The 115,343-nt window shown below is 53.6% G+C and carries 103 protein-coding genes and 2 pseudogenes (2 of these 105 only partly in view); 48 read left to right on the top strand and 57 right to left on the bottom strand.

What is annotated here, in order from left to right:
- The 4 genes in view from FD744_RS01815 to FD744_RS01800 are tightly spaced (at most 11 nt apart) and all read right to left on the bottom strand, a layout consistent with a single transcriptional unit that may run on beyond the window.
- A protein-coding gene (locus tag FD744_RS01815) for an MFS transporter (RefSeq protein WP_160867067.1) crosses the window boundary here: on the bottom strand, positions 1-479 show its 5' portion. Its footprint begins 835 nt before the window's first position; only the first 479 of its 1,314 coding nucleotides appear in the window; the start codon lies at positions 477-479; the stop codon falls past the left edge of the window.
- Positions 472-1,107: a DUF4286 family protein gene (locus FD744_RS01810; RefSeq protein ID WP_202403359.1), complete on the bottom strand. Its 636-nt coding sequence runs from the start codon at positions 1,105-1,107 to the stop codon at positions 472-474. The genes FD744_RS01815 and FD744_RS01810 overlap by 8 nt, the downstream gene beginning before the upstream one ends.
- Entirely contained in the window at positions 1,107-2,450 is a 1,344-nt protein-coding gene (locus FD744_RS01805; protein WP_160867066.1) for an amidase, read from the bottom strand. Before FD744_RS01805 ends, FD744_RS01810 begins: the two co-directional genes overlap by 1 nt.
- 11 nt (positions 2,451-2,461) lie before the next feature.
- A complete protein-coding gene (locus FD744_RS01800) occupies positions 2,462-3,142 on the bottom strand; it encodes a DUF2848 domain-containing protein (protein ID WP_160867065.1) in 681 nt (226 codons plus the stop codon).
- A gap of 114 nt (positions 3,143-3,256) precedes the next feature.
- On the opposite strand from FD744_RS01800, the gene FD744_RS01795 reads away from it, so the two are divergent.
- Positions 3,257-3,931 (top strand): GntR family transcriptional regulator, encoded by a 675-nt coding sequence (locus FD744_RS01795; RefSeq protein WP_160867064.1) that lies wholly within the window; start codon positions 3,257-3,259, stop codon positions 3,929-3,931.
- 235 nt (positions 3,932-4,166) lie between these two features.
- Here FD744_RS01795 and FD744_RS01790 read toward each other — a convergent pair whose 3' ends face one another.
- The 5 genes and pseudogenes from FD744_RS01790 to FD744_RS01770 form a co-directional block, all read right to left on the bottom strand.
- The gene (locus FD744_RS01790; RefSeq protein WP_160867063.1) at positions 4,167-4,727 is read right to left on the bottom strand and encodes a hypothetical protein; all 561 of its coding nucleotides are present in this window, start codon (positions 4,725-4,727) and stop codon (positions 4,167-4,169) included.
- 326 nt (positions 4,728-5,053) lie between these two features.
- Positions 5,054-6,364 (bottom strand): MFS transporter, encoded by a 1,311-nt coding sequence (locus FD744_RS01785; protein WP_160867062.1) that lies wholly within the window; start codon positions 6,362-6,364, stop codon positions 5,054-5,056.
- 575 nt (positions 6,365-6,939) lie between these two features.
- A complete protein-coding gene (locus FD744_RS01780; RefSeq protein WP_160867061.1) occupies positions 6,940-8,334 on the bottom strand; it encodes a cytochrome c in 1,395 nt (464 codons plus the stop codon).
- On the bottom strand, positions 8,331-9,986 hold the full coding sequence (locus tag FD744_RS01775) for a GMC family oxidoreductase (protein ID WP_160867060.1): 1,656 nt from the start codon (positions 9,984-9,986) through the stop codon (positions 8,331-8,333). Before FD744_RS01775 ends, FD744_RS01780 begins: the two co-directional genes overlap by 4 nt.
- Positions 9,987-10,015: 29 nt before the next feature.
- Positions 10,016-10,582, bottom strand: a pseudogene (locus FD744_RS01770) (sugar dehydrogenase complex small subunit).
- A gap of 270 nt (positions 10,583-10,852) precedes the next feature.
- Between FD744_RS01770 and FD744_RS01765 the strand changes: the two are divergent.
- A complete protein-coding gene (locus FD744_RS01765; protein WP_160867059.1) occupies positions 10,853-11,530 on the top strand; it encodes a hypothetical protein in 678 nt (225 codons plus the stop codon).
- A gap of 203 nt (positions 11,531-11,733) precedes the next feature.
- Here FD744_RS01765 and FD744_RS01760 read toward each other — a convergent pair whose 3' ends face one another.
- On the bottom strand, positions 11,734-12,435 hold the full coding sequence (locus FD744_RS01760; RefSeq protein ID WP_160867192.1) for a response regulator transcription factor: 702 nt from the start codon (positions 12,433-12,435) through the stop codon (positions 11,734-11,736).
- A 210-nt stretch (positions 12,436-12,645) separates the two neighbouring features.
- Between FD744_RS01760 and FD744_RS01755 the strand changes: the two genes are divergently transcribed.
- Positions 12,646-15,531, top strand: a complete 2,886-nt coding sequence (locus FD744_RS01755; protein WP_160867058.1) for a response regulator — start codon at positions 12,646-12,648, stop codon at positions 15,529-15,531.
- A 45-nt stretch (positions 15,532-15,576) separates the two neighbouring features.
- Positions 15,577-16,197 (top strand): LuxR C-terminal-related transcriptional regulator, encoded by a 621-nt coding sequence (locus FD744_RS01750; RefSeq protein WP_160867057.1) that lies wholly within the window; start codon positions 15,577-15,579, stop codon positions 16,195-16,197.
- A 62-nt stretch (positions 16,198-16,259) separates the two neighbouring features.
- Here the strand turns inward: FD744_RS01750 and FD744_RS01745 are convergent, their stop codons facing one another.
- From FD744_RS01745 to FD744_RS01700, 10 genes are all read right to left on the bottom strand, one after another.
- Positions 16,260-19,856, bottom strand: a complete 3,597-nt coding sequence (locus FD744_RS01745; RefSeq protein WP_237449312.1) for a transporter substrate-binding domain-containing protein — start codon at positions 19,854-19,856, stop codon at positions 16,260-16,262.
- Positions 19,857-19,865: 9 nt separating this feature from the next.
- Positions 19,866-20,492 (bottom strand): response regulator transcription factor, encoded by a 627-nt coding sequence (locus tag FD744_RS01740; protein WP_160867056.1) that lies wholly within the window; start codon positions 20,490-20,492, stop codon positions 19,866-19,868.
- 349 nt (positions 20,493-20,841) lie between these two features.
- On the bottom strand, positions 20,842-23,283 hold the full coding sequence (locus FD744_RS01735; protein WP_160867055.1) for an autotransporter outer membrane beta-barrel domain-containing protein: 2,442 nt from the start codon (positions 23,281-23,283) through the stop codon (positions 20,842-20,844).
- A gap of 120 nt (positions 23,284-23,403) precedes the next feature.
- Positions 23,404-23,970: a hypothetical protein gene (locus FD744_RS01730; RefSeq protein ID WP_160867054.1), complete on the bottom strand. Its 567-nt coding sequence runs from the start codon at positions 23,968-23,970 to the stop codon at positions 23,404-23,406.
- Positions 23,971-23,981: 11 nt separating this feature from the next.
- On the bottom strand, positions 23,982-26,399 hold the full coding sequence (locus tag FD744_RS01725; RefSeq protein WP_237449311.1) for a fimbria/pilus outer membrane usher protein: 2,418 nt from the start codon (positions 26,397-26,399) through the stop codon (positions 23,982-23,984).
- A 3-nt stretch (positions 26,400-26,402) separates the two neighbouring features.
- Entirely contained in the window at positions 26,403-27,104 is a 702-nt protein-coding gene (locus FD744_RS01720) for a fimbria/pilus chaperone family protein (RefSeq protein ID WP_160867053.1), read from the bottom strand.
- Positions 27,105-28,667: 1,563 nt separating this feature from the next.
- Entirely contained in the window at positions 28,668-29,387 is a 720-nt protein-coding gene (locus tag FD744_RS01715; protein ID WP_160867052.1) for a DUF1120 domain-containing protein, read from the bottom strand.
- 399 nt (positions 29,388-29,786) lie between these two features.
- Entirely contained in the window at positions 29,787-30,176 is a 390-nt protein-coding gene (locus FD744_RS01710; RefSeq protein ID WP_160867051.1) for a YgiW/YdeI family stress tolerance OB fold protein, read from the bottom strand.
- A gap of 134 nt (positions 30,177-30,310) precedes the next feature.
- Complete coding sequence (locus FD744_RS01705; protein WP_160867050.1) at positions 30,311-30,565, bottom strand: type II toxin-antitoxin system Phd/YefM family antitoxin; 255 nt, start codon at positions 30,563-30,565, stop codon at positions 30,311-30,313.
- A 116-nt stretch (positions 30,566-30,681) separates the two neighbouring features.
- Positions 30,682-31,704 (bottom strand): LacI family DNA-binding transcriptional regulator, encoded by a 1,023-nt coding sequence (locus tag FD744_RS01700; protein WP_160867049.1) that lies wholly within the window; start codon positions 31,702-31,704, stop codon positions 30,682-30,684.
- 238 nt (positions 31,705-31,942) lie between these two features.
- On the opposite strand from FD744_RS01700, the pseudogene iolG reads away from it, so the two are divergent.
- A pseudogene (gene iolG, locus FD744_RS01695) lies at positions 31,943-32,941 on the top strand (inositol 2-dehydrogenase).
- Positions 32,942-33,141: 200 nt separating this feature from the next.
- On the opposite strand, the gene FD744_RS01690 reads toward iolG, so the two are convergent.
- Positions 33,142-33,867 (bottom strand): pirin family protein, encoded by a 726-nt coding sequence (locus tag FD744_RS01690; RefSeq protein ID WP_160867048.1) that lies wholly within the window; start codon positions 33,865-33,867, stop codon positions 33,142-33,144.
- A 123-nt stretch (positions 33,868-33,990) separates the two neighbouring features.
- Between FD744_RS01690 and FD744_RS01685 the strand changes: the two genes are divergently transcribed.
- Positions 33,991-34,869 carry a LysR family transcriptional regulator gene (locus tag FD744_RS01685; protein ID WP_160867047.1) on the top strand — a complete coding sequence of 293 codons (879 nt, stop codon included), beginning with the start codon at positions 33,991-33,993 and terminating at the stop codon, positions 34,867-34,869.
- A 38-nt stretch (positions 34,870-34,907) separates the two neighbouring features.
- Here the strand turns inward: FD744_RS01685 and FD744_RS01680 are convergent, their stop codons facing one another.
- From FD744_RS01680 to FD744_RS01660, 5 genes are all read right to left on the bottom strand, one after another.
- Positions 34,908-36,140, bottom strand: coding sequence for an MFS transporter (locus tag FD744_RS01680; RefSeq protein WP_160867046.1), 1,233 nt, complete (start codon positions 36,138-36,140; stop codon positions 34,908-34,910).
- 228 nt (positions 36,141-36,368) lie between these two features.
- Positions 36,369-37,304: an ROK family protein gene (locus tag FD744_RS01675; RefSeq protein WP_160867045.1), complete on the bottom strand. Its 936-nt coding sequence runs from the start codon at positions 37,302-37,304 to the stop codon at positions 36,369-36,371.
- The gene (locus FD744_RS01670; RefSeq protein WP_160867044.1) at positions 37,301-38,167 is read right to left on the bottom strand and encodes an ABC transporter permease; all 867 of its coding nucleotides are present in this window, start codon (positions 38,165-38,167) and stop codon (positions 37,301-37,303) included. Before FD744_RS01670 ends, FD744_RS01675 begins: the two co-directional genes overlap by 4 nt.
- The gene (locus FD744_RS01665; RefSeq protein WP_160867043.1) at positions 38,167-39,087 is read right to left on the bottom strand and encodes an ABC transporter permease; all 921 of its coding nucleotides are present in this window, start codon (positions 39,085-39,087) and stop codon (positions 38,167-38,169) included. The genes FD744_RS01670 and FD744_RS01665 overlap by 1 nt, the downstream gene beginning before the upstream one ends.
- Before the next feature lie 3 nt (positions 39,088-39,090).
- A complete protein-coding gene (locus FD744_RS01660; protein ID WP_160867042.1) occupies positions 39,091-40,626 on the bottom strand; it encodes an ABC transporter substrate-binding protein in 1,536 nt (511 codons plus the stop codon).
- 201 nt (positions 40,627-40,827) lie between these two features.
- Between FD744_RS01660 and FD744_RS01655 the strand changes: the two genes are divergently transcribed.
- The 3 genes from FD744_RS01655 to FD744_RS01645 are packed head-to-tail and all read left to right on the top strand — an operon-like array spanning position 40,828 to position 45,201.
- A complete protein-coding gene (locus tag FD744_RS01655; RefSeq protein ID WP_160867041.1) occupies positions 40,828-41,961 on the top strand; it encodes an ROK family transcriptional regulator in 1,134 nt (377 codons plus the stop codon).
- A gap of 10 nt (positions 41,962-41,971) precedes the next feature.
- Positions 41,972-43,414 carry a M81 family metallopeptidase gene (locus FD744_RS01650; protein ID WP_160867040.1) on the top strand — a complete coding sequence of 481 codons (1,443 nt, stop codon included), beginning with the start codon at positions 41,972-41,974 and terminating at the stop codon, positions 43,412-43,414.
- On the top strand, positions 43,411-45,201 hold the full coding sequence (locus FD744_RS01645; RefSeq protein WP_160867039.1) for an ABC transporter ATP-binding protein: 1,791 nt from the start codon (positions 43,411-43,413) through the stop codon (positions 45,199-45,201). The genes FD744_RS01650 and FD744_RS01645 overlap by 4 nt, the downstream gene beginning before the upstream one ends.
- 69 nt (positions 45,202-45,270) lie before the next feature.
- Here the strand turns inward: FD744_RS01645 and FD744_RS01640 are convergent, their stop codons facing one another.
- The 4 genes from FD744_RS01640 to FD744_RS01625 form a co-directional block, all read right to left on the bottom strand.
- The gene (locus FD744_RS01640) at positions 45,271-45,732 is read right to left on the bottom strand and encodes a helix-turn-helix domain-containing protein (protein ID WP_097118777.1); all 462 of its coding nucleotides are present in this window, start codon (positions 45,730-45,732) and stop codon (positions 45,271-45,273) included.
- Between the two features lie 107 nt (positions 45,733-45,839).
- Entirely contained in the window at positions 45,840-46,298 is a 459-nt protein-coding gene (locus FD744_RS01635) for an acyltransferase (RefSeq protein ID WP_097118776.1), read from the bottom strand.
- A gap of 79 nt (positions 46,299-46,377) precedes the next feature.
- Positions 46,378-46,776: a tautomerase family protein gene (locus tag FD744_RS01630; RefSeq protein WP_160867038.1), complete on the bottom strand. Its 399-nt coding sequence runs from the start codon at positions 46,774-46,776 to the stop codon at positions 46,378-46,380.
- On the bottom strand, positions 46,776-47,084 hold the full coding sequence (locus FD744_RS01625) for a carboxymuconolactone decarboxylase family protein (RefSeq protein WP_160867037.1): 309 nt from the start codon (positions 47,082-47,084) through the stop codon (positions 46,776-46,778). Before FD744_RS01625 ends, FD744_RS01630 begins: the two co-directional genes overlap by 1 nt.
- A gap of 98 nt (positions 47,085-47,182) precedes the next feature.
- Between FD744_RS01625 and FD744_RS01620 the strand changes: the two genes are divergently transcribed.
- Positions 47,183-48,067 (top strand): LysR substrate-binding domain-containing protein, encoded by an 885-nt coding sequence (locus FD744_RS01620; RefSeq protein WP_160867189.1) that lies wholly within the window; start codon positions 47,183-47,185, stop codon positions 48,065-48,067.
- Positions 48,068-48,076: 9 nt separating this feature from the next.
- Positions 48,077-48,778 carry a GNAT family N-acetyltransferase gene (locus FD744_RS01615; protein ID WP_160867036.1) on the top strand — a complete coding sequence of 234 codons (702 nt, stop codon included), beginning with the start codon at positions 48,077-48,079 and terminating at the stop codon, positions 48,776-48,778.
- Positions 48,779-48,905: 127 nt separating this feature from the next.
- Here the strand turns inward: FD744_RS01615 and FD744_RS01610 are convergent, their stop codons facing one another.
- The gene (locus tag FD744_RS01610; RefSeq protein ID WP_160867035.1) at positions 48,906-50,075 is read right to left on the bottom strand and encodes an ROK family transcriptional regulator; all 1,170 of its coding nucleotides are present in this window, start codon (positions 50,073-50,075) and stop codon (positions 48,906-48,908) included.
- Between the two features lie 261 nt (positions 50,076-50,336).
- Between FD744_RS01610 and FD744_RS01605 the strand changes: the two genes are divergently transcribed.
- From FD744_RS01605 to FD744_RS01585, 5 genes are read left to right on the top strand one after another with little or no spacing between them, the layout of a single operon-like run.
- Positions 50,337-51,584 (top strand): extracellular solute-binding protein, encoded by a 1,248-nt coding sequence (locus FD744_RS01605; protein ID WP_160867034.1) that lies wholly within the window; start codon positions 50,337-50,339, stop codon positions 51,582-51,584.
- Between the two features lie 9 nt (positions 51,585-51,593).
- Positions 51,594-52,502: a carbohydrate ABC transporter permease gene (locus FD744_RS01600; RefSeq protein WP_160867033.1), complete on the top strand. Its 909-nt coding sequence runs from the start codon at positions 51,594-51,596 to the stop codon at positions 52,500-52,502.
- The gene (locus FD744_RS01595) at positions 52,492-53,331 is read left to right on the top strand and encodes a carbohydrate ABC transporter permease (protein WP_160867032.1); all 840 of its coding nucleotides are present in this window, start codon (positions 52,492-52,494) and stop codon (positions 53,329-53,331) included. Before FD744_RS01600 ends, FD744_RS01595 begins: the two co-directional genes overlap by 11 nt.
- A gap of 8 nt (positions 53,332-53,339) precedes the next feature.
- Complete coding sequence (locus FD744_RS01590; RefSeq protein WP_160867188.1) at positions 53,340-54,281, top strand: carbohydrate kinase family protein; 942 nt, start codon at positions 53,340-53,342, stop codon at positions 54,279-54,281.
- A 3-nt stretch (positions 54,282-54,284) separates the two neighbouring features.
- Positions 54,285-55,367 (top strand): ABC transporter ATP-binding protein, encoded by a 1,083-nt coding sequence (locus FD744_RS01585; protein ID WP_160867031.1) that lies wholly within the window; start codon positions 54,285-54,287, stop codon positions 55,365-55,367.
- A 189-nt stretch (positions 55,368-55,556) separates the two neighbouring features.
- Here the strand turns inward: FD744_RS01585 and bamA are convergent, their stop codons facing one another.
- Both bamA and FD744_RS01575 read right to left on the bottom strand, forming a co-directional pair.
- A complete protein-coding gene (gene bamA / locus FD744_RS01580) occupies positions 55,557-57,995 on the bottom strand; it encodes an outer membrane protein assembly factor BamA (protein ID WP_160867030.1) in 2,439 nt (812 codons plus the stop codon).
- Between the two features lie 205 nt (positions 57,996-58,200).
- Positions 58,201-59,610, bottom strand: a complete 1,410-nt coding sequence (locus FD744_RS01575) for an MFS transporter (RefSeq protein ID WP_160867029.1) — start codon at positions 59,608-59,610, stop codon at positions 58,201-58,203.
- Between the two features lie 116 nt (positions 59,611-59,726).
- Between FD744_RS01575 and FD744_RS01570 the strand changes: the two genes are divergently transcribed.
- The 3 genes from FD744_RS01570 (at position 59,727) to FD744_RS01560 (ending at position 62,692) form a co-directional block, all read left to right on the top strand.
- Entirely contained in the window at positions 59,727-60,581 is an 855-nt protein-coding gene (locus tag FD744_RS01570; protein WP_160867028.1) for a helix-turn-helix transcriptional regulator, read from the top strand.
- A 244-nt stretch (positions 60,582-60,825) separates the two neighbouring features.
- Entirely contained in the window at positions 60,826-61,743 is a 918-nt protein-coding gene (locus FD744_RS01565) for an arginase family protein (protein ID WP_160867027.1), read from the top strand.
- A gap of 403 nt (positions 61,744-62,146) precedes the next feature.
- A complete protein-coding gene (locus FD744_RS01560; protein ID WP_160867026.1) occupies positions 62,147-62,692 on the top strand; it encodes an NADPH-dependent FMN reductase in 546 nt (181 codons plus the stop codon).
- Positions 62,693-62,743: 51 nt separating this feature from the next.
- Here FD744_RS01560 and FD744_RS01555 read toward each other — a convergent pair whose 3' ends face one another.
- Positions 62,744-63,634 (bottom strand): LysR family transcriptional regulator, encoded by an 891-nt coding sequence (locus FD744_RS01555; RefSeq protein WP_160867025.1) that lies wholly within the window; start codon positions 63,632-63,634, stop codon positions 62,744-62,746.
- A 156-nt stretch (positions 63,635-63,790) separates the two neighbouring features.
- Here FD744_RS01555 and pckA point away from each other — a divergent pair, with 156 nt between their 5' ends.
- A complete protein-coding gene (pckA, locus tag FD744_RS01550) occupies positions 63,791-65,410 on the top strand; it encodes a phosphoenolpyruvate carboxykinase (ATP) (protein ID WP_160867024.1) in 1,620 nt (539 codons plus the stop codon).
- A 166-nt stretch (positions 65,411-65,576) separates the two neighbouring features.
- Here pckA and FD744_RS01545 read toward each other — a convergent pair whose 3' ends face one another.
- Positions 65,577-66,296, bottom strand: a complete 720-nt coding sequence (locus FD744_RS01545; RefSeq protein WP_160867023.1) for a type 1 glutamine amidotransferase — start codon at positions 66,294-66,296, stop codon at positions 65,577-65,579.
- Positions 66,297-66,330: 34 nt separating this feature from the next.
- The gene (gene ptsJ, locus FD744_RS01540) at positions 66,331-67,659 is read right to left on the bottom strand and encodes a transcriptional regulator PtsJ (RefSeq protein ID WP_160867022.1); all 1,329 of its coding nucleotides are present in this window, start codon (positions 67,657-67,659) and stop codon (positions 66,331-66,333) included.
- Between the two features lie 179 nt (positions 67,660-67,838).
- Here ptsJ and FD744_RS01535 point away from each other — a divergent pair, with 179 nt between their 5' ends.
- Positions 67,839-68,297, top strand: coding sequence for an NUDIX hydrolase (locus FD744_RS01535; protein WP_160867021.1), 459 nt, complete (start codon positions 67,839-67,841; stop codon positions 68,295-68,297).
- Between the two features lie 49 nt (positions 68,298-68,346).
- Here the strand turns inward: FD744_RS01535 and FD744_RS01530 are convergent, their stop codons facing one another.
- Positions 68,347-68,814: a GNAT family N-acetyltransferase gene (locus FD744_RS01530; protein WP_160867020.1), complete on the bottom strand. Its 468-nt coding sequence runs from the start codon at positions 68,812-68,814 to the stop codon at positions 68,347-68,349.
- A gap of 209 nt (positions 68,815-69,023) precedes the next feature.
- Between FD744_RS01530 and FD744_RS01525 the strand changes: the two genes are divergently transcribed.
- The 4 genes from FD744_RS01525 (at position 69,024) to FD744_RS01510 (ending at position 73,667) form a co-directional block, all read left to right on the top strand.
- On the top strand, positions 69,024-69,500 hold the full coding sequence (locus FD744_RS01525; protein ID WP_160867019.1) for a glutathione peroxidase: 477 nt from the start codon (positions 69,024-69,026) through the stop codon (positions 69,498-69,500).
- Between the two features lie 182 nt (positions 69,501-69,682).
- On the top strand, positions 69,683-70,327 hold the full coding sequence (locus FD744_RS01520) for a Qnr family pentapeptide repeat protein (RefSeq protein WP_160867018.1): 645 nt from the start codon (positions 69,683-69,685) through the stop codon (positions 70,325-70,327).
- Between the two features lie 461 nt (positions 70,328-70,788).
- Entirely contained in the window at positions 70,789-72,297 is a 1,509-nt protein-coding gene (gene proP, locus FD744_RS01515) for a glycine betaine/L-proline transporter ProP (RefSeq protein WP_034828978.1), read from the top strand.
- Positions 72,298-72,578: 281 nt separating this feature from the next.
- Positions 72,579-73,667 carry a mechanosensitive ion channel family protein gene (locus tag FD744_RS01510; RefSeq protein ID WP_160867017.1) on the top strand — a complete coding sequence of 363 codons (1,089 nt, stop codon included), beginning with the start codon at positions 72,579-72,581 and terminating at the stop codon, positions 73,665-73,667.
- 155 nt (positions 73,668-73,822) lie between these two features.
- Here the strand turns inward: FD744_RS01510 and FD744_RS01505 are convergent, their stop codons facing one another.
- Both FD744_RS01505 and FD744_RS01500 read right to left on the bottom strand, forming a co-directional pair.
- Complete coding sequence (locus FD744_RS01505) at positions 73,823-74,038, bottom strand: hypothetical protein (protein WP_072017049.1); 216 nt, start codon at positions 74,036-74,038, stop codon at positions 73,823-73,825.
- A gap of 104 nt (positions 74,039-74,142) precedes the next feature.
- Positions 74,143-74,634, bottom strand: a complete 492-nt coding sequence (locus FD744_RS01500; protein ID WP_160867016.1) for a GNAT family N-acetyltransferase — start codon at positions 74,632-74,634, stop codon at positions 74,143-74,145.
- Between the two features lie 84 nt (positions 74,635-74,718).
- Between FD744_RS01500 and FD744_RS01495 the strand changes: the two genes are divergently transcribed.
- Positions 74,719-75,639: a LysR family transcriptional regulator gene (locus FD744_RS01495; protein WP_202403355.1), complete on the top strand. Its 921-nt coding sequence runs from the start codon at positions 74,719-74,721 to the stop codon at positions 75,637-75,639.
- A gap of 1 nt (position 75,640) precedes the next feature.
- Here the strand turns inward: FD744_RS01495 and FD744_RS01490 are convergent, their stop codons facing one another.
- The 3 genes from FD744_RS01490 to FD744_RS01480 all read right to left on the bottom strand — a co-directional run bounded on the left by FD744_RS01490 (position 75,641) and on the right by FD744_RS01480 (position 79,026).
- Entirely contained in the window at positions 75,641-76,666 is a 1,026-nt protein-coding gene (locus tag FD744_RS01490) for a Gfo/Idh/MocA family protein (protein ID WP_160867015.1), read from the bottom strand.
- 119 nt (positions 76,667-76,785) lie between these two features.
- Complete coding sequence (locus FD744_RS01485) at positions 76,786-77,967, bottom strand: FAD-binding oxidoreductase (RefSeq protein WP_160867014.1); 1,182 nt, start codon at positions 77,965-77,967, stop codon at positions 76,786-76,788.
- 117 nt (positions 77,968-78,084) lie between these two features.
- Positions 78,085-79,026, bottom strand: a complete 942-nt coding sequence (locus FD744_RS01480) for a 2-hydroxyacid dehydrogenase (RefSeq protein WP_160867013.1) — start codon at positions 79,024-79,026, stop codon at positions 78,085-78,087.
- Between the two features lie 241 nt (positions 79,027-79,267).
- Here FD744_RS01480 and FD744_RS01475 point away from each other — a divergent pair, with 241 nt between their 5' ends.
- Genes FD744_RS01475 through crtB form a run of 5 tightly spaced genes read left to right on the top strand, consistent with a single transcriptional unit; the run spans position 79,268 to position 85,032 of the window.
- Positions 79,268-80,173, top strand: coding sequence for a polyprenyl synthetase family protein (locus FD744_RS01475; RefSeq protein ID WP_160867012.1), 906 nt, complete (start codon positions 79,268-79,270; stop codon positions 80,171-80,173).
- Positions 80,174-80,187: 14 nt separating this feature from the next.
- Complete coding sequence (locus tag FD744_RS01470; RefSeq protein ID WP_160867011.1) at positions 80,188-81,459, top strand: glycosyltransferase; 1,272 nt, start codon at positions 80,188-80,190, stop codon at positions 81,457-81,459.
- On the top strand, positions 81,459-82,625 hold the full coding sequence (crtY, locus tag FD744_RS01465) for a lycopene beta-cyclase CrtY (RefSeq protein ID WP_160867010.1): 1,167 nt from the start codon (positions 81,459-81,461) through the stop codon (positions 82,623-82,625). Before FD744_RS01470 ends, crtY begins: the two co-directional genes overlap by 1 nt.
- A complete protein-coding gene (locus FD744_RS01460; RefSeq protein ID WP_160867009.1) occupies positions 82,625-84,106 on the top strand; it encodes a phytoene desaturase in 1,482 nt (493 codons plus the stop codon). Before crtY ends, FD744_RS01460 begins: the two co-directional genes overlap by 1 nt.
- Complete coding sequence (gene crtB / locus FD744_RS01455; protein WP_160867008.1) at positions 84,103-85,032, top strand: 15-cis-phytoene synthase CrtB; 930 nt, start codon at positions 84,103-84,105, stop codon at positions 85,030-85,032. The genes FD744_RS01460 and crtB overlap by 4 nt, the downstream gene beginning before the upstream one ends.
- Here crtB and FD744_RS01450 read toward each other — a convergent pair.
- A complete protein-coding gene (locus tag FD744_RS01450) occupies positions 84,971-85,501 on the bottom strand; it encodes a sterol desaturase family protein (RefSeq protein WP_160867007.1) in 531 nt (176 codons plus the stop codon). The genes crtB and FD744_RS01450 overlap by 62 nt on opposite strands.
- 154 nt (positions 85,502-85,655) lie before the next feature.
- On the opposite strand from FD744_RS01450, the gene FD744_RS01445 reads away from it, so the two are divergent.
- The 3 genes from FD744_RS01445 to FD744_RS01435 all read left to right on the top strand — a co-directional run bounded on the left by FD744_RS01445 (position 85,656) and on the right by FD744_RS01435 (position 87,526).
- The gene (locus tag FD744_RS01445; protein ID WP_058962011.1) at positions 85,656-85,895 is read left to right on the top strand and encodes a type II toxin-antitoxin system CcdA family antitoxin; all 240 of its coding nucleotides are present in this window, start codon (positions 85,656-85,658) and stop codon (positions 85,893-85,895) included.
- 2 nt (positions 85,896-85,897) lie between these two features.
- On the top strand, positions 85,898-86,206 hold the full coding sequence (locus FD744_RS01440) for a CcdB family protein (protein WP_058962010.1): 309 nt from the start codon (positions 85,898-85,900) through the stop codon (positions 86,204-86,206).
- Between the two features lie 129 nt (positions 86,207-86,335).
- Positions 86,336-87,526, top strand: coding sequence for an MFS transporter (locus FD744_RS01435; protein ID WP_160867006.1), 1,191 nt, complete (start codon positions 86,336-86,338; stop codon positions 87,524-87,526).
- Between the two features lie 2 nt (positions 87,527-87,528).
- On the opposite strand, the gene sfnG is transcribed toward FD744_RS01435, so the two are convergent.
- Positions 87,529-88,617 (bottom strand): dimethylsulfone monooxygenase SfnG, encoded by a 1,089-nt coding sequence (sfnG, locus tag FD744_RS01430; RefSeq protein WP_160867005.1) that lies wholly within the window; start codon positions 88,615-88,617, stop codon positions 87,529-87,531.
- Positions 88,618-88,834: 217 nt separating this feature from the next.
- On the opposite strand from sfnG, the gene FD744_RS01425 reads away from it, so the two are divergent.
- The gene (locus FD744_RS01425; protein WP_237449310.1) at positions 88,835-89,287 is read left to right on the top strand and encodes a GNAT family N-acetyltransferase; all 453 of its coding nucleotides are present in this window, start codon (positions 88,835-88,837) and stop codon (positions 89,285-89,287) included.
- Here the strand turns inward: FD744_RS01425 and FD744_RS01420 are convergent.
- Positions 89,280-90,161, bottom strand: coding sequence for a LysR family transcriptional regulator (locus FD744_RS01420; RefSeq protein WP_097118741.1), 882 nt, complete (start codon positions 90,159-90,161; stop codon positions 89,280-89,282). The two genes, FD744_RS01425 and FD744_RS01420, sit on opposite strands and share 8 nt — an antisense overlap.
- Before the next feature lie 129 nt (positions 90,162-90,290).
- Here FD744_RS01420 and FD744_RS01415 point away from each other — a divergent pair, with 129 nt between their 5' ends.
- The gene (locus FD744_RS01415; RefSeq protein ID WP_237449309.1) at positions 90,291-91,136 is read left to right on the top strand and encodes an MBL fold metallo-hydrolase; all 846 of its coding nucleotides are present in this window, start codon (positions 90,291-90,293) and stop codon (positions 91,134-91,136) included.
- Here FD744_RS01415 and FD744_RS01410 read toward each other — a convergent pair.
- The 3 genes from FD744_RS01410 to FD744_RS01400 all read right to left on the bottom strand — a co-directional run bounded on the left by FD744_RS01410 (position 91,133) and on the right by FD744_RS01400 (position 93,699).
- Positions 91,133-91,483 (bottom strand): helix-turn-helix transcriptional regulator, encoded by a 351-nt coding sequence (locus tag FD744_RS01410; RefSeq protein WP_160867004.1) that lies wholly within the window; start codon positions 91,481-91,483, stop codon positions 91,133-91,135. The genes FD744_RS01415 and FD744_RS01410 overlap by 4 nt on opposite strands.
- An 87-nt stretch (positions 91,484-91,570) precedes the next feature.
- Positions 91,571-92,512, bottom strand: coding sequence for a sugar phosphate isomerase/epimerase (locus tag FD744_RS01405; protein ID WP_160867003.1), 942 nt, complete (start codon positions 92,510-92,512; stop codon positions 91,571-91,573).
- An 8-nt stretch (positions 92,513-92,520) separates the two neighbouring features.
- Complete coding sequence (locus FD744_RS01400) at positions 92,521-93,699, bottom strand: Gfo/Idh/MocA family protein (protein ID WP_160867002.1); 1,179 nt, start codon at positions 93,697-93,699, stop codon at positions 92,521-92,523.
- A gap of 454 nt (positions 93,700-94,153) precedes the next feature.
- On the opposite strand from FD744_RS01400, the gene FD744_RS01395 reads away from it, so the two are divergent.
- From FD744_RS01395 to FD744_RS01375, 5 genes are all read left to right on the top strand, one after another.
- On the top strand, positions 94,154-95,167 hold the full coding sequence (locus FD744_RS01395) for a LacI family DNA-binding transcriptional regulator (RefSeq protein WP_160867001.1): 1,014 nt from the start codon (positions 94,154-94,156) through the stop codon (positions 95,165-95,167).
- A 17-nt stretch (positions 95,168-95,184) separates the two neighbouring features.
- Complete coding sequence (locus FD744_RS01390) at positions 95,185-96,009, top strand: sugar phosphate isomerase/epimerase (protein ID WP_160867000.1); 825 nt, start codon at positions 95,185-95,187, stop codon at positions 96,007-96,009.
- Positions 96,010-96,282: 273 nt separating this feature from the next.
- Positions 96,283-97,011: a gluconate 2-dehydrogenase subunit 3 family protein gene (locus tag FD744_RS01385; protein ID WP_160866999.1), complete on the top strand. Its 729-nt coding sequence runs from the start codon at positions 96,283-96,285 to the stop codon at positions 97,009-97,011.
- A gap of 18 nt (positions 97,012-97,029) precedes the next feature.
- Positions 97,030-98,799, top strand: coding sequence for a GMC family oxidoreductase (locus tag FD744_RS01380; protein ID WP_160866998.1), 1,770 nt, complete (start codon positions 97,030-97,032; stop codon positions 98,797-98,799).
- Between the two features lie 2 nt (positions 98,800-98,801).
- A complete protein-coding gene (locus FD744_RS01375; RefSeq protein WP_160866997.1) occupies positions 98,802-100,115 on the top strand; it encodes a cytochrome c in 1,314 nt (437 codons plus the stop codon).
- Between the two features lie 239 nt (positions 100,116-100,354).
- Here the strand turns inward: FD744_RS01375 and FD744_RS01370 are convergent, their stop codons facing one another.
- Both FD744_RS01370 and FD744_RS01365 read right to left on the bottom strand, forming a co-directional pair.
- Positions 100,355-100,819 (bottom strand): heme-degrading domain-containing protein, encoded by a 465-nt coding sequence (locus tag FD744_RS01370; protein ID WP_160866996.1) that lies wholly within the window; start codon positions 100,817-100,819, stop codon positions 100,355-100,357.
- A gap of 93 nt (positions 100,820-100,912) precedes the next feature.
- Entirely contained in the window at positions 100,913-101,926 is a 1,014-nt protein-coding gene (locus FD744_RS01365; protein WP_160866995.1) for a LacI family DNA-binding transcriptional regulator, read from the bottom strand.
- Between the two features lie 199 nt (positions 101,927-102,125).
- Between FD744_RS01365 and FD744_RS01360 the strand changes: the two genes are divergently transcribed.
- Positions 102,126-103,322, top strand: coding sequence for an L-talarate/galactarate dehydratase (locus tag FD744_RS01360; protein WP_160867185.1), 1,197 nt, complete (start codon positions 102,126-102,128; stop codon positions 103,320-103,322).
- On the opposite strand, the gene clcA is transcribed toward FD744_RS01360, so the two are convergent.
- Together clcA and FD744_RS01350 are read right to left on the bottom strand one after the other, a co-directional pair.
- Positions 103,319-104,722 (bottom strand): H(+)/Cl(-) exchange transporter ClcA, encoded by a 1,404-nt coding sequence (clcA, locus tag FD744_RS01355; RefSeq protein WP_160866994.1) that lies wholly within the window; start codon positions 104,720-104,722, stop codon positions 103,319-103,321. The two genes, FD744_RS01360 and clcA, sit on opposite strands and share 4 nt — an antisense overlap.
- A 100-nt stretch (positions 104,723-104,822) precedes the next feature.
- Positions 104,823-105,170, bottom strand: coding sequence for a cupin domain-containing protein (locus FD744_RS01350; protein WP_160834154.1), 348 nt, complete (start codon positions 105,168-105,170; stop codon positions 104,823-104,825).
- A 264-nt stretch (positions 105,171-105,434) separates the two neighbouring features.
- Here FD744_RS01350 and glsB point away from each other — a divergent pair, with 264 nt between their 5' ends.
- Positions 105,435-106,361, top strand: coding sequence for a glutaminase B (gene glsB / locus FD744_RS01345; RefSeq protein ID WP_058962017.1), 927 nt, complete (start codon positions 105,435-105,437; stop codon positions 106,359-106,361).
- A gap of 4 nt (positions 106,362-106,365) precedes the next feature.
- On the opposite strand, the gene FD744_RS01340 is transcribed toward glsB, so the two are convergent.
- A complete protein-coding gene (locus tag FD744_RS01340) occupies positions 106,366-107,307 on the bottom strand; it encodes a D-2-hydroxyacid dehydrogenase (RefSeq protein ID WP_160866993.1) in 942 nt (313 codons plus the stop codon).
- 186 nt (positions 107,308-107,493) lie between these two features.
- Here FD744_RS01340 and FD744_RS01335 point away from each other — a divergent pair, with 186 nt between their 5' ends.
- Together FD744_RS01335 and FD744_RS01330 are read left to right on the top strand one after the other, a co-directional pair.
- Positions 107,494-107,910, top strand: coding sequence for a DUF2946 domain-containing protein (locus FD744_RS01335; RefSeq protein WP_097118729.1), 417 nt, complete (start codon positions 107,494-107,496; stop codon positions 107,908-107,910).
- A 62-nt stretch (positions 107,911-107,972) separates the two neighbouring features.
- On the top strand, positions 107,973-109,730 hold the full coding sequence (locus FD744_RS01330) for a DUF2534 family protein (RefSeq protein WP_160866992.1): 1,758 nt from the start codon (positions 107,973-107,975) through the stop codon (positions 109,728-109,730).
- 43 nt (positions 109,731-109,773) lie between these two features.
- On the opposite strand, the gene FD744_RS01325 is transcribed toward FD744_RS01330, so the two are convergent.
- The 3 genes from FD744_RS01325 to FD744_RS01315 form a co-directional block, all read right to left on the bottom strand.
- Entirely contained in the window at positions 109,774-110,790 is a 1,017-nt protein-coding gene (locus FD744_RS01325) for an NAD(P)-dependent alcohol dehydrogenase (RefSeq protein ID WP_160866991.1), read from the bottom strand.
- A 257-nt stretch (positions 110,791-111,047) separates the two neighbouring features.
- Positions 111,048-112,064, bottom strand: a complete 1,017-nt coding sequence (locus FD744_RS01320; protein ID WP_160866990.1) for an NAD(P)-dependent alcohol dehydrogenase — start codon at positions 112,062-112,064, stop codon at positions 111,048-111,050.
- A gap of 110 nt (positions 112,065-112,174) precedes the next feature.
- Positions 112,175-112,444, bottom strand: a complete 270-nt coding sequence (locus FD744_RS01315) for a hypothetical protein (protein ID WP_160866989.1) — start codon at positions 112,442-112,444, stop codon at positions 112,175-112,177.
- A 288-nt stretch (positions 112,445-112,732) separates the two neighbouring features.
- Here FD744_RS01315 and FD744_RS01310 point away from each other — a divergent pair, with 288 nt between their 5' ends.
- The 3 genes from FD744_RS01310 to FD744_RS01300 all read left to right on the top strand — a co-directional run bounded on the left by FD744_RS01310 (position 112,733) and on the right by FD744_RS01300 (position 115,113).
- On the top strand, positions 112,733-113,293 hold the full coding sequence (locus FD744_RS01310) for a thioredoxin (RefSeq protein WP_160866988.1): 561 nt from the start codon (positions 112,733-112,735) through the stop codon (positions 113,291-113,293).
- Between the two features lie 114 nt (positions 113,294-113,407).
- Positions 113,408-114,331, top strand: a complete 924-nt coding sequence (locus FD744_RS01305; protein ID WP_160866987.1) for an extracellular solute-binding protein — start codon at positions 113,408-113,410, stop codon at positions 114,329-114,331.
- Positions 114,331-115,113, top strand: coding sequence for a molybdenum ABC transporter permease (locus FD744_RS01300; RefSeq protein ID WP_160866986.1), 783 nt, complete (start codon positions 114,331-114,333; stop codon positions 115,111-115,113). Before FD744_RS01305 ends, FD744_RS01300 begins: the two co-directional genes overlap by 1 nt.
- Positions 115,114-115,243: 130 nt before the next feature.
- On the opposite strand, the gene FD744_RS01295 is transcribed toward FD744_RS01300, so the two are convergent.
- Positions 115,244-115,343 carry the 3' end of a heme-binding protein gene (locus tag FD744_RS01295; protein ID WP_160866985.1) on the bottom strand. 374 nt of this gene lie beyond the right edge of the window, so only the last 100 of its 474 coding nucleotides appear in the window; the start codon falls outside the window, past its right edge — the gene reads right to left on this strand; the stop codon is at positions 115,244-115,246.

Raw genomic sequence — 115,343 nt, 5'->3', positions numbered from 1 at the left:
CGTTTATCAGCATCACCGTGCTCCATCGACAGTAAAACGGCACCCGCCCATTCACCGCCCAGCGCAATGCCCTGCACAAAACGCAGCGCGACCAACAGCACCGGACTCCAGATGCCCCACACCGCATAGCCTGGCAGCAAGCCCATTAAGGCGGTGGTGACGCCCATGATCACCAGCGTGATGATCAACACGGCTTTGCGCCCTGCGACATCCCCCAGATGACCAAACACAAAACCGCCCAGCGGACGTGAAATGTAACCTACCGCATAGGTCGAAAACGCCAGAATGGTGCCAACCAGCGGATCAAAACTGGGGAAGAACACATGGTTAAACACCAGTGCCGCCATAATGTTGTAGACGGTGAAGTCGTACCACTCCAGCGCGGTGCCGATGGAACTGGCCGCGGCCAGGCGCCCGGTTTTCGACGCCGTCCGCTTATCACGCACCGTCTGCTGCAATGAAGAGTCTGTATTAGCCATGTGCCAACTCCTGTTTGGTTAACTGCCAGCTAAAGGCATAGCGTTGAACATCGCCGGTCATCAATTCCGCCGCGTGTGCGGCCAGTTGGTCACAGCTTGATGCGTCACTGCAGTGAATCAGCAGCATGGGCAGCATTTGACGCTGTTCTTTGTTCTCCATTGGCAACGGAGAACTGAGCACCACATCCGGGGTCAGTAGACTGGATGCGATATAGCCCGGCGTGTGGCTAATTTGCTGCTGCCACGCGGTCAACACATCAGCATCCAGCGCGTTCAACGTCACCACTGCCAGATGGGTGCCGGTGCCTTTACCATGCTTGTGAGTGACCGCGCTGACCCGACGCATTGGATTAACCATCTTTTGCAGATTTTTCACTGACCATTCGGTCTGGCGAGTGAAGGCTGCGTGATAATCCGCACTGGTAAAGGCTTCCAGCGCCTCGGTTTCATACAGGCCAAGATATTTGCGCTTTGCATGGATAGCCTGATAGCGCATTCCGGTCAGGAAGCCAGCGATCGCGACGCGCTCTTCTACATGTTCATGGTCATACCATTGGTTGAAGTCTGCTTCGTCTTCAGCGCCAATGTTGGTAGCAACAAACAGCATGCCGTGGGGTTGAGTCATCATCAGGATCTCCAGTTGAGGGCAGTTTCCACGGCGAGCGACCAGCTGATTAAGCGGGCGTCATCACCATGAACAGAAGCAAGGCTTAGGCCAACCGGTGCACAACCGGTTTGATGGCAGGGTAAAGAGAGTGCGCAGCCGTCCAGCATATTGATCACGCTGGTGTTACGAAGCATCAGCGCGTTGACTTCCATGTACTGCTGCGCATCCTCTAATGACGCGATGGTCGGCGCGATACGCGGCACGGTGGGCATCAGCAACGCGTCAAAATCTGCCAGCGCGCTATTGATGCGGTGCTGCCACGCTTTGCGCTGTTGATGGAGTTCAATGGCATCGTGCTCGGTCAACAAACTGCCGCGTTGCACACGCACCAACACTTGAGGATCATAAGCTTCGGGTTGCACCAGTGCGGTTTGTTGATGCCATTGCCATGCCTCGTATGCGGTAATGCCGCCACGCGCATTCATGCTGTTCAACTCATCCAACTCTTCAAGCAGCAGTGCAACCAGGGTGGCACCGGCCTGTTCCAGTGCTTCGATGGCATTTTTCCAGGCTTGCGCAACGTCTTCGTCGAGCCCCTCCAGCACGCGGGTCTGCGGGATAGCGAAACGAGCATTGCGTAACTCCACCTGCTGGAGTTCAAGCGGCTGTTCCGCGATGACGCTGTCCAGCAGCCAGCAGCTGCGCACGTCATGGGCAATCACGCCGATGCTGTCGAGCGAGGCAGAGAGCGGCAACGTACCGGCTTGATTGATGCGATTCGCAGTGGGTTTAAAGCCAGTCAAGCCGCACAGCGCGGCTGGAATGCGCACCGATCCACCGGTGTCAGTACCAATGGCACCAAGACACATGCCATCGGCGACGGCGACAGCTGCACCCGAGGAAGAACCGCCTGGAATACGTTTTTCTGCGCGCTGCCACGGGTTGGCCGGAGTGCCATAATGCGGATTGATACCCAGCCCGGAGAAGGCGAACTCCGTCATATTGGTTTTACCCACAATCGCGGCGCCTGCTTGATGTAAGCGATCGACCACGCTGGCATTCGCTGCCGCCGGTTTTGCATTTAGCAGCAAATGTGAGCCCGCGGTGGTTGGCTCGCCTTGCACATCAAACAGGTCTTTGATGCTGACGGGTAATCCATCAATGGCACTTAGAGACTGCTGGGTTTTCCAGCGCTCGCCTGCCGCGATGGCCTGCTGTGAGGCCTGTGCGGCATAGCGTTGGGTGAAGACCAGTTCCCCTTCCTTTGCCGAATCCTGCGCCGCGTGCAATGCCGATTCAGTGAAAACTTCAGGAGAGGCATTTCCTGCCTGAAGCTGCTGACTGACTTCCCAGAGTGTGGTCATGAGCATGCTCCTTAAGCGACCACTGGCAGCGCGCCAGTGCAGTAAGCGTGTTCCAGCGTGCGGTTCAATTGGGGATCGTGCAGCGCCATGCGGAATTCACTGGAGGGACGAATACCGCCAATCGCACTCAGCGTGCCGCAGGACATCGCCAATCCTTCTTTAGCCGGGCTGTCGTTCAGATAGCGGGACAGCAGATCTTGTGGTGTCAGTAATGAGGACAGCGTGCCCTGCTGATAAACCACCCATTCGCCCTGCTCTTTTATCCACGAGGTCAGCTCCAGCGTATCCCAGTGCTCAACCACCTCGCTCATGCGCCAGGCTTTGCTGGCAACCGGTTTAATACAGGCCTGTTTGGAGAGGGCAACGCTGAAGGTTTCCAGATAACGATCGGTGTGATCTGAAGTGAGGGAGACCCACCATTCGCCCCGATGGAAAAACACAAAGGGCTCAGCTTCCCCGGAGGTTTCATCGCCGACCACTTCCAGCAGTGGCTGTTGGCTCAGTTGATTGGTCGCAACGCGGTAAAACAACGGTACTGCACCGGGAGCGGGCACGCCCAGTGCTTCAAGCTCCCTGATATGGTGCAACACCGCATCACTATCGCGTCCGGCCCAACCCGCAATAATGAAATGGGAGACCTCGACATCGAGCGTGCTAGCGGCTTTATCGCCGGTTGTGAACTGAAGGTGCATGTGATGATCTCCATTTGAAAAATCACTGTGAAATTTCACTGTGTTTTCAAACTAGCGATTTTCATGCCAGATTTTTGTGTAATATGTCTCATTGGCAAAAAAAGGAACGTCGTGATGAGTGAGTCAGTTACTGAAAATGTGAACCCAGCCAGCCGGGAAAAGAGCCTCTCTTTAAATGAACAGGCTTATCTGGCGTTCAGACACAAGCTCATCACGCTTCGCTACAAGCCGGGTGAATATTTAAATACCGCGCAGGTGATGGATGATTTGGCCATGGGCCGCACGCCGATCAATCAGGCGATCCATCGACTGGCCACCGAGGGGTTATTGCAGATCATCCCGCGCAAAGGCGTGATGGTGGCACCTTTGTCGATAGATGATGCACTGGAGTTAATTGAGGTGAGATTGGTCAATGAAACCCTGTGTGTTGAACTAGCCAGTCAGAAAGTGATTGATTCACACATTCAACAGCTGCGCGAACTGAACCAGCAAGTCGCCAGAGCGAGCGAATCACGTAGTCGCGAAGAAATGATGTTGCTGGATCGCGAATTTCATCAGGTGCTGGCCGATATCGCCGGAAACAGTCGGCTGTCAGATATTCTGAGTGTGATTCATGCGCAGGCACAGCGCTTTTGGGCGACAACGTTGTCCAATGTCGTCCATATGGATGAAGTCATTGCGGAGCATAATGAGATTATTGACGCGCTGGAATCCGGTGACACGCAACGAGCGGCCGATGCCGCACGGGCTCATATTTTCTCGTTTAAGCGCGCCCTGCTCTCGACCTGACTTCTCCGGAAGTTTTCCACATGGCGAGGTGTTAAGCGCTTTTGCTGACAAGGCGCCCAGCAACCGACTCGCGGTGACTGGGCGATTCAATTTTGCTGCCGAATTTAGCGGCGACTTGAAATTCTTCTGCTGTAAAAGCGCTTTTTCTTTTTACCATGAACGATGGCATAAATAGAAAATGCCAGCACTAAACATAATACAAAAACCAAAACCAGCTGTGACATGACCCGCCTTATTATTGTTTACAGACAATACCTTTCGCAATATAGATCAGTGCTCGCTCAGAAAATGAACTCCTGATATGCAAACGCCTTTTGCAGTATGAAAAGTTGTTTTTTATCGTTGAATAACTTCTGTTCATCAGCGATGCAATATCCGCAATCTCAACACCCAATGATTTCATGTAGATGATTTGCATACTTTGCAGCGATAACCTGACGGCTCTACTTTCATGCAGTATCACCGCACTCATGATGTAGCACAGTAGCGCATTGGCTGATGATCTCAGCGAAACAAAATGAATACGGGAATAGATCTCGTAATTGTCGTTATCCTGCGTCAGCACAAAAATAAATGCGCGTTCGCCGTATCTTTTTCTTAATACGAAAACATCATTCATTCTTGCCTCCAGAGACATCGAGCAGGCATTGACGATAATGATGGTACTGCCGGTTGGTTGCTGTGGAAATCTCTCACGCATCATGGCTGAAATGCCGGCTACGGTATATTGGCAATCTGAATACAGCACGAGCGAAGTCGTTCCCAGATTAAGTACCCTGGCGTTAGTAAGTGGCATACGAATACTCACGCAATGTTGCAATGAATTAGGTTTTTTCTGATTTACATTGGACTTAAGTCTCAAAAAAATCATACACCTTTCATATCTTGCCGCGCAGGGTTATTTCATTTTGCTTGCGTGTTCTTAGCGGAATGCTTACGCACCAGCAATAAGACATGCCGATGCGGGGTGATTTATTCAAATAATTGGGGTTTGGAAAGGAAAAAATCTTCGATAAATTTGAATATGAAGAATTTAGCACGCCGCTACTAATGAACTTTACGTGCCACTCTAAAATGGTGTCTGCGTGGCAAGCGTTGCGCTGCTAACGGCAGCGCACCCATTTATTTCACGCTCATCAGCCGCTCATCCGCCCCGATTTTACGTGGAGCTGACGGATTGATATCGCAATTACGCGGCAGCAGTGCCGTAATAATGCCGGCCACCACCAGCGATCCCGCCAGCCAGCACACCGCCACACTCTGCCCATATAGCATCGTCATTATGCCGACCAGGTACGGCCCGCAGAATCCGCCCAGATTACCCAGCCCGTTGATTACGCCACGCGCACCTCCCGCGACTTCTGGCGAGGCGATACGGCCGGGAATCGACCAAAATGGGCTAGTCGCCGCTTTCAGGAAGAAACCACACACCACCAGCGCAATGTATGACGCGACGATATTGCTGTGCAGCACCACCGATGCCAGCAGCGCAGCGGCGAAGCAGAACAGGGAAACCATCACCCACAAACGGCGTTTTCCTGTACGGTCGCTGAGCCACGAAATCGCATATATCCCCAGAATAGTGGCAACAAACGGGATCGCCGCTAACAACCCCACCCCCGCCATATTCGTGCCGGTGAGATTTTTCAGAATGCTCGGCAGCCACAGCGTGTAGCCGTAATCGCCGGTCTGATAGAAGAAGTTCAGTGCCACCAGTTTCATCAACCCCGAATTGCGGAACACGGCTTTCAGTGGCGCTTTGCTGACCGGTGCCGCATTGCTATGCACCGCACGATCGCGCGCCAGTTCGCGTAACAGGTACTCTTTTTCACGCGTGGGCAGCCAGCGCGCCTCTTCCGGCCGATCGGCGATCACCAGCCACCACACCAGCAGCACCGCCGCAGACAGTAAACCTTCGATAATAAACAGCCAGCGCCAGTCGAGTACGTTGATGATGTAACCCGAGATCGGCGCGGTAAACATGCCACCCAACGGCGCGAACATCATCACGAAGGCGTTGGCGCGTCCGAGTTCTTTTTCCGGGAACCAGTTGCTGACCATGGTGAGTACCACTGGCAGCATACCGCCTTCGGAGATACCCAGCACAAAGCGCAGCGCCAGCAGTTGATAGTGGTTGGTGACGAAGCCGGTGGCGATAGAGACTATCATCCACGCGATAAGTGACCAGGCGATAAAGCGTTTACCGCTGCCGTTCACCGCGATACGTCCACCCGGCACCTGTAAGAACAGGTAACCAATAAAGAAGATGCCGCTGACCATACCGGCCATCTGGCTGGTGATCGCCAGGTCCTGATCCATGCCGCCCGGCAGCGCGAAACTGATGTTCACACGGTCCATAAACGAGATGATGCAGGTAATTAAAATCGGGGCAATAACGCGATACCAACGTGTTCCGGGGATTTTCTCGTGCATAACGCCCTCTCTCTTTGCGCAACCATGCGTAAACTCTATGGCTTCTTATTAAAGAGAGTTTGGTAATAATTATTGCGATCCTAATCACTGGGATGAATGTTAAGAAACTGTGTTACTTACGGCGTGATCGCAGGGGCAAAATTCTCCGGTTTTAGAGCCATCAAGCGCAGCCATACGATTTTTGGCGGGATGATTGATTAGGATTGGTGGCTGAAATAGCAGGTGTAACCTGATGCCGTAACATGACACGCAACAAGGTCGCCATTAATGGTGAAATGCTGGTTAGTTAAGTGACGGGTGATAACGCAGTCTGGAGTCGCTTTTGGGCTGCCGGTCCTCGCGCCGCTAACGCGGTACCTTCACTTTATTCGTCAGCCGGGCGGACCGGCGCAGACGGAACATCCCTGTTCCGGCTGCGCCTTTCGCCAGCATCCATGCTGGCTCTCCTGGCTTCCTCACTCCGTTCAGCGCTGCGAAATGCCAGCCCAAAAGCGCCCCCAGCCTGCTATTAAGCTTCAGTGCGTACTGTTAATAATAAGGGCATGACGTCTTTGGTTTTGGTGCCTGATATCATTTCAACCACGCCTGCGACGCATCAAGCGCCACGCGACAATCACCACCAGCAACACAATGATCGCGCCGATCATACCCGGCAACATCATCGGTTGCAGACGCGCCAGCAGCGGTGGATGACCGCCCTTTCTCACCCACGCCACATCACCCGCCGTCACGGTAACCTCGGCATTGCCGTAATGCGCTAACACGAAGTTGCTGATATCGGCGACCTGCTGGTCATTCAGTTTGTCGACATACGACGGCGAACTGAAGCCCGGCATCAGCACCTGATGATCAGTCGTGTCGCGCTGCACACCAAACAAAATGGCCGAGATCAGGTTGTTGGGATTACGCAGTCCGGTTGCCGTGTTATGGAACAATGATGGATAGGCCTGGTTAGCACTGCCCGCGCCATCTGGCTGGTGACAGCTGGCGCAGTTGCCGCTGAACAGCGCCGCACCGTTATCCAGCGAGTGATTGGCGTTGTTCGGGTTGCGCCCACGCACACTGTTTTCCACATCATAAGGCGCGCCGTAACTGAAGGCTGGAATGGTGTCCCCTTCATCACGAATTGGTGCGGTGCCTTTCAGGTAAGTGGCAATAGCATGCAGATCGCTATCCGGCAGATATTGCAGGCTGTGCTCAACCGCTTCCGCCATACCGCCCGCGGCCTGGTTTTTGCCCGGTGCGCGTCCGGTTTTCAGATACTGCACCAGCTCGTCATCGCTCCAGCCGCCAATACCGCTCACCTCATCCGACGTGATGTTTGGCGCATACCAGCTGCCCAGCGGTCCGCCAGCAAGTGGATGATCCTGCTGCTCCTGCATCATAAATCCGCGCGGAGTATGACAGGTATTGCAGTGTGCCAGGCCGTTGACCAGATAGTTACCGCGATTCCACTCCGCGCTTTTGCTGCCGTCGTTCTGCCACATCTTGTCGTTGGCGAACATCATGTTCCAGAAACGCATGCTAAAGCGCAGGTTGAATGGGAATGGCAAATCAGTCTGCGGGTTGTGCTGCGCCTGCGCTTTGACGCCATGCATCATGTAGTAGTAAAGCGCGTGCAGATCTTCATCGGTCATCATGCTGTAAGAGGTATATGGCATCGCCGGATAGAGTTGCGCGCCGTCCGCGCGTACACCGTGCCGCACCGCCTCGGAGAACTGGGCCTCGCTATAATTGCCGATGCCGCTGCTATCCGGCGTAATGTTGGTGGCGTAAATGGTGCCCATCGGTGACGCAATACCGTATCCACCGCTGTAAGGATTTTTGCTGCCCGGCGCAGTGTGGCACGCCTGGCAATCAGACGCGGTGGCAACCTGTTCACCTTGACGCAGCAAATTCACGTCCAGTGTTTCCGCTTGTGCGCCATACGCCATCAGCGCGAATAAGCTACCTGCAAGCAGCGTTTTCATGCGAACTCCTTCATACGCAGGCTGATGTCATGTGCCGCTTTCAGGCCGAGCGCCGCCATGGTCAAGGTGCTGTTGACCACGCTGGCGGAAGGGATCGCGCCACCGCCCGGCAGCCACAGGTTTTCATGATCGAAGGCACGGCAGTTGCCATCCACGACCGCATCTTTGCCACTTTTGCCCATAATTACGCCGCCCATGATGTGGTTGTTGGCGTTCAGGCCTTTGCTGATAGCGAACTCTTTGCCGTTAAACAACTTGCCGATTTTCTCTAACTGCTCATACGACACTTCCGCGCCCTTACGCACGTAATCGCCGACGTCGTAATAGATATCCGGGCACGCCAGGCCGTGCGGATCTTTGCGGGTTTTGCTTAGAGTGAGACGGTTTTCCGGATCCGGCAGTGGTTCGAGACTGATGGAGATATCAACGCTGTGCACCGAGCGATAGCGAATCTCCTCATCCAGCGCTTTGCCGACCAGGCCTTTCTTCAACGCTTGTTGGGTGGCTGCCACTACGCGCGAGATGTTATTCAGAATCATTTTGTTAGCCGAGTAATCGCGACGGAACTCGCCATCACGATAGCCGACCATGCAGCTACTTTGCGCCGGTCCACGTCCCAGCCACACCGGTTCTTCAGTGAGGAATGAGCAGTGGAAACCGGAGTGATCCATCATGTTACGACCGACCATATCGGAACCGTTGGCGATGCCGTTCGGGTTACCGCCGTTAGCCGCCAGCAGCAGCAAACGCGGAGTTTCGATGCCGTTACAGGCCAATGCAAACGCTTTACCCGAAGCTTTGTGCGAGGCGCCAGACGCATCTTTCCAGTGCACGGCGGTGATGCGGTTATTGCCATCAGTATCGATTTTGTAAACTACCGCTTCGGCCAGCACCACTGCGCCATTCCGCTCGGCGCGTTCAATGTGGTGGATGCCGTTGTACATCGCGCCGATCGGGCAGATCGGTTGGCAGTTATTGTTGCCGCAGCAGGTTGGACGCCCTTCCCACGGACGCGTGCTGCGCCCTTGTGGAATCGGCACCAGGTTGTAACCGTGCGGATTCACCACGCTGGCGAAATAGTTATCACCGTGGGCAAACGGCACCATATCCATCGGGTAAGGCTGGCTGCGTTCAACCGGCGACTGCATATGCGGATCGTTCGGCCCCGCCACACCAATTTCGTTTTCCGCGCGGCAATACCACGGTTCCAGCTCGTCATAGCTGATTGGCCAGTCACGTCCGACGCCGTATTTTGACTGCATCACAAAATCGCTCGGGTGATGACGCCAGCACGATGCCGCCCAGTGCCAGGTGGTGCCGCCTACGGTGCGCAAATAGCCCTGCTGAAAACTGGACGCGTTAGGGCCGGTCACGTTGACATAGTTGTTCGGCGGGAAGTAAAGCGGCGCGGGCGCGAATTTGGACTGCGGATACAGTCCCTGGAAATCTGACCCAGCGCGATTCGCAAACGGCATGTTGCGCCAGTTTTCTACCGCTTGCGCGCGGTCAATGCGTAAACCTGCTTCCAGTACCAGCACCGAGTAGCCCTGACTGACGAGTTCGTTCGCCATCAATCCACCGACCACACCTGAGCCCACAATCACAATGTCCGCGGAGGCATCACCCTGCGCAGTAAAAGTTGGTTTTTTCATGATTTTTTGTCGTTTTAGTTTTGAGGAAATTACAGCTGTTCGATATGACCGTCGTGCTCATCCGGCACCGGTGCGGTCCACCAGATTGGTCCATTGCCGCAGTAAGTCGGCACCACCAAACCATCGCTGACCGTCTGATACATCAGCGCCTGTTTGTAAGCCACCAGCGTGCCGTGATAGTCATCCCCCACCGTGCCGGTGTACCAGGCCGTGACGATTTGATAGAGGAAATCATGCAGGCCCGCGCTACTGGCTTTTGCCAGAAAATCATCGGCACTGATTTGCGGAGTGACCAACGCGCTGAGTTGGGCAAGACGGGGCACAAACTGCGCGTCACGCTGCGCCAGGACCTAGTAAAAGCGCGCAGCAAGAGTCACATCCAGATGTTTGTGTTCGGTGATTGCTTGTGAGATCTGCACAAACTGTTTCACCGCGTCGCTGGCGTGAATCACGCTGGCCGCAAACGCCCTCCCTGGCAGGGCTGCGACCGCACCCGTCACGGTTAATCCGAGTGTGGCGAGCAGAAATTCCCTGCGGGTGGAACCGGTTCCATTTTTAACTACAGAAACGGTTTCGGGTGCAAAATGTCGTTTCATGGGGTTACCTGATGCTGAGACAAAAGAGGAGAAAGCCAACCGGCGCTATCCTAACGACTAAGTTGCAAAACTGTTATCAGGATTTGAACGAAATCCCATTAAACGGTGTGGATTTAGCTCTAAATGATAATTTAGCTCAAAAATTGTTGGGTTTGGGATAGTTGCGAGGAGGGATTGAATGTGGGTAAAAATTAATCACACAGACAGTTGAACGCTATTTAGGTTATGATAATATTCAATAATCAACATAACCAAATCAGGAGTTCCTCCATGAGTCTCATCGAACAACATGCAGGGGTTTCCACATTGATTGGCACCCCTAAAGAAGTCAAAACACGGTTAGGAAAATCTCAGGCTAATCAGGTATTAGTGGTGTCCTTCGATAACATCAGCAACCTGCGCGTGCTCAGTACGCTGACAGAAAATATTTCTACTGTAGCTTCAACCATGTTTGAAGTTTTTAAAGAGCGGCAGGAGAAGCAGTCACTCGAGATATTGGTTGGATCGATGCTGCCCAAGGCCCCTGCCTCACCACACCTGATGAAAGAAGCGGCCATGCTGTTGCAAGCACGTAAAGCCGTGTTGGAAAGTGGGAACTGGTTAACCGCCGCTGACGTCTCGCAGTTAGCCGGTTTGAGTACTACCAATCCCAGTGCTCAACCGAATAAATGGAAAAAAAGCGGCCAGATATTTGCGATTCACCACAATGGCATTGATTACTTCCCGGATTACGGTCTGGATCGCAATACGCAATTTCGACCATTAAAAGCGCTCTCTGAGGTGTTGAAGATATTCGCAGATCATAAAGATGGTTGGGGAATCGCGTTCTGGTTCTTGTCAGTGAACAGCTTTCTTGGTGGTCAACGCCCACAGGATATGTTGGCGAAACACTCAGAGCGGGTGATTGAAGCCGCAAGGGACGAAATCGAGGGGGTTGGACATGGATAAACGGCCAGAGCAAAAACAATCACATCCCCTGCCCAGTTTGATGGCAGGGGAAATCATCCCCGCACCGCATCCCACCCAAAGCGCTCATGCCCACTGGCGATTCAGCGAGTTTGCTGAATGACGCTTATGTCTATGGTGCCGTTCTAGACCTGGCCGTGAGAATTGGGGTGCTGATAGTCCCTGGCAAGAAAATTACTCGCACTTTATTTAAACAACTCATCCCGAAACTTAAACAGCTCCGGATCGGAACTCAGTCCGAGTTTTTTCATGCCGGTTTGCTTGTGACCACTGATGGTTTTACGGCTGCGTTTTAGTTTCCCGGCAATGTCAATCACGCTCATGCCGTCCAGATACAGACGGATCACTTCGGCTTCGCGCGGTGTCAGCAAGCGATTAATGCGCTCGCACATCGGTAACAACACGCTACCTGGCGTCTGCTCGATTACCGGGACGTTGCGGTTACGTGTTGGCATTTGCGACAAATCTTGCGCGATGTTATCCGGGATAAAGCGCCCATTCGCCGCCACTGCGCGGATCGCATCGAAGTAGCGTTTCGTTTCTTCTCGCTTATTGATGTAACCCTTTACGCCCACCAGCAGTGCAGCGTGGATCACCGCCAAACTCTCCATGGAAGACGTCATCAGGATATGAATATCCGGGAAACGCGCACGAATTTGACGGATCAGCGACAAGCCATCCAGCTCATCGTCATCCAGCATGTAATCCAGCACCAGCACATCCGGACGACAGGCGGGTAACCAGCTCATCAGGTCACGACTGGTGCTAAAACTGCCCAGTAACTTGATGTCGGGTTGACGGGTGACCGCAAACTCAAACGAAAGTCGGATCATCGGATGATCATCCAACAGAACGACGGAAATCGCCGGGTGTGTGTGTCGTTGCATCATCTACCTCTGTCAGTGCGTGCGCGGGAAAGAACAGCAGAATACCCACTGACAAGACCTTTCTTAATCGGCCTTCCCTTAAGGGCGTGTCAGAAAATACTTATGCCTGTTGATCCAAGACAATCCCTGTCTTCTTTCGCCCCGCTGCCAGGCATGATAGCCGGACTTTTCCGAACCTACCGTGCGAAAACCGAATAGACCTCGTTAATCATGAATCTGCTTGCCTCACTGATCACCGGACTGATGTTACTGCTTGGCTTACCCGCGCTGCTGCAAGCCGAAACACAGCCGTTAGCGTTATTGCCGCGTGTTGAGATCAATCCGCCTGCCCTCGATTTTTCACCCGAGGTCAATGCCTGGCTGGAGACACATCCGGTGATCGATGTCGGTATTTGGGGCATCTCGCAGCCGCCGATCAGCCAGGGTCTGGAGCGCGGTCAGCTGGCGGGGATTGACGCGGATTACCTTGCGGTGATTGAGAGCACGCTAAACGTGCACTTTCGTTTGCAGCACTACCGCGGCAGAGATGAAGCACTCGCCGCCTTGAGTCGCGGCGATATCACCATGTTAGCGGTGTGGAATCCGGCACTGGATAAATGGAATCAGGTGAAAGCGTCACTGCCCTGGCTGCACGACCGGAGCGTGATGGTCACGTCAGCCCAACGCGGCAACAGCGCCCTGCCGCTGGAAAATGATCTGCTGACCATGCTGGATGATGTCAATCCGCTACCGCACGAGCCTCATGGCGAATCACCTTTTGGCTTTCAGGATTATCAGCACGCAATCAACAGCGTGGCATTTGGACAAAGTCGCAGCGTGGTAATGAATCATGCCACCGCGCGATTTCTCACGCGTAACCGACAGGTTGAAAATATCTGGCTGGTGCCGCACCCCACACAAAGCGATATCAATTTGAGTTTCGGCGTCAGCAAAAACGCACCAGAGTTGCTCAGCGCCGTGGATGAGGTGCTCCAGCATCTGCCGATGGTCAGCCGCTTACGCATTGCGCAGGGTTGGGGATTGGATCAGGACAATCTTGCTGGCATCAAGCCGCTGGCATTAAGCGCCAGCGAACGTGACTGGTTGCGTTCGCACCCGCCGCTTACCGTGTTAGTTGATGCGCGCCGTGCGCCATTCAGCTATGTCAATTCACGCGGTCAACCCGATGGACTGGCGGTGAACGTATTACAGCTGTTCACCGAACGTTATGGCCTGCAATTTAATTACAAGGTGGCTCACAGCGACCGGGAAATGATGCAGCTGATCATCCGCCATCCGGATGCGATTCTGACCCAAATGCTCAGCGTCCCCGGCGAGGCAGAAACGGCACAACCTGCGGGCCAGGTGACTCTGCCGTGGCTGGTTACCCCGGCAGTATTGATGATGGTGCGCGACAGCACCCGCCCGGCTACGCTGCACGACCTGAGCGGCGAGCGCATTGCGGTGTCACGCCGTAGCCCGCTGCTGCCATGGCTGAAAACCTGGTACCCGATGGTGCAATGGGTAGAAAGCGACAGCGTGACGCAGGCGTTGGATTGGCTGGATCACACACGCGTGCGTGGCGTAGTAAGCAGCCAGTTTGCTGCGCAGTACTATCAGCGTTATCAGCAAGAAAATCGCCTTTATCCGGCGCTGGCTCTGCCGGTACGCCCTTTCAATGCCAGTTTTGCCGTCGCCAATAATGATCCCACCCTGCTAGCGATTTTAAATCGTGCCCTGCAGCAAACCACGCCGCAAACCTTATTGAAAATCGCGGAAAGCTGGCGCAGCGCGCCGCATCATGAAAGCCAGCCGCTCACCTCGCTGCCGTCGGTGCGTACGCTGGCGATGGTGCTGGCGGGCGTGCTGTCTGTCGCGCTGGCGGTGGCTTTCTGGATTGGTTTTTTACGTCAGAAGTTACGGGCGCTGGCGGAAAATTTACACCATCGCCAGACGCTGATTGAGCAGTTACAGGATGCGCGAGAAGAGACCGCGCAGGTGCTGAAATCACGTAGTGCGTTTATGAAAAGCATGAGCCATGAGGTTCGCACGCCGCTTAACGCGATGATTGGCCTGATGGAGCTGGAGATGGCACGTCATCAGGCTAAAGGCAGCTACAACGAGAATCTGCAAACCGCCTATGAATCGGCCTGCTCACTGCTGACACTCACCAGCGACATGTTTGATATTTTCCGCGCGGAGCATGATGACACTGACGCGGCGATTCGCGTGGTCAACCTGCCCTCGCTGGTGCACAGCACAGTGGCACTGTATCGCCAGCAGGCCGAGGAGCAAGGCTTAACGATTTCCACCGGAATTGAAATCGATACACCGCGCATGGAGTGCGATCCGTTGCTGATCATCCGCGTGCTTTCCAGCCTGCTGCGCAATGCCATCAAACATGCCGCCTGCGGTGAGATTAAAGTCGCTCTTTGTCAGTTAGCCGCTCCAGGTAAAAGCGGTGTGCCGCTGGTGATGGAAGTGAGCAACGCAGGCGCAGCCGTTCACCCCGCCACCTCATCCGCCCATGACGGTGCGGATACCGGTTTCAGTCTGGCAGGATGCGCGCGGCTGGCAGCAGCGACAGGCGCTACCTTAACGGTGGATACGTATAGGAAGCAAGGCATGCTGGTCAGCCTGCATTTTAGTGCCAAACCCATCGCATTCAAGAGCCTCACGCCCATCATGCCGGACGCGAAGCCGGGCACCGTATTAATTGTCGATGACTATCCGCCTGCCTGTTTGCTGCTGAGCCAGCTGTTACACAAACTCGGACAGCGCGTGCTGACCGCCCACAATGGTCGCGAGGGCCTGGCGTTATGGCAGCAGTATCGCCAGCAGATTACCGCCGTGATTACCGATTGCACCATGCCAGAGATGGATGGCTTTGCCATGACGCGCGCTATCCGCGCCGCTGAACAGAAAACCGGTTGCACGCCACTGCCCATTTATGGCCTGACGGCGCTCAGCCAGCAGGAAGTGACCGATGCGGGCACTGACTCTGGCATGAATGCCTGTCTGACCAAACCTCTCTCACCTGACCAGTTACAACAGCTGCTCCACCCACAGAAGTCCACAACAGAGACTCAGCCTGGCGCGTTGTGCGCCCCGGTATGAAACGATGCGTACACTACCCCATCAACCTGAAAGGAGATCACCCTGATGCGTGTGATTATTTACGACGGCCATCCACTGATGCGCGATGGTCTAACCCAACTGGTGAGCGATCGTGGCCATATGATCATCAGCGCCACCTCCAACGCCAGCCAACTACTGCAAGCCGCTCATCAGAAGCAACCCGACCTGATCATTCTGGATCCGGTGACCTTGCCCGCCGCGATACTGGACAAACTCAATCGTCCCTATGCGCGCGGCAAGCGACTCAGCTGTTTCGTCTATTCCGGCAGCCGTAATGCAGAGCTGTTGCTGCGCGGTGAAGGGGTGATGATGCAAGGCAGCTTGAGTAAACACTTCAGCGATGAGGCTTTGCATGAAGCCGTGGATGGTCTGGCGAAAGGCATCGCGGCACCGTTACCGCTTACGCCGCCGGGGCAGCGTTTAGGCAAAAACGGTGAAGCAGATTTGCGCGTATTACAGAAACTCACGCGGCGTGAACTGCAAATTTTGTGTCGTCTGGGTGCGGGCAAATCGAACAAAGAGATTGCCGCAGAGATGAAGTTAAGCAACAAAACCATCAGCACCTACAAGCGCAGCATCATGCTGAAGATGCAGACGGAAAGTCTGGGGGAACTGATCGATTTAGCACAGAGGAATGGATTTTAATCGCCCATCGCCATCACACGCTGAAAGGTGTGATGGCGATGGCTGGCGCCGATCCTCTGGTGTCAGGCATCCTTGATCTCACCCAAGGTTTCCACCTGCTTTAGCTGTTCCGCATAGCGCTCAAGTCGGGTGAGTAATGCGGAGAAATCGCCCTGAAGCACGGCATCTTCGCGGCACTGCTTCTCCAGCGCTAAACAGGCATCCGCCAGCGCATTCTGGCGTGCAATGCGCACGCTGCCCGCCATGCGATGCGCGAGTTCGGCTATCTGGATGCGATGTTCCGGCAGGTGCAGCTGATGCATGCGCAGGAGATCTTCATCCAGCGTGGTGATCATCAGTTGCAGCATGGCGGTTTCCATCTGCCGATCGACATCGTCATTTACCTCGGGCGCGGTTACCGCTGGCAAGGTACCTTCCGGCTGCGCTTCACGTAACGCCTGTGCCAGGCTGGTGATGGAACACGGCTTGAATAAGCAGCTGTTCATCCCCGCCGCCAGACATCGCTCCATCACTTCATGCATGGCGTTAGCGGTAAAGCCGATAATCCAGGCCGCTTTGCGCCCCTGCTCCTCTTCCGATTCGCGCAGGATCTGCGTCAACTGATAGCCGCTCAAACCCGGCATATTACAATCGGTGATAATGATATCGAACGGCTGCTGTTGCCACAGGCTCAGCGCCTGATAGCCCTCTTCAGCCAGTTCCACCTCTTGCCCCAACCAGCTCAACTGACGCGCCAGCAACATACGGTTAGCGGCGTTGTCATCCACCACTAAAACGCGCATGACTGGCAGTTTTTCATCTTGTATCAACGCATCATCCTTGCTTTCTTGCGTTCCATTTACGCGCGGCAGCGCAAAGGTTGCCGTGGCGCAGGTTCCCTGCCCTTTTTCCGATTCAAGGGTTAAGCTGCCACCCATGTTTTCACAGATACTGCGGCTGATATACAGACCGAGGCCGGTGCCGGAACGGCGATTCTCTGCCTGGCTGAAGGGCCGGAATAAGGCGGCCTGCTGCGTGGTATCAATGCCGATGCCGCTGTCTCGCACTTCAATGCGGAAATGCACTACATCATCGGTTTCATCCCAGTGCTGCTGCAAACTCAGCATCACGCCACCCTGATCGGTAAATTTGATCGCATTGCTTAACAGATTCGACAGCACCTGTTTAATACGCAGCGGATCGGCCATCACCTGCATCACCGGCTCATCAGGAAACTGCTTGCTCAGACTGATGTTTTTATCCAGCGCCAGGCCCTGGAACACCTTCATCAGATTGTCGATCAGCTTGCCGGGCTGCACCGGTTCAGGATGATATTCCAGATGGCCGCCTTCAATGCGCGACAGATCAAGAATATCGCCGATCAACCCCACCAGGCTTTCGGCGGATTCGTAGGCGACATCCAGCGCCTGCAAATCATGCTGCCCCTGACGCCCTTTCTTCAGCGCCATATCCAGCATGCCGATGATGGCATTCATCGGCGTGCGAATTTCGTGGCTCATGGTGGAGAGGAACACCGATTTCGCCCGGTTGGAATCTTCCGCTCGCTGCCGCGCTTCACGCAGTTCGGCAAACAGCGCCTCGCGTTCGGAAATATCCATCCAGCCGCCAATCACGCCGATCACTTTGCCTTCACTGTTGTGATACGGCTGGATCCACTGATACACGGTAATGCCAATCGACGAATTCGGGTTGTCCCACAGGTCATAACGACGGTCTTCCAGGATCGCTTTATCGGTGGCGATCACCTCCATCATCTGACGATGGTAAAACGCAGCCTGCTCAGGGGTGCGCAATCCCGGATGTTCCACCATGGTCTTGCCCAGCGCTTCGTCATACTTCACGCCGGTTTCTATCAGGTAACGCTGATTGCAGTAGGTTAAACGGCCCTGATTATCGCGCAGGGACACCGGGAATGGCATGCTGGTCACTAACGTGCGCATCTGTGCCAATTGGTCGTTGAGCTGGCGACGCAGTGCCGCTTTGCGGCGGATTTCACGCCGCAGATACCAGGTCCAGCCCGCCAGCAGCAGCAAAATTACCCCGGCGGAAAGCGCGCTGACCATGACAATCGGGCGGAAACGTACCCAGACGTTATCCACCACCACCAGATCACTCGGACGCCAGCGGTTCGCCATATTCTCAATTTCTATCGGCGGAATGGAGATCAGCACTTTATCCAGAATGCCACGCAACTCCGGATCGGCTTTGCCGACGCCAAAGGAGATCCACGCCGGTTGTTCACCGACGGTGGCAACGATTTTCAACCGCGTGGCGTAGTGCGTTTTGATCTGATAATCCGCCATGGTGAGAATACTCACCGCAGCGGTGGCGTTGCCATCCAGCACGCTCTGCATCAGATCCTTTTCATTTTCGACCGGCAAAATGGTGATCTCGGGAAAACGCGCGCGCACCATGGCTTCAACGCCGGTATTTTTCACCATCGCCAGCGTCTGGCCGCGCAAATCGGGCAGCGAGTGGATGTCGTTGTTATTGCTGCGCACCGTCAGGGCAAAAGCACTGCGTAAATAAGGTCGGGTAAACAAAATCTCCAGCGCACGCTGCGGGCTGGGGGTGAGCGAGGCGAACATATCCGCTTCAGTGGTATTCACCTTGCGTAGCAGTTCTGAGGTGGTGTCCACGGTGGAGAAGGTAAAGCGCAGACCGGTTTTAATAGCTACCACGGAAAGCAAATCGCCGACCATGCCGCGCAGCGTGCCGTTACCATCAATAAAAGAGATCGGAGCCGCTTTATCTCCGCTGTACAGCACCACATTCACCGCTGGATGGGTTTTCATCCACGCACGCTCGGCAGGCGTAAAATCCAGTTTTCCGGTCCACTGATCGAGGCTGGTGGTATTCGGTTGCCACTGACGCAGCAGCTCCAGATTTTCGCTCTCTGGAATGCTGGCAAGCGCCTTATTCAGCAACCCCAGCAATTCAGGATCGCGCTTACTCAAGGCAAACCCCACTTCTTTGGCCGGCATCTGGCTAAAGCGGGCAATCCGCAGGTCGTTAAGGAAATTGCGATTTAACGCGTAGCTGTTGCCGAGAAAGACGCTTGCATGGCCGAAAGACACCGCGCTCAGTGCATCCTGATAGTTGTCGTAAAGGCGTAACTGGGCATAAGGATAGTAGCGTCGCACCTCTTCCAGCGGCAGATAGTCGCGCACCATCGCCACCGTGGTATTTTCCAGATTTTGCGGCAGCGGTTCGGTATGACTCATCTCAATACCCAATACTGGTTTTTCACTGGCGTAAGGCTGGGTCAGGACAAAGTTGCCGTCGTCGCGAAACGCATTCACTGACGGAATAAAATCGATCTCGCCGCGTGAAAGCGCGGTCCAGGCTTCATCGGGCGTGTCGAACATTCGCACACTGACCGGCAACCCCAGCTGATGCTGCATCAGCGCGGCGTAATCGGCACTCAGCCCTTCATACTCCTGACGAATATTACGCATGCCAAACGGTGGGGAGTCGTAGCGAAAAATCCCCATCACCAGGTTGTGCTTATGATTGATCCACGCTTGCTCGCTGGGGGTGAACACCAGCGGATGGAGTTCATCTGTCGGCGCGCGAGTCAGCAACTGATACTCTTCCGCCGCCAGCGGGTAACTCAGCAGTAAAATTCCCAGGGCCAGTAACGCACGCAGCATTCGCATCAGCGGCGCTTACAGCAGTTGATTGCGACGGGCGAAATCGATCAGTTCGATCAACGTTTCCGCGTTCAGCTTCTGCTTAAGGCGATGCTTATAGGTGCTGATGGTTTTTTCACTCAGCAACAGCTGTTCGCCAATCTGCTTATTGCCCATACCTTTGGCGATATGAATCAACACGCTAAGTTCACGATCTGACAGGGACGCCATCAGCCTGGCATCATCCGCGTCACCGGCATTGAGTACCGGGGCAAATTGATCAAAGCGGGGGAAATAGCTGTAGCCGCGCATCACCACACGAATGGCATCAGTCAGTTCGCTCAGGTCATCGGTTTTGGTGACGAAGCCATCTGCGCCCGCCTGCTGACAACGCTGCGCGAAATGGGCGCTGGCCTGGGAGGTCAAAACTAAAATCTTCAGCGGCAACGCCAGCGAGCGCAAACGCTCCAGCACCTGCATGCCATCAATCTTTGGCAGACCGATGTCGAGCAACACCAGGTCTGGCAGCAAATCACGGGTCTTCTGTACCGCGTCTATGCCGTTATCCGTTTCTGCAACCACGCTCATCTCGGCGCGCTCCAGCAGCATACGCACGGCAAACCGAATCACTGGATGGTCGTCAACGATGATCACTTTTTTCATGCTTGTTTGATATCCCGATGTTATCGATAAAAAAACACGAGCAAAGCGCCGTGTGAAGGCGGCTAAGATAACGGCTCAATACAGATTGATCTGTAGGAAATTGCTTATCCTTTGACCAGAAAAAAGCAGGCGAAAATCGTTAAAACCTTAAAAAACATAAGGTTTACTAAAGCAAGGTAAGTGTTTAATCCTAAGATAAATCTTGGGGATTTGCGAAGAAATCCTAAGGGCGGGAAAAGATTTTCTGCCAGCGCGGAACGTTATTGATTTAATCGTGGACCTAAAAACACGTTTAATAAAGGGCATTAAATAACGGGGCACACCTCACTCAGCACGCCCCTTTTTATGATTACCAGCTCCAGCGCACGCCGAGCGCCGCATGCCATGGCTGCTCGATATGGCGACCTTTTGCCGTACTCGCTTCGGCATAGATTTGCGTGTCCTGACGCAGTTGCGCCGCCACGCCCGCCGTCAACTGCCCGCGCGTGCCAGACAGATCGTTATTAAAACGATAGCCATTAATCTGGGTGTTGTTGCGGTTCTCCAACTCCTGAATCGCTGACAGGCGCAACCAGGGCTGCAACAACATGCCATTTTCCAGCATCAGGTCTTTACCCAGCATGCCGTGCAACGCGGCCTGTTGCGAACGTCCGGTGCCGCTTTCGGCCTGCAAACCGTTATCAAAGTGGTAACGATCCCCTTTCGTCCACAACGCTGCTATCTGCGCGGAAGGTTCAATAAACCAGCCCTGAGACAGTTCAATATGTTTACCGCCCTCCAGCGAAAGCCCGATGCCCGGCACGCTATAACCGCCGTGGATACGCGAACCATCAGACAGGCGCGCATCGGCACTGCTCTGGTAGTTATTGAACTTGATCACCGCATCGCTGAACCAGCCGTTATCCGCCAGCCAACTGGCGTAGCTGCCGACAAAGAAGCTGTTAACGCGTCCGCTGCTGCCGTTTGTGAAGTGCAGATCGTTGTTGCTGACCCCGCTGAACAAACCGGTTATCACCCGACTACTTTCCAGCGGATGAGCGCTGTCAACACCAATGCTCACGCCTGACTGCTGCTGGCGATAGGCCACCCCTGCGCCGTTATCGACGCGGGTTTCGCCGCCGAGGGTTTGCGCCCAGACACCGCCTTCGCGGTTCCCGCTGCGCAACTCTCCCATGCGGCTGCGTAAGGTGCTAAGTTCGGCATACCATACGGTGGGAAGTGCATTGGCGATGCCGAGCGCACTGGCCGCGCCGGGCGAAGGCAGGAAGCCACCCCCAGAACCGCTACCTGGCGTGTCACCACCGGCACCCGGATTTTCACCACCGCCCACTTGCTGTGCCGCCAGCACCCATTGATCACCGCGCTGCTCCAGTTGATAGCTAAAAGCACCCGCATCAACTTTGCCATTCGCCAGCTGGAACTGTGCACTGCTGCCGGTTCCGGTGCTGACCAGCGGCAATACGCCGTGAGGATCGGTGGGATTCGCGCCGCTATTGCTGTAGCGCAACAGGTGCGCCCCGCTCGCTTCGCCGTTGACGGTGAGGTGATCGCTGCGCAACGCCGCCAGATCGCCGTTCATCGCAAATGCGCCGCTGCCGCTCAAGGTGTTCACTTCCAGCGTTTTGAAAGCGCCGTTCTGAAAACTGATCTCACCATTATTGTTCAGCGCATTGAGCTGCGAATGACCGGTGAGTAGCCAGCGGCTGCTGCTATCGAGGTTCAGTTGATTCAGTCCGTCTACCGCCCCTTCCAGTGACGAATTATGGTTAAACGCCAGGCTGGCGCGACTGCCGGTTAAGGCACGCACATCACCGGTCAAAACAGTGCCATTGTTAGCTTGAATATCCGCCAGGGCATTGCTGTTGATTTGTAAGGCAGCCCCGTTGCTGGAGGTCAGTTGCGTATTATCCAGCATAACCTGGCTGACTTTGCTCGATGTTGGTGCGGAGGTGCTGATCAGCACGCCTGCACCCTGTTGTCCGCTGGCCGCTAACGTGGAGTTTTTCAGATTGAGCGTGCCTTCACTCACCCAGGCGGTCGGGCTATTGGCACCTGTGGCCTGAACATTAAGCGTATCGCCATCAATTGAAGAATCCACATAGGCCAGCAACCCCGCAGCACCTTTTCCTGCTGTGCTGACATCGGTTTTGCTCAGCGTGATATGACCGCCGCGAGCGGCAAACACGCCGAAGCCACTGTCACCGGTGGTGCTGATGGTGTTACCGCTGCCGGTTACGCTGTTTTCGGTATAAAGACCATAGCTACCCTGCCCAGCGGTGCTTAACTGGCTGTAATTCAGCGTGGCGGTGCCATACTGGGCGTTAAGCGCATGTGAGGCTGAACCAGAGGTGGCAATGCTGCTTTTATTCAGGCTGGCGGTGGATTGATCCATGGCAAGCCACAGGCCATCGGCGTTGCTGCCCTGCGTGGTGATATGGGTGTTCAGGAGGTCGGCGCTGGAGTAATTGTTGACATCAATACCTTTGCCACCCTGGGTATCGATGTTGACGCCATCCAGCGAGGTACTGCCACTCAGCATATATATGCCATCGCCATTTTCGCTGCGGATGTTGCTGTTACTTAACGTGATGCTGCCAAAACCGCTTTGCGCTGGGTTGTAAATTTCCACACCGCGCGTACTGCCGCTGGTGACGATATCCACATTTGAGAGCGTTTGATCCTGATTGCCAATCACCACGCCGCCAATCTGCACATTGGCCAGCGCGGAGGTAGCGCCCGCTGCCAGCGCCAGCAGGCAGGCGTTGGCCAGCACCGTTTTCTTCATTGCCATCGTCGTATCCTTATGAGTAGGGAGAAACGCGGCAACGATATGAATTGGCGGCTGAAGGCACTATCAGCGGGTGATTAACTGCGTGTAGGAAAGTACGGAGGCGCGAACGCGCGCCCATGCTTAGTTGATCATATCCAGCGAAAAGCGTGACTCAAACAGGGTGGAATTACTCACCGTGGCGGCATCCATACTCAGCTCCGGTTCCAGCTCCAGACGGGCGCTAAAACTCTTGCCGCTCAATGGCAAGCCGTTCGCACTGGCCGCAAAGCGGCTGTCGGCTTTCAGTACCAGTTCAGACTGCGGGGCTTTTTTGCCGTCACTGATATCACTCAACTGCACCGGCTGCCCATCCAGTCGCGCATCGGAGATTTTCACCTTCAAGCGACCTTTATCGCCATAGCGCAGGCTGCCATCGGCAGCACGATCGCCCTGAATCACCATTTTTATCGGCTGTGCAAACGGACACACCACGCTCAATGACATCACGCGCTTGCCGGGCGTGTAGGTGCTGCCGTTGTATTGCAACTGTCCGCGTGACTGACGACCATAATCGATATTGCTGTTACCGACCGAGACGGAACAGCGCGGATCGATGGGCATGATCTGCTGTGGCACTTCGGGTGCAGCCGCATGCAGCGGCTTAATCAACATCACACTCAGCGCCAGCAGTGAAAGTAAGCTTTTCATTTAATATCCTCTCAGCGGCACTGAGCGCTGCTGGTTTCAAAAAGTTCATTGGCCGGGGCCTGCTCCGGCAGATTAAGGCGGAAACTACAGATGGTTTTGCCTGAACTCTGCACATCCAGTTTTCCGGCGTTGTCGGCATCGGTAATAAAGGCACGGCCTTTCTCATCCACCACCGTGACAAACTGCCCTTGCTGGTTAAATACCGCTGCGCTGTACGGCACCGGTTTACCCTGTGCATCGGTCAAGGTCGCCAGCACACGGCGGTTACGCACCACGCTGAAATTAAGATGGCTGACCGCCCCGCGTGCAGCTTCGGTTTCGCCCCAGCCGTTGGCGATATCAACGTTCTTCGGCAGCGAACGGGTATCGACCTGCACGGTGGATTTCTGGAAACTGCCCACCGATGGGATCACCGCATAGCCCCGGCTGTCAGTCCAGGTCGGGCCGCCTGGGGTTTCCAGACGAATGCCTTTTTCTTTACCGACTTTGGCGATACCAAAGGTGTCGCCGACTTTATACGCCGATGGCGTGACGCCGCCGCCGTGCGCAACCAGCGAACCGCTGGCACGCGCTGAATAGCTGGTGTAGTTGTCTGAATCGCTGCTCACACTGCCGGATAGCTGGCTAATTGGCGTTACCAGATCCATCGTGCCGGTGCCGGAACTGCGTTTAGTACGGAAATCACGATCCGCCGCCAGCGACCAGCCGCGATCCTGGCTGCTGCGATTGTCATAGCGCACGCCGCCGCGCGCGCTGCGTTCGCTGGTGCTGATATAGCTGCTCATGCTCTGCCCGTCGCCGAACGGAATACTCACTGATAAATAGGCGCGTTTATCGCCCCGCGAATAGCGGCTGCCGCCATCCTGCGACAGGGTTAAGCCGACATAGCTGCGGCCAAAAGATTTGCTCCATGAGGCGCTGAGATAACTGATGCTGTCGCCTTCAAAGGTGGTGCTGCGTGCCCACGAGAACGAAAGGCTACCGAGCTGATCCACTGACCAGCCGAGGCCAAGGCCGACCTGATCGCGCGTGGTGCCACTTTTGCTGCTGTCTTCGCGCGCCAGGGTATCGCTGAGTTCACGATAGCCATAGGTCTGGCGCGAGTAGTTAATGCTGGCGTTCACTTTCTGGGTGATTGGCTGACTAAACGTTGCCGTGCCCTGCACACCTTTATTATCGTGACGATTATCCTGTGCGCCGGTGACCTGCAACGACAGCATAGATTGCTGCCACAGTTGAGAATTCAGGTTGGCACCGAGTGCTCGCCAGGGATCGGAACCGAACACGCCACCGTTAAGCGTGGTGCCGGGCGTCAGTATCCAGCCAGTGGCCAAGGTGGCCACCATCGGTGCCTCACCGCTGCCCTGCTGATCCATTTTACCGACGCCAAACGACAGGCCCGGTGCCATCGCGCTACCGTTGAGCAGCAACGCGGACGCAGGCACCACAAATTGGCGCTTGTTACCGTCGCTGCCGGTCAATGTAACTTCAAGATCGGAACGGGTGTTCAGCAACGGGAAGCCTTGTAAGCGGAACGGCCCGGCAGGCACAGTGGTGCTGTACACCAGCGCACCTGACTGACGCACTTCCACCACCGACTGACTGTCCGCGATGCCTTCCACCAGCCCGGGGCCGCCCTGATTGCCCATCAACGCCTGTTCCGGGAACATCTGCACGCCCAACACCTGCCCGGCACCAAACATCGAGTTACCGAGGTTGATCTGACCGGCCTGCATGACTTTCTTTAGCCCGGCAAAGGTGCGCTGCGCATAGGCGGCTTCATGGCGGAAATCATCGACGCCGTTAAAGCGGCTGAAGGTCTGACGGCTGCGGATAATCCAGTCGCCAGCGTTAAAACCAGCCTCAGTTCCGAGCTGCATAAACTCCAGCCCGGCCATTGCGCCGGTCGATCCGCTGTACTGCGCATCGTAGTTAAGCATCCCGGCGGTGCCGCCATGCTGCCAGTTGCTGACTTCATCGGCTTCGGTATTTATCGCATCCTGCGGCACCACCAGTTCGATTTGTGCATCGCTGGGGTTGAGATTCCATTCGGCCTGTGACCAGGCGTTTTTCAGGTCAAAACAGCGATCATCTTTTTTCATGCCCGATGGCATCAGCAAACCCGCTGATTTAATAAAATCGGCGTTAACGCAGGGCTGGCCCTGTTCATTGAATTGCATTTCAACGCGGCCACGGCTGTCGCCGTTCACTTTGAGTTCCACCATGCTGCTGCCCGCGAGAAAACGCGGCGCTGTCGAGAACTGTGTAGCCAGACTCTCTGGCAAACCCTGTGACTTCAGGGTTTCAATATCAAATTCGGTCACCTCTTCCGCTGCGATGACCGGGTTAACGGCACAGCACAACACGCTGAGAACGGCGACCGCCGTGCGCGACATTCGCATCGGCTTGCGGTAAAGGGACGCTTTCATGGCTTAGCGAGCCACCGGTGCATCATAGGCTTTTTCGCTGAAGCCCCAAGTGTTGGTTGGGATGATACGTACGCTGATGGCGCTACTCGCACTTTTGCCCTTTTCCAGCGTAAAGCTGGCTGATTTACCCGGCAGAATATAGGTCAGCGGCATGGTCCATCTGGCGTTATCAGGCAGCGTGGTGACTTCTGGGCTGAAACGAATCACATAAGGGGAATCATTGACGGCGATCAGCTGATTGCCTTTCTGTTTCCAGGTAAGACGTTTCCATGGCGTTTCGTCTTTCGGTACGCCAGCAGGACGGATCAACACCGGCAGGTTCTGACGAATCGACATGCGTACGACGTTTTCGCCTTTGTTCTGTGGTGGAATGCCTTCAAAAGTGACGCGACCAAGGTGCTCGGTTTTAAGCGGTGTTTTCTCGGTCATAATAAAACGTACTAACTGTTTTTTGCCAGGCTCTACACGAGCGGCTGGCGGAGTCAGGGACAACAGATTGGTGATGTTGTCGTCATCAATATTCTGCAGGTTAGTGACCAGCAGTAGTGGGGTGCTGTCGGTGTTGAGCACGTTCATAGTGGCTTCACCAATGGCCTGGTCAATCACTGTGATTGGAGCTTCTGGTACCATGCCAGAAGCAAAGACAGCAGAATAATTCAAGCAAAGTGCTGCAGCGCCCAATTTGAGTAGCGAAGAAAATTTCATAATCGGTTTCCATTAGTTTAAATGCTTATTTGCGCTGGCAGATAAACATATATCGTCGGTGTAGAGTCTTAAACACACTCTTAGCTGAATGGAATTATGCGTGCATCGTATGCATGCGTCACTTCGGCAATGGATTAAGTAGGGGTAAGAAAATACTTACAAGTCAAAAAATAATTAGCAATGAAATAAATATCGCCCGAAAACATACGAGGCGTAAAATCCCCCTATAATTAATTTTGCGAGATTTTTTGATTATGGAAATCCTGCCCAACTTAATAATTTAAAATACATGTGACTCTGATTTTTAATTTAAACACTTGAAATAAATACCAACAATATCAATAGCATCATCAGAATAATACATGGGGAATATTCAAAATCACTGAGCAGAGATATTCCGAAACCGACGTTTCTAAACGCTAGACGTATCGGAGCACTGTCTCTATGAATGAGTTCGCTCCTCCTTAATTCGACCGATGCCCGCAGCATCAGCCGAATTAAGGAGAACGAGGTATCCTGAATAAGGCGACGAGATACTTTACAAGAGCGACTGATTAAATAACCGCTTCATTAACGGCAATCGAGAGATTTTGTCGATCACACTAATATGCAGGTTTCTTAAAGTTGCCCGCTTCAGTTTTCGTTTGGCTCCATTGCCCGATATTGGCAGAAAAGTTTGACAATCAGTGACTGCAGTCACTTGCCCTTAAATCTCATACCCTAAGTAGCAGCGTCTTTGGATTCCGGAGAGATACAGTGAAATGCAATAATTCGGGTAAATATGCGGTCGAAATAGGTTCACGAAATTATGCGGCAGAACAGAATCAAGGCCCTACATGTCTAGAATAGCCCACGAGGAGTAATGAGAGGTCCTCCTGTAATTATTCCAAACAGGCTAAAGTGGAAGTTCACGGCGGTTAGACAGAACCAAGTATGGGTGAAGGATATTACCTACCTGTGACCTGACAGTGCTGGTTATTGCAGCCTAATGACTTAGAGATCGTTTTCAATGTACTTCTTATGGTTTTGTCGGTGTAAGCCGAAAAAGAAGGTGCTGCTTCACTTTAACCAAGGCAGTCAATATTAAAACCGTAAAAGACAAACATTTTTTGAGACCACACGTTCTGGAAGGCAGAAAGAGTCGTGATGGTTACCGCCATGATAATACGTTTGCAGAAATCTTTATTAATTTCATGAAAACATGAAAAAAATGCCATTTTATTTCCGTAGCGCAGGAAAAGGATGCAGATATTTTTTGATTTTATTGAACATTTAACAAATCAAACATCGGTATTATTCGAGCGGTAAGATGTAGTAGACAGAATATAAGAAACAATACTACCTACGATTCGAAAGCACCTAGGCTACCCGTTCCGATTAAATTTCGATTTCTATTTCTATTTCGATAATACAGCATTAATCTATTAATATTTTCCCGGGAATCACTGCAACAAGCATTCGAACATCGATTAAATTGATTCAAAAGAAAACATAAATTCTGAAAAATAAATACTTACAAAAAAAACCCCGGGTTACGGGGCAATTAAAACCACCTCATACTAATTAAGGAAGATAGACCAGCTCCAGTGTGGTCAAACCGTCAAGTTTAATAGTCTGTGTCAAAGGAAGTTCAGACTTCTTATTTAAATAAGCCTGCACGCTTAATTTACCACTCATATTTGTGAACGCTAGCGGTGTTAATGTATTTTTAGTTGCCCAACTAACACCACGTGCAGTTGTATTACTAAACAGCGTACCGACTGTGGCCTTAGCCCAGGAAACAGCGTTGATGTTACCTGTGGATAACATATCAACATCAACACCATCTAATTTTACCGTAGCTGGATCAATTCGAGTTGAATAACCACCGATCTTAGCTGTACCCGCCATACCTAACCCTCCGACAGCCACATCCCCCAATGTTCCCCCAAAAATAGGGATATCAGATACTTTGATAGCAGCATAGCCAGAAGCCCCTTCGGGAACAGGTGCAACTGATGTATCTGGACGGCCGTTGATAGTCGTAAGCATAACTTTAGTAGGTGCAGTACAATTAATTCCCACATCAATTTCTTTCAAAGACAGTATGGTATATCCAGTCGAAGATAAACTGCTCGGACTAATAGTACCGTAGTCAACGGTACCTCCACCGGTCAATGTAGGGGTACAAGTACCCGGGTCAATACGGCCAATTACTTTCAAGTCGATATTAGATGCTGCCTGTGCACCAAGAGTTGTAGCCAATACAGTCAACGCCAACAAGGATTTTGTCTTCATTTTCATCTTTTAAATCTCAAAATAAGGTTAAGTTAAACACCGCAACATCCCTTTATCAGCCTTATTCAGGAGGGGGCTTTATTTCCCTGTGATGCTGCGGCATGAGGTGTATTATGGGGTATTGCAGAGTTGTGCTATAGCAGGGAAGGATTAGGCGGTTGTCAGAAACTACTTAGCAGCCCTTACCAATATTTAGCTAAAAAAAAGCCCCGACGGAAAGTCGGGGCAAAAACCTACTCGATTCAGAATATAGGCTCAAAATAACACTGGCGTCAGGCATGAACTTAACCAGTAGATAAATAATGCCTAACTTTCTTTTTATGGCATGTCAGATATTCATTACAGTCGTGTGGGAAAAGGCTTAGGGTTATATTTTTGACAGCATTGAGCCATCTATATAGAGAACTACTTCAACACCCGTACCGTTTTCACATCAATCTCCACGCTGTTCCAGTCTTTATCCACTTCACCTTCTAGGCGCACTTTATCGTTTGGCGTGATGTTCTGCCCCATCCAGTCTTTATCATCAATTTCGACATTGACGCTGCCGCTGGCATCGCGGAATTCATATAATTCATGGCTGATCATGCGAACAATATTCCCTTCCAGCACTACCCAGGAATCATCACGCAAGGTTTTCGCCTGTGCCGCGCTGACCATGCCCGGTGCAGGACCTTTAAACCCGCCCTGGTTGTAACCTGCTGCGGGTTGCTGTGGTGAAACAAAACCGCCCTGCTGTGCCAGCGCACCAAAAGAAACAACACCCAGTGCCAGTGCGATTAGTGATTTTTTCATCTTAAAACTCCCAGAAAGAGATAACTCAAAAGAGCTGGGAGCATAGATTTGAGGGATGAACGAATATATAAGACCAGTCGTGGATGATGGTTTTAATTAGTTAAGAAAGTAAGGGTTAAAATTAGTTTGGGTGATCATGATAAATCTACATCCCTCAATCCAATGTTCGTGCGTTGAGGGGGAAAATCGATATCTGCAACACCAGGCATAGCCAAAGCATCCTGAATGTTGCGTTGCTCACCGGTTAGCTTTTGGTAATCTCTAAACGTCAGCAAAACATAGGCGGACTCGCCACGTTCAGTGATAAAAACCGGTCCATTTTCAGTCATCTTCAGAGCCGCTGCAGTCTTTTGGGTAAACACTCGGCTAGATATCGTTGATATTTCCATTGAATGCCTCTGATTTCTTTCAAATGTCGCCACATGATACGCGAGATAAACCAGATTTTTGAAACTTACATGTGCGAGCGAAAGTGCTGGGTAGCTATGGCTTGACCAGCCAATGGCTATGAAAAATAAGAATAGCGGTGATAAATCAGCAGCGGCGTTTTCACATCCTCCGGCAAGCGCTCACTCAGCGGCTGCTCAAATATCGCCAGGCACTGCTCAATCTCGCGGCGCATATCATGACCCAGCACCATATCCATCGTGCCCTTCTCCAGCAGCACACGGCTGGATTCACTCAACTCATGTCCGGTGAAGATCACCTGATCCTGCACACCAAAGGCTTCCAGGGCTTTGGCCACACCTTCGTTGCCGCCCGCCGTGTTGTAAATTCCGGCCAGCGGCTTCCCCTCTTCCAGCCACTTTTTCACACTGTGCCAGGCGGTTCCTGCTTCGTCGTTAATGTTGACGCGATCGCGAATCGTCAGCCACGGGAAAGCCTCTCGCAGCACGCGACGAAAGCCGATTTCGCGCTCCTCTTGCGTGCGATAGGTCGAACTGCAAATCAGCAGGATATTGCCCGGCTGTTGCTGCGGCAGCATACGTCCCATAAACCAGCCCGCCGTCGCGCCTGAAGCGGTCTGATCGATACCGACGTAAGCAGTACGCCGCGAATTGGGCAGATCGCTGGTGAGGCAAATCACTTGTACGCCATCATCAATGGCGGCTTTCACGGCACGGTTGATCTTCACATCATCGCGACACACCAAAATAATGCCGCTGGCCTCACTGGCGCGACGCTCGATTAACTGACTGAAGCGGTCAGCGTTGAATTGCGCACTCGGTAACGTATCCAGTGTGATGTGAAGTTGCGGACGCTCGCGCATTACCGCGCGTGCATGCAACTCAAGCTGCGCGACAAAGCTGGTGCCGGATTCACACACAATCGCGATACGTTTTGCTGCTCCACGAGGGTCTTCTGTGTCACTCAGCCCCAACCGCACCATGGCATTTTCAACTTTCTTGCGCGTCACCTCGCGCACGCCTTGCCGTCCATTGATCACGCGATCAACGGTGGCGGGACTGACGCCCGCTTCCTGCGCGATGGCTTTAATGGATGGCGATTTCCAGTTTTGCAGCGTCATGATATTTCCTGATGTCCTTCACCTCATGGATGAAACAGTAGCTTGATAAGGCACTGATAATCAAATTGTTATAACTCCATGAATCCAGAGAACAATCATATATTTGAGGTCATTAACCTCAAATTTTCATGTGATCGGCCTCATCCTTTCAGCATCCGTTTCAGGCTTTGCTTTGACTTAAAACTTCACCAATACGCTTAATAGCGCCATCACCTGTCGCCCTCATAGGAATTAAAAAATGCTCAATGTTGCTCTCTTAGGTGCTGGCCGTATTGGACAGATTCACGCCGGAAATATCGCTGCGCATCCACAGTGTCGTCTGGCGTATGTGATGGATGTCTACGCCCCTGCTGCTAATGTGCTGGCAGAGAAATACGGTGCTAAAGTGGCAGATCTCGACACCATTCTGGCGGACAGTTCGGTTGATCTGGTGGCGATTTGCAGCGCCACTAACACCCATGCAGATTTGATTGAAGCCGCCGCGCGCGCCAAAAAAGCCATCTTCTGTGAGAAGCCGGTGGATTTAAGTTTGCAGCGCGTGCAGAGCTGTTTAGCCACGGTGCGTGAAGCAGGCGTGCCATTGATGGTTGGCTTTAACCGACGTTTTGACCCGAGCATGGCGCATTTGCAGGCGTGTCTGCGTGATGGTGAGATTGGTGAAACCGAACTGGTGACCATCAGCTCACGCGATCCGGGTGCACCACCTGCCGAGTACGTTAAAGTCTCTGGCGGCCTGTTCCGTGATATGACGATTCATGATTTCGACATGGCGCGCTGGTTGTTAAATGAAGAGCCGGTATCGGTATATGCCAGTGCAGCGGCGCTGGTTGATCCCGAGATTAAAGCGCTGGGCGATGTCGATACCGCCGTTGTCACCCTCACTTGCGCCAGCGGCAAGATGGCGGTGATCACCAACAGCCGTCGTGCCAGCTACGGCTACGATCAGCGTATTGAAGTACACGGCAGCGAAGGGATGTTGCAGGTAACGAATCAGCTGGAGTCTCAGCTGGTGAAATCCGTGGCAAATGGGGTGGTGGCGCAGAAGCCGCAGCACTTCTTCCTGCAGCGTTATGCCGATGCTTAACGCAATGAACTGGCGACCCTCATTGAGGCGCTGGCAAAAGGCGAAGGCCAGTACCCCGGCGGGAATGATGGGTTGCAGGCGTTATTACTGGCGGATGCAGCGCTGGAGTCATTGAAAACCGGCAAACCGGTCGCACCGCAGTCGCTGTTGTAAGGCGGTGCTGATGAGGGGCGAACCCTGGTCCGTCCCTTCGACAACTCCCCATAAAGATGGAAGCTTGATTGAAAGCTCACTTAAGCTAAAGCAAACCGGCCAGAACGAGCCACATGCAGCAGTATGTTGCTCATCCATGGCAGCGTTAAGAACTAAAACGCATATGCTTCAGGGCGTCCGTTAAGACGCCCTGGCTTGTTTTAACGCTGTGGATGATTCACTTCCAGTGGACGCAGGTCAAACAACAACACTTCTGCGTTATCGCCTTGAGCTAAGTGCAATACGCTCTCATTACGTACGCGCGCACCGTCACCCTCTTTGAACTTAACGCCGTTCACTTCAATGCTGCCGCGTGCCACATGAATATAGGCATAGCGATCGGCATCCAGCGCGAAACTCTGCTGCTCGGCACCATCAAAGAAACCGGCATAGATGCGGATATCCTGACGTACGCTCAGGCTGCCCTCTTTCCCCTCCGGCGAGATAATCAAACGCAGTTGCCCGCGTTTCTCGCTCTCTGGCACGGAGATCTGCTGATAGCCCGGCTGGGTATTGCGCTCGCCCGGTACAATCCAGATTTGCAGGAAGTGCACGTTATCGCTCTTCGAGTGGTTGAACTCGCTGTGCGTCACACCGCTACCCGCGCTCATCAACTGCACATCACCGGGGACGATCACCGAGCCGGTGCCCATTGAATCTTTATGCTCCAGCGCGCCGTCCAGCACATAGGAGATAATCTCCATATTGTTGTGTGGATGCGCACCAAAGCCACGACCCGGTGCGACACGGTCGTCATTGATCACCAGCAGATCGGAGAAGCCGGTCTGTTTAGGATCCCAGTAATTCGCGAAGGAAAAAGTGTGATGCGAATTCAGCCAACCGTGGTCACCCACTCCGCGTTGTTCTGACAGACGTTGTTCAATCATGGTTTGCTCCTCAAATGTGTGGTGGAAAGACGCTTGCCCTTCCGAATGAGGATAAGTATACGTAAACTAATTTGCCCAACAATGCGCTAACCTGACAATGACTGTCACCGAAAAGTGGACAATATGCAGATAGAAGATCTTCGTATTTATGTCGCCGTAATTAAAGCCGGTAACTTTACCGCCGCCGCCGAACAGTTGATGCTGTCGAAGCAATACGTCAGCCGCCGTATTGCCGCGCTGGAGGAATCACTCGGTGCGCGTCTGCTGAATCGCAACACGCGCAAATTGTCGGTGACGGATAACGGCCAGCTCTTTGCCCAACATGCGCAACGTATTCTCGATGATGTGCAGGAAGCCCAGCAGGCGGTATCTGGTCGGCAACAGGTGTTGCAGGGCAGCTTTCGTCTTAGTGTTCCGATGTCGTTTGGCATCAGCCATTTGTCACCGTATATCGCCGAGTTCCTCAGTCAGCACCCCGGATTGCAGTTCCAGGTGGAGTTGGCGGACCGCTACGTCGATATGGTCGGTGAAGGCTTTGATATGGCGATCCGTATTGGCACCCTGCCCGACTCCAGCCTGATCGCTAAACGGCTTGGTGTGTTTCGTCGCGTGATCTGCGGTAGCCCGTCATATATTCAGGGCGCGGGCGCACCGCGTGAACCGGAGGATCTGCTCAATCACGCCTGTTTGCGTTACGGGCGAGAAAGCCAGACCGGCTGGGAACTGTTTAACGGTGAACAACGCAAGGTGATGGCGGTGCAAGGCCCAATGGTGAGCAATAACGGCGAGATGTTACGTGATGCGGCTGTGGCCGGATTGGGGCTGATTCTACTGCCGGAGTTTATCGTGGCACCGGCCTTAGCCAGTGGTGAGCTGATGACCGTGTTGGATGAGTGGCAGCCTTCCTCACTCAACCTGAACGCGCTCTATCCACAGCATCGTCAGCGCAGCGAAGTGAATCGAGTATTTATGGCGTTTTTGCAGGAAAAGTTGGCAGGATAATGAAACGGGCGACCTGATGGCCGCCCGATAAGAATCAACTAGGCGCTTTCATGCGCAAACGTAATCGACTTTCTCCGTGCATCGCGCACCGCGATACCATGAATCAACAAGCCCAACACCGCCAGAATCGCACCGACCCAACCAGTGGACTGCCAGCCAAGGCCCGCAGAAATGGTCACGCCACCCAGCCATGCGCCGAGCGCATTCGCCAGGTTAAATGCCGAGTGATTCAACGCCGCCGCCATGGTTTGCGCATCGCCCGCCACATCCATTAAACGGATTTGCAGCACGCTCGCCAGCGCCACCATGGTACCGACCAGCATCACGTTGAGTGAACCGGCAAACGCATAGTGCGCGGTGAACACAAAGGCACTCAGCACCAGCACCGACCAGATCAGCACCATACGAATGGTTTTCTCCAGTCCACGATCCGCCAGACGCCCCCCCACCACGTTGCCGATAATCATGCCGAGTCCAAACAGCGCCAGCACCAGCGGAATCCAACTCACTGGCATTTGTGCCAGTTCGGTCAGCGTAGGTTTCACGTAGCTGAACACCGAGAACAAGCCGCCGCTGCCGATCGCACCAATCGCCAGCGTCAGCAACACCTGCTTGCGCGTCAGCGCCGAGAGTTCACGCAACGGACTGGCGGTTTTGTCACCCGCCACGTTCGGCACCCACATGCCCACCAGCACCATGGTCAACAGCGCTAATACGCCAACAATGGCGAACGCTTCACGCCAGCCAAACACCTGTCCAATCGCGGTAACCGCAGGCACGCCAAGCAGGTTGGCGATCGTCAGGCCAAATAGCACCATCGAAACGGCCTGAGCACGTTTTCTGCGCTCTACCAATCCAGCAGCGACCAATGCGGCGACACCAAAGAACGTGCCGTGCGGAAAACCGGCGAGGAAACGCGCCAGCAGCATTGAGTAGTAACCCGGTGCTACCGAGCTAAACAGGTTACCCGCGGCAAACAGGCCCATCAGCGTCATCAGGAAGTTACGACGTGAAGCGCGAGCACCGAGCACAGCCAACAGCGGTGCGCCGATCACCACGCCCAGCGCGTAGATACTGATCAGGTGGCCCGCCGTAGGGATAGAAACATTGAGGCCGGTGGCGGCATCGGGCAGCAGGCCCATGATGACGAATTCGCCGGTACCAATGGCAAAGCCACCGGTGCCGAGCGCAAACAGCGCTTTCAGCACACTGGCGCGCGGCAGCGATGCCTGCTCCGGCAGCTGATTAAGTTGAGGTTGTGCAGATGACATGGTTTTCCAGTAACGCAGGTGAAGAATCCAATCACAATCGTGGCGGCATTGAAGGCCACCATCGTTGAGACTGAAAGGATTTAGCGGAACATGATAACTGATTTAAATGAAAATTCGATGGCAGAGAATTATGTGGCTGCTAATTAATCGTTGATTAGCCGCCTTGCGCCCAACACGGCGCAAAGCAAGGGTATGTTGACTGGCACCGCTGCAGTGTGTGCATTTTCGTTAAGCAACCTGCCGCGCCAGCAGCGCCGCGCCGATCATTCCGCCGTTATGGGCAAACGCGCCGGGCACCACCAAAGGATGCTGAGTGCTGCGCAACACATAACGCTGCACTTCCTCATTCAATGCTTCCATCAACGCTGCCACCGAAGCCAATCCTCCGCCCACCGCCACCAGCGATGCACCGGTGATATTGATAGTGTAAGCCAGCGGCTGACTTACCAGTTGTAACCACACCTGAACCGTGCGATTAGCCTGCACTTCCTGCTGTTGCCAGCCGGCGATAATGTCGAGGCTGCTCGCATTAACGTCATGTAAAGTGCGATGGAGATTCTCCAGCCCGCGCGCGCCGCCGTAACTATCGAGACAGCCTTTTTGACCGCAGGGACAAGGCTGGCGCGGCAAGCGTATTGTCTCGCCTTCTATGTCCACTTCGGTCAGCGTAATCGGACCATGGCCCCATTCACCCGTCAGGCCATTCTGTCCGGTGATGATGCGCCCATCTGCCACCAAACCGCCGCCGACGCCGGAACCGAGAATGGCGCCAAACACCACTTTATGCCCATTCCCCACGCCTGCCTGCGCTTCCGCGAAAGTGAAACAGTCGGCATCGTTATGCACGATCACTTTACGCTGCAGTAACTCGCCCAGCGCCTGGCTGAGGTTGCGTTGATGAAAGGCTGGGATATTACTGGCAAACATCTCGCCGCTATCGGGTGCCACGATGCCCGCAGTGGAGATCGCCAACGGTGAATCCGTGCTGAAGTGCAGCTGATGCTGTTGAATCATACGGCTCACCAGCGCGGTAAAATTCTGCCAGCTGTCTGCCGGGATTTTTTGCTGATCGAGGATAGTGAGCTGCTGCTGCGCATCCATCACACCCAGCTTAACGAACGAACCGCCCAGATCGAGGCAGATCACTGCCGGTGTTGTACTCATAAACGTTTATCCATCACATCACGCAGGCCGTCGCCCAGCACATTAAAGCCAAGCACAGTAATCAAAATCGCCAGTCCGGGGAACAGCGACACATAAATATTCAGCCCAAGGAAGTTGCGCCCATCACTCATCATGGTGCCCCACTCCGGCATCGGCGGTTGCACGCCTAACCCCAGAAACGACAAGCTGGCCGCCGACAGCACCACTGCGCCCGCCGTCAGCGTCGATTGCACAATCAGCGGTCCGATTGAATTGCGCAGTATGTAATGGGTGATGATGCGCGGATAGCGGACGCCCAACATATGTGCGGCTTCGATGTACTCCATGTTTTTCAGGCCGAGCGTCAGGTTACGACTGAGGCGCGCATAGACCGGAATCGAGAATAGCGATATGGCAATCAGCATATTGGCCAGTCCCTCGCCCAGCACGCTGACGATCAAAATCGCCAGTACGATGCCAGGAAAGGCGAAAATAATATCCATCACCCACATAATCAGCGCATCGATTTTGCGTCCTGCCAGACCGGAGATGATGCCAAGCGGAATGCCAATCACCATCGAAATCGCGACGCTCAGACAAACCTCGAACAGCGTGATACGCGCGCCATAAATCACGCGGGCGAAGATGTCGCGGCCATAGTCGTCCGTGCCAAACCAGTGCGCAGCAGAGGGAGCCTGCAAGGTGTTCAGCAGATCCTGTTCGATCGGATCCCAATGGGTTAACAGCGGCGCTAACACCGCGGCCAGCACCACCAGCAGTGCCAATCCGCCGCCAATCGCTATCGACGGATTGTTCTGTAGCATGCGCAGGAACTGGCGACGGCGCGATCGTGTCGGCAGCAAAGAGGTATCGAGGCTGTTCATCAGTCGAACCTTATTTTGGGATTGAGCAGGCCAATCAATATTTCACCCACCAGGTTCATCAGCACCACGCCGGTAACCGCCACCAGCGTCACGCCCTGAATCACCGGGTAGTCGCGGTATTTGACCGAATCCACCAGCAGGCGACCAATACCGGGCCAGTTAAACACCGATTCCGTGACCACTGCGCCACCAATCAGGCTGCCGAAGTTAAGTGCGACGATGGTGACAATCGGGATCAAGGCGTTGCGCAGCGCATGTTTCCAGTGAATATTCGCCGACGATAAGCCTTTGGCTTTGGCGGTACGAATATAGTCCTGACTCAGCACATCCAGCATGCTGGATCGCGTCATACGGGCAATCATCGCCATGGGTAAAATCGCCAGCGTGACAGTCGGCATCACGTAGTTTTTCCATGTGTCCGCGCCCAACAGCGGCAGCCAGCCGAGTTCCACCGCAAAGTAGTTCATCGCCAGCAGCGCGAGCCAGAAGTTGGCTATCGATGCGCCCGCAATGGTCAGCACCATCACGATTTGATCGGGAATACGCTGGCGATAAATCGCCCCGGTCATGCCCGCAGGCACGCCGATGGCAATCGCCAACAGATAGGCCAGTGCCGCCAGCGATAAGGTGTAAGGCAAACGCTCGCTGATTTCGGTGATCACCGGGCGCTGTGACTGCAACGATTCCCCCAGATTGCCGTGCAGTGCTTCAGTAGCAAATTTGATGTACTGCAGCGGCAGCGGCTGATCCAAACCCAGCCGGATGCGCATGTTATCCACCGCTTCCTGCGGCGCTTCCGGGCCCGCCATCAGGCGTGCCGGATCGCCCGGCAACGCGCGGATGGCGATAAATACGATGATCGACACGCCGAAAATAATCAGCGGCAGCGAGAGCACCTTTTTCGCAACGTACGCTTTCATCAATCAGTTCTTCACTGCGTCACGAACCACAATCTGTCCGCCAGGCTGCATGGTGACGCCACTGATGTTTTTGCGCGAGGCATAGAGATCATCCTGATAAAACAGCAGCACCTGTGGAGCCAATCCGCTGATCTGTTTCTGTGCCTGGAAGTAAAGATCTTTGCGTTTCGCATCGTCAAGCGTGGAGGCAGCGGTATCGATCAGGTCATCGGTTTGCTTATCGCTGAAGAAGCCGAGATTCGCGCCACCCGGTGCAAAGCTGGCGCTGTGATACAGCGGGCGCAGTTGCAAGTCAGAACCGTACAAACCGGATGACCACGACGCCAATACCGCATCAGTGCCCTGCTGGGCTTTCTCTTTGGCATCGGCGAAGGCGGCTTTGGTCCAGACGCCGCTTTCCATCTGGCGCACATTCAACTTCACGCCGATTTTGGCCCACAGCCCCTGCAACACCTGAGCGGTGCGTGCATCCGGTGCCTGAACCGCAATCGACATGCTGAAGCCATCCGGGTAACCTGCCGCTTTCAGCAGTTCTTTGGCTTTCTGCACGTCGTAAGGGTAATCCTTCAGGCTCTTGTCGTAGTTGGCATCAACCGGTGCCAGCGAGGAGTTAGCCGGCTGTGCATAACCAAACATGATGGCTTTCACCAGCGCCTGCTGATCGGTAGCAAAGTTCAGCGCCTGACGCACGCGCACGTCGCTCAACGCTTTACTTTGCGTATTCAGATCCACCCAGAACACGGCCGCGCCAGGCGACTGTTTCAAATTCACGTTAGCATTGTTTTTCAACATTCCGGCGAATTGCGGCGGTACCGGATTAATAATATCGACCTGGCCGGATTGCAGCGCCATATTCATTACGGAAGGCTCACTGCTCCACGTCCATTTAATTTCATCAGGGCCGTTTGATTTACCCCAATAATCACTGTTCTTTTTCTCCAGCACATATTCGCCAGATTTATATTGTTCCAGCTTATAAGGCCCGGTGCCGTCCGCCTTATTATTGATGCTGCCTGCTTTATCTGCGGTAGGGCTGACCATTAATCCTGGTCCCGATGCCAGCACGGTTAAAAAGGCCGGATTGATTTTTTTCAGCTCAAACTCAACCGTTAAATCATCGGTTTTCTTCACATCCTGAATAAAGGTGCGAACTTTACCGCTGCCCGCCAGACCGCGTTTGGTATCTAAATGACGCTTGAAGTTTTCTACCACCGCATCGGCATTGAACGGCGTGCCGTCGTGGAATTTTACGTTGGGGCGCAGCTTAAAGGTCCAGTGCAATCCGCTGCTGTCCGCACTCCAGGAGAGCGCCAGCGCAGGGATAATCTTGCCGTCATCACCCAGACGCGTCAGGCCTTCATACATGGGATCGAGCACCGTGCCGGTAAAGGTAGCGGTCTGGTTGCCCGGATCCATGCTGCGTGGCGGTTCGTTTTGCATAATCACCAGCTGGCTGGCCATTGCCGCCGAGCTTGCCAGTGACGCCATGATACAACCGGCCAGCGTCAGTACCTTTAAATGCTTGAATGTGCTTTGCATGAAGGCCCTCAATGAATCATTGAAATGTTAGGTGAATTAACAACGCTATATAAGGCACACTCTCTGAACAAAAGCCAATACGTAAGTTCATATATTTTACTTATAGTTAGATCTGCGTTCAGAAAATTAACTAAATATCGTTGAATTTGTTTTCCAGCCTCATTATTGTCAGGTCATATCGCTAATGCAGTGAGAACCAACATGCTCAATGCCCACCAGCAGCAAATTTTGCGTCTGCTTATTGCCTCGCACGGCATGAGCCGTACCGCTATTGCGGAAAATATGAAGTTGAGCAAAGCCGCGATTAGCCCACTGGTCAAAGAGATGCTGAATGCCGGATTGCTGGAAGAGAGCCTGGCGGAATCCAGCGGTCAGGGTCGGCCATCGGTGTTATTAAAAATGCGCGCCGACAGTGCTTATTTCCTCGGTGCCTCGCTAGTCGGTGAGCAGGTTGTTTTGGTGCTGATCGATATGCACGGCCTGGTGCTGGCGAGCACGCACATGCCACTCGATCCTGATCCCCAACAGCTGAGTGCGACGCTAGCGGCAGCGATTCCCGATTTGATTGCGCAGAAAGGCATTTCAGCCGATCAATTAATTGGCCTGGGCGTTACGCTCTCCGGATTTGTCGATGAAAATCAGGCAATTTGCGTGCAATCAGCGCTGCTGGGCTGGAAGAATGTCCCGCTGGCCGACATGCTCAAACAGCAAACCGGCCTTGATGTCTCGCTGGAGAACGATGCCAAAGCGCTGGCCGTCAGCGAGAAGATCTTCGGCGTGGCGAAAAAAGCGCGCAACTTCACCCTGATTTCCCATGGTGACGGCATCGGTTCCGCACACTTCTTCCAGGGCCAACTGCATCGCGGCGCACACGGCGGGGCCGGTGAAATCGCCCACTGCACCATTGAACCCGGCGGGCGCCCTTGCCGCTGCGGTAAACGCGGCTGCCTCGACACCCTCGCCTCGCTCACCGCCATTCGTGAGAGCGTGCGCGATAAGGCGCTGGAGACACAATCCATCGCAGAACTGGAAGCGCTGGCCGTCAAAGGCAACAGTGCCGCCATCGCCATTCTGCATCAGGCTGGTCACGCGCTGGGCCTCTCGATCGCCAACATTATTCAGATGAACGATCCCGAATTGATCGTCATTGCACATCAACCCCAATCTTTTGACGGCTTACTGAAAACCGTGGTGATGCAATCCATTGATAGCCACGTGTTGCCGTCGATCATGGGCAAAACCCCGATTTCCAGCATCGTGATCAGCGAACAGAGCTGGGCGCGCGCCGCGGCGAGCGTGGCAGCATATCGATTCATCATTCAATTACCTGACTAGCGGAGGCTGTATGCGCATTGCTTTTGGTGGCATTCATACGGAGTGCAGTACTTATAACCCGGTGCTGAACTATGCCGACGACTTCCGCATCGTGCGCGGTAACGATTTACTGACCAACCCCTACTTTGCTTTCCTGCAGGATTACGATGCCGAATTTCTGCCGACCTTCCATGCGCGCGCCATCGCCGGTGGTCCGGTGGCGCGGGTCACTTATGATGACTTCAGGCAGGATTTTCTCACCCGTCTGCAAGCACAGCTGCCGGTGGACGGCGTCTACCTCGCGATGCACGGCGCGGTGTATGTGGAAGGGATGGAAGATGCCGAAGGTGACTGGATTACCGCGACTCGCGAACTGGTCGGCCCGGATTGTCCGATCACCGTCAGTTACGATCTGCATGGCAACGTGACGCAGCGCATCATCGATGCCATCGACATGTTCTCCACCTATCGCACGGCTCCGCACATCGATGTGGAAGAGACCATGCGTCGATCCGTGTCGATGTTGGTGAAAAGCCTGCAAACCGGCGTGAAACCCGGTGTGATTTGGGCACCGATTCCGGTGGTGCTGCCCGGTGAGCGCACCAGTACCGAAGATGAACCGGCAAAAAGTTTGTATGCGCGTTTGCCGGGTATCAATGAAATCGACCACATTTGGGATGCGTCGCTGATGGTCGGCTATGTCTGGGCCGATGAACCGCGCGCCACTGCGGCGGCGATCATGACCGGTACCGACGCCGATGTGCTTTCCGAACAGGCAGCAAAACTGGCGCTGGCATACTGGCAGGCGCGGGACGAGTTTGTCTTCGGCTGCGTCACAGGCAGCACCGAAGAGTGCGTGAAAATGGCCATCGCCAGTGAAACTGCACCGGTGATTTTGGCCGACTCGGGCGATAACCCGACCGGTGGTGGCGTGGGCGATCGTGCCAATCTGCTGGCAGAGTTGATTCGCCAGGGCGCGCAGGATGTGATCGTCGCCGGAATCACCGATAAACCGGCCACTGATGCTGCTTTTGCGGCAGGCGTTGGGGCGAAACTCACTCTGACGATCGGTGCCACGCTCGATCCCGCAGGGGGGAAAGTTACCGCAGAATTTGAAGTGCTGCTGGTGAGTGACGATGCGCGTTCGTTAGCGAAACAAGCGCTGCTGAAAACCGGCGGAATCACCGTGGTGGTCGCCGATCGTCGTCGTCCTTATCACAATATCGCTGATTTTGAATTGCTGGGGCTTCATCCTGCGCAGGCAAAAATTGTGGTGGTGAAATCGGGTTATCTGTCACCGGAACTGGCACCACTTGCTAATCCTAACTTGATGGCGCTGTCTGAAGGCGTGGTGGATCAATACGTCGAACGTCTGGAGCGTAAACGTAAACTGCAGCCTGCCTATCCTTTCGACACTGACTTTGAATTTCTGCCGGTCAGCACCCGTTCGGCTCGCTTTGTGGCGGCCAAATGAGTCGCGAGCCGGTCTTGCAGGTAGAAAACCTCAACGTTGCGTTTCGCCATGACGATCAGTGGCGTGAGGTAGTGAAGAACGTATCGATGACCATCAACGCCGGTGAGACGCTGGCGATTGTCGGGGAGTCGGGTTCGGGCAAAAGCGTCACATCGATGGCGATTATGCGCTTGCTGAATATGCGCCACGCGCGCGTGACCGGCAAAGTGCTGCTGAACGGCGTGGACCTGCTGAATCTGAGCGAAAAAGCGATGCGCGATATTCGTGGCAACGCCGTGGCGATGATTTTTCAGGAGCCGATGACCAGCCTCAACCCCTCTTTCACCATTGGTCACCAGATCGCTGAAGTCCTGATCAACCATCGCAACATCAGTAAGCGGGCGGCGCGGGAAGAGACGGTGAAGCTGCTGGAGAAAGTGCGCATTCCTAATGCCGCTAAACGCTTCGATGATTATCCGCATCACTTTTCCGGCGGCATGCGCCAGCGTGTGATGATCGCCATGGCGCTGGCGTTGCGGCCAAAACTGCTGATTGCTGATGAACCCACCACCGCGCTGGATGTCACTATCCAGGGGCAAATTCTCGACCTGATTAAGACATTGCAGGAAGAGGAAGGCACCGCGGTACTGTTTATCACCCACGATATGGGCGTGGTGGCGGAAGTTTCGGATCGCACGTTAGTGATGTATCAGGGTGATGTGATGGAAACTGGCACCACAGCGGACATTTTCTCGGCGCCAGCCGCGGATTATACCCGCACGCTGATCGCTACCGTGCCGAAGCTCGGCGCGATGCGTGGCATTACCGGGCCGCAGAAGTTTGCGCTGAAAGGTGATGCGGTGACACTGCTACCTGAGCGCCCCGTTTCGCAACAGCCGCTGCTGTCGGTGAAAAACCTCAGCACCCGGTTCAGCATCCACGAAGGGCTGTTAAGCCGCAAAACCGGTGCGGTGCATGCGGTGGAGAATATCTCTTTCGATCTGATGCCCGGCGAAACCTTGTCGCTGGTCGGTGAATCCGGCTGTGGAAAATCCACCACCGGTCGCTCTCTCACCCGGCTGGTGAAAGCCGATGCCGGCGAGATCGCTTTCGACGGCTATGACGTGCTGAATCTCTCCGCCAGCGAACTGCGCCAGTTACGTCGGGCGATGCAGATGATATTTCAGGATCCGTTCGCCAGCCTTAATCCGCGCATGTCGATTCTCGAAGCCTTGACTGAGCCTTATCTGCAACATCTGCTCGGCAGTAAACAGGCTGCTCGGGAAAAGGCGGCGGAGTTGATAGAACGTGTGGGTTTGTCTTCGGCGATGATGAAACGTTATCCACATGAGTTTTCCGGCGGTCAGCGCCAGCGCATCTGTATTGCCCGTGCGTTGATGCTCGACCCCAAAATGATTATTGCCGATGAATCCGTCTCTGCGCTGGATGTGACTGTCAAAGCGCAGATTATTAATTTGCTGTTGGATCTGCAGAGCAGCCTTGGCTTGTCGTATTTGTTTATATCGCACGATATGGCGGTGGTGGAACGCATCAGCCATCGCGTGGCGGTGATGCTGTTGGGCGAGATTGTCGAGATCGGCCCGCGCGCTGCGATCTTTGAGAATCCGCAGCATGACTACACGCGCAAGTTATTGTCATCGGTGCCGGTTCCAGATCCAGCTCGACGTCATCTCAAGCGCCATATGGACGTTAGCGAGCTGAAAAGCCCGGTGCGCGCATTAGGGTTTGTGCCAGAAACACGGCGCTATCGCGAGGTCAGTGCAGGGCACTGGGTGATGGAGAGTTAAAGCAGACGCAACAGATAGATCAATAATACTGCCCGTGTAACGCGGGCACCTGATAAGGCGAGTGAGTCATTAGTAAAGACCGAGTCCTTGGCTTAAGTCAGCCAACTCCTGCATAGCATTATTACTTTCACTTTCGCGCTGAGCTTTATAGCGCATCAGGTCTGCAAAAAGCACGCGGCGATGGCGGCCAGTTTTATGATATGGCAGCTTCCCCTCTTCCAATAGTTTCACCATATGAGGCCGTGAGACATTGAGGATATTGGCTGCTTCCTGTGTGGTTAATTCAGCATGAACCGGAACGACCTGCACCGCATTTCCAACGGCCAGTTCTCCCAACACCTTCATTAGCAACGTTAAAGCTGAGGTTGGCAACTCGATTTGGTGAGTTTCGTCGTTTGCATCCTGAATGGATATGACTTGTGTCTCCAGCTTTGTGGAGAGAAAAGTCGCCAGTTCTCTTTGTCCACGTAGAGCGGCCTCAATTTCCTTCTGAGCCGGAAGGCTGACATTGTCCAGAATTGAGTTTGTCATGAGTTTTCCAGTTTCTTAGTTCGTGAATTACAGCGCTCTAATACTAATCGAAACAAACGAAACAAACAACATCCGAAATAAACGAAACAACCAGTCTGTTCCTTGTACTATAGCAACCGCAGTAAACGCGCCGGGTTTCCGGCGTAAACGCCCTTCTGCGTGATGTCTTTCGTCACCACACTGCCCGCGCCGATGACCGCGCCATCGCAGATGCTGACCGCCAAAATACTCGCGCCACTGCCGATTGAGACGTTGTTACCCAGCGTGATGCGCGCCCAGCTTTCTCGATCGGCATTGGGTTTGCCATCCCGGAACATATCGTTGGCGAACATCACGCCGTGACCAATAAAGCAGTTTTCGCCCACGCTAACGTATTCACAGATAAAGGTGTGCGACTGCACTTTTGTGCCTCTTCCAATCACCGTATGTGCCTGGATTTCGACAAACGGACCGATGAAGACATCGTCTTGCAGGGTGCAGCCATAAACGTTCGCAGGCTGGTAAATCGTAACGTTACTACCGATTTCAACGTTTTTGACTGCGACTTCGCGTAGATTTGGCTGCATCGAGGTTCCTTAATTTTGTAGGTGCGCATAGATGCGCACCTTACTGTTGACGCGCTTAGCGGTGTTGCCATATTCACCACTAATCCTTTGGAATCATTCCCAATTCAAACATTTTACCGCCGCTAAAGCTCCAGTCTTCGGCGTTGGTATACTGGATGATGACCATTAAATCCGCCGGGCTTAGCTGCAACCGTTCATGGCATTGTTCACTTAATCTCTGGTACGTCTTGCGCTTCTGCGCTTCATTGCGCGTCTTGCCAGCCACAATATGCAGCAGCACATAGCGCTCACTGCGCCCGTCACTCAGGTAGTGTGCATCATAAATCAGGCGTTGTTCTGGCAATACTTCAATCACCTGGAAACGATCGCGCAGCGGCACGTTAAATTCCGCCACCAGCACCTCATGCAGTGTATCAGACAAGACTTTTAAATCGGCTTCGCTCCAGCCGTGACGCACGGTTATCCGGGTAAAGGGCATTAGATAGACTCCTGTTCAAGCACAGTGAGCGCACTCACCGCAGCTGGCCAACCGGCGTAAAACGCCAAATGAGTGAAAAGTTCTACCAACTCCTCCTGACTTAATCCGTTTTGCACCGCAAAGTGCAAATGCCAGGGCAATTGCCGATCGCGACCCAGTGCAGTTAACGTCGCCAGCGTGAGCAAACTGCGCTCGCGTGGTGTCAGCGTGCTACGCTGCCAGATATCAGCAAATAATACCTGCTGCGTCAGTTCTGCTAGTTTCGGTGCAACACGTTCTAGCGACTCTCGATCCAATGAATGACTCATGGTTTTCTCCTGCGGGGGTAGGCAGTGATTGTGTTGCACCGCTACAATCCTGAAAATCATATTATTCAGGAACAACAATCCTGATTTAGAGGATGATGATGGTAAAGCTTCCGGTATCACTCGATAGCGATGCCCTGCGCAGTTTTGTACTGGGTATTGAATGTGGCAGCTTCGCGCTGGCGGCTCAGCAGCTTTGCCGGTCGACCTCTGCTGTCAGTGCACAGCTGAAAAAACTGGAGCAGCAGTGCGGAATGGCGCTGGTCACTAAGCGCGGTCGCCATTTAGTGCCGACGGCGGGTGGGGAAATGCTGCTGAGTTATGCCCGGCGTTTAATCGCATTGAATGATGAAGCCTGGCGCGCTGTGCGCGGGGAACTGTTGCAGGGCGATGTGCGCATCGGCATGCAAGAGGATTTTGGCGAATCGCTGATGCCCGGCATTCTTGGCCCCTTCAGCCGCCAGCATCCTGGGGTGCGCATCAGTGCCCGCGTGGACCGAAATCAACCGCTACTTCAGGCGATGGCCGAAAAAAGCCTCGATATGGCCTTACTGTGGCAAGGCGATGATTTACCCGCACAAAGCCAGCTACTGGGGCAAACAGCGTTGACATGGATTGGCGCAGAGACCCTGGATATTACGGATGTGCTGAAACGAGGCGAAGCTCTGCCCTTAGTCATGTTTGAGGCACCTTGTCTGATGCGCACACGTGCTATCACAGTATTGGAACAGGCAGACATTGCATGGCGCGTGGTGTTTACCAGCCATAGCCTTAGCGGCGTATGGGCTGCCGTGCAAGCCGGACTGGGGGTAACCTTGCGCAGCCACATTGGATTACCCGGCAATTTATCTTCCCTTAAGGCCCCATTGCCATCGCCTGGTCATATGGGCATTGCATTGTTACAGCATCAGCCTGAAGACCCGGCGCAACAGATGTTATCGCAACTGACGCGACATGCCGTGGCCGGTTTTCTTCAATCAAGTTAAGGACAGACGATGACGCAACTGAATCAATATGGTCAGCCAGTGGGTTTTGCTCTGCCGGATTGGCAGCCGCTGGCCGCGCCTCCTGCTATTCCGCTTCACGGCCGCTTTTGTACGCTTGAACCGTTAGATACTGCGCACAGTCACGCTTTGTTTGCCTCCTTCTCAAGCGCACCAGACGATCGGGACTGGACCTGGCTGGGCGCGACAAAACCCGCTTCATTAAACGAAATGGAAAATTGGATCAGTGGAAAATGCCAGGACAGCGGATTGGTGAGTTACGCGGTGATCGACCACCGCACTCAGCAAGCGGTTGGTGCGGTATGCTTCGCCAATATTGACGTTCAAAACGGTGCGATTGAAATCGGTCATGTCACCTGGTCGCCGCTGATGCAGCGTAACGTGCTGGGCAGTGAAGCGATCTACTTGTTACTGAAACAGGCATTTGAGCTGGGCTATCGCCGGGTCGCCTGGCGCTGTGATTCCACTAACCTCGCCTCACGTCGGGCAGCGGAACGTCTTGGCTTTACTTATGAAGGGCGTTTCCGCCAGGCAATGACACGCAAACAACGCAATCGCGATACCGACTGGCTGTCGATAATTGATGGTGAATGGCCGCAGGTGAAGCATGCGATATCGGCCTGGCTGGCGGTCGATAATATGGATGCGCATGGCCAGCAGCGGCAAAAGTTGAGCGTATTTCTCGCACGCTAAGACTCTACAAATCATCTGTCGTAGCGCAGACGGCCGGAAAAATGCCCTTGAGGCTAGCGAGTAAGGATTTACGTTGTTTCACAGTCAATTAAGGGCAGGAATGGGTCTTGCCTGCGCATTGTTGTCCTTATTTCATCAACACCTGAAACTGCGGATTAAACTCGTCAAAAATCGGCAACGCCGCCGCCCCCAACGCAGCAGTATCACTGCCGGTTAAGCCGGTTTTCAGGCGCGAGCCGGTGAGATAACGCCCGCGCACCGACTGATAGAGCGGTGGTAAGCGCTGAATGATCTTATCCAGCAGCGCCGCAGGCATCATGCCGCCGATGATCACGCTCTCCGCATCGAAAATGCACTCCAGCATATTGATGCCCTGACGCAATGGCGTCAGCACGGTATCAATCCAGCGATCAAATACTGCGGGATCGACTTCCAGCAGGTCGTCCGGCAACGCGGTCATCGGATCCAACCCACAGAATTCATAGGCGGCCTGCAGTGACACATAACGTTCCAGACAGCCGTGATTGCCGCAATAGCATTCGCGCCCACCCGGTTCCACCACCACATGCCCGATTTCTCCGGCGTTGTGCGCATGACCGCTGTAAACATGGCCATCCATGATGATGCCAGCGCCCAATCCGGTGCCGATGTAGAGATAGATAAACGAGTTGAGATGGCGCGCTACACCGTGGAACCGCTCCCCAATTGCCGCGACCGTGGCATCGTTCTCCAGCGTGACCGGCACGCCGCTCATTTCGGCCAGCCTTGCTTCGATATCGACCGACTCCCAGCCGTGCAAGGTAGTGGGACCCACCGAGGAAATCCCCTCAACGCCAAACGGACCCGGCATCACTACGCCGATCCCCAGGACTTTCTGCCAGCGAGCACCGAGTTGCGTTTTGATCTCCGCCAGCACCTCCGCAATGCGCGCTAAAGTGGCATCGGGCTGAGGTTTTTGCACCAGAATAAGGCGACGGAAATGAATTTCACCGGTGAGATCCACCAGCACTATCAGCAAGGTTTGGTGGTCGAGATGAATGCCGATGGAGAACGCACTGGCTGGATTGAGGATCACCGGAATCGCCGGTTGCCCACGCCCCTGCTTGCGCGGTTGGCGGCTGGTAAGCAGTTCGGCGGCTTCCAGTTCAGCCACGATATTGGAGACGGTTTGCGGGGTTAAGGCGGTCAGTCGCGCCAGCTCAGCCCGCGTCAATTCGCCGTGCAGGCGGATCGCTTCGATGATCACACGGCGATTGTGCGCGCGCGCATGCTCCAGATTGGTTCCTGATGTTTTCATCCTGCTTCCCTCTTCTCACGCCCGCGACTGCCAGCGCATCAATATCTATGATCGGCGACACAATTTACAACCTGTTTACCTGACAGCCGCAAAAATCTGTGCAGAGTAGTGAGCAGCGGCAAACGAGATTTATGCCCTGGCACGTCACTTGCTTTAGCTCATTGATGTCAGCTGCAGCAACCTGACAACCTGTGCGCGTTATTAAATCAATCAAATTGATTTAATTAAACACCCTCTTCTTGCATCAAGGCGGAAAATGTTATGAAAATCCGGTTTTCGACCACATTGAAAGGCTGTGCCATCGCGGTCATGTTAGCCAGCGCCGGTAGCGCGGCAGCCGCAACCACCCTCAATGCGCTGTTTATGACTCAGGCGGCTTACAGCGAAAATGATATTCGCGCCATGACGCAGGAGTTCCAGAAAGCGCATCCGGATGTGCAGGTGAATCTGGAGTTTGTGCCGTACGAAGCGCTGCACGACAAAATTGTCGCGGCGCGTGGCGCAGGCGGTAACGGTTATGACGTGGTGCTGTTTGATGCCATCTGGCCTGCGGAATTCACCAAATTTGATCTGCTGCAGGACGTCAGCAGCCGTATCGCCGCAGACGAAAAAGAGAAGATCTTCCCCGGCGCAATGAACACCGTGGTCTATAACGGCAAAACCCTTGGCATGCCGTGGATCCTTGATACTAAATACCTCTATTACAACAAAGCGATGCTGGAGAAAGCCGGGATCACCACCCCGCCGCAAACCTGGCAACAGGTGATTGATGACTCACGCATCATCAAACAAAAGAACATCGTCAAATATCCACTGGTGTGGAGCTGGTCGCAGGCGGAAGCGCTGGTGTGTGATTACACCACATTGGTATCTGGCTTTGGCGGCAAATTCTATAACAACGGCAAGCTCGATTTCTCTAGCCCGGCCTCATTGCAGGCGGTCAAGCTGATGAAGAGTTCGCTGGATGAAGGGCTGAGTAACCCAGCATCACGCGAATATCTGGAAGAGGATGTGCGCAAAGCCTTCTCCAACGGCGACGCCGCATTCGCGCTGAACTGGACCTATATGTACAACATGGCTAACGATCCGAAGCAGAGCAAAGTGGCCGGTCAGGTGGGTATCGTTCCGGCACCAGGCGATGCGCCGGGTAAATTTGGTGCGGTGAACGGTTCGATGGGGCTCGGCATCGCCAAAGGCAGCACCCACGGTGACCAGGCGTGGCAATACATCAGCTACATGACTTCGCAACCGGTTCAAAACAAATACGCAACCCTGAGCCTGCCCATCTGGAAAAGCTCATATCAGAATCCTGCGGTACTGAAGAACCAGGAAAGCCTGATCGCGGCGGCTGACAAATCATTGAATGTGATGCTGTCGCGTCCGGAGACCGCCGACTATTCCCGTCTCTCTAACACCTTGCAGCAGCAACTGCAGCAAGTGCTGGTGGGCAGCGCTACGCCAGACGCGGCCATGCAGACGGTTGATAAAAGTGCGGCGCGTTTGCGTTAAGGGGTTAGCATGCTGAGTTTGCGTCAACGCGAACAACGGCAGGCATGGGTGCTGTTAGCACCCATGTTGCTGGTGATGCTGTTGCTCACCGCCTGGCCGCTGCTGCGCACTATCTGGCTGAGTTTCACCGATGCCGCCTTAATTGGCAGCGGTGAAGCACCAGCCTGGGTCGGTGTGGAGAACTATTTGTTCGCCATCACCGATCCCGATTTCCAAACTTCGCTGTGGCGCACGCTCTACTTCACCGTGGTCTCGGTGGCGTTTGAGGGTGTGATTGGCGTGCTGGTGGCATTGTTACTGAATCAGAAATTTGCCGGACGCAACATTTTGCGCGTGCTGGTGATTCTGCCGTGGGCGCTGCCGACCATCGTCAACGCCATGATGTGGCGCCTCAATTTCAACCCGGATTACGGCAGTATCAATGCTCTGCTGACCCAGCTCGGCATTATCGATGGTTATCGCAGCTGGCTGGGGTCGCCTGATTCGGCGCTCAATGCGGTGATGTTCGCCGACGTCTGGAAGAACTATCCGCTGGTGACGCTGTTGGTATTGGCTGCGCTGCAATCCATTCCTGACGATCTGTTTGAAGCGGCGCGTCTGGATGGCGCATCTGCCTGGCGACGCTTCCGTGCGATTACCTTCCCGGCGATTGTTGGCCCGCTGAGCGTGGCGCTGGTGTTGCGTACCATCGATGCCTTCAAGATTTTCGACATCATCTACGTGATGACGCGCGGTGGTCCGGTTGATAGCACCAAGACCCTAAGTTTCTACGTTTATCAGGAGTCGTTCAGCTATCTGCGCGCGGGCAGCGGTGCCGCCTATGCCATGTTAATGACATTGCTGTGCGCCGTGCTGATCACGCTTTACATGTTGTTATTGTGGCGTCAGCGCCGCAAAGGGAGCGCGTATGAAGGCTAAATTACGCAGCACGGCCAAATATGCCGCCGCGCTGCTGGTGGCGATTTCCGTACTCGCGCCGATGGGCTGGCTGTTTCTGATGAGCGTCAGCGCCACCAGCGATCTCACGCGGGTTCCGCTGGAGTGGTTGCCGCGCCAGTGGGACTTCAGTCGCTACGGCCGATTGATGTCACTGGAACCCGGCCAACCCGGCACGCTGTTCCTGCATGCGTTGGGTAACAGCCTGTTAGTGGCAACCGGGGCGACCATTATCTGTCTGCTGCTGGCCATTCCGGCGGCGTTCAGCTTCTCCCGCTACCGTGGTCGCGATGGCTGGCTGTTTGCCTCGCTCGCCATTTATATGGTGCCGCCAGTGGCGTTTGTGCTGCCGCTCTACTTCCTGCTGCAACAGTTTGATCTGTTGAACACGCGCCCCGGTTTGATCATCGTTTACTGCTCGCTGATCCTGCCGTTTCTGACGTGGATGCTGAAAAACCAGTTCGATGCCTTACCGCAGGATATTGAGCAAGCGGCGCGGCTGGATGGCTTGCGCGTCTGGCAGGTGCTGCTGCGCATTACCCTGCCACTGGCAAAACCAGTGCTGGGTGCAGCGGCGCTGTTTGGCTGGTTGCTGGCGTGGGATGAGTTTTTCTATGCGCTATTGTTCACCAGCAACATTGCGGCACAAACCTTGCCAGTGACGATTGCGGGCTTTACCGCCGGACGCGCCACCGATGATGGTTTGATCGCAGCAGTCGGGATTCTGGCCTCGGTGCCACCGCTGTTTATTGCTATCTGGCTGCAGAAAACACTGGTCAGCGGCCTCGCCAGCGGCGGGAGCAAAGGATGAAGATGAACATGGACTCTACCGCCACGCTGTATGTGGTCGGCAATATTAACGTCGATTTGATTATGGGCACCCTCGACCACTGGCCGCAGCGTGGCACCGAAGTGATGATGAATCACAGCGAATTGCGACCGGGCGGATCGGCGGGCAACTGTGCGTTAGCACTGGAAGCAATGCAGGTGCGCCATCGTGCAGTGGCAAATCAGGGCGATGACGGCTTAAGCGCCTGGCTGGGCAGTTACTTTCCACACAGCGTCGCCTACTGGACGCGCTATCACTGTGAAACCTCACTGACCGTGGGTGTGACGCACTCCGATCACGAGCGATCCTTCCTCAGTAATCTTGGCCATATCGTGCGGCTCACCGCCGAAGATGTGCTGAATCAACTGCCGCTGCGTGCCAATGAAGGCGATATCGTGCTGCTGTGTGGCACCTTCCTGTGCCTGCATCTTTACAACGAATACCCGCTGTTACTGAGTGAGTTGCAGCAACGCGGATTTACCACCGCCGTGGATACCGGTTGGCCGCCGCAGGGTTGGACCGAAGAGGTTCGCCAGCAGATGGCGCCATGGTTGCCGCTGTGTGACTGGCTACTGCTCAATGAAGTCGAAACGCTGGGTCTGATGGACGCGGAGGATCTCAACGTGGCCGCCACCCAACTCGCACAACGACTCAGCGGGCGTGGTGGTTGCGTGGTCAAATGCGGTGCGCAAGGCGCAGGTTGCTGGCAATCACATCAGCACTTCAATCAACCCGCTAAGCCGGTCAAGGTAGTGGATACCATTGGCGCAGGCGACAGTTTTAACGCCGGTTTTCTCACCGCACTGCTGCATCAGCAGAATATCACCACCGCGCTGCAATGGGGCATCGCGGTGGCGTCACTGGCAATCAGTACCCAGCCACGTCGCTATCCCGACTGGCATCAACTGCAACTTTCCGCACAGGAGCGCTAAATCATGGCCAGTGTTGAACTCGTAAAAGTGGCCAAGCGCTACGGCAAACAATCGGTTCTGCATCCGCTCGATCTCACCATTCCCGACGGCAGTTTTACCGTGCTAGTTGGCCCGTCCGGCTGTGGTAAATCCACCTTATTACGTCTGCTGGCGGGGCTGGAGAGCCTGTCGGATGGCGCAATCATGATGGATAAAGTGGCAATCAACGATCGCGATCCCGCCGATCGTGATATCGCCATGGTGTTTCAAAGTTATGCGCTTTATCCGCATCTGACGGTGGCAGATAACCTCGCGTTTCATATGCAGGTGAAGAAAGTGAAGCGCGAAGAGCAGCAGAGCAAAATCGAACGCATCGCCGGCATTCTCGGCATTGATAAACTGCTCGGGCGCTATCCGCGTGCGTTATCCGGTGGGCAGCGCCAGCGTGTGGCGATGGGGCGCGCGATGGTGCGCAATCCGCAGGTGTTCTTGTTTGATGAGCCGTTGTCCAACCTCGATGCACAGCTAAGGATGGAGTTGCGTGCGGAGATCAAATCCCTGCATCAACGCTTCAAAACCACCATGGTGTATGTCACGCACGACCAGGTGGAAGCCATGACCCTGGCCGATCAGATTGTGGTAATGAAAGAAGGTCGCATTGTGCAGCAGGGTGCCCCGCTGGCGATCTACGATCGTCCGGCAGATACCTTCGTGGCGCGTTTTATCGGTTCGCCGCCGATGAACCTGCTACCGGCGCAATTGATTACCCGCGATGGCATTCCGGGTGTGCAGTGCCAGGATTTATGGCAACCGCTACCTCTGCGCTGGCAAGCGGCGGCACGTGAATGTGATGGAGCAAAGGTGACGCTGGGTGTGCGTCCTCACGATTTGCTGGAAGCCGAAACTCGCGCACAAGCTAAGGTGAAAGTGGTCGAAATCACCGGTGAATCCACGTTATTGCATCTCGAATGGCACGGCCATGCGATGCACATGCAGATCGCCGGGCGCCATGCTGCAGTAAGTGGTGATCAGATTCGTATTGGATTCAACGCCGAAAAGATTCATCTGTTTGATGCAGAAAGCGGATTACGCCTGAACGAAGGTTAAATAATATAAAAAAGCCACCCAAATGGGTGGCGAAATATATTGATAGAAAATGCATAACAACGATGGTGGCAGGCACTCATTCCCTAAGCACCGTACCCTGACTATTTTACGCAAACGGCTATTTTATTCTGTTCTCTCTGTTTAAAGATAACGTAAATCTTACTTCTTTCTTTAACAGAGAAATAACCGCTACCAGGTTTTCCCGATATTAAACTGGAACTGCTCAGACTTATCGCCTTCATATTTTTTGATCGGCAAGGCATAGGAGAACACCAGTGGACCAAGCGGCGATTGCCATTGCAGCGCCAGACCGCTGGAAACACGGATTTCACTTGGATCACCATAATCCGGAATGCCTGCCGCGCGCGTTGCCGCGGTATTTTCCCATTTGGTATCCCACACGGTACCGGCATCGACAAAGAATGAAGTACGCAGTGAATCCGCATAGCGATCGCTGACAAACGGTGTTGGAACAATTAATTCCGCGCTCGCTACTGCCATGGCGTTGCCGCCCACTGCGTCATCTGATTTAGATACCGCGCAATTACCGTAGCTGCTTTCACTGCCAGCACAGCTGTAATAAGCCGCTTTTGGACCGATGGTATTGGATGAGAATCCGCGCACGGAGCTGGAGCCGCCGGCGTAGAAGTTGTCGTAGAACGGCACTTCTTTGCCACCGAACCCATCCGCATAGCCCGCTTTGGTGCGGCCCATCAACACCCAGCGATGGTCACTGCTAAGCGGTAAGTATGCGTTGGCACTCAGCGTACTTTTGTAATAGCTGTTGGTCGATCCCGGGATCGTCACTTTGGTGTTGAAACCCGCTGAAACCCCCGAGGTTGGGAAGAAGCCGCGATCTAACGAATTGTAGTTCCAGCCAATGTTCCAGAAGAAGTCATTAGCGACAAACTTCTCATCGCTGGTGGCGTAATCGTCATCATCATCTTCATTAGTGGTGATGACTTTCGGATGGATGCCCTGCGATCCCAGATAGCGCCACATCGAGACCTGTGGTGCCATATTACTGACGCGGTTGTAGCTATAATCCAGTCCTGAACTCAGATTACTGTTTTCGCTGATCGGGAAGCTTAATGTACTGCTGGCACCAAAACTCTTCAGCGTGTATTCAGACAGGTCATTATCTTCGGCGCTGTAATCGTTGTAGAACAGTTTACCGCCAAGACTCACGCCATCCACGGTGAAGTACGGATTGGTGGCAGCAATCTCAACATAGGTTTGATAACTGTTTTTGGTGCCGCTAAAACTCACGGTATTACCGGTACCCATCCAGTTATCCTGGCTGACGCCAAGCTGGTAACTGACGCCGCTGTCGGTGCCGTAACCAAGCCCCACGTTGAAAGTGCCGGTGTTACGCTCTTTCACCTTATACACCACATCGACCTGATCAGGGCTGCCAGGCACACGCTGGGTATCAACATCGACGCTTTCGAAATAGCCGGTACGATTGAGACGGGCCTTACCTTGATCAACCGCATCGCTGGCTAACCACGACCCTTCCATCTGGCGCATTTCGCGACGTAACACAGAATCCTTCGAGGTGTCATTGCCGCTGAACTTCACCTGACGCACGTAGAAACGATGCCCTGCTTCAACATTCACATGCAGTTTAACGGTTTTGTCTGCATCGTTAATTTCAGGCTGAGAACTGACTTGCGGGAAAGCATAGCCGTAGCGACCGAGCAGCGCTTTGATCGCGCCTTCGTTCTCAGTAATTTTGGCACCGCTGTATAAAGCCCCTGGCGGTATATGGGCCAGTTTCTCAATTTCGGCGGAGTGTCCCGCCATATCGCCGTTCAGGATAACATCGGAAATATGGTAAACATCGCCTTCATGAATATTGACTGTCAGATAAATACTTTTCTTATCGGGTGTTAAACTCACTTGCGTTGAATCAATATTAAAACGTGCAAAACCGCGATCGAGATAATAGCTACGCAGTGTTTCTAAATCGCCGGACAGTTTTTGTTTCTGGTATTTCTGATCGGCAATAAAATTCCACCACGGCACATCATCACGCAATTGGAAGTGCGAGATGAGTTCATCTGATGAGAAGGCATGATTGCCGACAATATTGATCTGCTGAATCTTCGCGGATACACCTTCGGTAAACACGAACTTCAGATCGACACGATTGCGTGGCAACGGCGTGACCACAGCTTTGACGCTGGCAGTGTATTTACCCGCGCTGTAGTAGAAATCTTCCAGTCCTTTTTCGATGTCTGATAGCGTGGTGCGATCCAGCGCTTCACCGACTCGCACACCGGTAGCATCGAGATTTTGCTTCAGCTGATCTTCTTTGATCGCCTTGTTGCCGGAGAAGGAAATGCTGGCAATGGCCGGACGTTCTTTCACACGAATGAGCAGCGCGTCGCCATCGCGCAGCACTTGCACATCTTCGAAGTTGCCAGTGGCAAATAGCGCACGAATGGTGTTGCGAATATCGTCATCCGAGACGCGATCGCCCACGCGTACGGGCATACTCAGCATTGCTGCACCCGGTGCGACGCGTTGCAAGCCGTCAAAGTGAATATCCCTGAGGGTGAAATCGTCTGCACCAAAGGCTGTGGTGGTTACCATGAAAAGTAACCCGGTTAACATCTTTTTCATCTGCTATGAGCCTGCCGTTTTTCCATTCAACGCATTTCTGCCGCACCACAAAAAAACGGGCTGAACACGCGGTTCAGCCCGTTAGTTGCGGCGATATGTTCCGGAAAAAAGACCACTGCGCCAAAGGTAAATTCAGCGCAATCAACGGATTTTCGCTTACCTTACAGTAAGCTGAAAAGCCGCTGCAGAAATCACAGCATAAGGATTACCCTTCCGCCGTCACCGGCTGGAAAGTGCGACGGTTCAGACTGGTCAGAATCACCAGCGTCACCATCATTAACAACTCCACGCCCAGGGTGCCGGAGATGGCAGCCAGGTGATTACCATGCATGTTAATCTGAGTGAAAACGCCTCCGAGCAGCATCGGACCCAAACCGAGTGCCGATTGCTGTACGGTGGATAACACCGCACTGCCCGCGCCCGCCTGATGATGCGGTACACCGCTCATGCCAATGCGATAGAAGGTGCTGACGATAAACGACTGACCGAAGCCAATCAGGATGGTGGCGGGCATCAGGGTAAAGACGCCAACATCAGGCCAGGCAAACTGGAAGGTGGCAATCAGGGCGATCAGGCCGACCATCTGGATGCCGCAACCGGTCAGTAGCGTGTTACGTTTTCCAAAGCGTTCCACCATGCGCGTTGAACGCATCGCGCCGATAAAGTAGGCTGCGCCCAGTGCGATAAACGCGTTGCCAGACTGAAATGCGGTTAAACCGATGCCCGACTGCAGCGTCAGCGCCACTGCAAACATAAAGCCGCTCCAGCAGGAGAAGAACAGCACCGCCAGGGTTAAACCAAAACGAACGCTTGGCAGACGCAGCAGCGAAGGGGGCAGCAACGGCGAACCGCCTTCTGCTTCCAGACGCAGCGAACTTTGACGCAGACGGTGCAATAACACCGGGAACAGCACCAGCAGCAGAATGCACGGCCATGACCAGTGCAGCAGCGGACCGAGCGCCAGCGCCAGCATTAAACAGCCAATCGCGCCCGCTAACAGCAAGGTTCCGCTGACATCGACCGGCACGCGCTGATTGTTGTGCGTTTCAGGCACAAAACGTCGCGCGGTAATCAGCACAAACAGGCAAATTGGCAGGTTGATCAGGAACACGCTGCGCCAGCCGTAGCCGCCGATATCCGCTTTGATCAGGAATCCACCTAATACCTGACCAATGATAAACGCCAGTCCGCCAATGCCACCGTAAAGACCGATGGCCCGCGCATGCTCCCTGCCCTTCATGGTGACATGCATAGTGGCGAGGATTTGCGGCACGATGAAAGCTGCGCCGACACCCTGTAGTGCGCGGGCAAACATCAACAGACCGACGCTGTTCGCGATGCCGCATAATAAAGATGCAATACCGAAGATCCATACTCCCGCCAGGAATATCCGACGACGTCCGTAGTTATCTCCCAGGCGTCCGCCCATCGCCAGGCAGATGGCGAAAGCAATGCCGTACACGGCGACAATCAGCGCCAGCTCAATCGATGTGGCGCGCAACGTATGCGCCATGGCATCCAGCGCCACGTTGACAATGGAAAAATCGATCATGGGCAGCAGTTGCCCTGCCAGCAGGACCACCAGTCCCGCGCGTTGAAGTTGCGATGTGTGCATCGGTTTTAACCTTGTTTTTAAGTGCAGTACGGCATAGCATCACCTAACTATTAAACGGGTACCAGTTCTTGTTTATCATGGTATAAATACTACCCGTCTCGTTTGGAGATCTGCTCATGAGCACGGCTACTGCCCCCGTCACGGCTGAACACAACAATCGAAAACTACTTGGCACTTTTTTACGCACGCGTCGTGAAAGTCTCGATCCTAACCGTCTGGGCTTGCCGCATATGCGTCAGCGTCGCACGCCCGGATTACGCCGTGAGGAAGTGGCGCAGTTAGCAGATGTCGGCGTGACCTGGTATACGTGGCTGGAACAGGGACGCGATATCAAAGCCTCGCCGAAAACCCTGACGGCCATTGCCACGGCATTGCAGTGCAACGATGTCGAGACGCAGCATCTGTTTTCCCTTGCCGGACACTCGTTGCCCTCGGTGCGGGTGGCCGCTGCCTGCTGCAAAATCGCGGCACATAATCAGCAGATGCTGGATGCGATTCAGTTACCGGCGATTATCGAAACACCGCGTTTCGATATTCTTGGCTATAACGCCGCCTGGTGTGCATTGATGGGCGTGGATCTTGCGGAGATCGCCGTGGAGGATCGCAACTGCATCTGGCTGGCGTTTAATCATCCCGGCTGGCGCAAAGCGATTAGTGATTGGGAAGACGTGATGCCGCAGATGGTGGCGATGTTTCGTGGACAGATGGGCGAACACCTTGGCGATCCACACTGGGAGAGTTTTCTCGCTCGTTTGCTGAATAGCTCGGATGAATTTGCCCAAACCTGGCAACGCTACGAACTGGGCAAGGTGGAAAATCGGCTGAAGCGTTTTTACCGCGAGGAAGTCGGTGAAATGACGCTGCGTCAGAATAACTGGTGGTCTGCTTCACGCAACGGCGACCGCCTGCTGGTGTATGTACCGGATGATGAGCAGAGTGCGGCGTCACTGCAGAAATTGATGAAGCTGTAAAATTGACCACCTGCGCCGCAATGCTCGACGTCTGGTGATGCAAACGGCTTGAGCGGGCTTCAGGCCGCTGCAGCCGCTTAACCACATCACTATGCCAGGGATTCGACTTTACCAGCGCTTTTCCACAAACCAAGCCACCAGCCATTCTGTCAGGGCACTCTTCCACTGCAACCTGTGTCAGCACCTTTGTTCATCAATAAAGTCAGCTACAGTTAAGCTACTTCGTGCAACCCGAGGCGCATTGATGAAGAAAATCATACTTGTTCCGTCCAACCTTGGCCTTAATCCATTGTACGAAGGGCACATTCCAGGCACATTCCGAGCCCCTGCGATCCTGATGCAGCATGGGCTCAGAAATGTCTTCTCAGACTATGAGATTGTGACGGTTCCTTGCCCTCCCTATAGCCCTGAGGCTGAACCCGATACCGACATCCTAAATGGTCACAAGCTCAGACGGCTTAATTTGCAATTGGCGGACGAAGTCGAAGCATCGCACCGATTGAACCTTAAACCGATTGTTATTGGGGGCGATTGCGCTATTTTGCCGGGTGTCATCTTGGGCAGTCGGCGTCAACTGGGACCGCTGGCACTGGTACATATTGATGGTCATAGCGATTTCCGCCATCCAGGAAACTGGGCACGCCCTTCCGCCGGGCGTCCCGGTGCAGCAGCCGGAATGGATCTGGCGTTGGTCACGGGTCGAGGGGAAGCCTTACTCACTCAATGGCCTGATGTTGAAGGAGCGCTCATTGCCGATCACGCTGTGGTTCAACTGGGTGAGCGTGAATCGCAGCTTAGCGATTACGAATGGCCAGATATTACCGACACTGATATACGGCGTATCACTATATTTGACGCGCTGAAGTTATCAAATCAGCAACTCCTTGACAGGATATTCGAACGGCTGAACCGCTTTCCTGAAATACCCTACTGGATTCATCTCGATCTGGATGTACTGGATAGTGCCGAAATGGCCGCCGTAGACTGTCCCGGCACACCTGGGTTGACTTCACAAAACCTGGTGAGTATCTGCCAGGTGCTGTTCAACTCTACCCGCTGTTGCGGCATTACGGTGACTATTTACGATCCTGATTTAGATCCCGATGGGACCGAAGCTAAACGGGTTGTGCGCATTATTAGTGGGATCACTGGAGAAACTTAAAATTCAAAACGAAGATGCGAATTAATCGTTAACTGCATGAAAATTAAAGATTTAACAGGACATATTAAGTGACATTCAAAAGCATATCACTGACAATAGTTCGAATGTGGGCAACTGTTCAATAAGCCATACGCATCTTAAATCATAGGGTATGCAAGGGACGGCTATTTCCTTGGCCAATTTGTCTCCTTGCTGGAAAAATGCTATTTCACCTTGCTTTCGATGCGGGGAAGATGCCTTCAAGTAAAGTTGAGGTTGAAGCGGCGCTGGTATCGTTGCGTGATGAAACAGATGATGACAGGTATCGACTCTCGTAGAGTAAGTTAAGATTTTAAAGAAATAGGCAGTATTTTCTCATTTAGTGTTCTGGCTTATACAGAATAAATTTCAGAGGCGCAGTTTGATGAGTAATGGAAAGTATGTATTAGGCATTTCAGGCAGTCTTCGTGCTGCATCGTTGAATACGGTTTTTTTACGGGCCATGTCTCTGCTTAGCCCAGTGGGAATCACATTTGAAATATATGACTCGCTGGATAAACTCCCTCTATTTAATGTTGATGATGAAAATACACATAATTCAGCAGTTGAGCACTGGAGAGATGCACTATCCAGGGCGGACATGGTGTTATTAGTCAGCCCGGAATATGCACATGGTGTCACCGGAGTTATAAAAAACGCCCTTGACTGGATTGTTAGCAGTGGCGAATTTCTTGATAAGCCTGTCTCAATGCCTAACCTGTCTGTCAGGGCCCATTTGGCGCACTTTCAACTCACAGAAACATTAAAGGTTATGGGCGCGTTACTGCCAGAAGCATGTTGCCCGAGGGCAACACTTGAAGCACCTTATGTATTTTCCGATGCTACCGAGTTTTCATTAGTTGAAAATGCTGGAATTTGCTTAAGATTAAATGAGTTATGGGAAAATATCGAAATGGTAATGGCACAATAAAAAAATGACTTAAATCTGCTTTTAACATCCTGCTTTCAGTCCATACCACCATCAACCCTCAATATTCCGCCCTTTCACATAGCGCCAGAAGCGTTCCGCCGTGAGATTTAAGCGTGCACCTGAGCGATAAACATAAGCCGAAATCTTCAGCGAAAGGCTGTGATCCATAATCGCCAGCCTTCTCTCCTCCAGCTCACGCTGAATCGAGTAATCCGGCAGCCAGCCAACGGCATCGCCTTTCAGGATCATTCTCTTCAGCAACTCGCTCATCGATGAAACGAAGGTCAGAATGAAGGTGGTATTGGGTATGCGATCAATAACCTGGTTAACCTGACGCCCCATATAACTGTCATTGGCATACTTGACCAGCGGCAGTGTGTCGCCATTAATGGAGAAAATCGGCTTACCGTGCTGGTCACAGGGTGAGACCAGATGCAGAGCAGAATCGAAGATTTTATGGTTGATGAACGGGTAATTCATCAACTCTTCATTATAAAAGGACAGGATAAAATCACTTTTCCCCTCCTTTAGGTTGAATACCGCATCGTTGACGTTAATCGATTCAACAAAGAAAACTTTATCAGGGCTGTCACGGTAATCCGCCAGTATATCGGGCAGCAGCAGGACGGAAAGCGAAGGCGCCGCATCGATACGGATACTTTGCTTTAGCTTATCTTCACCCTTAATTCGGCTGATCTGGAAGTCCATATCGTCGAGCATGTTCCTGGCATAGCCGACAAATATCCTGCCCTGCGGCGTCAACTGTGGCGGGTTCACTTCACGATTAAATACGCTGAAACCCAGGTTCGATTCGAGTGCCTGAATCCTTCTGCTAAACGAGGATTGCGAAATATTTCGTCTCTCTGCCGCAAGCGTAAAGCTGCGGCATTCTTCTAATGCAATCACATCATAGAACCACTTCACTTCGAGGTTACTTAGCACGTCTTTTCTCCAATTGCAGCCCCCAATTCTATGCATTTTTTACATGACAAATGATTTATATGCAATTTCTGCATCAAAAAGCCAGTGCTACTATCCATCCCCTATTCGGGTCGGCCCTAGCCGCCTCGCCAATCATCCAATGAGTCAGGGTATTTTATGAGCGCAATTAAATCTGTCATGCAACATCTCTCAAGCCTTGGCATCAACGATGTCAGCGAGATCATCTACAACCCGAATTACGAATTGCTATTCGAGCATGAAACGTCAGCCGAGCTTAAAGGCCCGGCGCGCGGAATTGTGACGACGTCTGGTGCGGTGACGGTTGATACCGGCGAGTTCACGGGCCGCTCTCCACGCGATAAGTACATCGTTCGCGACGATGTGACGCGAGATACCCTGTGGTGGTCGGATGCTGGCCTGGGGCGCAACGATAACAAACCGATGTCGACTGACGTGTGGGCGCATCTGAAAACGCTGGTCGCCGATCACCTGTCTGCCAAAGCGCTGTATATCGTGGATGCCTGGTGTGGCGCGAGCGCCGATACCCGTTTGGCCGTGCGTTTTGTCACTGAGGTGGCCTGGCAGGCGCACTTTGTCAAAAATATGTTTATCGCCCCGACCGACGAAGAGCTGGCAAGCTTTAACCCGGACTTCACGGTGATTAATGGCGCAGGTTGCGTCAATCCGCAGTGGCAGGAGCAAGGGTTAAACTCGGAGAACTTTGTTGCCTTCAACCTGACAGAGAATATCCAGCTGATTGGCGGGACCTGGTACGGCGGCGAAATGAAAAAAGGGATGTTCTCAGTGATGAACTACCTGCTGCCGCTGAAGGGTATCGCGTCCATGCACTGCTCAGCAAACCGGGGTGAAAAAGACGATGTGGCGCTGTTCTTTGGCCTCTCCGGTACCGGAAAAACCACACTGTCGACCGATCCGCGTCGCCAGCTCATTGGTGATGATGAGCACGGCTGGGATGCAGACGGCGTATTCAATTTTGAAGGCGGCTGCTATGCCAAGACCATCAATCTGAAAGCGGAATCTGAACCGGAAATTTATGGTGCTATCCGCCGTAACGCGTTGCTGGAAAACGTTGTCGTTCGTGAAGATGGCAGCGTGGATTATGCCGATGGTAGCAAAACCGAGAACACACGCGTCTCTTATCCACTGTCGCACATCGAGAATATCGTGCAGCCGGTGTCTCGCGCGGGTCACCCTTCACGCATTATCTTCCTTGCTGCGGACGGATTTGGCGTGCTTCCTCCGGTTTCACGTTTGACGCCAGAGCAGATGCAGTATCACTTCCTGTCAGGTTTCACCTCCAAGCTTGCGGGTACAGAGCGCGGCATTACAGCCCCGACACCGACGTTCTCTGCGTGCTACGGCGCAGCTTTCCTGATGCTGCATCCAACGCAATATGCTGATGTGCTGCAGGAAAAGGTCGCACAGAGCGGTGCTGAGGTGTGGCTGGTGAATACCGGTTGGAACGGTGCGGGTGAGCGTTTGTCGCTGAAAGATACGCGCCAAATCGTCAACGCCATCCTGGAAGGGGAAACCGGTGCATTGCGTGAAGAAACGCTGCCGATCTTTGGTCTCGCCATTCCGCAGGAGATTGCTGGCGTCGATGTGAACACACTCGATCCGCGTAACGGCTGGGCATCCCCGGCAGATTGGCAGGAAGCGGCCGAGAAACTGGCACAGCTGTTTATCAATAACTTCAAACAGTACAGCAACAACGAGGCCGGTGCGCGTATTGCGCAGGCAGGTCCGCAGTTGTAATTTCGCTGACGTTTAGCAGAGTGCCATTCAATGGCACTCCTTCACCGCTAATTAAGTGCTGATATCTGACTGAAATAACGCTGACCCGCGTAAAATCGCCGGGCAGCGTTATTAATTAATAGAGCAGAAAGAATGCCAGACACAGTTAGCCTGACGTACTCAGTGCTTATGCTGATTTAAAACGAGCTTCCAACTTATCTAAAAAGCCAAACAGCACCTGATTCATCTCGCTGTAGTCGTGTGCACGAAGTTCTTCTGGCGTGTTGACGAACCGGTATTCTGCGGCGCGACTCAGATCGTTCTCTGAATGCGCGATCAGCATTTCCACAACCTCTAGCGTCAGTTCCATATGGCACTGGAAACCATAAACGCGATCGGAATAGGCAACGATTTGGCGCGGGCAACCTTCGCTATAAGCAATGATTTTTGCATCCGCCGTCAATCCCGGCATGTCGTTGTGCCAGTGCCCCACTTCCAGCGTGCTGGCAAAGTGAGAGAACATCTCATCCTTGCTACCCTCTTCCGTCAGTGTGATTGGGAATTTACCAATCTCTTTTTCAGGGCTATGTGCGAACGGCGCGCCAAGCGCTTCACCAATCAGTTGTGATCCCAGGCAAATACCGATAACGGCTTTACCGGTTTGAACCGCCGAAGCAATCAACGCCTGTTCACCTTTCGCATCAAAGTGCGGGCATTCAGCTAGTGTGGTGGAGGGATCTTGTGGCCCTCCCATCACAATCAGAAAATCGATACCTTCCGCGTCTGCGGGCAGCTTGTCGCCTGCATAAACGCGCGAGTAAGTCACATCATGGCCGTGATTGTTGGCCCATGTTTCGTAGGCGCCGGGTGCTTCAAAATCTTCATGTACGATGAAATGTACGCGCATTGCAGAGAACTCCATGAGTAATGTAATGGCCTGTTCAGACCTTATTGGTAGCCTGAATCTGACGCTGCTGTGACAGAATCCCGGCCAGGGATTTAGCGATTAACTCTGTTTCCGGTGCATCAATCTCAGAGACGGTGATCCGCAGCCCTGAACTCGTGCTGTCCAGCATGAACCCTTCTCCGCCGCGAACCAGCCAGCCGCGTTGTGCCATTTGCATCACCGTTGCCGCACTGTTGTGCGCTAAAGGAACCCACACGTTTAAGCCGTCGTGATGATCTGAAACACTGACGCCGTGCTGTTTCAACGCGCTGACCAGCAATTCTCGTTGGCCCAAATAGCGCCCGCGTGCGGCCAGAATGGATTGCTGAAAGTCAGGCGAACGCATATGGCCCGCAGCCATATCCTGCAGAATATGGCTGACCCAGTTTGTCCCGGCATTCAGGCGTTGACGCAGACGCTGTGACGTTTCCTCATCGCTTGCAACAAAAGCCATGCGCATATCAGGACCAAGAAACTTCGACAGGGAGCGGATGAGCACCCAGTTACGGGTATTTGCCGGAACAATATGGTGATAATCCTGGGTTGAGAGCAGAGAAAAGTGGTCATCCACAATCACCAGTACCTGCGGATAACTTGCGAGCAAAGTGCGTATCCCCTCTGCCCTGCCAGCGCTCAGGCCAAAGCCGGTTGGATTGTGGGCGCGAGGGGTGATGATCACCGCCTGGGCGCCCGCAGAAAGCTGACGTGACAGCGCCTCAATCTGCATTCCTTCCGTATCCATTGCCACAGGCGCAGCCTGAAGACGGTTGTGTCTCAGCGTGCTGATGCTACTCAGGAAGCAGGGGTCTTCAACCGCCACGCGATCGCCCGCAATCAGGTAACTGGCAAGCACCCTCTCAACCGCATCAACCGCACCGTTGGTCAAATTTAATTCAAAGGGAACATCGAGATCGGGCTGTAGCCATTCGAGACCCGCCGCCTCAAGTTCAGGCCGGATTTCCGGTTCGCCGTACAAACCCGGTGTATTTTGAATATGCGTAACAAGCTGGTTAACAGAGGGAAGAACCGAAGCCGCAGGATTGCCACTGGCGAGATCGCGGATCGCCAGGCCCGGTGCGCTACCTTCGATATCAATCGTCGCGATGGGTTCACGCACAATGGTGCCGTTTCTGCCTCTGGACAGTACAAAACCTGCATCCGTCAGGCGCTTGTAAGCCAGGGCAACCGTGTTGCGATTAATGCCCAACTCACCGGCTAAATCACGCAGTGTAGGCAGCATCGTGCCGGGAACGAGTTCACCGGACTGAATCTTTGCGCGGATCTGATCGAAAATATCACCCGCTGTTTTTCCGTTAATCTTCATTGATCTGGTACAAATAAAAGTTTAGCCTAGGTCAATGTTAATTGACTGCTGAACGCCTGTCTATACGCGATGAAAACATCGGTACAACACGCTGAAAAATAGGGGGATTACACCGGAATCACGATACCACAGACAATATCATCTAAGAGAGTTAACGTTACGAGGAAAGAGAGCCAAAAATGAATACCCGGCCTTCAGCACGATTACTCATCATTGACCCACAGCAGCGTGTTCTGTTGTTTTGTTTCACCCATAAAGCCGATGCTCTGGATGGACAACGTTATTGGGCCACACCCGGCGGAGCATTGGAAAATCACGAAAGCTGGAAACAGGCAGCGATTCGCGAACTCTTTGAAGAGACAGGCATTATACGTACTCAGCTGGATGATGCCATCGGCTACCGAGCGTTTGAAATGCAACTACCCAGCGGCGAGGTAGTGTTAGCACAAGAGCACTATTATACGGTGCATGTTGTTCAACAGGAGATTTCAACAGCGGGATGGAGTAAGCACGAGCGCAAAGTGATGTCAGACTATCACTGGTGGGAACTGAAAGAACTGATATGCAGTGGGGAACGCTATTATCCGGAAAATTTAACGGCTTTGCTGGAAATCGCCCATCAGTCTGCTGCACGCTGACGGTTGCAGGCGGCAATCAAAACCGCCTTCGATAAGCCCTCTCGGCGCATCAATTCTCGTCGTTATCGCTAAGGTAAATATCTGGGCGCGTGATCGTCCACGCATAATCAGGACGATTGACCGGCTCGTAACCAAATTTCTCATAAAGCCATGGTGCTGTCGTGGTGAACAACATGATCCTGCGCAGCCTGTTAAATAAAGGATGGTCATGAATGCACGTCATTAACCATCTGCCTAACCCATCCCCCTGATGCGCTTCCAGTACATACACGTCACAAAGATAGGCGAAGGTCGCATGATCTGTTATGAGCCGGGCAAATCCGACCTGAGATTGATGATGATAAATGCCAAAGTTCAGGCTGTTTTGAACTGAAGCGGTGACGGTTTCCACGTCTATGCCTTTCGCCCATGTTGAGCGCGTCAGATACTGGTGTATCGCCTCCACATCCAACTTTGCGCTGTCTGTACTAATGAGATAATCATTTTGATGCCATTCATGGATTGATGGAAGCGTCACTCTTCACTCCAAATAACTTATCCAGTCGTGCTGGAATACTATCACAGCGGAATGACCATGGGTTCTGATGTATATTGCTTTGCAAGATCCGATGTTATTGATATCGATCCGTGTGAATTAACAGAGCGTTGGATTTCGCTGCGCTGTAATTAATCCGGGTATAAAAAAAATCCTGCAGAATTAAACGGGTGTTCTTTGAGGACTTAGACATGACCCCCTTTCATCAACTTACCGCCACAAGCCTGAGAGGCCAGCTTATCTCCATGGCTGATTACGCTGGCAAACTGGTTTTGGTAGTGAACACCGCCAGCCATTGCGGCTTCACGCCACAGTACGCAGGCCTTGAAGCGCTTTATAAGAAGTATGCCGCCCAGGGGCTGATGGTGCTGGGGTTCCCTTGCAATCAGTTCGGAAAGCAGGAGCCCGGTGATGCCGACGCGATCTCGCAAACCTGCCACATTAACTACGGTGTAAGCTTCCCGATGTTCGAGAAGGTGGAGGTCAACGGAGCGGCTACGCATCCGGTGTTTGGTTATCTGAAAGACGAATTACCCGGCTTGCTGGGCGGTGGGATAAAGTGGAACTTCACTAAATTTCTCATCGGACGTGACGGCAAACCCATTAAGCGGTTTGCACCCTTTACTACGCCAGAGAAAATGGAATCTGCGATTCTAGCTGCACTTTGAATCTAATTATTCCTGAGCGTCATTCGCGCTGAAAGCGTTTAATCTACATAATATAATTCCCTACTTCTTTCAGCGCAGACAATTCCAGTGTTGCTGCCGGTGAGTCAGATTTTGTCGTTTGACGCACGGCTATAAATCAGTTCAACATCCACACCACTGTATAAAAAAACAGGATCAGCATCATGACCCTAACTCTGGTTGGCGAGAAAATTAGCAAGAATCGGTTTACCGGTGAGAAAATTGAAAACAGTACCTTCTTGAACTGTGACTTTTCTGCTTGTGACCTTAGTGGTACTGAGTTTACTGGTTGCACTTTTTACGATCGTGAAAACCAGAAAGGATGTAATTTCAGCCGCGCCACGCTGAAAGATGCCATCTTTAATAGTTGCGATCTTTCCATGGCGGACCTTAGAAACGTTAGTGCGCTGGGTATTGAGATTCGTAGCTGTATGGCACAAGGTGCCGATTTTCGCGGTGCCAGTTTCATGAACATGATTACAACCCGTACCTGGTTCTGCAGTGCATACATCACCAAAACAAACCTCAGCTACGCCAATTTATCCAAGGTGGTATTAGAGAAGTGCGAGCTATGGGATAACCGCTGGATTGGTACTCATATTCTGGGCGCAACATTCAGTGGCTCAGATCTCTCAGGCGGTGAGTTTTCTTCATTTGACTGGCCTTCTGCCAATTTCACTTATTGCGATCTGACTAACTCGGAGCTAGGTGAAATCGATGTGCGTGAAGTTGATATGCAGGGCGTGAAGCTGGACAACTACCAGGCCTCATTAATATTGCAGCATCTTGGCATCTCGGTTGTTAATTAATAAGCTGCATGTTAACCACTCATTTTAAATTTATCGCATTGCTTGAGTGAATGAATACGGACTGCCAGTAAACAACATATTATGGCAATACCGCTAGTCATCAGCACAAGGTCGATTATCTGGCATGGTCGACCAAATACTATTCACCCCATCGTGTTGCCTTCACTCCTGTCACGGAATGAAGGCGCAGTGACGATGCCTAGGGGCCTGTGAGCTTAACCAGCATCAGTGAGTCCGTCTTGCCCACTGAGAACGCCGGTCCTTACATCTCAAATCTTCGCGAAAACGCCCAAACGCTCAGCCTAAAAAAAGCCGCTAAATCGGGGTTTCTCCCAGCAAATTGTAAATTTATGTCTATGCTGTATCAGGATCATCAGCTTTTGCTGGGTTCACTATCACGTTTTACTGTTTGTTTATAACTAGATATCAATCAAAAGCACTTGATTTTTAAGGGAATGGTAATGCTTAGTATAAGACGTAAAAAGGTTAAACCGATGCGGTTGAAGGACGTGACAATCATTGATGATGCTCGTCTGAAAAAGGCGATTACCGCCGCCGCTCTGGGTAATGCCATGGAGTGGTTCGATTTTGGGGTATACGGCTATGTCGCAGCCGTTTTGGGCAAAGTTTTTTTCCCGGGTGCCTCGCCTGGCATTCAGATCATCGCCGCTTTAGGCACATTCTCGGTTCCGTTCATCATTCGTCCGCTAGGAGGAATGTTCTTTGGCGTATTGGGTGATAAATACGGCCGTCAGAAGATTCTCGCCATCACCATCATATTAATGACCTTCAGCACCTTCAGTATCGGACTCATTCCCTCCTATGCCACCATCGGCTTTTGGGCACCGGTCTTGCTGTTAATTGCAAAAATGGTGCAAGGATTCTCGGTGGGAGGCGAATATACCGGTGCTTCCATCTTTGTTGCGGAGTACTCACCCGACCGTAAACGCGGATTTTTAGGCAGCTGGCTTGATTTCGGTTCGCTGGTTGGCTTCGTATGTGGCGCCGGTGTCGTTGTGCTGCTCACCACGATCCTGGGCCAGGAAACCTTCAATGACTGGGGCTGGCGCATTCCCTTCTTTATGGCGTTGCCGCTGGGCTTAGTCGGCCTTTACCTGCGTCATGCGCTCGAAGAAACTCCGGCATTCCAGAAGCATGTGGATTCACTGGAAGAAGGTTCTAAACAAGGTCTTAGCGAAGGCCCTTCTGTTCCTTTCAAAGAGATTGCACGCAAACACTGGCGGAATCTGATCTCCTGCATCGGCATCGTTATCACCACCAACGTGGCGTACTACATGCTGCTGACTTACGTGCCGAGTTATCTGACCCACAATCTGCACTATTCAGAAGACCGTGGTGTTTTGATCATTGTGGTTATCATGCTGGCGATGCTGTTTGTGCAACCGGTGATGGGATTGCTCAGTGATAAATTTGGACGTCGTCCCTTTATCATTATTGGTAGCGTGGCAATGGTGCTGTTATCCATTCCATCCTTTATGCTGATTACCCATCACAGCCTGGTCGCACTCTTTTTTGGATTGTTGATTCAGGCGGTCATACTCAACTGTCTGATTGGCGTGATGGCCTCGACCCTGCCCGCGTTATTCCCGACTGAAGTGAGATACAGCGCGTTGGCCAGCACCTATAACATCTCCATTTTGGTTGCGGGTATTACCCCTACCCTTACCGCCTGGTTAGTGGAAGTGACAGGCAACCTTTATATGCCAGCATGGTATTTGATGGTGGTGGGTGCGATTGGCGTAGTGACCGGTTTTACCGTGAGAGAAACCGCTAACAAACCGCTGTATGGTGATACCCCAGCTGCCTCCTCGCTTGAAGAAGCCAAAGAGTTGCTACAGGAGCATCATGATGGCATTGAGCAGCGCATCGAGGATATTGATGAACAAATTGAGGAGTTGAAAAATAAGCGCCGCAATTTAGTCGCTCAACACCCCGAAATAACGCAATAAATATTAACCGCTGCCTAAGGGCAGCGGATTTCCCCCTCAATCGATCTTCCTGACACAGAACACTTATTATCGTCTATACTTTCAGTGAGTTGGTTTATTCACTATTTTAATTAAAACTCGATAATGATGATGAAATTGTTTTCATCAGAATCAATGATGGGCATTGAATTAATTTCATTATTAGCGAATAGATAGTTAGCAGATAACCGGACAGACAACGGTTACTGAATATTTAATTTACCTGACAATGATATATTGTCAGCTGAGAATGAGGGAAAATAATGCCATCGATATTTGATGAGTTATCTGACGCCCCTTCATGGGTGCCTGCTGTGTTACTTGTCACCCTTTCGCTTGTAGCAGGTTTTCTGGCTCGTTTTTTACTGCTTAGATTTATACGTTACTGGCAGGATCGCGACAGGAAATTATTCAAATCACTTGAGAAGCATCTTCGTGGTTCAATGTTTCTATTTATTCCACTGATGTTAATCAACGTCGGAGCCGAGTATGTAAATATTCACCCCGATTCGCTTTCGTTCATTACCCCCACGCTGAATGTTTTCATAATATTGTCATTGTGCTCGATTTTAATAAGATTGACCAACGTCGCGCAGGACATGCTATTTATTCGCTATGATATTAATCTGTCAAACAACCTGCGCGCCAGGAAGATTCGCACCCAGATCATTTATGTCAAAAAGGTCGCGATTGTCCTCCTTGTATCATTCTGCCTTTCTCTAATTCTTATCAGCATTCCCGGCGTGAGAAAATTCGGCACCACCATCCTCGCAGGCGCTGGGGTGGCAGGCATCATCATTGGTTTTGCGCTGCAGAAGTCACTGGTTAATTTGTTTGCCGGCATTCAGATCGCTTTCACACAACCGATCAAAATTGATGATGCGGTTGTGGTTGAAAATGAATGGGGTTGGATTGAGGAGATCAACCTGACCTATGTTGTAGTGCGTATCTGGGACCTGCGCCGACTGGTGCTGCCAATTACCTATTTTACCGAAAACGCCTTCCAGAACTGGACACGCAATAATGCCCAAATATTGGGTTCGGTTTTTCTTTACCTCGATTATTCGATGCCATTAGAGCCACTCCGTCAGCATTTTGAAAAAGTTCTCAGCGAAACCAAACTCTGGGATCAGCAAACCCAGGTGCTTCAGGTGACCGATACCTCTGATAAAACCATGACGATTCGTTTATTAATGACTGCACAAAACTCCCCAACCGCCTGGGATTTGCGCTGCTACGTGCGCGAGAAGATGATTGAGTTTATTCAACTGAATTATCCGCAGAGTCTTCCTCATGTGCGGGCGACGTTGACCGAGGCCGCAGAATCGAATAACACGAAAACTCAATCTTAGATCATCCTCTTTTCTGCACTTTAGAGTGGCAGTTCATACATGGGTAAGTATCTACGTTGGGACACGAGCAGGGTGGACATCGCCCTGCTGTCGTCCTCAGTCCTTTTCGCCTTAAACAACAACAAAACAGACGGCCCAACGCCGCCAGTTGTTCTTCAGTGCCCACGCCGCGCCCGCATCATCGCCAGCCTGAACTGGCGGACATCTTGTGGCGTCCAGCAGCGGCAGGACAACGGCGCGGTATCGTCAACCGCGGCGGGTAGCGGGACTTTCTCTAGCGTGCCACGATTGCAAATCGCACAGGCTAAAGTGGCGGAGGGCACGCCAAGATAGCGCGCCACCTCCGGCAAGGTCATCAGTGTAGTACGCATCATAACCTCCTCGTTGCATGTGATTTAACTGACATGGTTGAGCAGTTTTCAGCGTAATTTTATGATCGCGATCAGGTGATGAATTATTTTTGGTTAAAAAATAATCACAGCGTCATCAGCATCTCGTGCCACGCCATGCCGCCGTGATCGGACGCCGAAGGTTTGATGTATTGATAGCCGAACTTCTTATACAGATCAACGTGATGGGTTTTGCACATCAAATGGATGGTCTGTTTATCCATCTGCTTCATAAGCTTGATGAACTGTTGCATCATCAGTGTGCTGTATCCTTTGCCCTGATAGGCCGGATCGAGCACCACTGACATAATCACCACGTTAGGTGCTGCAGGATCGTGCCCGATTAACTCCTTAAATTCCTCATCTGACATCACCACATCCCAGGCGCAACCTGCATTGATAAAGCCAATGACTTGACCCTCGTTTTCAAGGCACATAAACCCTTGAGGATACTGTGCGATACGGGTTGCGATTTTTTCGCGCGTGGCAGCCTCATCGCCTTCGTAGGCATTAATTTCAATGGCATAGCAGCGATCAACATCGGCTAAGGTGGCATTTCTAAACGTTAAATTCGACACAACTACCCTCTGGATTAACATCACAATGCACGCTATTTTACCGACAAATCACCATGAACCTACTGCATTGTCTTCAGGATAATTATGAACAACGTGCATCTCATGCTGCGCCAACTCGACCTCAATTTACTGCTGGTGTTTGCCGCGCTCTATCGCCAGCGCAGTGTCACCGCCGCCGCAAATGAATTGGCCTTCAGTCCCTCGGCATTAAGTCACGCTTTGGCACGCCTGCGTGTCTCACTGGACGATCCGCTTTTTATCCGTCAGGGAAATGCAATGTTACCCAGCGCGAAAGCGGAACTGCTCGCGCCCGGCATTATCAATGCCCTGGACGCGCTGGTGGAGAGCCTTAACCGCCGAAACGATTTTGACCCGCTCACCAGCCATCAGGTTTTCCGCTTTGCCGTGACGGATTACACCGCTACCGCCCTTCTGCCCACGTTGATTGCCCATCTGCAACAGCAGGCACCCAATGTAGTGATCAAGGTGGTGTATTCACGCGGCTACGATGCGTTTGAGGATTTGATGGCGGGCAAGGTGGATTTTGCCATCGGTTTTGAGGATGAAGTCACCACCCCAAGACGTGGCATCAACACTATCGAATGTTTCGAGGATAACTACGTGGTTGCAGTTCGCCAGGGGCATCCGTTTATCCGCGATGCGCTCACCTATGAGGATTACCTGCGCGTGGGGCATGTGGTAGTTAATCCGTGGAATGAGCAACGCGGCGTGATTGACCGAATACTCGACGCGCAAGGAATTCAGCGCAAAGTGGTGGTGGAACTGCCGAGTCTGATGACTGCACCATTGATCATCGCCAGCACGGATCTGGCTATCGCGTTACCGCAACGTGCCGTGACATCCTTGTTTGGCGCGGCGGATTTGAAAATTTTCCCGACGCCCTTTCCTACCCCGCATTATGCGCTGCGCGTTTACTACAATCCGGCGCTGGCGAACAGCGCCGGACATCAATGGCTACGCGAACAAATTGTGCAGGTCGTGTAAATCACGCTAGTTCCACGACCCGATTTTCACGTGCGCTAACAAAAGCAGCATCCAGTACCGCCAGGACTTCAATCGCCTGCTCTGGCGTCACCGGAGGCTCACTGCCATCGCGTACCGCTTGAGCAAAAGCTTCGTAATAGGCGTGATAGGCACCTTGTTCAGAAGGCACCCGTTCTGAGCCTTGCGGCGTATTAAGTGTGCCCCAGCGCTCAGGCTGCTCATAGCCCCATGCATCCCGATCGTCCGCCGGGCGCTGGCCCGCAAAAATGGCCTGCGCCTGCACATCCGTCCCTTGTGAAATAAAGCTACCGGCATCGCCATACAGACGAAACTCACGGCAAACAAAGCGATTCAGTTTGGTGGCGGAAAGATAGGATTTAGTCCCGTGTTGATGAGTGAGCGTCAGCACAAAACTGGCGTCGGTCGGCCCTTCCGGCAGGTCGATGATATCCAATTGAGCATAAACCGATTTTACCGGCCCCAACAGGAACAGCGCCTGATCGACAATATGACTGCCTAAATCACGCAGCAAACCGCCGGTTTCGCCGCCTTCGAGGGTATTGGCATCGTCAAAATCCATACGATTATGCAAACGCCACACTTTTCCCACGCGATTTTGCTCAATCAGTTTTTTCAGCGTGCGCACATCATGGTCAAAACGACGGTTGTGATACACGCTCAATACGACGCCTTTCGCTTTCGCGGCATTGGCCAACTCACGCCCCGTTTTCGCGTCGGGTGCAAAGGGTTTGTCGGCAATCACCGCCACACCCGCAGCAATCGCTTCCAGCACCAGTTCGCGGCGCGTTTGCGGTGGTGTCGTGATCGTGACGGCATCGACACCTGCCGCCAGCATGTCGGTCAGGCTGGCATAGATCGGAATGTCGGGAAAATCCGCTCTCACGCGTGCAATAGTGGCTGGCGCACGCGCCACGATGCCCGCTAACTCCACGCCCTCAGCCGCATTAATGAATGGCGCGTGAAAGTGTTTGCCGCCCGTTCCATAGCCCACGATACCGATTTTCATGCTGCCTCCTTGTGATAGAGAAGAGTGGTAAGGCAATCAGTAATAACATAATCGCAACAACTAAAACTGCTCGCTCACGCAAAAATGGTACAAAAATATCATTTTTAGGAAAAATGGCTTTACTGTGCCGCAGGGAAGTTGCGTTTAATCGGCGCAAAGTCACTGGCTTTTTTGCCTAATAGTCGCTGAGGGCGGAAATCTGCCAGCAACTCACTGGCCTGATCCTGCACCAGTTCCTGCGCCACCAGCTTGCCAATCAACGGTGACAACGTGATTCCACTGTGTGTCACTGCCACATACACACGCTGATGAGGCGTGACGTAGCCAATGGCAGGTAATCCATCCGCCGGTCTGGCGCGTTGACCAATCACAATGTTCTCAATCTGCAATTCGCCTGCATCTGCAAACAACGCGTGGTAGCGATCGCGGAACGCCTGCGCAATATCCCCATGGCACGAAGGTGGGGCAGCAGGGTCGGCAAGGCCATCCAGCGCCAGTGCCTGCAACAGCAATCGCCCGCCGCCGTCCGGGCGTACATTAAGCTGAGGAGAGATTAAATTGGTTGCCAGCGAGAGCGGCTGTGGCGCAGTGCGTGCCAGGAAACTACAGGCCACCGCGTTGGGTTTGCTGGTATCGAGCAGCGCCAAATCAAGATTAAGGGTGTTAAGCAGTTGATTGGCCCAGCGCCCGGTGGCAATCACCACGTGATCACCCTGCCACTGTTCACCGTTTACCAGATGCAGCGTGACGCCATCAGCTTGTTCGCTAAGACGTTCAATCGCATGTTGTTGATGCAATACCGCCCCATTGGCACGCGCTTCAGACCAGAGTCGCGAGAGATACAGCGCCGGATGCAATACCGATTCCGTTGGGAAATGCCAGACGCTGCCACTTACCGCCTGTGAACGCAGATCCGGTACTTCACGCTGCAACGCATCCGGTGTCACCTCATGCGCGGGATAACCCAGCGATTGCAGGGAGGTAACACGCTGAAGTAGCCTCTGCTGCGCCTCGCCTTCTGGCGCCCACTCCCAGGTACCACAGGTTTCCAGCCAGCGCAGACCATTGGTTTGCGAAAGCTGCAAACGAGTATGTTCTTCCATAGCGAGGGCATTGAGCTGGTGATAACTGAGGGGTTGTTTACCATTGGAGTTGACCCAGGCGAAGGTGGTGCTGCTGGTGCCGGCACCAATATGCTGCTGCTCAAAAATCGTAACCTGTACGCCCTGCAAGGCTAATGCGCGCGCCACCGCTAAACCGATGACGCCGCCGCCCACTATCGCAATCTTTTGAGTTGTCATGAATGGCTCCTGAATGAATAGCCCTATCATAACAACGTTCATCGGCAGAGATTGCAATTGCTATATAACGCTTACTGCGCAGGATATAAGAAAATCCTCTGATGCCAGAGAATAAATTTATATCGTCGTCAGCATTTTCCCATTTGAGAAATAGGCCAGCAAATTCTCCAGCACATTATTCGCCATGCCTTCACGGGTTTCATGGGTGGCACTCGCAATATGTGGGGTTAATAACACATTATCTAATTCACGCAGCGCAGGATGAATAACCGGTTCTTGCGGGAAAACATCCAGCGCGGCGCCTTTTATCACACCCTGCTGCAATGCCTGGATAAGATCGTTTTCATTCACCACCGTGCCGCGTGCAATATTGATCAGCACACCCGATTTCCCCAACGCCGCCAGCACTTTTGCGTCCACCAGCTGGATATTTTCCGGGCTACCCGGCAGCGCCAGCACCAGGAAATCACTGAACGCCGCCAGCTGTTCAATGTTCTCACAGCGTTGGTAAGGCACATCTTTTTGACTGCGCGCGGTGTAAGCGATCTCCATACCGAATGCCTCAGCACGCCGGGCAATCGCAAGACCAATCGCGCCTAAACCCGCGATGCCCATGCGTTTTCCGCTGGCTTTACTGGAAAGCGAAGTGCCGGTATTTTCCCACGCGCCAGAGCGGGCGAACTGATGATTGGCCACCAGGTTGCGTGAAAAAGCTAAGGTCAGCGTCATGGCTAAATCGGCGACATCATCGGTAAGAATATCGCTGGTGATGCTCACCTGAATATCATGTGCGGCGGTGTAATTCAGGTCGATACGATCGGTTCCCACCCCAAACACCGCAATCGCTTTACAGGCCGGCACCTGTTCCAGAATCGACGTTTCTACACCCACGTCACCGCGCGTCACTATGCCTTGAATCTCTTTGCCCTGGCGCTGAAGAAATAACGCAGGGTCCTGCTCATTATATAAACGATGACATTGAAAATGTTGCGAGAGTTTTTCGTCCAGCTGAGGCATCAGTGGCTGAATAATCAGAATATGAGGTTGCGAAGACATCATTATTTTCCCGGATGGATAAGCGTGTCGTTTCAGACTACCGGATGAATTTATGTTACGGCATCCTTGTTACTTTTTTCGCTAATAAGATCACGGGGAAAGTGCAATGAATCCTGGTTGAGAATCAGGTTTTATTTCGGTTCTGTCTTTACCGTAATGCGTTGAGCACGCTGGCGAACTCACCTTACGCAGTCTACGGTTAATAAAAAAACCATAACAATTCAACTTACCATGGAAAGCCGCTATGACCGCCCATGTCGACATCACAGCAAGCCAGGAACACGAACTTCACTCTTTGCAGCAATTATTGCAGACGCATCTTGAGCAACTGCTGCCTGCGGGTCAGCCGAGCGATCAGGTTCGTGCCGCCATGCGTGCCGGTGCGCTGGCACCGGGTAAACGCATTCGTCCACTGCTGCTGTTGTTAGCTGCGCGAGATATGGGCAGCAAAGCATCGCAACAGGGCATTCTTGATCTCGCCTGCGCAGTTGAAATGGTGCATGCCGCGTCGTTGATCCTCGATGATATTCCATGCATGGACAATGCTCAGATGCGACGCGGGCGCCCGACGGTGCATCGCGAATTTGGCGAAAGCGTGGCGATTCTGGCGGCGATTGCCCTGCTGAGCCGCGCCTTTGAAGTGATTGCCGTTGCGCCAGGTTTAGCCGCCCTGCAGAAATCAGAGGCGATTGCCGAACTCTCTTCTGCCGTGGGTTTACAAGGTTTGGTGCAGGGTCAATTCCAGGATCTGCATCAGGGCGCGCAATCGCGTAGCCCGGAAGCCGTCGCATTAACCAATGAACTCAAAACCAGCGTGCTGTTCCGAGCCACCTTGCAAATGGCGGCGATTGCCGCGGAAGCAACACCCGCTATGCGCCAGAAACTCAACTATTTCGCGCAGGATTTGGGTCAGGCTTTCCAGTTGCTCGATGATCTCGCCGACGGCAGTAAACACACCGGCAAGGACGTTAATCAGGATCAGGGTAAATCGACGCTGGTACAGATGCTCGGTTCTGAAGGTGCTGAGCGCCGCTTGCGTGAACATCTGCGCAGTGCCGATGCGCACCTCGCCTGCGCCTGCCATCGTGGCATAGCGACCCGCCAATATATGCACGCCCTGTTTAATCAACAGCTGGCGATGTTTCACTGATCGCGGGACTGCCGATGGGGCACTTTGCCGTGATTGCGCCGCCACTGTATAGCCACTTTCACGCGCTGCAGGCGTTGTCACAGACGCTGATTGCGCGCGGTCATCGCATCACCTTTGTGCAACAGGACGATGCACGTCTCCTGCTAACGGATGAATGTATAGGATTCAGCACCGTAGGTGAGCGCAGCCATCCCGTCGGTTCTCTGGCACGGGTGTTACAGCATCTGGCCTCGCCCCTTTCGTTATGGCGGGTAATCAGTGATATCGCCGCCAGCACCGATATGTTGTGTCGTGAACTGCCTGCGCGTTTAACCTCGTTGCAAGTCGATGGTGTGATTGCCGATCAGATGGAAGCGGCGGGTGGCTTAGTGGCAGAAGCGTTGCACCTTCCCTTTGTTTCAGTGGCCTGCGCGCTGCCGGTGAATCGCGAGCCTGGCATACCGCTGGCGGTGATGCCGTTTCGCTTTGGTCAGGATGAAAAATCTCTGCAACGTTTTCAGGCCAGCCAGGATATTTATGATCGTCTGATGCAGCGCCATGGCGCGGTGATCAGCCACCATGCGCAACGATGGGGTTTACCCGATCGCCACAGCCTGCATCAATGTTTGTCACCGCTGGCGCAGATTAGCCAACTCGTTCCGGCATTTGATTTTCCGCGCCAGCATCTGCCCAGCCATTTTCACGCTGTGGGTCTGCTGCAGGCATCGCATCCTCCCCGCAGTGCCAGCGCGCCCTGGCCTGAATTGCGACAGCCGGTGGTTTATGCCTCTTTTGGCACCTTGCAAGGTCATCGTTTTCGCTTGTTCCTGCATCTGGCACAAGCGTGCCGCAACCAGCAGCTCTCGTTGGTGATTGCCCATTGTGGCGGTTTGGACGCCAATCAGGTGCAGCAGCTTAAGCGCGCCGGTGCGGCGTGGGTGACGGATTTTCTCGATCAGCCAGCCGCGCTGCAACATGCGCAGCTGTTTATCACCCATGCCGGACTCAACAGCACGTTAGAGTCACTGGAATGGGGCACCCCGATGCTGGCGCTGCCACTGGCCTTTGACCAACCCGGCGTGGCGTCACGTATTGCCTGGCACGGCGTCGGGCATCGCGCGTCTCGCTTTAGCCGCGTGCATCAGCTGGAACAGCACCTGCAGCAACTGTTGACGGATGACGGCTACCGGCTGCGCATCTCGCCCATTCAGGCGCAACTACAGCGTGCCGGTGGTTGTGAGCGCGCTGCTGATATCGTTGAGCAGGCATTGGGGCAACAACGTGTTGTGCTGGCGGAGGCGACCTGATGCCCGAGAATTATGACGTGATTTTAGTGGGTGCCGGACTGGCTAATGGCTTGATTGCGCTGAAGCTGCGTCAGCGCCAACCCCAGTTGCGCATTCTGATGCTGGAAAGTCACGCGCATCCGGCCGGTAATCATACCTGGTCCTTCCATCAGGACGATCTCAGCCCCGATCAGCTTCAGTGGCTACAACCGTTGATTGCCCACCGCTGGCCCGGCTATCAGGTGCGTTTCCCTACACTGCGCCGCAATCTCAGCGGGGAATATTGCTCAATCACCTCTGCAGATTTTGCCCAACGGCTTTATGAGGTCATAGCGGATGATCTCTGGATCAATACCCCGGTGAATGAGGTGCGACCCACCCAGGTCACCTTGGCCGACCATCGCGTACTGCATGCTGCGGTGGTGATTGATGGTCGCGGCCTGCAACACACGCCGCATCTGCAACTGGGCTATCAAGCCTTTGTCGGTCAGGAGTGGCATCTGGCGAGGCCTCACGGTTTAACGCAGCCAATCTTGATGGATGCCACAGTGGACCAGCAGCAAGGCTACCGTTTTGTTTACACCTTACCGCTGAGTACAGATCGTCTTTTAATTGAAGATACGCACTACATTAACCAGCCGACGCTGACAGAGCACACTGCGCGGCAGAATATCGCCGACTACGCCAAAGCGCACCACTGGCCATTGAGTCTTCTGCTGCGTGAGGAGCAGGGTTCGCTGCCGATTACGTTGAGTGGCGATATCGATGCTTTCTGGCAACAACAGCGTGATCAACCCTGCAGCGGGCTGCGTGCGGGCTTGTTCCACGCCACCACGGGCTACTCGTTGCCCACAGCACTGGTGCTGGCAGAACGCATTGCCCAACTGTTGCCCTGTGATGCGACAACGCTCAGTCACGCCATCGAAAAGTTTGCGCGCGAGCAATGGCGAGCACAGCGTTTTTTCCGGCTGCTCAATCGGATGCTGTTCTTGGCCGGACGCCCGGAACAGCGCTGGCGTGTGATGCAACGCTTTTATCGGCTGGATGCCGGATTAATCAGCCGCTTTTACGCCGGGCAACTCCGCCTCGGCGACAAAGCGCGCATTTTATGTGGCAAACCGCCCGTGCCAATCGGCGAAGCGGTGCGCGCACTGATGACGACCTCTTCTAAACCAGGGAAGAAATAATGACACGCACTTATGTGATTGGCGCCGGTTTCGGCGGCCTGGCGTTGGCTATTCGGCTGCAGGCGGCCGGTATTCCTACCACGCTACTTGAGCAGCGCGATAAACCCGGCGGACGCGCCTACGCATGGCAGGAACAGGGCTTTACTTTTGATGCCGGGCCCACGGTGATCACCGACCCGACTGCGATTGAAGCGCTGTTTACGCTGGCCGGAAAATCACTCAGCGATTATGTCGAGTTGATGCCGGTTACGCCTTTCTATCGCTTATGCTGGGAAGACGGTAAACAGCTCGACTATGACAATAATCAACCGTTGCTGGAGCAGCAAATTGCCCGCTTCAACCCGGCCGATGTCGCAGGCTATCGGCAGTTTCTCGCCTATTCACGCGAGGTGTTCAAAGAGGGTTATCTTAAGTTGGGGACTGTGCCTTTTTTGCATTTCCGTGACATGCTGCATGCTGGCCCTCAGTTAGGCCGCTTGCAGGCCTGGCGCAGCGTTTACAGTATGGTGGCGAAATTTATACAGGATGATCACCTGCGCCAGGCATTCTCTTTTCACTCGCTGCTGGTTGGCGGTAATCCTTTTGCAACGTCCTCGATCTATACCTTGATTCATGCGCTGGAACGCGAATGGGGCGTATGGTTCCCACGTGGCGGCACGGGAGCGCTGGTGCAAGGTATGGCAAATCTATTTACCGATCTGGGTGGCGAATTGTTGCTCAACGCCGAAGTGAGTCAGCTGGAAACCCAGGGCAATCGCATAATTGGCGTACAGTTGAAAGATGGTCGCCGGTTTGCAGCTAATGCGGTGGCGTCAAATGCCGATGTGGTGCATACCTATGATCGGTTGCTGCGTGGGCATCCTGCCGCCAGCAAACGTGCGGCCTCGCTGAAACGTAAACGCATGAGCAATTCGCTGTTTGTACTCTATTTCGGTCTGAATCACCCGCATTCACAGCTGGCGCATCATACCGTGTGCTTTGGCCCGCGCTATCGTGAGCTGATCGACGAGATTTTTAACAGCAGCCAGCTTTCAGACGATTTTTCGCTTTATCTGCATGCACCCTGCTCCAGCGATCCATCACTGGCTCCGGCAGGCTGTGGCAGTTTCTATGTATTGGCACCGGTGCCGCATCTCGGCACGGCGGCGATCGACTGGCAACAGGAAGGACCGCGTTTACGCGATCGCATTTTTGCTTATCTGGAGGAGCACTATATGCCGGGACTACGTCAGCAACTGGTGACGCACCGCATGTTTACGCCGTTTGATTTTCGCGACACGCTGCATGCCCATCAGGGTTCAGCGTTTTCGCTGGAACCGATTTTGACGCAGAGCGCATGGTTCCGCCCACATAACCGCGATGCGGATATCGCCAACCTCTATCTGGTTGGTGCTGGCACACATCCCGGCGCCGGGGTACCCGGTGTGATTGGCTCGGCGAAAGCCACTGCGCAACTGATGCAGGAGGATCTCGCTGGATGAATCGCCAACCCCTGCTAGAGCAAGTGACCCAGACCATGGCGGTCGGCTCAAAGAGTTTTGCCACCGCCGCGAAACTGTTCGATGCGCCCACGCGGCGCAGCACGCTGATGCTGTACGCGTGGTGTCGCCACTGCGATGACGTGATTGATGGACAAACGCTGGGCGAAGGCGGCACACAACATGTGGTAGAAGATGCCGAAGCGCGCATGCTGCATCTGCAAATTGAAACCCGCCGTGCTTACAGCGGTGCGCACATGGATGAACCCGCGTTCAAAGCATTCCAGGAGGTGGCGTTAATTCACCAGTTGCCGCCACAGTTGGCGTTTGATCATCTGGAAGGCTTTGCGATGGATGCGCGTGAGGCGCGCTACGTGACGTTCGATGATACTTTACGCTACTGCTATCACGTCGCGGGAGTGGTGGGCCTGATGATGGCCCGTGTGATGGGCGTCCGTGACGAAGCGGTGCTGGATCGCGCCTGCGATCTGGGGCTCGCCTTCCAGCTCACCAACATTGCCCGCGACATCGTTGAAGATGCGCAGAACGGTCGCTGCTATCTGCCGCAAAGCTGGCTGGATCAAGCTGGCTTAACCGGCCAGAATCTTGCCGATCCGCAACATCGCGCTGCCCTGGCACCACTGGCCGCGCGACTGGTGAGCGAAGCAGAACCCTATTATCACTCTGCTCGTTCCGGCTTACCAGGGTTGCCGCTGCGTTCCGCGTGGGCTATCGCCACCGCACGCGGCGTCTATCGTGAGATTGGGGTGAAAGTGCAACATGCGGGTGAGCACGCCTGGGATGCGCGACAACGCACCAGCAGCGGCGAAAAACTGGCGCTGCTGGTGAAAGGTGCTGGCTTGGCGCTTACCTCACGTTTGACTCGTCCGGAGTCGCGTCCTGAGGGCTTATGGCAGCGTCCGCGTTAACGGATTTATGCCGCTGTCGCAGCGCCGCCTGCAATTTATGCAATGGCGGCGCATAGAGAAAGCCGAAAGAAACACATCCTTCCCGTCCTCGCACCGCATGATGCATGCGGTGCGCCATATAAAGGCGCTTGAGGTAGCCTTTGCGCGGGATATAGCGGAACGGCCAGCGCTGATGCACAAGACCATCGTGCACCATAAAATAGAGTGCGCCGTACAAGGTTACGCCCGCACCAATCCATTGCAGCGGCCAGTAGCCGTTTACGCCGATGTAGATCAGCGCAATCGCCATGAACATAAACACCACGGCATAGAGATCGTTGAGTTCAAATTTGCCGTCGTGCGGTTCATGGTGTGATAAATGCCAGCCCCAGCCCCAACCGTGCATGATGTACTTATGCGACAGTGCCGCCACCACTTCCATCACCACCACTGACGCCAGCAAGATCAGCGTATTCCATAACCAAAGCATCGTGCATCCATTTGTGTTGAACAGAGGCTTTAAAAGTGGACGCGGAAAGGTCGAGAGGCAAGTCAATAACGTTTATTTTTGTTGGATTGATGGCAGTTGAGTTTTCATCCATACTCATCGACATTACTACACGTGTAGTCCACACGGGGGATTTATGCCTAATACCAGTGTAAACCAGAAGAAAACCGTCAGCGTCACCGTCGAACCCATGCTATTGCAACAAGCCAGAGAGGCCGGTTTAAACTTATCCGCGATTCTTGCTGAGGCTTTGCGACAAGAAATACGGGTAGCCGCTGCAGAAAAATGGAAACAAGAAAATAGTGCCGGTTTACAGGAACTGAACCGCATAACTGAAGAGCATGGTTTATTGTCGGATGAACACAGGACGTTCTAAATATGCAGTACATGATTTATAACAACACCAGTAAAAACAGTGCTTACCCTTATCTGGTCGATGTTCAAAGCGATATCATTGATCAGCTCACAACGCGTATTGTCATTCCTTTGTACCCTATGAATCGACTTAAGGCTGGTCAGGTAAAACGGCTTAACCCCGTCATCGAAATTGAGGGAGAGGGCTATCTCGTCATGACCCATGAAATGGCAAGTGTGCCCGCATCTCTGTTAGGAAAACAAGTGATGGATGCGCGCCCTTATCGCCAGCAAATCAAAGATTCTATTGATTTTATCTTTGATGGATTTTGAAACTTTACATGTCAAACGTCCCTCGTTAGCATTCCCCTCCTCAGCGGAAATGAACTGCTGCGTAAGCGTTAACGTCAATCAACGCACCATATGCAGAATCGTTCTGCCTCAACTCTATGGTGCGCAAATATGTCCCATACCACTATTGCCCAAAATCCAGCCCTGCGACGCGCGGGTTTTTTCTTGTTTCTGTTGCTGCTTACTGCTGCCAACCTGCGAACGCCGATCACCGCCACCGGCCCCATCCTGGAGAATATCCGCGCCAGTTTTGGACTGAGCGCCAGTGCCGCAGGCGTGATCAACTTTTTACCGCTGCTTATGTTTGCCACGCTGGCACCGCCTGCCGCCTGGTTTGGTAATCGCTTTGGCCTGGAACGCAGTTTGTGGGGCTCGCTGCTGCTGATCACGCTGGGGTCGTTGCTGCGCATTACCGGCAGTGAAAATGCCATGTGGGCAGGAACCCTTATTCTCAGTTCCGGGATTGCCGCCGCCAATGTCCTGTTGCCACCGCTAATCAAACGTGACTTTACTGAGCACACGGCACGCTATATCGGGTTGTATGCCATGGTGATGGGGATTTCAGCCAGTATTGCATCAGGGATTGCGGTGCCACTGGCTGAAATCAGCTCCGCAGGTTGGCGTCTGTCGCTCGCGGTGTGGCTGGTGCCCGCGTTTATCGCGCTGCTCGCCTGGCTACCTTATCTGAAAAAGTCGGGGCCGCAGGTGCACGCCGCAGCAACCCACAGCGTGACGCGATCGCCCTGGCGCTCAGCATTGGGCTGGCAAGTTTCGCTGTTTATGGCCACTCAGTCACTGCTGTTTTATACCCTGATTGGCTGGTTCACCCCGTTTGCGCAAGACAACGGTATTAGCCAGATTGAGGCAGGCGGCATGCTGTTCGTCTATCAGATCGTCGCCATCGTCTCCAATCTCGCCTGCATGAGCGCCCTTAAACGACTGCGCGATCAGCGCGCTATTGGCTTTGTCGCTTCATTCCTGATTTTTGTTGCGGTGGGCGGCTTGCTGCTGCTGCCTTCATGGTCACTTTTGTGGCTGATTCTGGCTGGATTGGGCGCGGGCGCATCGCTGGTGATCAGTCTTTCACTGTTTAATCTGCGCACTCAGGATCATCGCCAGGCATCAAAACTCTCCGGCATGGCGCAGTGCGTCGGTTACGGGCTGGCGGCACTTGGCCCGCTGTGTTTCGGTATGCTACATGATGCCAGCGGTAACTGGCTGGTGCCGCTGATCATGTTGCTGGCGGTCACCGTGGTTCAGATGGTGATGGCGCTACTGGCGGGCCGCGCCCGCCATATTTAATTTCAGGCGGAGACCCGGCTTTCCTGACGTTCCAGTTCACGCACTCGCGGAATCACCTCGCGGCCAAAGAACTCAACGTCCTCATGGAAGTGCAAAAAGGCCAGCAGCAATAAATCGACGCCTGCCTGCTTCAACGCCATGATGCGCTCAGCGATCTGTTGTGGGGTGCCAATTAAATTGGTCTTAAAGCCGTCGTTATACTGCACCAGATCTTCAAACGACGATTTTGCCCAGTTGCCCTCACCTTCGGGTGAGGCACTTCCCGCGTTTTTCACCTCATGCTGGAAGCCTTTAACAGCATCCGGATTGGCTTTGGCGATGATTTCCTGCAGGACGGACTGCGCTTCCTGCTCTGTATCACGGGCGATGACAAAACCGTTTAAACCAATTTTAACCTGATGTCCGTGCGTGATGGCTTTCACCTGAATGTCTTCAATTTGCTGCTGAACGCCCTCCGGCGTATTGCCGTTGGTGAAGTACCAATCCGACACGCGTGCCGCCATATCACGCGCTGCACGGGAACTGCCGCCCTGGAAGATTTCAGGTAAAGGTAAAAGAGGTTTGGGTTTTAATGCGTAATCGCGGAAGCGATAGAAGTCTCCGGCAAAGGTGAAGCTGTCTTCACGCCAGATACCTTTAAGGCAGCGGATAAATTCTTCAGACCGTAGGTAACGCTCTTCATGATCGAGCCAGGGTTCGCCAATCGCTTTAAATTCGCCCCGAAACCAGCCGCTGACAATATTGACGGCGATACGTGGACCGTAAAGATGGCTGATGGTAGCGATCTGCTTGGCGGCCAGCACGGGATTCCATGGGCCGGGCAGCAGCGCGGCAATCACTTTGAGCGTTGAGGTATGGCTCAGCAAGTCCTGTGAGAAGGTCACCGATTCATGCTGGTTATCTGCCCCGTATCCGGCAGTAAATCGAATCTGCGTCAGGGCATAGTCGAATCCTGCCTTTTCAGCGATTTTTGCCAGTTCGCGATTATACTCCGCGTCCCAACGGGTGCGCTGTTCAATCTGACTGATCACTAATCCACCGGACACATTGGGCACCCAGTAAGCAAATTGCAGGGGTTTCTTATCTGACATCGGCTTCTCCTGTCGATATATAGCTTAAAAATATGAATTTCTATCAAGTTCAATCTTTTCGATATATAAAGGGCAATGCAGCAGTTGTGCCAAATTTGCATGAATTTAAGCAGTTGATTTTATTAAGATGAGAGCGTTACTTAACGGGTGAGTAGTTGCAAATACAACAGCCTTTGTAAAACGCCCGTCGCCATTGCAACAGTGAGAGGAGAAGAGATTGAATCTGCGCGTTGAAACCATCACCCCGTATGTCCCCGGATTTTCGTCACTCAAAGCGGAGAGCATCGACCTGGGTTTCAATATGCTTCGCAGGCTCGATGATAATTGGCGCAACGGCACCAATTGTTTCGATCTCCCTGGCGAAAAGCTGTTGGGGCTGTTTTCATGCCATCAACTGATTGGTGTTGGCGGGCTGAATCAGGACCCATTCATGACAAATTGTCGGGCTGGCAGGGTTCGTCATCTCTATTTAGGTCAATGTTATCGCGGCATGGGGCTGGGAACGTTGTTACTGCAAGAGATCATTCAGGATGCGGTCATCCATTTTGCTCTGATCAATACCCATGCACCGCACGCAGCGTATTCCTTCTATGAACGGTTGGGTTTTCATTGCTTAGCGGATCAGGATATCAGCACGCATCGGCTACAGCTCATTGCCGCGACTAAGTGAGCGCATCCCTCCTCGGTAGCGCGTCAATAAACTCCCGAATCTGCGGCCTGTTATCGTCCTTCCGCCACACAGCATATAAGGTTATCTCCAGCGGTAACCACGGCAGCATCACCAGTGAAACGGTATCTGCGACCCGACTCGCCAGGCTTTGTTGAATGAAGGTAAACCCCAGGCCCGCTTCCACGCAGGCCAGGGCAGCCAGCGGCCCGTTCACCTCAAAGGTAATATCCGGCTGGAAACCCGCTTGCTCACATGCAGCCAGTAAGCGGGCGCGCGCAGCTGGATTGAGGTGCGCATGATCGGCTATCCAGCGCTGTTTTTGTAAATCTGCCGGTGTGGGTGTAGCGATGGTTTGTGCTTTTGGCATGACTAACAGAATCGGTTCCGTCAGCACTTTTTTCTGCAAAAACCAGTCGCCCTTTTCGGGAGGGGTATGCAGTAGCGCTACATCCAGCGCCCTTTCCTCAAGTAATTCGCGTTGTTGCTGGGATCGCATCGCGTGCAGATGGATAGCGGTGCCGCTTTGCTGATCAATCCGGGCAATGGCATCTGGCAGTATGCGCGAATGTATCGCCGCCTCAACATAACCAATATCCAGACGCCCCCTGGCCGTCTGCGTCAGGCTGCGGCCATAATCGGTGAGACGCGCATGATGTTGCAGAAAAGGCGTGACCTCATCCAGAAATTTTCGCCCTGCTTCCGTCAATCGCAGACGCTTTTTCTCACGATGAAACAGCGTGACGCCGAGTTCACTCTCAAGTTGTTGAATTTGCCTGCTCAGCGGGGATGCCGAGATATGCAGCTTTTCCGCCGCCTGACCGACATGTTCCAGCAGCGCCACAGTAGCAAAAGATCGCAATAATTTAATGTCCACAGCTTTTTCGGTCTCAACTCAGTCGAAAAGGATGATAGTCACACCCGCCGGTTCCCTGCAATATTTCATTGCTGATGCAGCTTAATGATTAAACAGCGTTTTCTCTTTCGGTGAAGAACAAAGGCGGTAATGATGGTCAAACATTTCTCCTCACAACGCGTGGGTCACTATCTGGTCACGGCTATCAGTGATGGCACCATGAAAGCCAGCCTTACGCTGCTCTCCGGCATTGATATCCCCAGCGCAGAGTCAATTCAAGCGCAATCGGGTATCGATGTGCCGGGTGATATTCATATTTACTGTTATCTGATTCGCGGTGAAGGACGCACGATCTTGATTGATAGCGGCATGGGCGCCGTCAATCATATTGGCGGGGAATTGCAGCCTAATCTGTTAGCGCTGGGTGTTAACCCCGACGCCATTGATACTCTGTTGCTCACGCATTGCCATCCCGATCATATTGGCGGCTTACTAACAGCCAACGGTCAACCCGCCTTTGTTAATGCGCAACTTTATCTCTCTACGGCTGAAGCGGCATTTTGGCGGGATGATGAAAAGCTTGAAACAGCCAACGAACGCACTCAGAGAAATGCCTTGCTGGTGCGTCGTACGCTCGAGGCCTATCGGCCCAGCCTGCACCTGATTGAGCAGAATAATATCACTGCGGATATCCAGGCTATCAGTCTGCCAGGCCATACGCCGGGGCATACCGGATATCTGATTGATTCCGACAATGAACGTCTACTGATCTGGGGCGATATTGTACATTACCCGCATATCCAGTTAGCTCGACCAGACGTTTCCATTTCCTTTGATAACGATCCGGCACTGGCTGAAACCACGCGCAAAGCGATTATCGAACAGGTTTCAAGGGACAAAACGCGGGTAGCAGGCATGCACTTTGGCGCATCCGCATTTGGCTATATTGAGGGTGATGTGCGCTCCGGCTATCTGTTGCGGCCAAAAACGGATTAAGACGCTGAGCTGTGAAAGTCGTTGACGGTGCCACGCGTCAGACCATCCTGCGTGGTCGCCGTAAGAAATGCGCCCAGCAGCCCGGGGAAGCGTGCGTCCAGGTCGTCACGACGCAGTGACAAGAGGTTTTCACGGCCTGAAGGTTTCTGCCAGATGACGCCACTGTCGCGCAGCACGCGCCAGTGATGCGTTAGAGTGGATTTGGACACGCCCTTCAGCAGCGATCCGCACGTGTGCTCACCCCCCTCCGCCAGGATAGCCACCACACTCATGCGCAGGGGATTGCCGAGCGCGGCCAATACATTTTCCAGACGGATTTCATCGCGCTGCGGGTGATTTTCCAGCATAGGCTGCCTCATGATAGTTCGTATAAACACGAAGTATCGGGCAGCGGATGCGGGATGTACAGCGCGGCAGCACACCGCGCTCAACGCCTACTGACTGATGGTCTGTTTCAACGCGGCAATCGATGAGGTGATGCCCGCTTCCACCGACATGGTGAGATCTTCCATTTCCAGTGAGACCCAGTCGTTGTAGCCCATCATACGGACCACGGAGAAGAATTCCTTCCACCACTGCAAATCCTGGCCGCAGCCCACAGCAACGTAGTTCCAGGCGCGGTTTGCCACATCCTCCACCGGTTTGGTTTCCAGCAGACCGTTGATATTGACCAGACCCCGTTCCATCCGCACATCTTTACCATGGCAGTGATGAATCGCCGGCCCCAGCGCCCGAGCTGCGGCAATCGGATCGGCGCCCATCCACAGTAAATGGCTGGGATCAAGGTTCAGCCCTACCATGTCGCCCACCGCATTGCGCAGCCGGAACAGGGTCTCTGGATTCCACACCAGCATGGAGCTGAAGTTCTCCAGCGCAAATTTCTCGACCCCACTTTGCTTCGCACGCGCCACCAGCCCTTGCCAGTAAGGGATCGCCACTTCATTCCATTGATAGTCGAGGCAGTTTTTCAGTGTCGGCGGCCAGCTCACGGTATAGGTGATCCAATTGGGAATGGTGTCATGCGGACTGGCAGGCGGTAACCCACTCATCATGACTATTTTCTTCACACCCAACTCACCCGCTAACGCCAGGGCATTTTCGGTATCGCGTTGATGCTTTTGACCAAGTTCACCGCGATCCAGCGGATTACCCGATACATTCAGAGCGGCAATTGACATCCCGCGGCTTTCCAGTGCTTTCAACAGGTTCTGACGCTGTGTGGCACTGCCCAGTAACGCTTCTGTCGGCAAATGTGGCGCAGAGGACCAGCCACCCGTCGTCATTTCAACGCCGTAAACACCCAGTTCCAGCAGTTTGTCCAGCATTTGCTCAAACGGCAGATGCCCCAGGCTGTCGGTACAAAAAGAGAGTTTCATGGCAGTCCTTATTGGTAGTTGACCCAGGTCGCGCCGTTGTCGGCGGAACGAACACAGTTTTCAATCCAGCGCACGCCTTCCAGCCCGGCATTGATGTCGGGATAGATCAGGTTATCAAGCGTGTGCTGATCGCCACGCTGGGTGGCACTGATAGCGATGGCGAATTTCAGGTAGATGTTGGCCCAGGACTCGGCCAGGCCTTCAGTATGCAATGCACCCAGACGCTCATCCGCCAGCGCACTTTCATGCAAATACGGCATACCGTGATGCATCAGTTGATTTGGCTGGCCCTGCACTTCGTATTTCAACTCGCCCGGATTGTAATCACTCCACTCCAGACTGGCGCGTGAACCGATAATGCGGATGCTTTGGCTGTCCATTGAACCGGCGTTGATCGATGACGCCCACATGCGCCCTACCGCCCCGTTGTCGTAATGCATCAGCACCATCGCGTTGTCTTCCAGCGGTGCGCGTGAGGGAATAAAGCTTTGGCGATCGCACAGCAGCGATTTGACTTTCAGCTGCGGCAGCACCAGCTGCGAAATGTAGAAGGTGTGAGTGGAGATATCGCCCAGTACAAACGAGGGGCCGGCGATTTTTGGATCGACACGCCATTTCTGTGCTTCGCTAAATTTATCGGCACTGTCATTGGCGCTGAAGCCGTGGGTATATTGCAGCTCCACCATACGCACTTCGCCGATTTCGCCGTTGGCAATCATGGCTCGCATCTGCATCAACAATGGATGGCCGGAGAAGCCGTATGTCACGCCGACGATGAGCTTTTTCGCCTCTGCCAGCGCTTTAATCTCCTGCGCTTCCGCGCTGGTGAAGAACAGCGGTTTTTCACAAATCACATGAATACCGGCATTCAGCGCCGCTTTCGTGATCTCATAATGGGTGCCATTGGGGGTGGCGATTGATACCACTTCCACCCCATCGTCACGCTTTGCCTCTTCCTCAAGCAATTGCTGGTAGTTGTCATAACAACGTTCCGGCGCAAGTCCAAGATTGACGCCAAATTCGCGCCCACGTGTAGCATCAATATCAAAGGCGCTGGCGACCATCTGGTAGGCGGTATTGTCACGTAAGGCACCGGACCGATGTTTATAACCCACCTGACTCAGGCGGCCGCCACCGATCATTGCCCAGCGGAGCGGGCGTGGAATGCGTTTTTCACCATTTAACATAGTCACTCCTGTTTTTGCACCCGGGTGCAAATTAGGTTGAGGGTAGATGTTCGTATCTGTTACTGCTGATTCTTGTTATTTATTCACGCACTGGAATCCTTTGCACTGCACGTACTGCCGTACTTTACGAGATGCTACCGAGTGCAAATCGCATCAGAATCGGGCATAAAAAGGATGATTCTTGTGCTTACAAGCGCTGAATGTCAGCGATGCCGACTTTTTAGTCAATCTGGCAACATGCAATTCAGCGAAGAAGATCACAAAAACCATTAAATTTGCACCCGAATGCAAAACCCATTGCAATCGGGTGCAAAGATCAAACATAATCGTAACATCATAAAAACAGGGTTATTCGATGTCATTTGCCTCATTTGCCTGCGCTTAGGTGTTTATTTTCAGTTGGCTTTCACGTTCAATGCAGGGGACTCCGCCTTTTTATCCCTACGCAGGTGCTATGAATAAACCAACAAAGAAGCCCCACAAAGCTACAGCAAGTGATGTCGCACGACTTGCCGGCGTCTCAAAATGGACCGTATCCCGCGCTTTCACGCCCGGTGCATCCATCTCTGACAAGGCGCGCGAGCAGATATTGAAGATCGCCGCAGAATTGGGCTATCGCCCTAACCTGCTGGCGCGCAGCCTGTCGCAGAAGAAAACGCACATTATCGGCGTGGTGATCGATGAGATGAAGAATCCTCACTCGATGCTGATGCTCGACATGGTCACGCGTCAGTTGCAACAACGCGGCTATATGGCGTTGTTGCTGAATATTGGTAGCGGAAAAAATTACAGCGCCGTGCTGACGCTCGCCGATCAGTTGCAAGTGGATGGCCTGCTGTTTCTCGGCACCGTGTTAACCGACGAACTGATTAGCGTGGCGCGCGAGATGCATCAGATTCCGCTGGTGCAGGTGTGCCGAAACAATGACGAGCCCGATATCGATGTGGTGAACGTTGACGGTTTACGCGCGGGTAAACAGCTGGGCGAACTGTTGCTGGCACAGGGCTACACCCGTATCGGCTATATGATGGGACCGGAAACCAGCAGCCATCATACCCAGCGCCTGGATGGCCTAAACCTGGCACTCCAGGAGGCTGGATTGACGCTGGAATTACTGCTCACTGCAGGCGAGTACTCTCGTGAGCGGAGTTATGAAGTGCTGAGTGATTATCTCAACTCGCACGCCCCTCAGCAGCGGGTTGACGCCCTGTTTTGCGAGAACGACATTTTGGCACTCGGCGCATTGACGGCGCTTAAAGAGCATGCAGGCAACCGTTTTATGGCGGTGGTGGGTTTTGATGATATCGATGAAGCCAGTTTGTCCAGCTGGCAACTGACCACGTTTAGCCAGCGATTGGATTTAATTGTCAATGAAGCCCTCAACCGCTTGATTGACGGAAAGGCCACTCCAGGTGGTGTTTGGTCTCAGGGAGAATTGCGCTTACGACGCTCTCACCTGAAACCCTGAGGTAACAAGGAGGAGAGATGAAGTTGTCACTGCATGGTGTTTCTGTCTGGTACAGCAATGCCGTCACTCAGTTACGCATCGCCCACGAAACAGGCTACAGCGGACTGGAGATTCTGCCTGAACATCTGTATCGCTATCTGGATAACGGCGGCAGTTACGCAAAATATCGTGATCTGCTGGCGAAGTATCAGATTGAGATCACCTGCATTAATGCTTTGAAGCGGATGGGTCGTTTCCAGCCAGAAGAACGTGCCGCCCTGCTGCGTGAAGCGGAGAAAGTGGTGCAGGCGGCCGTGGAACTGCGCTGCCCGGTGGTGCAAATTATGGCGTTAACCGAATTAGATCATCTGCCAGACGCCGCACGTGACGCCATCTTGCTGGAAAACCTCTGCGCCATCGCCGATATCGGCAAGCCACATGGCATTAAATTCCAGATAGAAGTGGTGGCCTTCACTGCCTTCAATTCACTGCAACACGCGCTGGATCTGATTAAACAGAGTGGCAAAGATAACCTTGGCGTGGTGGTCGATTTCTGGCACCTGCACGCCGGCGGTGGCACCACACCGGATGAAGTGGCGTGCATGGACAAGGATTTGATCTACGGTGTGCATTTCTGTGATGGTCGCGCCGCCTATCCGGGCGAAGCCTGGGACGAATGGGTCCAGCGCAATTACGCGCCCGGTGAGGGAGATGTTGATATTCCAGCCTGGGTGGCGGCAGTGAAAGCCACGGGATACAACGGCGTATGGTCACCGGAATTATTGAGCCCGCGCAACTGGGAAGATGATCTCTGGGATATTGCCCGTCACAGCATCGACGACATGAAAAAATATATTTATTAAAAATAAAGGAGGCCCGAATAACGGGTTTTCCGTGAAGACATTTGGCAATGGCGGGAAAAATCCAGCCTACGGAATCGCGTGTTGATTAACAACACGCGCATAACGTCTTTCAATACTTTCTGAGAAATCATAATAACGAACATGGATTCGTCGTGGACGGCTGCGCGCTAATTAACGTGTGGCCGGTCTATGTCTGAATGTCCGGAACGTCGTGCTCTGTCAATATTAATCTGCCGTGTCCATCAGACGATGGAATGATTAAGGGAAAGAAGTATGAACCGAAGAGAAGCGCTCTTTTCGCTGAGCGGTATTGTCGCCTCACTTGCCGTGGCACCGCAACTGCGCGCCAAAGAGCTGCACAATGTGCCGCTGGAAACCCAGCTCAGTGCCGACCATTTGCCACAGCCAGCGTGGCAAGACGGTTACCAGGTGCTCACCAACCCACTGGATCGCCAGAATCTACAAGCCATTTTTGATCGTTTAATCCCGGCCGATAAGCTAGGGCCTTCAGCTACTGAAGCGGGCTGTATTGAGTTCCTCGATAATCAGTTAGCGGGGGATTACGGTTCAGGAGCCTCGCTTTATTTGCAAGCTCCACTGCATCCTGAAAACGAAGAGAAAATGATGGGCAGCCCTCAATTTCTCTCGGCACCCAAGGAACGCTATTTAACCGGTCTGAAGGCACTGGAAAGCTGGGCACTAAAAAATCATCAATCTTCCTTCCATGCGTTGAATGCCGAACAGGTTGATAACTTCCTGACAAAAATGGAAGACGGAAAAATTGATTTGGGGGCAGAGGTGAATAGCCAGGCCTTCTTTGAATTAATGCTACAGAACGCCCGGGAAGGTTATTTAGCCGATCCGATTTACGGCGGTAATAAAAACATGGTGGGCTGGAAGATGATTGGTTTTCCTGGTGCCCGCTATGACTACCGCCCTTATATCGAACGCCGCAATGAAAACCTGGCGCTTATTCCTGTCAGTCTGATCCCCAACGATTAATACCCCGGAGCTGAGTCAATGTCATTAGAGAGAAATAAGGCTGACGTGGTGATCGTTGGTATGGGTTGGGCCGGTTCGGTGATGGCGGAAGAGTTAACCCGCGCCGGGCTAAATGTGGTCGGTATCGAACGTGGCGCGTGGCGAGACACTTCTACCGATTTCCCAGTGGCGATTGATGCCGATGAACTGCGTTTCCACACGCGCCGCAAAATTTTACAGCCGATGAGTGTCGAAACCACCACGTTCCGCAACCGCAGCGACCAACTTGCCGCACCGGTGCGCAACTGGTCCGCGTATCAGTTTGGCTGGAACGTCGGTGGTGCAGGCACACACTGGGCAGGCATGTCCTGGCGCTTTACACCGTGGGATTTTGAAGTGGCGACGCAGACCCGTGAACGTTACGGCGCGAAAAAGATGGCAGGCTTGCAGCTGCAAGACTGGGGCGTGACCTATGACGAAATGGAACCTTTCTACGATCGCTTCGAGCGCATCGCTGGCACCTCGGGCTACGCCGGAAATCTGAACGGTGAAAAACGCACGGGCGGCAACGTCTTTGAGGGCGCACGCAAACGGGATTACCCAACGCCACCGCTCAAAGATACCCATTGGATGAACAAATATCGCAAGACCACCGAGAACATGGGGTACCACCCTTTCACGGTACCCGCTGGCAACCTGTCTCAAGCTTATGTTAACCCATTAGGCGTTAGCATGGGGCCATGCACCTATTGCGGTTTCTGCGATTTCCACGGCTGCGGTAACTTCTCCAAATCGTCGCCACAGGCCTGTATTTTACCGGTGTTGATGCGCCGTCCAAACTTCACCTTGCTGACGGAGACAGAAGTCCTGCATGCCGTGAAGCATGAAGATGGCAAAACCGTGAAAGGCGTGAAATTTGTCACTCAGGATGGCGTGGAAGGTTTCCAGCCTGCCGATGTCGTCTGCTTCACCGCTTACCAGATGGATAACGTGCGCCTGATGCTGCTCTCCGGCGTCGGTGAGAAATACGATCCGCTCACCGGCCGTGGCACCATTGGTCGCAACTACAACTATCAGACGTGTTCAAGTGTGACCGGTTTCTTTGATAACGAATACATGAACCCGTTTATCGGCGGCGGTGCTTTAGCCGTGCAGATCGATGATTTTAACGGTGACAACTTCGATCATAGCAATCTCGATTTTATTGGTGGCGCGGGGATTATGGGCTTCTCCACCAATGGCCGTCCGATTCAAAACATGAACGGCCTGCGTCCCGGCACCAAACGCTGGGGAAGCGAATGGAAGGCCGGTTATGCACGTGATTACCAAACAGCGGGCACCATCTTCTGCCAGGGCACGTCGATGCCAATGCGTGATGCTTTCCTCGATCTGGATCCTAACTACAAAGATCGCCACGGTCAGCCATTGCTTCGCGTCACTTTTGATTGGAACCAAAATGACAAACGAATGGCAAATTACGTGACCGATCGCGCCATCAATATCATGAAGGAAGTGGGCGGGCAGCATCTGGTGATCGATAACCAATCAGAAAAAAGCTGGAACCCTTACATGCAGCACAGCTCGCACACCATTGGCGGCGCAGTCATGGGTGCCGATCCGAGTACTTCCGCGCTCAACCCTTACTTGCAAAGCTGGGATGCGCATAATTTGTTTGTGGTCGGTGCCTCGGCCTTCCCCAACAATGGCGGCTACAACCCAACCGTCACCGTGGGTGCGTTGGCGGTGCGTGCGGCGCAAGCTATCCACCAGAAGTACATCAATAATCCGGCACCGCTGGTGGGAGCATAATCATGGCGAAGGCAAAGAAAATTACCTATACCCTCGCGGCGTTGGCCGTGGTCGCCGCCATTGGCGTGACCGGCAGAATGTGGGTGGTGATGGACAGCTCACGTTCAAATGTGGCAGATGATAAGGTCAAATTAGCCGATTTCCACAGCAGTGATGCGGATGCCATTAAACGTGGCGAATATGTGATGCGCCTGGCGGACTGCGCGGCGTGCCACAACGCGGATTTCTCAGGCGGCTACAAGATCGACACCCCCTTTGGTGCACTGCAAACTTCCAACATTTCACCCGATCGTGAAACCGGCATCGGCAACATGACGGAGCACGATTTCTTTAATGCGGTCCGTCAGGGACGCGGAGAACACGGCTTCCTTTATCCTGCGATGCCTTACACTGCCTATACGCAGATGAGCGATGCCGACATGCACGATCTCTGGGCCTATTTCTCCGCGCAGAAGCCGGTGAAAAATGCCATCGATGAAAACGCTGGCATGAACTTCCCGTATAACATTCGTCTGGCGATGGCGGGTTGGAACCTGTTGTTCTTTGATAACAAAGCGTTCAAGCCTCAGAGTGCGCAGAATGATGCCTGGAACCGTGGTAAGTACATCGTTGACGGCCCCGCGCACTGTAGTGTGTGCCACACCGCACGTAATGCGTTAGGAGGAGAGATCAGCAGCCAGTATCTGCAAGGTGGCAACTTAGGGACATGGTATGCACCTGATATCTCGCCGAATCCTCATGCTGGCATCGGAAAATGGAGCGATGAGCAGATCGCGGATTACCTGAAAACCGGCTCCAACGGGGAGAGTGTTGCGGCCGGTCCGATGGCAGAAGCGGTTGAGCACTCAACGCAATATTTCAATGATCAGGACCTGAAAGCCATTGCCACCTATTTGCGCAGCCTGCCCGCTTCTGCAACGGCTAAGCCAATTGCATTTGTGATGGATAAGACGAAACACGATCAGGCGGCACTGCGCTATGAGGTGGACTGCTCAGCCTGCCATGGCTTGTCGGGAGAAGGTATCACGGGTATGGTGCCGGCTTTTGCGGGTAACACCGCGATGCAGAATGATCCCAGCAACATGATCCATGCGCTGTTGGATGGGGCGCGAGCGCCGCACACCGAAGGACGCCCAACGTCTGCCGGCATGCCTGCCTTCTCATGGAAATTGAACGATCAAGAGATGGCAGATGTGCTCAACTACGTGCGCAATTCATGGGGCAACGAGGCTGCCGAGGTGAAAGCCAGCGATGTTGCCACGCTGCGCAAAGCCACGGATGCGGGAGATAAGCTGAAAGTACCGGCAGCGAAATAACGGCTTCTCGTCAGTCATCAACGCGCCGCTATTCTTTCAGTCAGAAGAGTAGCGGCGCATCCAATGAAGTGAAGCCGAAAGTTGGACACCATTCTAACGTGCAGGCGGAATGACAAGGAGCAGTAGTAAGCATTCACCTTGTCTCACTCCCCTCTCGCACCAATCATTGAGCCGGGAAGCGTGCTCAATAAACGGTTTTCTGTTTTTATCGTGCTCGATGACGTCTCATTGCGTCGGAATTAGCGCAGCAGTTGGTTGATTCCCCACAGTGCTAAAGCATGATCGTCTACAGAAGGCAAACCACTGATGCTAACTGCACCAATGATCGCGCCCTGCGGGCTCAGCAGCGGGAAGGAGCCACCGTGATCGGTGTAATCTTCCTGACGAATGTTGCGCTGCTGCGCCATACGTTCGCCCTTCTGCTCATTAGCGAACCCTACGTACATCGAAGAGTGGCCGGTCAACAGCACCGTGTTGCGTTTACGACGCATCCACTCCAGATTTTCGGGCACGGAACCGGGTAACGCCGCCAGAAACAGCACCTGCCCAAAAGCATAAACTTCGATAGCAATTGGCGCATTCATTTCGCGGCCACGCTGTTGAATGCCTTGACCAATTTGCCAGGCCAAATCGAAATCAAACTGCGGTAAACGGTGCTCAGCTTCCTGCTGTAGCAGGGTTTCTAATGAAGGCAGTGCTGACATTGATAGAATCCTCTCAAAATGAAATTTATTTTCCACTTTTTATAACATGGAAAATATTTTTCGCATGTGATGAGGATCGCAGTTCAGTTTGGGTTAACCCGAATCACGCGACACCATGGTAAACCCCATATCAATAATCAGATTTTCCACCGTCTGATGTTGCAGGCGCTTTAACAATTGCTCTGCAGCAAGTTCACCCATGCGGTGCCGGTCAATGCGAACCGTTGAAATCGCCGGATAATTTGCCGCTGCGAAATCCAGGTCGCCAAAACCAATCACCGCCAGCTGCTGCGGAATGTTTAAACCACGCGCCTGTGCCGCCATCAATGCGCCCTGCGCCAGCGTGTCTGAACTGCACACCAGCACATCGACATCCGGATGTTGCTCCAGCAATTGCGAACTGGCTTCGCGACCGCGTGCCATTAGCGCCGGGAGTTGAACGGGCACATCAGCCAGCGGTTCTATATCCAATGACATTAACGCATCCAGCAAGCCCTGTTTACGCTGCAATGCGCGGCGGTCATCTGTCCATATTAGACCCGGCTTTTGATAACCGCGCTCGGCAAGGTAGGTCGCAACGCGAGCACCGATTTTCTCATGAGAAAAACCCACCAGCATATCGATAGGCGTCGGCGTCATATCCCAGATTTCAACCACTGGAACGTTGGCTTGTAACAAGACCTTTTTCAGCTGTGCACTGTGATGAATACCGGTCAGCACGATGCCATCCGGACGGCGAGACAACAGCGTGGCTACGGTTTCGGCTTCTGTTTCTGCCTCGTAACCGGTGACGCACAGCAACATGTGGTAGCCCTGCGCACTCAGGCTGTCATTCAGGCTCTGAATGGTGTCGACGAACATGTTGTTATTGATTTGCGGCACCACAACGGCAATCAGGCGACTACGATTGCTCGCCAGACTGCCCGCTTGCGCGTTGGGAATGTAGCCGGTGGCGCTGATTGCCGCTTTGACTTTGGCGACAGTCGCCGGTCGAACCAGATGCGGGGAATTGAGCGCACGACTCACCGTCATCGGCGAGATTCCCGCGACGCGGGCGACATCTTCCAGCGTAGGGGCAGCATTGCGCTCGGGGTTGCGTAGTTTCATGGCGGCTCAGGGTAGAAGCAGATAGCGCTAGCATAGCAGGCCGCCCTATCAAAGCCAGCGCAAAACGCTGAGAATGTTAGGGCTATCATTTAAATCCCCGAATTGTCCATTCTGTGATCGGCTCTGCATTAAAGCTCAACGTTAATGGCGCATAGTCTTCTTCGATTCAAAATGTTAGCGCAATCATTTACAGGAGAACATCATGTCGAGTGTGAATTCCAGTGCCGTAAGCTATGCCAAAACAACAGGAGCCGGTAATGCCTCCGAGAGCGGTGACCGCATCGTTTGGGTCAATCTGTCACTGGCGTTTTTGCCGCTGGCGACGCCGGTGAGCGATGCCAAAGTGCTGACAGGACGCCAGAAGCCGCTGACAGAAGTAGCGATCATCGTATCGGAGATCGAAACGCGTGACGGTTTCCAGGGCATCGGCTTCAGCTATTCCAAACGCGCGGGCGGCCAGGGCATTTACGCCCATGCTTGTGAAATGGCCGATGCGCTGATTGGTGAAGATCCCAATGACATCGACAAGATTTACACCAAACTGCTGTGGGCAGGCGCGTCCGTGGGCCGCAGCGGCATGGCGGTGCAGGCCATTTCACCGTTTGATATTGCACTTTGGGATATGAAAGCACGGCGTGCCCAGTTACCCCTGGCAAAGCTGCTCGGCGCGCATCGTGATTCCGTGCAGTGCTACAACACTTCGGGCGGTTTCCTGCATACGCCCCTTGATCAGGTGATCAAAAATGTGGCTATCTCGCGTGAAAATGGCATTGGCGGCATCAAACTCAAAGTCGGCCAACCTAATACCGCTGAAGACCTGCGTCGCCTCACTGCGGTGCGTCAGACACTGGGCGATGATTTCCCGTTAATGGTGGACGCGAACCAGCAGTGGGATCGCGAAACAGCGATTCGCATGGGACGTAAGATGGAGCAGTTCAATCTGGTGTGGATTGAAGAACCGCTCGATGCCTACGACTTAGAAGGTCACGCCGCACTGACTGCCGCGCTGGACACGCCGATTGCCACCGGTGAGATGCTAACCAGCTTCCGTGAACATGAGCAGCTCATTCTTGGCAACGCCAGCGACTTTGTGCAGCCGGATGCGCCGCGCGTGGGCGGTATTACGCCATTCCTGCAGATCATGGGTCTGGCGGCGCGCCACGGACGTAAACTGGCACCCCACTTCGCGATGGAGATTCACATTCATCTCGCCGCCGCCTATCCCATCGAACCCTGGCTGGAGCATTTTGAGTGGCTCAACCCGCTGTTCAATGAGCAGTTAGAACTGCGTGACGGCCGTATGTTGATATCCGATCGTCACGGCCTCGGCTTCAGTCTTAGCGAACAGGCGCGCCGCTGGACCACGCTGACACACAGCGTGGGTAAACGTCCTTAGTGGATCTTTGCGCTGGCGTGACCGCTGAGCTGAGCCTTAGCCAGCGTGCGCGCCAGAATCGAAGAGTACAGCGGTTTGCCGCCAAAGAACTGTGCAGCAAGGGTTGCGCCCAGGCACGTGATGATCATCGGCAGAATCAGCTGATAGTTGTTGGTCATTTCCAGCACCAGCACAATGCCGGTTAAGGGCGCGCGCACCGAAGCGGCAAACAGTGCGCCCATGCCGGCCACGGCAAAGGTCGCGGCCTCCAGTTGATAACCGGGGAACCAGTGAATGCACAGTTGACCGAAACAGGTACCCAGCAAGGTGCCCAACGTCAGCATCGGCGCAAAGATCCCGCCCGGCGCGCCTGAAGAGAAGCAGCAAATTGTCACCAATGTCCGCAAGGCGAACAGACCGAACAAGGCCAGCGCGCTGTAACTTCCCGCTGAGAAATCGGGAATCAGCGTGATCCCCCCACTCACGGCAGCAGGCAGAAACAGGCCAAGCACACCACACAATCCCGCCAGCAGGCTGCCCCACATTACCCAGGCGGCAATGCGGCCTTGATGTAATCGTTGAAACTGATCCTGCGCGAGAAATATCAGGCGGTTAAACGCCACACCGCAGCCGCCAAACAGGATGCCAAGCAACAAATAGAGCCAAAGCGTGTTGGTAGGCGCATCGCGCAACTGGCCGATGTTGATAATGGCTTCATTACCATTGCATAAACGAAATACGATGCTGGAAACGATCACGCCGACAAACACTGCTTTGATTGAAATCAGGCTGTAGCGAAACTGCGGACGCATCTCCTCAATAATAAACAGAATGCCTGCCAGCGGCGCATTGAAAGCCGCCGACAAACCCGCCGCTGCGCCAGTGGCGATTAAGGTATGCCGGGATTCAGATGATTTTACGCGGAACAGATCCAGACACATGCCGCCAATATTGCCGCCGATCTGCACGGTTGGGCCTTCGCGCCCCAACACCATGCCTGAGCCCAGCGCTCCCATACCGCCAAGAAACTTCACCGGCAGCACGCGCCACCAGCGCACCGGACGCAGCTCTTCCAGTGCCCCTTCGATTTCGGGAATGCCTGAACCACCCGCTTCCGGCGCGAATCGCCGCACCAGATAATAACCAATGGCCCCCAATACAGCGGAAACCAGAAAAGCACACAGGACCTTAAAAAGGGGATGAGTGGCAGCGTTTTCCAGCCAGTTCAGGCGCGAATGCAGGATGAAATTCACCGCGCGGTCAAAGGCAACACCGACCAAACCGGTAAGCACACCGACCAGTGCGGCGAGCAGCAATAAAGCCACGGGTGTTTTATCGCGGCGCAGCAGCTTTTGCAGCAGCATAAAACGTCCGGCGCGCATGGCGTTCTCAGGCTGACTGGCATTTTGCGAAACAGACATGCAGATCCTCAATAACATCAGCGCCGCCATTCCAGCGACGAAAAGGCGTCAGCATAGCTAACTCAGGCGATCGCGTAACGCAATCATTGGCAACAGAATTTTACGGTTGGCTGGGCAGTTCACCATAATGTACCGCCAGCCACACTGTAGGGCCCTGGCTATCGGTCCAGCAAACGCGATGGCGGCAGCCTGCCGGAATATCGATAAAATCGCCGGGTAACAGTGTGCGCGCTTCGCTTTCTCCTTCCAACTGCAATCCAGCTGAACCCTGTAAAATCATCACCCATTCACCTTGCGTCTGGCTGTACCAAAAATCGGGCGGACTGGCTTGCCCGGTTGAAACGATACGTTCAATCAGGAGATTGGGTTGTGACAACAGCGCTTCGAAGGTTTCAGCGCTGCCGCTTTGCACCGCTGACGGAAAATCACGCAACAGATTGGTCAACATAATGTGAGCCCGATGTTTTTGCTGGATTTATGCACTGTAACGCAGGCTTCACCCGGAAGGCTCACAGAATTTTACGTCGCCCGTTGACGAGTTAGGGGCAAATCACCATGATCCTGGCCTTAAAGATCATGCTGTCTCTACTACCGCACTTCGATTGCCATTCTCTTGATTGCGCAGCTGATAGCGGCTTCATGACTGCAGATAGGCGCTATGCAACACGCCGCAAACGTATTTGAAACGGAAAAACAAGAAAATTGGAGCCATCTGGTGTCAGAACTCACGAATGGATTGCTGGAAGAAATTGTCGCTGAAGTCCGTCCTTTAACGCGACAGGGCAAGGTGGCGGACTACATTCCCGCATTGGCCGGTGTCGATGCCGATCAGCTCGGCATCGCCATTGTCACACCCGATGGCCAGCGCTTTCAGGCTGGCGATGCTTCCACGCGTTTTTCTATTCAGTCGATCTCCAAAGTGCTGTCACTCACGGTCGCGTTGACGCTGTATGACGATGCCGAGATCTGGCAGCGTGTGGGTAAAGAACCTTCCGGTCAGGCGTTTAACTCGCTGGTGCAGTTGGAGCTGGAACAGGGCAAACCCCGCAATCCCTTCATTAACGCCGGTGCGCTGGTGATGTGTGACTTGCTGGAGAGTCGTTTAACTGCCCCGCGCCAGCGTATGCTGGAGATTGTGCGCCGCCTGGCTCAGCAAAGCGACATCAACTATGACCGTGTGGTTGCTCGCTCTGAATACGAGCATTCCGCCCGCAATGCCGCGATTGCCTGGCTGATGAAATCATTTGGCAATTTCCACAATGATGTCAGCAAAGTGATGGAAACCTACTTCCATTACTGCTCACTCTCCATGAGCTGTGAAGAGCTGGCGCGCACCTTTCTCTATCTCGCTAACCAGGGACGCAGTCAGCACGATGAGTGGGCCGTGATCTCACCGCGTCAGGCACGCCAGGTCAATGCGCTGATGATGACCAGCGGCATGTATGACGGTGCAGGCGAGTTCGCCTGGCGTGTGGGAATGCCCGCGAAGTCGGGCGTAGGTGGCGGCATTGTCGCGGTCATCCCCGGTGAGATGTGTATCGCGGTGTGGTCGCCGGCGCTGGATCACTCCGGTAACTCTCTGGCGGGCACCGCGCTGCTGGAGAAACTCACCGAGCGACTGGGCCGCTCGATTTTTTAAGCGCTTAGCTCACCACATGCGTTGGATTGCCCTGAGCAAATCCCTCGAGATTAGCTTCAATACCGCGCAACAGATTGTTCACTCCCTGCTGGCTGGCCCAGGCGATGTGTGGTGTCAGCAGCAGGTTAGGAATTTCCGGTTGCAACAGCGGATGATCGGCTGCCGGTGGTTCACTGCTGAGCACATCCAACGCTGCACCGGCAATCACACCCTGACGCAGCGCGTGGGCCAGTTCCGTTTCATTGATCAGTCCACCGCGTGCAGTGTTGATTAGCCAGGCTGACGGCTTCATCTGCGCCAGCGCCTGCAAATCGATTAACTGCTGAGTTTGCGGCGTCAGCGGGCAATGCAAGCTCAACACATCACTACGCGCCAGCACCTCTTCAAACGGAACATAACCAGCGCGCGGCGCTGAACTGCCTTTGCGGTCCGCGTAGAGTACCGTCATGCCGAGCGCTTCTGCCATCGCACCCACCGCGCTGCCGATGTCGCCTTTGCCGACAATTCCTAAGGTCGCACCGAAAATGTCCTGAATCGGCTGGCGATGCACACAAAAATGGGACGATGCAGGCCAGGCCGCGCGCGTGCTGTTGGCGTAATCCACCAGATGGCGACGCAGGGCAAATAAGGCGGCAATCACGCCTTCGGAGACGCTTCGCGTGGAGTAGCCGGGCACATTACTGACCACAATGCCGCGTTCACGACATGCATCCAAATCGATGCAGTCGTAACCCGTTGCCGCGACACAGATGTAGCGCAGATCCGGCAACTGTTTCAGTGTTTCCGCGCGCAGCGGCACTTTGTTGGTGATGGCAATCTGCGCGCCCTTTAAGGCAGAAATAATGTCGTGCTGTGCCGTTGTTCCACGAAAATCCCATTCCGTACACCACTCCGGGCGTGTCGGCGGTGTAGGCAGCGTATCACCATCCAGCATCACTATTTTCATCGCTTCTCCGTTTACATGTTTCCGCACTGTTCTCATCAGGTTGCATTTAGGTTAACAAATACAGCGCGTAAAGTGACTTTTTTCAAAAGGTGCGAATTTTTTCTAAATTAGCCTGAGTTTCTGTAACCCTTCTGCGGCAATGGCGTTACACTTCGGCCTCATTTGTTGAATCATTTCGCCGCCGCCATGACCTTTTCACATCAACTTCGCCAGCGCCTGACTGCCTGTATCGCCATCCTGGCGGTGCTGTTGCTGTTTGTCGCGCCGATCGTATCGAAGTCGTTGATGGAACGGCAAAGCCGCATGATGGATATGCCATCCCACGGCATGACGTCTGAAATGTCGATGCATCATCACGAAATGATGATGGATATGGCGATGCCGGGCATGGACCATCACATGATGGAAGACGGTGAATTCGCCTGCGGCTACTGTGACTTGCTGGTGCATGTGCCGTTGATGATGTGGGTGTTTATCCCCTTCATCTGGCTGATGATGGTGATTTCTCGCGCCCCACCGCTGCCGCCTCTGCAGGCTCCGGTGATCCGACGCTTTAGCCCAACACACCGTCCGCGTGCGCCGCCTGCTGTTCTCTCCTGCTGATAACATCATTAACGACGCACCTTTTTGCGTCACGGCATTCTCTAACCGGAAGGAAGACGGCTTTGTCTGCTGCTCACTCTGCAGCACCGCGTGGTGCGGTGCTTAATCTACTTCGTCGCTTACATTTTTATATTGGCCTGTTTGTCGCGCCCTTTATTTTTGTCGCGGCACTCAGCGGCACGCTCTATGTGCTGACGCCACAACTGGAAAACGTCATCTACTCCGATGCGTTAACGGCACAACCCAATGGCCCTGCCCAGCCACTGTCTGCGCAAATCAGCGCGGCACGCGCCTACGCAGGTGAGAAACAGCACATTTACGCTGTGCGGCCTGCGCCAGGCGCAACGGATACCACTCGCGTACAGTTCAGCGATGCCTCATTGGGCGCTTCGCAGTCTCGCGCGGTGTTTATCGATCCTTATAGCCTGAAAGTGAAAGGCGACATGACGGTGTACGGCACCAGCGGCGTGCTTCCGCTGCGTACCACGCTCGATTTACTTCACAGCAGCTTGTTGCTAGGTGATTTCGGCCGCAACTACAGCGAGCTCGCGGCGTCCTGGTTGTGGGTCGCCGCGCTGGGCGGCGTGGTGCTGTGGCTGGGCACGCGCCCGAAACGTAAGCTGAAAGCCGCGCGCAAGGGATTCGCCTTTAGCCGTCACTGGCATATCACGCTGGGTCTGACGCTGGTGCTGGGATTGGTATTCTTCTCCGCCACCGGTTTAACCTGGTCGCAGTGGGCGGGTAATAATATTGACCGCTGGCGTACGGAGTTGAACTGGCTGACACCGCAGGTCAACACCTCACTCAATGGCGATACGGCGCCCGCCGATCCTCATGCTGACCATCACAGCATGCCAGGCATGCCTGATATGGATATGTCGAATATGGACATGTCCAGTATGTCGATGTCATCAATGGCAAAACCGGTTGCGCAGCCCGCGAAGCCGATGCCCAACAACCAGCCGGACAGCGATTGGGATCGCGTACTCAACGCCGCCCGCCAGGATGGATTGAGCGCCAGTAAGCTGGAGTTACGTCAGCCGAAAAGCGCGGGCAAAGCATGGGCAGTGACCGAAATCGATCGAAGCTGGCCGACACGGGTTGATGCGGTTTCCGTGAATCCGCAAGACTTCACGATTGTTGATCACGTCTATTTCGCCCAGTTCCCACTGGTGGCAAAACTGACGCGCTGGGGCGTGGATGCGCATATGGGCGTGCTGTTTGGCTTGCCTAACCAACTGTTGCTGGCGTTCTTTGGACTCGGTTTATGCACGATGATCGTGCTGGGTTATCGCATGTGGTGGGCTCGCCGTCCGCAACAGGCGGAAGCCAGCCCGGCGAAAACATTAACCGAAACCTGGCTCGCCATACCGCACTACAGTAAAGGCACCTGCTTGATAGTGGCGTTGGCGCTGGGTTATGCGCTGCCGGTGATGGGCGTAAGCCTGCTGGCGTTTTTACTGATCGATATTCTGCGCTGGCGTAAACAGCAACGTGTTCCGATGACCGAAGCAGAGATTCTGGCGTCGCAGCAGTCACCGCTTGGCATTATTCGCGCTCGCTTTACGGTGAAGCGCAAGGAGATGCGTAACTTCCTGCGCGGCGTGTGCATTCTGGCGGTGATTGTCGTTTCGGTGATGAGCAATGCGATTATTGGCGGAGTGATCGATCAATACGGTATCCCGTTTAGCCACTGGTCATTGACGATGTACATCACGCAGGGGTTGATGATTGCCTTATACAGCGCAGTGTTCACCGCACTGATGTCGATTCCGTTGTGGTACTTCTTCCTTGGCGAAAGTGACCCACAAGGTAAATAAGGGTTGGTGCGCAAGGATGCGCACCTCATCTCGTCAACGAAACTTAAAAATCCGCTTTGAGTACCACGCGATAATGGGCTTTTCCCGCTCTCACATGTTCTAACGCGGCATTGACCTGCGACATCGGAAATTCCTCCACCTGTGGAGCGATATCCACGCGGGCAGCTAACTTGAGCAAGGTACGTAACTGAGCGGGAGAACCGGTTGAAGATCCTGTTAGCGCACGATCGCCGACAATCAAACTGAACGCCGGAACCTTAAACGGCTTCATCACCGCGCCCACCGTGTGGAACTTGCCTTGTCGCGCCAGTGCCTGGTAGTAGGGCTTCCAGTCTAAATCCACGGCTACGGTGCTGATGATCAGATCAAACTGACCGGTTAATGCATTCAGGGCTTCCGCATCGCGGCTGTTTACCACCCGATTGGCGCCCATCGCCAGAATGGAGTCAGTTTTGCTGGCATTGGAGCTAAATGCGGTGACTTCCGCACCCATCGCACGCAGCAGCTTAATCGCCATATGCCCTAGTCCGCCAATTCCAATCACCCCGACGCGGCTGGTGGCGTTGATGTTATGCATCAATAACGGTTTGAATACGGTGATGCCACCACACAGCAACGGACCTGCAGATGCCAGATCCAACGTCTCAGGCAGTGGAATCACCCATTGCCAGTTGGCACGCAGATGGCTGGCAAAACCACCACGGTTATTGATGGTCGAGACTTTGCCATTTTCGCAATTCACCTGATCGCCTGCGATGCAGGCATCACAGTGATGGCAGCTTTTTGCCGTCCAGCCGATACCGACGCGTTGCCCGATGCTGAGCCCTTTGTTCTGCACCGCCTCTCCCAGCGCCGCCACGCGACCAATCACTTCATGTCCGGCAATCAACGGATAACGTGAACCTCCCCACTCATTATCGATCATCGACAAGTCGGAATGGCACACGCCGCAGTAATCGACTTCAACCTGTACGTCTTCCGCTGCCAGCGGGCCGGCATCATATTCATATGGCACTAACGCCCCACCCGCTTGCAGAGCGGCATAGCTGGAAATCTTCATCGCTGTCCTCGGAGTTTTGCTCGATAGAGCATCAGAGTAGCAAAGTGATGAGCAATATAATGCTGAATAATCAGGTTATTAGTAAGGGGAATGCTGTTTGGAAGGACGATGCAGCTTAAGAATGGAGGGGCGAAGAATCGGTGCGCACGATGCGCACCGCAAGACTCAATGTCGGCATGGCTGCACTGCAACGCAATAGTCGGACCCTCATCTGACATTGAAGTTGCAAGGGCATGGCTGCCGACCCTATCACCATGTTAGAAATCCGCTTTCAGCACCACGCGGTAATTCGCTTTACCGGCGCGGACATGATCCAGCGCGTCGTTGATTTTCGACATCGGGAAGGCTTCAACCGTTGGCGCAACGTCAGCACGCGATGCCAGTTTCATTAACGAACGCAACTGGCCCGGAGAACCGGTTGATGATCCGGTCACTGCACGATCACCCATGATCAGGCTGAAAGCCGGAACTTCAAAGGGCTTCATCACGGCACCCACGGTGTGGAATTTACCGTGCGGTGCCAGCGCCTGGAAGTACGGCTGCCAGTCGAGGTCTACTGCAACGGTGCTGATGATCAGATCAAACTGACCCGCCAACGCATTCAGTGCCTGCGGATCGCGGCTATTCACCACGCGGTCGGCACCCATCGCCAGGATGGATTCGGTTTTACTGGCGTTGGAACTGAACGCGGTCACTTCCGCACCCATAGCACGCAGCAGTTTGATCGCCATATGACCAAGACCGCCGATGCCGATCACGCCCACACGACTGGTGGCATTGATGTTGTGCATCAGCAGCGGTTTGAACACGGTAATACCGCCGCACAGCAGTGGGCCGGCAGTGGTGATATCCATTGACTCTGGCAGCGGGATCACCCATTGCCAGTCAGCACGCAGATGGCTGGCGAAACCACCTTTGTTCATGATGGTGGGAACAGAACCGTTTTCGCAGTTGACCTGCTCGCCGTTGATACAGGCATTACAGTGCTGGCAGCTTTTCGCTGTCCAGCCAATGCCCACACGCTGACCGACTTTCAGTCCTTTGTTTTGCGCGGCATCACCCAACGCGCTGATGCGACCAATCACTTCATGGCCAGCAATCACTGGAAACGAGGAGATGCCCCACTCGTTATCAATCATCGACAGGTCAGAGTGGCAGACGCCACAGTAATCGACCTCAACCTGTACCTCTTCAGCTGCCAGCGGACCGGCCTCATACTCAAAAGGCACCAGCGCATCGCCTGCATTCATCGCGGCATAACTTTTGATTTTCATTACTGTCCTCTGTTTCAGCGTTTTCGACTCACTAGTCTAGCAGAGCGTATGCCAGGATTATGGCGATAAATCAATCAATTATCCGCGATTTGTAAGAAAAGCATTCAGGGTTAAAGCGGATCATGATTGAGCGGGCTGCGAAAAGCGTGGCGTGCCGCTTCAACCAACTGGCTGGCTGTTACTGTGGGTGGCAAGCGCGTCAGCACTTTGCTGGCTTGCCAGTAACATAGCACCATCTCTTCATCTGTTTCGTTTTCGGCCATTTCACGCAACCGTCTACGCAGGGTTATCACATCCAACGTTTGCTGCTCATCCACCATCTCCGCGATGGTCTGGTTAATGACCTGATGGATGATTTTCCAGGATATTTCGGCAAACACATTGAACCTCGTTGCTTATCTATTGGCTCCAGGCAAATGAATAAAAAGTGCGGCGCTGACCGCACAAAAAGAGAACAAAGCTGGCATAACTATAGCCGTTTATTTTCTGAGCAAATGCCGGAACAGCGGACATTCTTGTAGTTAACGGATCTATAAAATGATTTTTATTTTGCATCGTGCTGACGACCGCAAATGTCCTTGTAACAAAAAAGCATAAACCTAAGCTGGCTGTCGTCGCCGCGCTTTGCCAAAGTAGGGCAACGTTTAACCTCGCAACAGGGAATGAATATGAGTCAAACCACTGCTTTACACGCCGATCCATTAATCTGGGGCCACGGCCCCAAAGTGTTTGAAGTGTTTCTGGAACCCACCTGCCCGTTCTCAGTCCGTGCTTTTAATAAGCTGGATGCGCTGCTGGTATTGGTGGGGGAAGATAAGATGACGCTGAAGATTCGGCTGCAATCCCAGCCATGGCATATGTATTCCGGACTGATCGTTCGTTACATCCTCGCCGCATCCACTTTGCCAGAGGGCAAAGCCGCTGCAAAACGTGTGCTGCAGGCGGTCGCCGATCATCGTGAGGAGTTTGAGTTCACCGATCACAGTCATGGGCCCAATATGGACGCGACGCCGAACCAAATCCTTGCACGTTTGCAGCAGTACAGCGGCATCGATGCACACGCGCCGTTCCTGCGCGCCGAGCTGCAGAACGAAATCAAATGGCATTGTAAATATTCGCGCCAGAACGGTATTCACGTCTCACCCACCTTTATCACCAACGGCCTGGTGCAGTTGGATATTGGCAGCGGTGATGATATTGAGTCCTGGGCACAGCGCATTCTCGCCTGATGTTTTCAGCCCGCTGCGGCGGGCTATCCCCATATTTCGCAACAGATTTCAGCTTGCACTGATTGCACAATTTCCGATAATCGTTATCTACCTAATTATATAGCGAGAAAGGGAATGCAAGTCAGATACCTCACAGCATTGATGTTAACCGCCGCCGCTGGCCTCAGCTTGCAGGCACAAGCCAGTACCGATATTCGTGTGACTTATGCCGGTTCGATGGGAAAAGTGATGGACCAGTCATTAGGTCCAGCCTTTGCTAAACAGAACGACGGAAAATATGAAGGGCAAGGCCAGGGTGCATACGGCATGGCACGTCTGCTGGCGAGTAAAAAAATCACCGCTGACGTGTTCGTCTCCATCACGCCGGGCCCGATGCAGATTTTGAAAGATGCAGGGTTGATTGATGATGCCGTACCGGTTGCCAGCACTAGCATGGTGGTGGCGTACAGCCCGAAAGGCAAATTTGCCCAGCAGTTTGCACAGGCCAAAGGCACAGACGCTAGCTGGCTGAAAGTGCTGGCGACACCGGGCATTAAGTTCGGGCGTACTGACCCGATCAACGATCCAAAAGGCCAAAATATTATCTTTACCCTGCTGCTGGCTGAGAAGTATTACAAGCAGCCGGGCATCGCCGATAAAATTCTCGGTGGCTACCAAAACCCTGCTCAGACCCATCTTGAGGGCGGCCTGCTGGCTCGTCTGGAGAGTGGTCAGGTCGATGCTGCGGCAGGTTATGAGAGTGAAGTGATTTCCGCACATCTGCCTTACGTGGCGCTGCCGGATGAGATCAACCTGAGCAATCCAGACATGGCAAAACAGTGGTATGACACTGTGAGCTTCAGCGTCAAAGACAGCGCGGGCAAAGATAAAGTGCTGCACACTCAACCGCTGGTTTACTACGCAGCCGTGCTGAAAAACGCTCCGCACGGTGCGGCGGCGGGTAAAGCCTTTGTCGATTTCATGCTGAGTAAGCCAGGCCAGGCGCTGTTTAAACAGAATGGCTACGCCGCGCCGAAAGGCGGAGCTGTTTATCAGTAATGAAGACCGGTCACGCCACCGCGCTTTGGTTGTCACTGCCAGCACTGATGTTGCTGGCCGTGCCATTCGTCACCCTGATTGGTGTCACTCAATGGCAGCACATGCACCTCGCCTGGGGCGATGGGAGTGCCATCTCCACCTCTTTGGGATTGGGCGCGATTGCGCTGCTGTTGATCTTTATCAGCGGATTGCCGGTGGCGTGGTGGTTGTCGCAGGCAAAGGGTCGCGCACGCGCCATTGTGGAACTGTTGGTGATGATTCCATTACTGACGCCTCCGCTGGCAATGGGGATTTTACTGGTGAGCGCTTACGGACCTTACAGTGTTCCGGGGGAATTACTGGGGAAATTTGGCTGGACGCTGGTTAACAATCCTGCCGCGTTTATTCTGGCGCAATGGTACGGCGCACTGCCCTACTTCATTACCACTGCGCGTTCCGCTTTTGCGGGCGTTCCGCAGGATATTCTGGATGCCGGTCGTACCTTAGGTGCCTCACCGTGGCAAGGATTTTGGCGTTTGTCGGTTCCGCTGGCCGCGCCGGGTTTGGCCTCTGCAACAGCTTTGGCGTGGGTGCGCGCCATGGGTGAGTTCGGCATTGTCATGATTTTCGCCTATTTCCCTCAGGGCATGCCGGTTCAGCTTTATAACAATCTGCAAAATGACGGCGTCGATGCGGTGTACGTACTGCTGTGGTTGCTGCTGTTGTTTACCTTACCGGTGCCGCTGCTGTGTTTTGTGGCGTCAAGACGCGTACATTATGGCAGTTCATCAGTGGAGTCATAGCGCGGCAGGGAAACCGATATTCCGTAGCTGGTGGCCTGCAGGACGTGCCCTGGCTATGTTGGACAGGCTAATTGAAATGACACGACAGACCATGTGCTTGATGGGCGCAATATATTGCGCCCATCATGACTTAATCAATCGCTTTCAATGCATCCAGCGCGCAAGCCTCATCAAGATTACCGCCCGGCGCACCACCGACACCAATCGCGCCAATCACCTGATTACCACTT

This window comes from Pantoea sp. Taur, from assembly GCF_009830025.1.
Taxonomy (GTDB): Bacteria; Pseudomonadota; Gammaproteobacteria; order Enterobacterales; family Enterobacteriaceae; genus Pantoea; species Pantoea communis.
The sequence above is the reverse complement of the archived record's forward strand: the minus strand, read 5'-3'. Positions and strand labels throughout refer to the sequence as shown.

What these genes read in the sequence shown, in the direction of transcription:
- FD744_RS01810 (WP_202403359.1), bottom strand. Translation starts at nt 1,107, where the DNA reads ATGATGACTCAACCCCACGGCATGCTGTTTGTTGCTACCAACATTGGC.
- FD744_RS01805 (WP_160867066.1), bottom strand. Translation starts at nt 2,450, where the DNA reads ATGACCACACTCTGGGAAGTCAGTCAGCAGCTTCAGGCAGGAAATGCC.
- FD744_RS01800 (WP_160867065.1), bottom strand. Translation starts at nt 3,142, where the DNA reads ATGCACCTTCAGTTCACAACCGGCGATAAAGCCGCTAGCACGCTCGAT.
- FD744_RS01795 (WP_160867064.1), top strand. Translation starts at nt 3,257, where the DNA reads ATGAGTGAGTCAGTTACTGAAAATGTGAACCCAGCCAGCCGGGAAAAG.
- FD744_RS01790 (WP_160867063.1), bottom strand. Translation starts at nt 4,727, where the DNA reads ATGCCACTTACTAACGCCAGGGTACTTAATCTGGGAACGACTTCGCTC.
- FD744_RS01785 (WP_160867062.1), bottom strand. Translation starts at nt 6,364, where the DNA reads ATGCACGAGAAAATCCCCGGAACACGTTGGTATCGCGTTATTGCCCCG.
- FD744_RS01780 (WP_160867061.1), bottom strand. Translation starts at nt 8,334, where the DNA reads ATGAAAACGCTGCTTGCAGGTAGCTTATTCGCGCTGATGGCGTATGGC.
- FD744_RS01775 (WP_160867060.1), bottom strand. Translation starts at nt 9,986, where the DNA reads ATGAAAAAACCAACTTTTACTGCGCAGGGTGATGCCTCCGCGGACATT.
- FD744_RS01765 (WP_160867059.1), top strand. Translation starts at nt 10,853, where the DNA reads ATGAGTCTCATCGAACAACATGCAGGGGTTTCCACATTGATTGGCACC.
- FD744_RS01760 (WP_160867192.1), bottom strand. Translation starts at nt 12,435, where the DNA reads ATGCAACGACACACACACCCGGCGATTTCCGTCGTTCTGTTGGATGAT.
- FD744_RS01755 (WP_160867058.1), top strand. Translation starts at nt 12,646, where the DNA reads ATGAATCTGCTTGCCTCACTGATCACCGGACTGATGTTACTGCTTGGC.
- FD744_RS01750 (WP_160867057.1), top strand. Translation starts at nt 15,577, where the DNA reads ATGCGTGTGATTATTTACGACGGCCATCCACTGATGCGCGATGGTCTA.
- FD744_RS01745 (WP_237449312.1), bottom strand. Translation starts at nt 19,856, where the DNA reads ATGCGAATGCTGCGTGCGTTACTGGCCCTGGGAATTTTACTGCTGAGT.
- FD744_RS01740 (WP_160867056.1), bottom strand. Translation starts at nt 20,492, where the DNA reads ATGAAAAAAGTGATCATCGTTGACGACCATCCAGTGATTCGGTTTGCC.
- FD744_RS01735 (WP_160867055.1), bottom strand. Translation starts at nt 23,283, where the DNA reads ATGGCAATGAAGAAAACGGTGCTGGCCAACGCCTGCCTGCTGGCGCTG.
- FD744_RS01730 (WP_160867054.1), bottom strand. Translation starts at nt 23,970, where the DNA reads ATGAAAAGCTTACTTTCACTGCTGGCGCTGAGTGTGATGTTGATTAAG.
- FD744_RS01725 (WP_237449311.1), bottom strand. Translation starts at nt 26,399, where the DNA reads ATGAAAGCGTCCCTTTACCGCAAGCCGATGCGAATGTCGCGCACGGCG.
- FD744_RS01720 (WP_160867053.1), bottom strand. Translation starts at nt 27,104, where the DNA reads ATGAAATTTTCTTCGCTACTCAAATTGGGCGCTGCAGCACTTTGCTTG.
- FD744_RS01715 (WP_160867052.1), bottom strand. Translation starts at nt 29,387, where the DNA reads ATGAAAATGAAGACAAAATCCTTGTTGGCGTTGACTGTATTGGCTACA.
- FD744_RS01710 (WP_160867051.1), bottom strand. Translation starts at nt 30,176, where the DNA reads ATGAAAAAATCACTAATCGCACTGGCACTGGGTGTTGTTTCTTTTGGT.
- FD744_RS01705 (WP_160867050.1), bottom strand. Translation starts at nt 30,565, where the DNA reads ATGGAAATATCAACGATATCTAGCCGAGTGTTTACCCAAAAGACTGCA.
- FD744_RS01700 (WP_160867049.1), bottom strand. Translation starts at nt 31,704, where the DNA reads ATGACGCTGCAAAACTGGAAATCGCCATCCATTAAAGCCATCGCGCAG.
- FD744_RS01690 (WP_160867048.1), bottom strand. Translation starts at nt 33,867, where the DNA reads ATGATTGAACAACGTCTGTCAGAACAACGCGGAGTGGGTGACCACGGT.
- FD744_RS01685 (WP_160867047.1), top strand. Translation starts at nt 33,991, where the DNA reads ATGCAGATAGAAGATCTTCGTATTTATGTCGCCGTAATTAAAGCCGGT.
- FD744_RS01680 (WP_160867046.1), bottom strand. Translation starts at nt 36,140, where the DNA reads ATGTCATCTGCACAACCTCAACTTAATCAGCTGCCGGAGCAGGCATCG.
- FD744_RS01675 (WP_160867045.1), bottom strand. Translation starts at nt 37,304, where the DNA reads ATGAGTACAACACCGGCAGTGATCTGCCTCGATCTGGGCGGTTCGTTC.
- FD744_RS01670 (WP_160867044.1), bottom strand. Translation starts at nt 38,167, where the DNA reads ATGAACAGCCTCGATACCTCTTTGCTGCCGACACGATCGCGCCGTCGC.
- FD744_RS01665 (WP_160867043.1), bottom strand. Translation starts at nt 39,087, where the DNA reads ATGAAAGCGTACGTTGCGAAAAAGGTGCTCTCGCTGCCGCTGATTATT.
- FD744_RS01660 (WP_160867042.1), bottom strand. Translation starts at nt 40,626, where the DNA reads ATGCAAAGCACATTCAAGCATTTAAAGGTACTGACGCTGGCCGGTTGT.
- FD744_RS01655 (WP_160867041.1), top strand. Translation starts at nt 40,828, where the DNA reads ATGCTCAATGCCCACCAGCAGCAAATTTTGCGTCTGCTTATTGCCTCG.
- FD744_RS01650 (WP_160867040.1), top strand. Translation starts at nt 41,972, where the DNA reads ATGCGCATTGCTTTTGGTGGCATTCATACGGAGTGCAGTACTTATAAC.
- FD744_RS01645 (WP_160867039.1), top strand. Translation starts at nt 43,411, where the DNA reads ATGAGTCGCGAGCCGGTCTTGCAGGTAGAAAACCTCAACGTTGCGTTT.
- FD744_RS01640 (WP_097118777.1), bottom strand. Translation starts at nt 45,732, where the DNA reads ATGACAAACTCAATTCTGGACAATGTCAGCCTTCCGGCTCAGAAGGAA.
- FD744_RS01635 (WP_097118776.1), bottom strand. Translation starts at nt 46,298, where the DNA reads ATGCAGCCAAATCTACGCGAAGTCGCAGTCAAAAACGTTGAAATCGGT.
- FD744_RS01630 (WP_160867038.1), bottom strand. Translation starts at nt 46,776, where the DNA reads ATGCCCTTTACCCGGATAACCGTGCGTCACGGCTGGAGCGAAGCCGAT.
- FD744_RS01625 (WP_160867037.1), bottom strand. Translation starts at nt 47,084, where the DNA reads ATGAGTCATTCATTGGATCGAGAGTCGCTAGAACGTGTTGCACCGAAA.
- FD744_RS01620 (WP_160867189.1), top strand. Translation starts at nt 47,183, where the DNA reads ATGGTAAAGCTTCCGGTATCACTCGATAGCGATGCCCTGCGCAGTTTT.
- FD744_RS01615 (WP_160867036.1), top strand. Translation starts at nt 48,077, where the DNA reads ATGACGCAACTGAATCAATATGGTCAGCCAGTGGGTTTTGCTCTGCCG.
- FD744_RS01610 (WP_160867035.1), bottom strand. Translation starts at nt 50,075, where the DNA reads ATGAAAACATCAGGAACCAATCTGGAGCATGCGCGCGCGCACAATCGC.
- FD744_RS01605 (WP_160867034.1), top strand. Translation starts at nt 50,337, where the DNA reads ATGAAAATCCGGTTTTCGACCACATTGAAAGGCTGTGCCATCGCGGTC.
- FD744_RS01600 (WP_160867033.1), top strand. Translation starts at nt 51,594, where the DNA reads ATGCTGAGTTTGCGTCAACGCGAACAACGGCAGGCATGGGTGCTGTTA.
- FD744_RS01595 (WP_160867032.1), top strand. Translation starts at nt 52,492, where the DNA reads ATGAAGGCTAAATTACGCAGCACGGCCAAATATGCCGCCGCGCTGCTG.
- FD744_RS01590 (WP_160867188.1), top strand. Translation starts at nt 53,340, where the DNA reads ATGGACTCTACCGCCACGCTGTATGTGGTCGGCAATATTAACGTCGAT.
- FD744_RS01585 (WP_160867031.1), top strand. Translation starts at nt 54,285, where the DNA reads ATGGCCAGTGTTGAACTCGTAAAAGTGGCCAAGCGCTACGGCAAACAA.
- bamA (WP_160867030.1), bottom strand. Translation starts at nt 57,995, where the DNA reads ATGAAAAAGATGTTAACCGGGTTACTTTTCATGGTAACCACCACAGCC.
- FD744_RS01575 (WP_160867029.1), bottom strand. Translation starts at nt 59,610, where the DNA reads ATGCACACATCGCAACTTCAACGCGCGGGACTGGTGGTCCTGCTGGCA.
- FD744_RS01570 (WP_160867028.1), top strand. Translation starts at nt 59,727, where the DNA reads ATGAGCACGGCTACTGCCCCCGTCACGGCTGAACACAACAATCGAAAA.
- FD744_RS01565 (WP_160867027.1), top strand. Translation starts at nt 60,826, where the DNA reads ATGAAGAAAATCATACTTGTTCCGTCCAACCTTGGCCTTAATCCATTG.
- FD744_RS01560 (WP_160867026.1), top strand. Translation starts at nt 62,147, where the DNA reads ATGAGTAATGGAAAGTATGTATTAGGCATTTCAGGCAGTCTTCGTGCT.
- pckA (WP_160867024.1), top strand. Translation starts at nt 63,791, where the DNA reads ATGAGCGCAATTAAATCTGTCATGCAACATCTCTCAAGCCTTGGCATC.
- FD744_RS01545 (WP_160867023.1), bottom strand. Translation starts at nt 66,296, where the DNA reads ATGCGCGTACATTTCATCGTACATGAAGATTTTGAAGCACCCGGCGCC.
- ptsJ (WP_160867022.1), bottom strand. Translation starts at nt 67,659, where the DNA reads ATGAAGATTAACGGAAAAACAGCGGGTGATATTTTCGATCAGATCCGC.
- FD744_RS01535 (WP_160867021.1), top strand. Translation starts at nt 67,839, where the DNA reads ATGAATACCCGGCCTTCAGCACGATTACTCATCATTGACCCACAGCAG.
- FD744_RS01525 (WP_160867019.1), top strand. Translation starts at nt 69,024, where the DNA reads ATGACCCCCTTTCATCAACTTACCGCCACAAGCCTGAGAGGCCAGCTT.
- FD744_RS01520 (WP_160867018.1), top strand. Translation starts at nt 69,683, where the DNA reads ATGACCCTAACTCTGGTTGGCGAGAAAATTAGCAAGAATCGGTTTACC.
- proP (WP_034828978.1), top strand. Translation starts at nt 70,789, where the DNA reads ATGCTTAGTATAAGACGTAAAAAGGTTAAACCGATGCGGTTGAAGGAC.
- FD744_RS01510 (WP_160867017.1), top strand. Translation starts at nt 72,579, where the DNA reads ATGCCATCGATATTTGATGAGTTATCTGACGCCCCTTCATGGGTGCCT.
- FD744_RS01505 (WP_072017049.1), bottom strand. Translation starts at nt 74,038, where the DNA reads ATGCGTACTACACTGATGACCTTGCCGGAGGTGGCGCGCTATCTTGGC.
- FD744_RS01495 (WP_202403355.1), top strand. Translation starts at nt 74,719, where the DNA reads ATGAACAACGTGCATCTCATGCTGCGCCAACTCGACCTCAATTTACTG.
- FD744_RS01490 (WP_160867015.1), bottom strand. Translation starts at nt 76,666, where the DNA reads ATGAAAATCGGTATCGTGGGCTATGGAACGGGCGGCAAACACTTTCAC.
- FD744_RS01485 (WP_160867014.1), bottom strand. Translation starts at nt 77,967, where the DNA reads ATGACAACTCAAAAGATTGCGATAGTGGGCGGCGGCGTCATCGGTTTA.
- FD744_RS01480 (WP_160867013.1), bottom strand. Translation starts at nt 79,026, where the DNA reads ATGATGTCTTCGCAACCTCATATTCTGATTATTCAGCCACTGATGCCT.
- FD744_RS01475 (WP_160867012.1), top strand. Translation starts at nt 79,268, where the DNA reads ATGACCGCCCATGTCGACATCACAGCAAGCCAGGAACACGAACTTCAC.
- FD744_RS01470 (WP_160867011.1), top strand. Translation starts at nt 80,188, where the DNA reads ATGGGGCACTTTGCCGTGATTGCGCCGCCACTGTATAGCCACTTTCAC.
- crtY (WP_160867010.1), top strand. Translation starts at nt 81,459, where the DNA reads ATGCCCGAGAATTATGACGTGATTTTAGTGGGTGCCGGACTGGCTAAT.
- FD744_RS01460 (WP_160867009.1), top strand. Translation starts at nt 82,625, where the DNA reads ATGACACGCACTTATGTGATTGGCGCCGGTTTCGGCGGCCTGGCGTTG.
- crtB (WP_160867008.1), top strand. Translation starts at nt 84,103, where the DNA reads ATGAATCGCCAACCCCTGCTAGAGCAAGTGACCCAGACCATGGCGGTC.
- FD744_RS01450 (WP_160867007.1), bottom strand. Translation starts at nt 85,501, where the DNA reads ATGCTTTGGTTATGGAATACGCTGATCTTGCTGGCGTCAGTGGTGGTG.
- FD744_RS01445 (WP_058962011.1), top strand. Translation starts at nt 85,656, where the DNA reads ATGCCTAATACCAGTGTAAACCAGAAGAAAACCGTCAGCGTCACCGTC.
- FD744_RS01440 (WP_058962010.1), top strand. Translation starts at nt 85,898, where the DNA reads ATGCAGTACATGATTTATAACAACACCAGTAAAAACAGTGCTTACCCT.
- FD744_RS01435 (WP_160867006.1), top strand. Translation starts at nt 86,336, where the DNA reads ATGTCCCATACCACTATTGCCCAAAATCCAGCCCTGCGACGCGCGGGT.
- sfnG (WP_160867005.1), bottom strand. Translation starts at nt 88,617, where the DNA reads ATGTCAGATAAGAAACCCCTGCAATTTGCTTACTGGGTGCCCAATGTG.
- FD744_RS01415 (WP_237449309.1), top strand. Translation starts at nt 90,291, where the DNA reads ATGATGGTCAAACATTTCTCCTCACAACGCGTGGGTCACTATCTGGTC.
- FD744_RS01410 (WP_160867004.1), bottom strand. Translation starts at nt 91,483, where the DNA reads ATGCTGGAAAATCACCCGCAGCGCGATGAAATCCGTCTGGAAAATGTA.
- FD744_RS01405 (WP_160867003.1), bottom strand. Translation starts at nt 92,512, where the DNA reads ATGAAACTCTCTTTTTGTACCGACAGCCTGGGGCATCTGCCGTTTGAG.
- FD744_RS01400 (WP_160867002.1), bottom strand. Translation starts at nt 93,699, where the DNA reads ATGTTAAATGGTGAAAAACGCATTCCACGCCCGCTCCGCTGGGCAATG.
- FD744_RS01395 (WP_160867001.1), top strand. Translation starts at nt 94,154, where the DNA reads ATGAATAAACCAACAAAGAAGCCCCACAAAGCTACAGCAAGTGATGTC.
- FD744_RS01390 (WP_160867000.1), top strand. Translation starts at nt 95,185, where the DNA reads ATGAAGTTGTCACTGCATGGTGTTTCTGTCTGGTACAGCAATGCCGTC.
- FD744_RS01385 (WP_160866999.1), top strand. Translation starts at nt 96,283, where the DNA reads ATGAACCGAAGAGAAGCGCTCTTTTCGCTGAGCGGTATTGTCGCCTCA.
- FD744_RS01380 (WP_160866998.1), top strand. Translation starts at nt 97,030, where the DNA reads ATGTCATTAGAGAGAAATAAGGCTGACGTGGTGATCGTTGGTATGGGT.
- FD744_RS01375 (WP_160866997.1), top strand. Translation starts at nt 98,802, where the DNA reads ATGGCGAAGGCAAAGAAAATTACCTATACCCTCGCGGCGTTGGCCGTG.
- FD744_RS01370 (WP_160866996.1), bottom strand. Translation starts at nt 100,819, where the DNA reads ATGTCAGCACTGCCTTCATTAGAAACCCTGCTACAGCAGGAAGCTGAG.
- FD744_RS01365 (WP_160866995.1), bottom strand. Translation starts at nt 101,926, where the DNA reads ATGAAACTACGCAACCCCGAGCGCAATGCTGCCCCTACGCTGGAAGAT.
- clcA (WP_160866994.1), bottom strand. Translation starts at nt 104,722, where the DNA reads ATGTCTGTTTCGCAAAATGCCAGTCAGCCTGAGAACGCCATGCGCGCC.
- FD744_RS01350 (WP_160834154.1), bottom strand. Translation starts at nt 105,170, where the DNA reads ATGTTGACCAATCTGTTGCGTGATTTTCCGTCAGCGGTGCAAAGCGGC.
- FD744_RS01340 (WP_160866993.1), bottom strand. Translation starts at nt 107,307, where the DNA reads ATGAAAATAGTGATGCTGGATGGTGATACGCTGCCTACACCGCCGACA.
- FD744_RS01335 (WP_097118729.1), top strand. Translation starts at nt 107,494, where the DNA reads ATGACCTTTTCACATCAACTTCGCCAGCGCCTGACTGCCTGTATCGCC.
- FD744_RS01325 (WP_160866991.1), bottom strand. Translation starts at nt 110,790, where the DNA reads ATGAAGATTTCCAGCTATGCCGCTCTGCAAGCGGGTGGGGCGTTAGTG.
- FD744_RS01320 (WP_160866990.1), bottom strand. Translation starts at nt 112,064, where the DNA reads ATGAAAATCAAAAGTTATGCCGCGATGAATGCAGGCGATGCGCTGGTG.
- FD744_RS01310 (WP_160866988.1), top strand. Translation starts at nt 112,733, where the DNA reads ATGAGTCAAACCACTGCTTTACACGCCGATCCATTAATCTGGGGCCAC.
- FD744_RS01305 (WP_160866987.1), top strand. Translation starts at nt 113,408, where the DNA reads ATGCAAGTCAGATACCTCACAGCATTGATGTTAACCGCCGCCGCTGGC.
- FD744_RS01300 (WP_160866986.1), top strand. Translation starts at nt 114,331, where the DNA reads ATGAAGACCGGTCACGCCACCGCGCTTTGGTTGTCACTGCCAGCACTG.